Genomic DNA, 82,461 nt, shown 5'->3' with positions numbered 1-82,461 from the left:
CGGCCGGCACTTCGGCCTCGAAGCGGGCGACGTCGTGCTTTTCATCGGTCGCCGCGTAAAGATCGGTGCGGGCGCGGATGACGGGTTCGAGATCGCCCTCATAGTCTATGTCGTCGCCGGGGACGGGCATGTCCACCAGATCGCGGTGGCAGAAGACGGCGCTTTCGCCGGTTTCGGCCAGGATGATGAACTCATGGCTCATGTCGCCGCCGATGGGGCCGGTGTCGGCGGCCATCGGGATCGCCTTCAATCCCATGCGCTCGAAGCTGCGCAGATAGGCGACAAACATCTTGCGGTAGGCGCGCTGTGCGCTCTCGACGTCGAGGTCGAAGGAATAACCATCCTTCATCAGGAATTCACGGCCGCGCATGACGCCAAAGCGGGGGCGGATTTCATCGCGGAATTTCCACTGGATGTGGAAGAGGTTGCGCGGCAGGTCGCGATAGGACTTCACGGCACCCTTGAAGATGTCGGTGATGACTTCCTCGTTGGTCGGGCCGAAGAGCATGTCGCGCTCGTGGCGGTCCTTGATGCGCAGCATTTCGGGGCCGTAGGCATCGTAGCGGCCGGACTGGCGCCAGAGGTCGGCCGATTGCAGCGTCGGCATCAGGAGTTCGATGGCGCCGGCGCGGCACTGCTCGTCGCGGACGATCGCCTCGATCTTGCGCAGGACGGCGAGGCCCAGCGGCAGCCAGGCGTATATGCCGGCCGCCGTCTGACGGACCAGGCCGGCACGCAGCATCAGCCGGTGCGAGGGGATCTGCGCCTCGGCCGGGTTTTCCTTCAGGGTGGGCAAAAAATACTTCGAAAGGCGCATGATGACCTGACCGCGGGGCACAAGCCTTGCGGCGGCCGCCGAGGCTTCGATTGGGGGTCAAGTTTTAGGGGGTTGCGACCGGATTCGCAATGTCGGCGCCTGCTGCCGACTGGCGGCGCAAAAGGCCCTCCAGATATGCCCTTACATCGACCTCCGGTCCCTCGACGACGCCCCGGCCGGTGCGCGGGCCCCAGGGGCCGCGTTCCAGTTCCTCAATCGAATAACCCATGTCGACATCATAGGTGCGGTCGATCTGGTTGCGCAGGAAGCGCTGGGCGTCGTACCAGCGGGTCTTCAGTTCGCCGTCGCGGCAGCTCGCCAGTTCGTCGCCGGACGCACCCCAGCGGCGCTCGATGCATTGATAGGGATCGAAGGAGAGGTCGTAGAGGCGCGGGACGATGTCGTCGATGGTGAGCGTGACGGTGCGGCCGGCGGTGTTTTTGTAGTCGATGCGGCAGAGCTCATTCTGCTCGGCATAGGCGGCGAGGAGGTCGCCCGGCAGATCGCCACCGTCATAGACAAGGCGCGGCGCGTCGACCATGTCCATCTTGATGAAATCGACGATGTGATCATACATCTCCCTAAAGGCGGTCTTCAGGCGGGCATCGCGCGAGGGCGTCGAGTAAAGCTCCCAGACGCCGTCGGTGCCGTAGATGTTGTTCGGCAGGCGATGCGGCGGCGCCATGTTCTGGATGCCGCGAGCGGTCGAGATTTCGACCGCATGCTTGCGGGCGCGCAGATCGAAACAGACCGACTGCATCATGCCGCGCAATTCGGCGACCGGGTGATATTCGAGTTCGCCGACCGACATGCGGGCGCGCAGCCAGGTGTAGAAATCCATGCTCTCGCCATTCCAGAGCCATTGCGCGGTGCCCCAGGCGTAAGGATTGACGGGCGGGTTGCCGGTGTATTGTTCGAGCGAGAAATCATCGAGATCGGCATTCATGGCCGGCACGATGCGGCCGCCGACCAGCGCGCCGTTCGCCGCACGCGTGGCGCCGACGACTTCGATGGGACGGAACTTCTGAAAGATCGAGCCGAGCTGCGGGCCGGTGCGCAGGAATTCGCGGCCGAGAAAGGTGCGGCTCAGCGAATGATCGGGATGGGAGGAAAAGATCAGGATGCGGCCGCCCGTTTCGACGCGCCAGACCAGCGAGGCATGGCCATTGACGTCGTAGGCGATGGTGCCCGGGCGGATCGCGGCGCGGTCGAGGCGCGGCGAATAGGTGTCGGTGAACATGACCGGGTCGTCGATGGTCGCGTCGCGGCGGAACATCGCGGTCGAAACGTAATTGACGATGTTGTGGAGGATCGGCACGGCGGCGACGCCGCGCGCGGTGCGCGGTACGGAATCGCGGGCGACGATGGTGTTGCCTTCCAGCGAATAGCGAATGTCCGCACCCGGACCGTCGGCGGCGCGCATGGCCGACTGCCAGGCGAAGGGCAACCCGTTCTTCCAGGCGAAATAGGCGCGCAGGACATAAGGCATGTCGGCGCAGTCGGCGTAGAAGCGCGTGCGGGGATCGGTGTGGCGGTAGGGATTGGCCGGGCTTTTCAGGCACTCATCGAGCGTCCAGCAATCGGCGGCGCCGAGGCCGGCGACAAAATCCTCCCAGGCCTTTTCGTGGGTCTCGCTCCAGCGTTCCTCGGTGATGCGCCAGAGGCCGTCATTCGCGGCAGCGGCGGGTACCGCCAGCGAGACAAGCGCCGCGAAAAGGACGCACAAAGACAAAGTACCGGCCTTCCGGCCTGAAAAACGCATATCGCCGCCCCACCCTTTGACGCCTTGCCAGCCTGTGGGCGGGGGGTGCCGGTGTCAACAAGGGCCGGCGCGCGGCGGCGTCATTTCACCGGCTTGTGATGCAATCTTGCACAGGCTTCGGCAATGGCGTGGTTGGCGCCGGAGACATCCTCGCCGTCGATCGTCGTACGGCCGGTCGCCATGTCGATCTTCATGCGCGCAACAGTCATTTTCGTCGCCGAGTCGAAAGCCGGGTTGCGGCCCTCGAGCGGGTCGAGCGTCACGTCGAATTCGTAGACGGGGCGCGCGCCATAGCGATAGCCGCCTTCGAGGTCGGCGGGCGCCACGGCGCTGCCGTCGGCGGCGACGCCCGGCACATAGCCGGCGCCGCCATCGGAGGGCATATAAGCCGCGATGCGGGCGCAATCGGCTTGCGAGATATAGGCGATGCCCGCACCGGCCAGTTCTTCCTCGGCCGCTGCCGGCAACGGCAGAAGAAGGATCAGTGCCGCGATGACGATCTGTTTTCCCATGCTTCCATCCTGCCCGCCTTCGCCTTAAAGGAGTGTTGCGGGAAAAGACCGCCTGGGCAAACGGGATCGGGGGTGAGCGGATGAACCAGACAGGGAATGGCGGCGGACGGGGGATCGCCGAACGCCTGTTCGGCCTTCAGGGCCATGGGACCACTGTCAAAACCGAACTGCTGGCGGGCGGCACGACCTATCTCACCATGGCCTATATCGTCTTCGTCAATCCGGCGATCCTGGCGGCGGCGGGGATGGATTTCGGGGCGGTGTTCGTCGCGACCTGTCTGGCGGCGGCGGCGGGCTCCGCGATCATGGGGCTCTATGCGAACTACCCCGTCGCGCTCGCGCCCGGCATGGGGCTCAACGCCTATTTCGCCTTCTCGGTGGTGCCGGCATTCGGCGGCGACTGGCGGCTGGCGCTGGGCGGGGTTTTCCTGTCGGGGGTGCTCTTCTTCCTGCTGTCGGTTTCGCCGCTCAGGGAGCGGATGGTCAATGCGATCCCGCGCTCGCTGAAATACGGCATCGGCGCCGGTATCGGATTGTTCCTGGCGTTGATCGGATTGAAGAATGCCGGGATCGTGGTTGCCGATCCCGTGACGCTGGTGACGATGGGCGATGTGGCGGCGCCCGCCGCGCTGCTGGCGGCGGGCGGGTTCATGGTGCTGGTGGCGATGCAGGTGCGGCGCGTGCCGGGCGCGATCATGCTGACGGTGCTGGCCGTGACGGCGGTTGCCGTGGCGCTGGGGCTGCAGCCTTTCGAGGGGATCGCCGCGCTGCCGCCGTCGCTGGCGCCGACATTGCTGCAAATGAACGTGGCCGGCGCGGTGCAGGTCGGTTTCGTTACCATCGTGTTCGTCTTCCTGCTGGTCGATCTTCTCGACACGACCGGCACGCTGGTGAGCGTCGCGCAGCGCGCCGGCATGATGGATGCCGAGGGCAAGCTGCCGCGGCTCAGAAAAGCGATGGTGGCCGATTCCGCCGCCACCATGATCGGCGCGGCGCTCGGCACCTCGACCACCACGAGCTATATCGAGAGCGCGGCCGGTGTCGATGCCGGCGGGCGGACCGGGCTTGTCGCGGTCACGGTGGCGGTGCTGTTCGTCGCCAGCCTCTTCCTCGCGCCGCTGGCGGCGGCGGTGCCGCCCTACGCAACGGCGCCTGCGCTCGTCTTCATCGCCTGCCTGATGGCGCGCAGCCTGGCCGACATCGAATGGGCAGACATCAGCGAAACGGCGCCGGCCGTGGTGACCGCGATCGCCATTCCGCTGACCTTCTCGATCGCCGACGGGATCGGGCTCGGGCTCATCATCTATGCGGCGGTGAAGCTGCTGGCGGGACGCTGGCGCGAGATCAACGCGGCGGTCGCGATCCTTTCGGCGGCTTTCGCGTTCAAGCTGGCGCTGCAATGAAGCGGATGCCGGCGGCGGGTTTTTCGACCGGAAATTGCCCGAGTGCGTGACTCGGATTTGCGAAAATTGCCGGCAGGGGCAGATCGCGCGTGACACGTCGCCGCAGGGTGGCTATAGTCCCCTCCACAAAAAGGGGAATAAGCGCGGCAAGCGCGGCCCAGGTTTAGGGAGGAAACGCCGACTTTGTCCGCCGGAAACGGGCGGCAGAGGCGCGACAAGAGGGAACACTACCAGCAAGGCCGCGCAAGCGGACCTTGCTTTTTTTTGACCCAGGGACTGCTCAGTAGCTGTCGCTGAACTCGGGCATGAAGGGGATGCTGTCGAACGAGACCGGCTGGTAGACGATCAGCCAGGCGATGACGAGCCAGAGCGCGGCGGCGACAAGCGTGGTGATGGCCATTTTGCGCAGCAGGCGCGGCGCGACGGGGGCGCTTGGTTCGGTGCCGGCCGCGATTTCGCCCTCGTCGGCCTGAGCGCGAATTCCCCAGGGCAGGACCGCAAAGAGCGTGATCCACCAGACAACCAGATAAATCGCCAGACCGGCCGTCCAGTTCATTCGCTGCCCTCGCGGTTCAAGCCTGCTCCAGCTCGACCAGCGTGCCGTACAGGTCCTTCGGATGCAGGAAGACGACCGGCTTGCCATGGGCGCCGATGCGCGGCTTGCCCGTGCCGGTGATGGTGACGCCTTCGCCGTTCATCTTCTCGCAGGCCGCATCGATGTCGTCGACCTCGATGCAGATGTGGTGGATGCCGCCCTTCGGGTTCTTCGCGAGGAAACCGGCAATGGGCGAATTCTCGCCCAGCGGCTCCAGCAGTTCGATCTTGGTGTTGCCGAGATCGACGAAGACGGTCGTCACGCCGTGGTCCGGCTGGGCCACCGCGTCGGAGACCTTCGCATTGAACTTCTTGCGGTAAAGCTCGCCCGCCGCCCTGACGTCGGGGACGGCGATGGCAACATGATTGAGAGGTCCAAGCATCCGGATTTCCTGAGCCGTTGAATTCGAATGATCCATGTTTAGGCCGGTTTTCGGGCCTGAGCAAGGCGGGCAGCGGCGGCTCAGATGCGGGTGACGACAACCGCGACCTGGGGTTTCTTGCCCCATTCGCGCCGCAGGGCGCCGCGCACGGCCCGGCGCAGGAACTCGGCCACCGTGTCGTCGTCGCCGCGCCGCTTGGGCGGCAGACGGTCGAGCGCCTCGTCGAGCGCATCGAGCGCGCGGTCGTCGAAGCCGACGCCGTCGCCGTCCTCTTCCGGGAGGCCCATCAGGCGGACCTGCGGTTCGCCGCGGACCTGGCCCTTGCCGTCGAGCACGATGCTGACAAAGACCGAGCCCGCAAAGGCCAGGCGGCGGCGCTCCTGCACCGCGCCTTCGTCGGAGGCGGTCAGCACCTCGCCGTCGAGATAGATACGGCCCGAAGGTGCTTCGTCGACGATCTCGGCCGGGCCCGGCGCCAGGCGAACCATCAGGCCGTTGCGGATGACGACCTGCTGGGGCACCTGAAGTTCGCGGGCGAGCGCCGCATGTTCGGCGAGATGCCGCGCCTCGCCATGCACCGGAACCGAAATCTCAGGCCGGATCCATTGATACATGCGGGCCAGTTCGTCGCGGCAGGGATGGCCCGAGACATGGACGAAATGGTCCTTCTCGGTGATGACGCGAACGCCGCGCAGCGCCAGCGCGTTCTGCAGATCGAAGATCGAGGTTTCGTTGCCGGGAATGACGCGCGAGGAAAAGATCACGCAATCGCCCTTTTCGAGCACGATGTTGGGATGGCTGTCCTCGGCGATGCGGGCAAGCGCCGCGCGCGGCTCGCCCTGGCTGCCGGTACAGATGAAAAGCACCTTCTCACGCGGCAGATAGCCCGCATCGTGTTCGGTGAGGAAGGGCGGCAGGTCGTTCAGATAGCCCGCATCGCGCGCGGCGGCGACGACGCGATACATGGCGCGGCCGACCAGCACGGCGTGACGGTCGCAGGCCTCAGCCGCACGTGCGATGCTTTCGAGCCGCGCCGCATTGGAGGCAAATGTGGTGACGGCGACCCTGCCCTCCAGCGGCCGGATCAGTTCGATCAGGCTCGAGGCGACATCGGCTTCCGATCCCGAGACGCCGGGCGTGAAGACATTGGTCGAGTCGCAGACAATGGCGCGCACGCCTTCGTCGCCGATCTCGGTCAGGCGCGCGATGTCGATGTCGCCGCCAAGTACGGGGTCGGGGTCTATCTTCCAGTCGCCGGTATGCATCACGAGGCCGAGCGGCGTGCGTATCGCCAGCGCGTTCGGCTCGAGGATCGAATGGGTCAGCGTCACCAGTTCGATATCGAAAGGGCCAAGCTCGAAGCGATGGCCGAGCGGAATGATGTGCATCGGCACTTCGCTTTCGAGCCCCGCCTCGATCAGCTTGCCGCGCACCATGGTCGCCGTGAAGGGCGTTGCATAGATCGGGCAGCGCAAGCGCGGCCAGAGATGGGCAACAGCGCCGATGTGGTCCTCATGGGCATGCGTCAGCACGATTCCGAGCAGATCGTCGCGACGTTCTTCAATAAAGGCCGGATCGGGCATGATCAGATCGACGCCGGGGGTGCGATCGTCGCCGAAAGTGACGCCGAGATCGACCATGATCCAGCACCGGTCATTCTCCGGCCCGTAGCCATAGAGATTGAGGTTCATGCCGATCTCGCCGGACCCGCCAAGCGGCAGGAATATGAGTTCGTCGTCGGGATGCGGCGATGCGGGGGATTTGATCATGGCCCTAAACTAGTGCGTCGAAGCCGGAAAGAACACATCGCCCGCAGAGACAAGGCGGAGCGTGCCGTCGGCGAGGCGAAGCTGCAACGCGCCATCGGGCGCGAGCCCCTCGAAGGTGCCGTCGAAAGTCTCCTGTGACAGGCGGACGGTGAGGCGCTCGCCGAGACCGGCGGCACGTGTGAGCCAGGCTTCGCGAATGGCGGCAAAGCCCTGCACGCCGCGCCAGACGCCGAGCCAGCGCTCGAAGGAGGCCGCCAGCGCCGCCAGCGCCTCGTCGGGCGCGACCGGCGGCGCGCCGATGACGGGAAGCGAGGTTGCCGGGAATTCGACGCCTTCGGGATGTCCGGCGAGATTGACACCGATACCTATGGCGAGCCAAGCAACCTCGGCGCCGGCAACGCCGGAAGACTCAAGCAGAATGCCTGCAAGCTTGCGTCCGTCATGCAGGAGGTCATTCGGCCATTTCAGGCGAAGTCCACCACGCGCCGGCGGGGGCAGAAACGCCTCGACCGCGTCAAAAACGGCAACGGCGGCAACAAAGGACAGCTCGCCGGCCTGTCGGGGACCGCAGCGCGGGCGCAGATAGAGTGTGCCCATGAAGTTGCCCGGCGGCGAGACCCAGCTTCGGCCGCGCCGACCGCGGCCCGCCGTCTGTCGCTCGGCCACGATCCAGAGTGGACCTTCCGTACCCGCATCACCGAGGCGGCGCGCCTCTTCGTTGGTGCTGTCGATCTCGACGAAGCGGCGAAGCGCGACACCTGGGGGAAGGTCAACCATCTGCGCTCAAGGGAGCAGCGCGCCGACCGCAACTTGCGATGCGACGATCAACGGCGCCGGATAGACGAAGAAGAAGAGCGTGAAAACGCTCGAAATGCCGAGAATAGCCGTCAGCTCGGCAGGCATCGGCCGCACAAAGGCTTCGGCCGGCTCGTCGAAATACATGATCTTGACGATGCGCAGATAGTAGTAGGCGCCGACGACGCTCGACAGCACGCCGATGACGGCAAGGGCGTAGAGTTCGGTTTGCACCGCTGCCATGAAAACATAGAACTTCCCAAAAAAGCCCGCGAGCGGAGGGATGCCGGCCAGCGAGAACATCAACATGGCAAGCAGGAAGGCTACCATGGGCTGATTGCGCGAGAGACCGGCCAGATCGCCGATTGTTTCGACGTAGCCCTCCTCGCGGCGCATGAAGAGAATGCAGCAGAAGACGCCGGCATTCATGACCACATAGATGACCAGATAAATGAGAACGCCGCGCACGCCTTCCGGCGTTCCGGCTGCAAGGCCGACCAGCGCAAAGCCCATGTGGGAAATCGAGCTGTAAGCCATCAGGCGCTTGATGTTGGTCTGGCCGATGGCGGCGAAGGCGCCGAGGACCATCGAAGCGATCGAGATGAAAACGACTATCTGCTGCCATTCGGCCATCATGGAGGGGAAGGCACCAAAAAGAATGCGCAGGATCAACGCCATGGCGGCGACTTTTGGCGCACCGGCAAAGAAAGCGGTGACGGGCGTCGGCGCGCCCTCATAGACGTCGGGCGTCCACATGTGGAACGGGACCGCGGAGATCTTGAAAGCAAGGCCCGCCAGCACGAAGACAATGCCGAAGATGACGCCGATATTCGTGCCCTCGGCCGCCAGCACGGTGGCAATCGCCCCGAATTCGACGCTGCCGGTGAAGCCATAGACCAGCGAGGCGCCGTAGAGCAGCATGCCGGAAGCAAGCGCGCCGAGGACGAAATATTTGAGGCCTGCCTCGGAAGCACGGCCGCTGTCGCGATTGAAGGCCGCCACGACATAAAGCGCCAGACTTTGCAGTTCAAGACCGACGTAAAGCGCGATCAGGCTGTTGGCCGAGACCATCATGAACATGCCGAGCGTGGCCAGCACGATCAATACCGGAAACTCGAAGCGGTCCATGCCTTCGTGGCGGATATAGGAGAGCGACATCACCATGGCGGCGGCGGCAGCCAGCAGGATCAACAGCTTCATGAATCGCGTGAACCCATCGACAATAAACATGCCCCCGAAGGTGTGGATGGAGATACCCGGCTCGACGACCAGCAATGCGGCGACAAGCAGGAAGAGGCCGAGCGCGCCGTAGCTTGCCTCCCGTGCCGTACAGTCCTTGCGGAACGCGCCATACATCAGCAGCACCATGGCGCCGATAGCCATGAGAATTTCCGGAAATGCCGGCAGAAGCGGCGGGACAGCGGTCATTGCGGTTTCCATTTGCCGTTCTCCCTATCGGCCCGTGAAGAGGCCGGCGATGTGCGAGATCGCCCCTGCCCCTTCGGCCAGCCGATGTGCCTCAACGGCGGCATTGTAGTTCATCACCAGATTTTCGACCGACGCCGCCGTGACATTCATGATAGGCGCCGGATAGATGCCGAAGAAAAGCGTGACGGCAAAGAGCGGCGCCAGGGTCGCGACTTCACGGCGGTTCAGATCCGAAATTGTCTTGAGCGTGTCCTTTTCCAGCACGCCGAAGATGATGCGGCGATAGAGATAGAGCGCATAACCGGCCGCCAGAATGACGCCGGTGGCGGCGATGGCGCCGACCCAGGTGTTGACCTTGAAGGCGCCAATAATGGTCAGGAACTCGCCCACAAACCCGCTGGTTCCCGGGAGACCGACATTGGCCATGGTGAAGACCATGAAGGCGAGCGCGTAGATCGGCATGCGGTTGACGAGGCCGTCATAGGCCGAAATCTCACGCGTGTGCATGCGGTCGTAGATAACGCCGACACAAAGAAAGAGCGCCCCCGATACCCAACCGTGGCTGAGCATCTGGAAGATGCCGCCCTGCACGCCCTGCTGGTTGGCGGCGAAGATGCCCATGGTCACGAAGCCCATATGGGCGACCGAGGAATAAGCGATCAGTTTCTTCATGTCCTCCTGCACCAACGCGACCAGCGAGGTGTAGACGATGGCGATGAGACTGAGGCCAAAAACCAGCCAGGCGAGGTCGGCAGAGGCCACCGGGAACATCGGCAGCGAGAAACGCAGGAAGCCATAGCCGCCCATTTTCAGAAGGATGCCGGCCAAAATAACCGAACCAGCCGTCGGCGCTTCAACATGCGCGTCGGGCAACCATGTGTGCACCGGCCACATCGGCATCTTGACCGCGAAAGACGCGAAGAAAGCCAGCCAGAGCCAGAATTGCATGTCGGCCGGAAAGTCGTGCGCCAGCAGCGCGGGAATGCTGGTGGTGCCGGCGTGCCAGTACATCGCCATGATGGCGAGCAGCATCAGGACCGAACCCGCCAATGTGTAGAGAAAGAACTTGAAGGTCGCATAGATGCGTCGCTTGCCGCCCCAGACACCGATGATCAGAAACATCGGTATCAGGCCGCCCTCGAAGAAAAGATAGAAGAGCACCAGATCGAGCGCGCAGAAAACGCCGATCATCAGCGTTTCGAGCACGAGAAAGGCGATCATGTATTCCTTGACGCGCGTGTCGATCGAGGTCCAGCTCGCCAGAATACAGGCCGGCATCAGGAAGGCCGTCAGGACGACGAACAACACCGAGATGCCGTCGACGCCCATGTGGTAGTCGATCGCGCCGCCGAGCCATTCGGATTGCTGCACAAACTGGAAATCGGCCGTCGTCGGATCGAACTGTGTCCAGATATAAAGCGAGAGAACGAAGGTAACGGCGGTGGTCCAGAGCGCCACATAGCGCGCATTGCGGGCAACCGCAGCTTCCTCGCCGCGCACCGTCAGAATGATCAGTGCGCCAACAAGCGGGAGGAACGTGACCAGCGAAAGAATATAGCCGTCGGCCATCAGAGTGCTCCTCCGAGCATGAACCAGGTCACCAGGCCGGCAACGCCGAGCAGCATGACGAAGGCATAGTGGTAGAGATAGCCGCTCTGCAAGCGAACGACGCCGCGTGTGATGTCGAGGACGCGGGCCGAGATGCCGTCCGGACCCCAGCCATCGATGATGTGGCCATCACCCTGCTTCCAGAAAAGGCGGCCAAGCCAGAAAGCCGGACGGACGAAGAGGAAGTCGTAGATTTCGTCGAAATACCACTTGTTGAGCAGGAAGTTGTAGAGCGGCTCCTGCGTGCGGGCGAGCTGCTTCGGAATGTCAGGCCGGGCGATATAGAAAAGCCATGCAGTGGCGAAGCCGACAATCATCATCAGCGTCGGCACGAAGGGTACCCAGTCGGGCACTTCATGCATGGCGTGCATGATGTGGTTCTCGGCGCCGCGATAGATCGACTCGAGCCAGAATGCTTCGTAGGCATGGCCGATGAAAAGCGGCGCAAAGAGGAAACCGGCCCCCAGCGCACCGACCGCCAGGATGAACAAGGGTATCAGCATGACCAGTGGCGACTCATGCACGTGGGAAAGCGTCTCGTTGGATGCGCGGGACTCGCCATGGAACGTCATGAAAATCAGGCGCCACGAATAGAATGACGTCAGCAGTGCCGCCACCACGGTAAGCGCGAAGGCATACATGTGCGCCGGGTTGTGACCAGCAAAAGCTGCCTCGATGACTGCGTCTTTTGAATAGTAGCCGGCCGTAAAGGGGAAACCCGTCAGCGCCAGCGTGCCAATGACCATCATTAACCAGGTGATCGGGATCATCTTGTAAAGGCCGCCCATCTTGCGCATGTCCTGCTCGTCACTCATCGCGTGGATGACGGAACCGGAGCCGAGGAACAACAGCGCCTTGAAAAAGGCATGCGTGAAGAGGTGGAAAATCGCCACTTCGTAGGCGCCAACGCCGATGGCGACAAACATGTAACCGAGCTGCGAACATGTCGAATAGGCGATGACGCGCTTGATATCGTTCTGGACAAGGCCGACCGTGGCGGCGAAGAAAGCCGTCGTCGCACCGATGACCGTCACAACGGTGAGCGCATAGGGCGAAAACTCGAAGACGGGCGACATCCGCGCCAGCAGGAAGACGCCAGCTGTGACCATGGTCGCCGCGTGGATCAGCGCCGAGACGGGCGTCGGGCCTTCCATCGCGTCCGGCAGCCATGTGTGCAGGAAGAACTGCGCCGACTTGCCCATGGCGCCCATGAAGAGCAGCAGACAGGCGGTGGTGACGACCGGTACGTCGTAGCCCAGGAAATAGAAAGTCTCGTCGGCGATTTCCGGGATGGCCTTGAAGACCGTATCGAAATCGACCGAGCCGATCGTCAGGAACAGAGTTGCGATACCCAGGATCAGACCGAAATCGCCAATGCGGTTGACGACAAAGGCCTTGATGGCCGCCGCATTGGCACTGGGGCGCTGATACCAGAAGCCGATCAACAAGTAGGACGCGAGACCTACGCCTTCCCAGCCGAAGAAGAGCTGCACGAAATTGTCGGCCGTGACCAGCATCAACATGGCGAAAGTAAAGAGCGACAGATAAGCGAAGAAACGCGGCTGATGCGGATCATGGCTCATATAGCCGACCGAATAGATATGCACGAGCGCCGATACGACATTGACGACGACGAGCATCACCGCGGTCAACGTATCGATACGCAACCGCCAGTCGGCTTCGAAGCCGCCGGAATTGATGAAAGTCAGAACCTGAATGCGGGAAGTCTCACCGCCGAGGCCAACCGAGACCAGGGCGACAACCGAAAGAAGCGCCGAAACGACCAGCAAACCCGACGTTACGATCTGCGCGCCGCGCGGGCCGAGCCACGGGCCGAAAATACCGGCAATCAGAAAGCCTAAAAGCGGCAGGAAGACGATGGCCGAATACATTCGTCCTTACCCCTTCATCACGTTGATGTCCTCAACCGCGATCGAACCGCGGTTGCGGAAGTAGACGACCAGAATGGCGAGACCGATGGCGGCTTCGGCCGCGGCGACCGTCAGAACGAAGAGCGCGAAAACCTGTCCCACGAGATCACCCAGATGGGCGGAGAAGGCGACCAGATTGATATTGACAGCAAGCAACATCAGCTCGATCGACATCAGAATGACGATGACATTCTTCCTGTTGAGGAAAATACCGAAGATACCGAGCGTGAACAGGATCGCCGCCACGGTCAGATAGTGTTCGAGGCCGATTGCCATTCTCTATCTCCTGCCCCTTGCGCAATGTGCACAGGGGGTCAGTCCCCTCTTCTTTCGTTGCGTCCCTCAGAGACCCTGACCGGGCTCGACATTCTTCAATTCGACGGCCTGTTCGCGCGTCCGCCCGACCTGGTTCGCTATGACCTGGCGTTTCACATTCGGTTTGTGGCGCAACGTCAGCACGATGGCACCAATCATCGCGACCAGCAGGATCAGACCCGCCGCCTGGAACAGATAGGCATATTGCGTGTAGATGAGTTGACCGAGGGCCCGCGTGTTGTGCACGTCGGCAATCGCCGGCGCCGGCGCCGCCGCCATCCCCGCCGCCTCAGGCGAAATTATCCACGCGCCGAGAACCAGCAGCAATTCGACCAGAAGGATCAGGCCGACAAGTGCGCCGATGGGCAGATATTGCAGATAGCCCTCGCGCAGAACCCGGAAATCGATGTCGAGCATCATCACGACAAACAGGAAGAGCACCGCAACGGCGCCGACATAGACGATGACGAGGATCAAGGCGAGAAACTCCGCGCCGAGCAACACGAACAGTGCGGCGGAATTGAAGAAAGCCAGGATCAGGAACAGTACCGAATGAACGGGATTGCGCGCCGCGATCACCATGAAGCCCGCGGCGATGGTTATCGCAGCGAAAAGATAAAACGCGATGGCGGTGGCAATCATATGGACCCCTCGTCCCCTCGACGATCTTCGTTCAGCGGTAAGGCGCGTCGAGCGCAATGCTCGTCGCGATCTCGCGTTCCCAACGGTCGCCATTGGCCAGCAACCGGTCCTTGTCGTACATCAGCTCTTCGCGGGTTTCAGTCGCGAATTCGAAATTCGGCCCTTCGACAATCGCATCGACGGGACACGCCTCCTGGCAGAGACCGCAATAGATACACTTCGTCATGTCGATGTCGTAACGCGTGGTGCGGCGCGTACCGTCGTTGCGGCGCGGGCCGGCTTCGATGGTAATGGCGAGCGCCGGGCAGATCGCCTCGCACAGTTTGCAGGCAATGCAACGCTCTTCGCCGTTGGGATAACGACGCAGCGCATGCTCGCCGCGGAAGCGCGGGCTCAAAGGACCTTTTTCAAACGGGTAGTTGAGCGTCACTTTGGGTTTGAAGAAATAGCGCATCGCGAGCACGAAGCTCGACACGAACTCCGCGAGAAAGAGCGACCGCGCCGTTTGATCCAGCCAGGCCATTTCTCAGTCCTTTCCCGTATGTGTCATCGTGACCACCTCAATGCTGCGGCACGATGTCGAAGCCGACCAGTACACCTGCGGTCAGCACAACCCAGAAGAGCGAGAACGGCAGAAAAACCTTCCAGCCGAGACGCATCAACTGATCGTAGCGGTAGCGCGGCACGAAGGCCTTCACCATTGCGAACATGAAGAAGACAAAGAAGACCTTCAGCAGAAACCAGACGATGCCGGGCACCCAGTTGAACGGCGCTATGTCGAAGGGCGGGAGCCAGCCGCCGAGGAACAGGATCGTTGTCATGGCGCACATCAGCAGGATCGACACATATTCGCCGAGCATGAACATCATATAGGCCGTCGAGGAGTACTCGACCATGAAGCCGGCGACGAGTTCGGATTCCGCTTCCACCAGATCGAAGGGCGGGCGGTTGGTCTCGGCCAGCGCCGAGATGAAGAAGATCGCGAACATCGGCAGATGCGGGATGAAATACCAGACGGTCCGCTGCGCTTCGACGATGGCGGTGAGGTTCAACGAACCGGCAGTCAACAAAACGGTGACGATGACAAAGCCGATGGAAACCTCGTAGGAGACCATTTGCGCCGCCGCGCGCAGGGCCGACAGGAACGGGTATTTCGAATTCGACGCCCAGCCGGCCATGATGACGCCATACACGCCGAGCGAGGAAATCGCGAAGATGTAGAGGACGCCGACATTGATGTTGGAGATGACGATGCCGGCGTCGAACGGAATGACGACCCATGCCGACAATGCCAGGGTGACCGTCACCAATGGCGCCAGCAGAAAGACACCCTTGTTGGCGCCGGCCGGGATTACGATTTCCTTGAAAACGAATTTCAGCAGGTCGGCGAAAGATTGCAACAAGCCGAAGGCACCGACCACGTTGGGTCCGCGGCGAAGCTGTACCGCCGCCCAGATCTTGCGATCGGCGAGCAGCACATAAGCCGTGACCAGCAGGATCGCCACGATCAACGCCAGCGATTGTGCGACGATGATGGCGAGGGGGATGCCGTAAATCAGAAATTCGGTCATGCCGTCCTCACTCCGCCGCCTGGACGCGAGCGCCCGGCCGTTCTGCCGAACAACGCGCCATGACGGCGCTTGCGCGCGCGATCGGGTTTGTCAGGTAAAAATCCTTTACCGGCGTTTCGAACGGTGACGCATCGAGTTCGCCAGAGGGAAGATCGGGCAGCGAGCCGGCCGATACGACCGCGTCGATCTCGGCAAAGTGCGGTGCGTCTGCCGTCATCGCCTCACGCAGCGCGGTGAGATCGTCATAAGGCAGCGCGCGGCCGAGAACGGCGGAAAGGGCACGCAGGATCGTCCAGTCCTCTCGCGCGGCGCCGGGCGGAAAAACCGACCGCCTGCCAAGTTGCATGCGCCCCTCGGTGTTGACCCAGGTCGCATTCTTCTCGGTGTAAGTCGCGCCCGGCAGGATCACGTCGGCCCGATGTGCACCGGCATCGCCATGTGTACCCTGATAGACGACAAAGGCGGAACCGAGACGCGACATGTCGATTTCGTCGGCGGCGAGGAGATGTACAAACTCGATGTCGCCCCGGGACGCGCCGTCGAGAATACCCTCAACGTCGCGACCGCCCGCACCCGGCACAAGCCCGAGATCGAGTCCGGCGACGCGTGCCGCCGCCGTGTGGAGAACGTTGAAGCCGTTCCAGCCATCGCGGACAATGTTGGCCGACTTCGCCAGCGCTGTAGCCGAAGCGAGCACAGCCGCACCATCCTTGCGAGCCAGAGCGCCCTGGCCGATCACGATCATCGGGTTGGATGCGTTTTTCAACGTGCCAGCAAAGGCACCGAGGTCCTTCAGCGACTGCGGACCGGCCCCGAGATAATCGTAGTCATAAGTGAGATCGACGCGCGGCCCAACGACACCCACTTTCAGGCCGCCGGCACGGGCGCGTTTCAGAATACGCGCATTGAGAACCGGCGCCTCCTTGCGCGGATCGGTTCCGATCAGCAAGATTACGTCCGCCTCTTCGATGCCAGCAATGGTGGTGTTGAAAATGTAGGAAGCGCGCGACGATGCGTCGAGCTTCGCGCCGTCCTGCCGGCAATCGATGTTCGGCGACCCGAGCCCCACATAAAGGTCTTTCAGCGCCTTCATGGATTCAGCACAGGCGAGATCGCCGGCGATGGCGGCAATGCGCTCGCCCTTCACACCTTCGAGACGCGTGGCAATAGCGGCGAAAGTCTCGTCCCAGCTTGCGGCGTGCAGCCGGCCGTTCTCGCGTATATAGGGTGTATCGAGGCGTTGAGACTTGAGGCCGTCCCAAACGAAACGGGTCTTGTCGGAAATCCACTCCTCGTTCACCTCTTCATTGAGGCGGGGCAGAATGCGCATCACTTCGGGGCCCCGCGCGTCGACGCGGATGTTCGATCCAACAGCGTCCATCACATCGACGGATTCCGTTTTGCGCAATTCCCATGGACGCGCCGTATAGGCGAAAGGATGGAAGGTCAGCGCGCCAACCGGACAGAGATCGACGACGTTTGCCGACAGTTCCGAGGTGAGTGCGTGTTCGAGGTAGGTCGTGATTTCCATGTCCTCGCCGCGGCCGATCGCACCAAGCTCCGGCACGCCGGCCACTTCGGTCGAAAACCGGATGCAACGCGTGCAATGGATGCAGCGGTTCATGATCGTCTTGACCAACGGACCCATATACTTGTCTTCGACGGCGCGCTTGTTTTCGACGAAACGCGAGCCGTCGACGCCGTAAGCCATCGCCTGATCCTGCAGGTCGCATTCACCGCCCTGATCGCAGATCGGGCAATCGAGCGGGTGGTTGATCAGCAGAAATTCCATCACACCTTCGCGGGCGCGCTTCACTTGTTCGGTTCTGGTGTGGACGACCATGCCCTCGCCGGCCGGCATGGCGCAGGAGGCCACGGGCTTCGGCGATTTTTCAACTTCGACCAGGCACATCCGGCAATTGCCGGCAATCGACAGGCGCTCGTGGTAGCAGAAGCGTGGAATTTCCGCGCCCGCTTCCTCGCAGGCTTGCAACAGCGTGGCGCCGTTTTCGACCTCGACCTCGATATCGTCGACGATAAGTTTTGGCATGCCCTTACTCCGCCGCCGCCTGCGCAACGCCGCGTCTTGCCGCGATGCGCTCTTCGATGGTGCCCCGGAAATGACGGATCAGGCCCTGGACCGGCCAGGCCGCCGCGTCGCCGAGCGCGCAAATGGTGTGGCCTTCGACCCGCTTCGAAACGTCGAGCAGCATATCGATCTCCTCAACCTCGGCTTCACCCGAAACCAGCCTCTCCATCACCCGCCACATCCAGCCGGTGCCTTCGCGGCAGGGCGTACACTGGCCGCAGCTCTCATGCTTGTAGAAGGCCGAAAGGCGCGCGATCGCCTTGATGACGTCGGTCGACTTGTCCATGACGATGACGGCCGCCGTCCCGAGACCCGTCTGCACCGCCTTCAGCGAGTCGAAATCCATCAGAATGTCGTCGCAGACCGACTTCGGGATGAGCGGTACCGACGAACCGCCGGGAATGACCGCCAGCAGATTGTCCCAGCCGCCGCGCACGCCGCCCGCATGCTTCTCGAGCAGTTCCTTAAGCGGGATGCCCATTTCCTCTTCGACATTGCAGGGGTTGTTTACGTGACCCGAGATGCAGAAGAGTTTTGTGCCAGTGTTATTGGGACGGCCGAGGCTCGCGAACCATGTGGCGCCACGGCGCAGGATGGTCGGTGCGACGGCAATCGACTCGACGTTGTTGACCGTGGTCGGCGCGCCATAGAGACCGACATTGGCCGGGAACGGCGGCTTCAGGCGCGGCATGCCCTTCTTGCCTTCGAGGCTTTCGAGCAGCGCGGTTTCCTCGCCGCAGATATAGGCGCCAGCGCCGTGATGAACATAGATGTCGAAATCCCAGCCGGAGCCCGCGGCATTCCTGCCGACGAGACCCGCTTCATAGGCTTCGTCGATCGCGGCCTGAAGCTGCTCGCGCTCGCGAATGAATTCGCCGCGCACATAGATGTAACAAGCATGCGCGCCCATCGCGAAGCTGGCGATGAGGCAGCCCTCGATCAGCTTTTGCGGATCGTGACGCAGGATGTCGCGGTCCTTGCAGGTGCCGGGTTCGGATTCATCGGCGTTGACGACAAGGTAATGCGGGCGGCCGTCGGACTCCTTCGGCATGAAGGACCATTTAAGACCAGTCGGGAAGCCAGCACCGCCACGGCCGCGCAGGCCCGATTTCTTCATCTCGTCGAGAATCCAGTCGCGTCCCTTCGCGATGATTTCCGCCGTGCCGTCCCAGTCGCCGCGCGCCCGGGCGCCGGCGAGCCGCCAGTCGTGATGGCCGTAGAGATTGGTGAAAATGCGGTCCTTGTCGTCGAGCATCACTCACCCCCACCCGATGTCAGGCTCGTCAATCCGCCCAAGGGTTCGGACGAATGCCGAACACTCTGCGGGCCGGGCTTCACGTCCTTGCCTGCGCGCAAATCGGCCAGGATGCGCTCCAACGCCGCTGCATCGAGATCTTCATAGAAGTCGGCATTGATCTGAACCATCGGCGCATTGACGCAAGCGCCGAGACATTCGACTTCGAGCCAGGAGAGTTTGCCGTCGGCGCTGACCGCGCCCTCGGGACCGATATGCTTGCGGCAGACATCCTTCAGTTCGTCGGCGCCGCGCAGCCAGCAGGGCGTCGTGCCACAGAGCTGCACATAGTACTCGCCGACCGGCGAGAGATTGAACATCGTGTAAAAGGTCGCGACTTCCAGTGCGCGGATGTAATCTATGCCGAGCATGTCGGCAACGTAGCGGATCGCCGGCTCGGGCAGCCAGCCGCCATGCTGTTCTTGCGCGCGCCAGAACAGCGGAATGATCGCCGAGGCCTGCTTACCTTCGGGATATTTCGCGATCTGTCCTTTGGCCCATTCAATATTTTCCGGCGTGAAAGCGAAACTCGCCGGCTGGTTGGGGTCTAGTCTGCGAACGCTCACCGATCCACCTCTCCGAACACGATATCGATCGAGCCGAGAATAGCGGCGACGTCCGCCAGCATATGGCCCTTGCACAGATGATCCATTGCCTGCAGATGGGCATAACCCGGCGCGCGAATCTTGCACTTGTAGGGCTTGTTGCCGCCGTCGGAGACGAGATAGACCCCGAATTCGCCCTTCGGCGCCTCGACGGCCGCATAGACCTCGCCCTCGGGCACGCGGTAGCCCTCGGTATAGAGCTTGAAATGATGGATGAGTGCTTCCATGGAGCGCTTCATCTCGGCGCGCGACGGTGGCACGACCTTGCCGTCATGTGCGTGTACCGGACCGCCGGGCATCATCTCGATGCATTGTTTCATGATGCGCAGCGACTGGCGCATTTCATCCATGCGGATCAGATAGCGATCGAAGCAGTCGCCGTTCTTGCCGACCGGGATATCGAAGTCGAGCTCGGAATAGATTTCGTAAGGCTGCGAACGGCGCAGGTCCCAGGCCATGCCGGAACCACGCACCATGACGCCCGAGAAGCCCCATTCGAGCGCCTCTTCCTGCGTCACGACGCCTATGTCGACGTTACGCTGCTTGAAGATGCGGTTGCCGGTGAGCAGGCTTTCGAGGTCGTCGAGAACCCGAGCGCAGGGATCGCAAAAATTGTAGATGTCCTCAAGCAGCTTCGGCGGCAGATCGCGATGCACACCGCCGACGCGAAAGTAGTTGGCATGCATACGGGCACCGGACGCGCGCTCATAGAAGATCATCAGCTTTTCGCGCTCTTCGAAGCCCCAGAGCGGCGGCGTCAGCGCGCCGACGTCCAACGCCTGCGTTGTCACATTGAGCAGGTGCGCGAGGATGCGGCCGATTTCCGAATAGAGAACACGAATAAATTGCGCGCGGCGCGGTACTTCGAGGCCTAGCAGCTTTTCAGCGGCCAGCACGAAGGCGTGCTCCTGGTTCATCGGCGCGACATAGTCGAGGCGGTCGAAATACGGGGTTGCCTGAAGGTAGGTCTTGTATTCAATCAGTTTTTCTGTGCCGCGATGCAGAAGCCCGATATGCGGATCGACCCGCTCTACGACTTCACCGTCGAGTTCCAGCACAAGGCGCAGCACGCCGTGCGCGGCCGGATGCTGCGGTCCGAAATTCAGATGATAGTTACGGAGCTCCTGTTCGGCCATGACCTAGTTCTCCGCCTTCTCATCGCCCGGCAACAGATATTCGACGCCTTCCCACGGGCTGGCGAAATCGAAGCTACGAAACTCCTGCACCAGCTTTACGGGTTCATAGACGACCCTTTTTTCATCGTCATCGTAACGAACCTCAACGTACCCCGTGAGCGGGAAGTCCTTGCGTAGCGGGTAGCCGTTGAATCCGTAGTCGGTAAGAATGCGCCGCAAGTCCGGGTGATCGCTGAAGAGCACGCCGTACATGTCGAAGGTTTCGCGCTCATACCAGTTTGCTGCCGGATATACGCCGACCACGCTGGGCACGGGCGTTTCATCGTCGGTTTCGATCGTGACGCGAACACGTTGATTCTGGTGCATCGACAGAAGGTGGTAGACGACATCGAAACGCTGCGCACGCTGGGGATAGTCTACGGCTGTGATATCGATCAGGGTGGCGAAATTGCATGCCGGATCGTCACGAAGAAATTTCAGCACCTGTGCGATCGCACGGGCCTGCGCCCGGATCGTCAATTCGCCATAGGTAACGCTGAAACCCAGCATTGAATCCTCGACGCCGCCGAGAATGTGCTCGCCCAGTTCTGTGAGACTTTCGTCCATCGATGCGGTCTCGAAACTCATGGGCAGGTTTTCGCTTCCGGCGAGGAAGATACTCTCTGCCGCTCGGTGAATTCAGCGGTCGAGCGTGCCCGTCCGGCGAATTTTCTTTTGAAGGGCGAGGATGCCGTAGAGTAGCGCCTCGGCGGTGGGAGGGCATCCGGGCACGTAGATATCAACCGGCACGATCCGGTCGCAGCCGCGCACCACGGAGTAGGAATAGTGATAGTAGCCGCCGCCATTTGCACAGGACCCCATCGAGATCACATAGCGCGGCTCGGGCATCTGATCGTAAACCTTGCGAAGCGCCGGGGCCATTTTGTTGGTCAGCGTTCCGGCCACGATCATCACGTCGGACTGGCGCGGGCTGGCGCGAGGCGCAACGCCGAATCGCTCCGCGTCGTAGCGCGGCATCGAGGTTTGCATCATTTCGACGGCGCAGCAGGCGAGACCGAAAGTCATCCACATCAGCGAGCCGGTTCGCGACCAGTTAACCAGATCATCGACCGTGGTCAGCACAAAGCCCTTGTCGGCCAGCGCATCTGACGCCTGTCTGAAGAACGCGTCATCCTGCCCGCTGCCGGCGATCCTGTCGCCCGCCGATGCAACCGCACCGCCTGTGTGCATCACTCCCATTCCAGGGCACCCTTCTTCCACTCATAGGTGAAACCCACCGTCAGAACGCCCAGGAAAACGATCATCGACCAGAAGCCGAAAAGTCCGACATCGCCCAGCGCCACCGCCCAGGGGAACAGAAAGGCTACTTCAAGGTCGAAGATGATGAAGAGGATGGCAACCAAGTAGTACTTCACATCAAACTTCATTCTTGCGTCATCGAAGGCGTCGAAGCCGCATTCATATGCAGCGAGCTTTTCAGGATCCGGTTTGCTGGGCGCCACAAGAAACGGCGCGACAAGCAGCGCAAGACCCACCACGAGCGACAATCCCATAAAGATCAATATGGGCAGGTACTCGAGAAGCAGGTCTTCCATCGAATTGTTCCCAACATGAGCCGACACCTTTCGGGACTCGGCCGGGCAAGCCTTCGCGCCACGCGGGCGCGTGACGGGACGATCTGATCATCCATAATCGGGCTGCCCAATTCGGTGCGCAGTATAACTCCCGCATACGCGAAATAAAAGGCTGGCTGACGATTTGTCGGCGCAAAAACCCTTGAATTTCCGGCCGTTGCACCAGTCTGCGCGCAAGGAACGTTGCGCCCGTCCGAGCGCCTTCACAGCTGTCACGGAGGTTCGATGAATCGGAAATAGTGGCGGGAGTGACGGGACTCGAACCCGCGACCTCCGGCGTGACAGGCCGGCGCTCTAACCAACTGAGCTACACCCCCACATGGCAAAGAAACCGCCTGAAAGGTGGGCGTCTCGTAAGCCAAGCCCCCCTCCCTGTCAAGGCGCATCGCCCCCGATGGCGCGCTGCGAGGCCAGACTTGCATGGTGGGCGGTGACGGGCTCGAACCGCCGACCCTCTCGGTGTAAACGAGATGCTCTACCAACTGAGCTAACCGCCCCTGCCCGCGCCAAAGCACCTCGTCGGGCAATTCCGCAACTCCTAACGAATGCCCGCCGGCAATGCAATCGTGGCCATTGCAATGGCCGCCCAAACGCCCGATCTTGATTCTCCGCCTTTTGGCTCATCGACAGACCGGGTGCCCCGTTTGACTCGTACGCTCGCCCCCGTCCTTTCGTTGCTGATGGCCACGGCAATCCTGCTGGTCGGCAACGGGCTTCTAGGTACGCTAATCCCCATTCGCGCCGGGCACGAAGGTTTTGCAACCATAACCGTCGGCGTCATCGGCAGCTTCTATTTCGCCGGATTTCTGGGGGGCTGTTTCGCGACACCGCATATCGTGCACCGGGCGGGTCACATCCGCAGTTTTGCCACGTTTTGCGGACTCGCAGCCGCAGCGCCGCTTGTTCACGCCATGTCCGCGGATCCTGCCATCTGGGCGTTGATGCGGGTGTTGACGGGATTCTGCTTTGCCGGCCTCTATATGGTGATTGAGAGCTGGCTCAACGAGCAATCCGCCAACGACACGCGCGGGCGAATCTTCGCCATATATCTCGCGGTCAATCTGACGGCACTTGCCGGCGGGCAATTGATGCTCAACGCCGCCGACTCGACCGGCTTCATCCTCTTTGCCATTTGTTCGATCCTGACGTCCCTGGCTCTGGTGCCCGTCGCGATGACGAGTTCCGTCCAGCCCATGCCCATCCAGAGCACGCGTATCAATATCCGGAATCTTTATGCGCTCTCGCCTGTCGGACTGGTGGGCTCATTTGTGGTGGGTTTGACCAACGCACCGTTCTGGACGCTGGCACCGCTCTACGCGATGGAAAGCGGCCTTGGCGAAGGTGGAATCGCAGCTTTCATGCTTGCGGCGATTACGGGAGGGGCGACTGCGCAATGGCCGATCGGCCGCATTTCGGACCGAATGGACCGACGGCGCGTCATCGTCGGGCTCTGCCTCGGCTCGGCGCTGGGAGAAACGGCGCTCGTTGTCGCCGGCATCAGCGGCAGCGTGGCCGCCATCATGCTTGCCGGCGTCCTGTTCGGCGTCTTCGCGCTGACGCTTTATTCGGTCTGCGTGGCGCATATGAACGATCACGGTCAGAGTGAGAGCTTTGTGTCTGTCTCTGGGGGGTTGCTGGTCGTCTATTCTCTCGGCGCAATCGTGGGCCCGACGGCCGCGTCGATTGGCGTTGGCAGCTTCGGTATTTCGTCGGTCTTCGTTTTCCCGGCGCTGGTTCACCTCCTCTTTGCCATCTATACGGTTCATCGCATCATCTCGACACCGGCGTTGCCGGAGGAACAACGGGCAGACTTCGTCGCCGTTCCATTCCCGCAAGTTCATCCGCTGCCAACCGAGCTCGATCCGCGCGCCGCTGACGAAGAGCCGACAGGCGATGGAGCTGACGAAACAACGCCGGAACCGGCGGCAGGATCGGAGGCCTTCAAATAAAAAGGCCGGCGCGCTTCTCGATGCGGCCGGCCCTCAAACTCGTGGTTTTTCTCAGCTCAGCTGTTCACAGCGTCCTTGAGACCCTTGCCGGCCTTGAACTTCGGCTGCTTCGAGGCCGGGATCTGAATCGTCTCGCCGGTACGCGGGTTGCGGCCCTCGGTAGCTGCCCGGTTCGACACGTTGAACGTGCCGAAGCCGACCAGTCGGACCTCTTCGCCCTTTTTCAGCGAGTCCGTGATGATGTCGAACACATAGTCGACGGATTTGGTCGCATCGGCCTTGGATAGACCGGTCCGGTCCGCCACTTCTGCAATGAGATCGTTCTTGTTCACGTCGGGCCCCTTCTGATGCGATGGCGGGGAATCGGGATTCCCTCAAGCGTTAAGAGTCTACTCGTCTGCCAAGAAGGGGGTCAAAGTAAAAACAAAGGATTTCTGCGGAAAATTCGAGATGCCCAAAGCAGAAACGGGAGCCATGAGGCTCCCGTTTCGCTTCTTGCCGCACCATAATCGGTATTCGACGATATTAATGTGCCATAACCGGTTCGATTGTCTCCGGTCGGTTGCGTCCGGCGGCGGCCTGCTCAGCCTGCCAGGCGTCCTCGTCCCATTCGATGGGATCGGGCATGCGCGTCAGCGCGTGCCTTAGCGCATCGTCGATGGTGTTGACCGGTACGATCTCCAGACCGCTCTTCACATTGTCCGGGATCTCGGCGAGATCCTTGGCGTTGTCCTGTGGGATCAGCACCTTCTTGATGCCGCCACGGAGCGCCGCAAGGAGCTTCTCCTTGAGACCGCCGATGGGCAGCACCCGGCCGCGGAGCGTCATCTCACCTGTCATTGCCACGTCCTTGCGGACAGGAATGCCGGTCATAACCGACACGATAGCGGCCGTCATGGCGACGCCGGCGGACGGACCGTCCTTCGGCGTGGCACCCTCCGGCACGTGGACATGGATGTCACGGCGGTCGAAGAGTGGCGGTTCGATGCCGAAGCGAGTCGCCCGCGAACGGACATAGGAACTCGCCGCCGAGATCGACTCCTTCATTACATCGCGCAGGTTGCCCGTGACCGTCATGCGGCCCTTGCCGGGCATCATTACACCTTCGATGGTCAACAGTTCGCCGCCGACCTCGGTCCAGGCCAGACCGGTCACGATGCCGACCTGATCCTCGCCTTCCGCCTCGCCGAAGCGATATTTCGGCACGCCGGCAAAGTCGGCGATGTTTTCCATCGTCAGCTTGATCGACTTGGTTTCCGGTTCGGTCAGAATGCGTTTGACCGCCTTGCGAGCCAGATTGTTCAGCTCGCGCTCCAGGTTCCGGACGCCCGCCTCGCGCGTGTAAACGCGAATCAACTGCCGCAGCGCTTCATCGTCGATCGACCACTCGCCCTTGCGCAAGCCGTGACCGTCGACCGCCTTCTGGATCAGATGGCGGCGTGCAATCTCGACCTTCTCATCCTCGGTGTAGCCGGCGATACGGATGATCTCCATCCGGTCCATCAGCGGTTCAGGGATGTTGAGCGTGTTCGCCGTCGTCACGAACATGACGTCCGAGAGATCGTAGTCGACCTCCAGATAGTGGTCGGAGAACGAATTGTTCTGCTCGGGATCGAGAACCTCGAGCAGCGCCGACGATGGATCGCCCCGGAAATCCGAGCCCATCTTGTCGATCTCGTCGAGCAGGAAGAGCGGATTTGTGTGCTTCACCTTCTTCATCGACTGGATAACCTTGCCGGGCATCGAGCCTATGTAGGTGCGGCGGTGACCACGGATTTCGGCTTCGTCGCGCACACCGCCCAGCGACATGCGCACAAAATCGCGCCCTGTCGCGCGAGCGATCGACTTGCCGAGCGAGGTCTTGCCGACACCGGGCGGGCCGACGAGGCAGAGGATCGGCCCCTTCAGCTTGTTGGCGCGGTTCTGGACCGCCAGATATTCGACGATACGCTCCTTGACCTTGTCGAGGCCGTAATGATCGGCATCGAGTATCTCCTGCGCGTTCGCCAGATCTTTTTTGACGCGGCTCTTCTGCTTCCACGGCACGGAGAGTAGCCAGTCGAGATAATTGCGCACGACGGTCGCTTCAGCCGACATGGGGCTCATCTGCTTGAGCTTCTTCAGCTCGGCTACCGCCTTTTCGCGTGCTTCCTTGGAGAGCTTGACCTTCTGAATGCGTTCTTCGAGCTCGCGAATTTCCTCACGCCCATCGTCGCCGTCGCCGAGCTCCTTCTGAATGGCCTTCATCTGCTCGTTCAGATAGTACTCGCGCTGTGTTTTCTCCATCTGGCGCTTGACGCGGCTGCGGATGCGCTTTTCGACCTGCAGCACGCCGATTTCGCCTTCCATCAGCGAGTAGACGCGCTCCAGCCGGCCGGCGACCGACGACATCTCGAGAAGTTCCTGCTTTTCGGGAATCTTGATGTTGATGTGGCTCGCGACCGTGTCCGCCAGCTTCGCCGGATCCTCGATCTGTCCAATCGAACCCAGAACTTCCGGCGGAACCTTCTTGTTGAGCTTCACATAGCCTTCGAACTGCGAGACCACCGAGCGCGCCAGTCCTTCGATCTGATCGCCGTCAGCCTCGTTCTCTTCGATCGCTTCGACCTCGGCTTCGAAGAATTCGGGGTTGTCGATGTAGCGCTTGACGCGCGCGCGGCGCACACCCTCGACCAGCACCTTGACAGTGTTGTCAGGCAGCTTCAGAAGCTGCAGAACGGTGCCGATGGCGCCGATCTCGTAGATATCGTCCGTATTCGGATTGTCGTCGGCGGCGTTCTTCTGGGCGACCAGCAAAATCTGCTTGTCGTCCTGCATGACATTTTCGAGCGCCCGCACAGACTTTTCACGTCCGACAAAGAGCGGCACGATCATGTGGGGGAAAACGACAATGTCGCGCAACGGCAGCACCGGCAACACAAGGGCATCGCCACTGGCGCCTGCCGTCGTATTCTGATTGCGCTTCTCTTTCTCGGTCATATCAACTACCTGCCTTTACCTGACTCGACTGCCGCCCGCAGCGAAGCTCCAGCCTAGCATCCGATTCTGAATGAATGCTGATGGCCGACTGACGGCCAGAATAGCGGGATTCGCGGGCGCCGCCCGGATTTCGGGCGGTTACGGTCCTCGGCCTGCATCAGCACCGGGGACCGTCGGTTAGATAGAAAATGGCCCTGAAAGACCACGCTTTCAAGGCCACTTGCCGATCGTTGCAAATTGCGGGTTTTCAGCCCTTTCAGGCGCTCGTGCCGACGTCGCCCTGCCGTTCGGCATATATGTAGAGCGGGCGCGCCTTGCCCTCGACCACTTCACCGCTGATGACGACCTCCTCAACGCCCTCGAGCGTCGGCAGTTCGAACATCGTATCGAGCAGAATTGATTCCAGGATGGAGCGCAACCCGCGCGCACCGGTCTTGCGGTCGATCGCCTTGCGCGCGATGGAGCGCAACGCCTCCTCGGAAAAGGTCAGACGTACATTCTCCATCTCGAACAGACGCTCATACTGCTTGACCAGCGCGTTCTTCGGCTGGGTCAGGATGGTGACGAGCGCCTCTTCGTCAAGGTCCTCCAGCGTCGCCAGAACCGGCATGCGGCCGACGAACTCGGGAATCAGGCCAAACTTCAGCAAGTCCTCGGGCTCCAGGTCCTTCAGAATCTCGCCGGTACGCCGGTCTTCGACCGACTGGACCTTGGCGCTGAAGCCGATGCCAGCGCCCTTGCCACGCTGACCAATGATCCTTTCGAGGCCGGCGAAAGCGCCGCCGCAAATAAAGAGGATGTTGGTCGTGTCGACTTGCAGGAATTCCTGCTGCGGATGCTTGCGGCCACCCTGTGGCGGCACCGAGGCAACCGTACCTTCCATAATCTTCAGCAATGCCTGCTGAACACCCTCGCCCGAAACGTCGCGGGTGATCGAGGGGTTGTCGGATTTGCGGCTGATCTTGTCGACTTCGTCGATATAGACGATGCCACGCTGCGCGCGCTCGACATTGTAGTCGGCCGACTGCAGCAGCTTCAGGATAATATTCTCAACATCCTCGCCAACATAGCCGGCTTCCGTCAGCGTCGTCGCGTCCGCCATCGTGAACGGCACATCGAGAATGCGGGCGAGCGTCTGGGCCAACAACGTCTTGCCGCAGCCGGTCGGGCCGATCAGCAGGATGTTCGACTTGGCGAGCTCGACGTCATTGTTCTTCGCGGCGTGGTTGAGACGCTTGTAATGGTTGTGAACCGCGACCGACAGAACACGCTTGGCATGCTGCTGCCCGATCACGTAGTCATCCAGCACGGAACAGATTTCCTGCGGCGCGGGAACCCCGTCACGCGACTTCACCAGCGAGCTTTTGTTTTCCTCGCGGATGATGTCCATGCAGAGTTCGACGCATTCGTCGCAGATAAAGACGGTCGGTCCCGCAATCAGCTTCCTGACCTCGTGCTGGCTCTTGCCGCAAAAGGAACAGTAGAGCGTGTTCTTGGAGTCGCCGCCGCTCACCTTGCTCATAAAAACTCCTTAGTAACCCGCTAGCCGGAACGGGCTTCTTCCGTTACCCCAGCACAAACCGTGCCCGCCTTCCACCACCCGATCAAGCGGCCTGCCGTCGCTATACGTCACAGCGCGAATTGCAGATGCTTTCCCGGTCATCTTTCAGACATACGAGCATGTTATTCGCTGAGGGATCAACATTTCATTACCCTCCATAACGGCGCAACACGGCGTTTCCGTCGCGGCGGCGCAGCTTCCGGAGAGCCCGAATCCTGCGCATTTGCCGCTAGATTCGACAGGAGCGGCCTTAGCGCAGCGGCCTGCCTTCACCTGAAAAGCTTCCGTTTCAAGCCTTTTTGGCGTCATCCTGTGACGGTCGCACCACACCGACATGATCGATGATGCCGAATTCCAGGGCGCGCTCAGGGCTCATAAAATTATCTCGCTCCAGCGCATCCTCGACCGCCTTGAGGCTTTGCCCGGTGTGCTTCACATATATGTTATTGAGCCGTTCGCGAATCGCGATCGTTTCGCGGGCATGGATTTCGATGTCTGACGCCTGCCCCTGAAAGCCGCCCGACGGCTGATGAACCATGATCCGCGCATTGGGAAGTGCGAACCGCATTCCCTTTTCGCCGGCTGCCAGCAAGAGCGATCCCATAGACGCCGCCTGCCCCATGCACACTGTCGAGATCGGCGGGCGGACATGCTGCATCGTGTCGTAGATCGCCAGGCCGGACGTCACGATGCCGCCCGGCGAATTGATGTACATCGAGATTTCTTTTTTGGGGTTTTCGGCTTCGAGGAAAAGAAGCTGCGCGGTCACCAGCATCGCCATGCCGTCTTCGACCGGACCGGCGACGAAGATAATGTGCTCCTTCAGCAGACGCGAAAAGATGTCATAGGCACGCTCGCCGCGATTGGTCTGCTCGACCACCATCGGCACAAGGTTCATATAGGTTTCGATGGGGTCTTTCATTGTCTCTCCTGGGCGTCGGCCTGTTTCCTGCGGCATGCTTGCGGACAATTGCGCGGCAGCGCCCGACAAAACCGCATGGGACCGGGATAACCTGATTCGGTAAATGGACGGTTCCGCACTCTAGCGCAAGACCAATATAAGGTCAGTTGCGCCCGATTTCGCCCCCTGCGGCAAAGGGGGCATTTACCGCAACGTCAGGGCGACCCGACCCAAATTCGATATGCACCGGTCTGCCGACCATGCCCGAGACGCCTGTCAACGAGCCAGCCACGAGTTCACGAGCCAGAAAACGGGCGGGGTCGACCCAACCCGGCAGATCGAGCCGCCGCGCCAATGCGCGGACAAAGCCGAAGCGCCGGTAGTAGGGCTCGTCCCCGACCAGCATCACGATGCGATGGCCTTGCGCGGCCGCGCGATCGAGACCGGCGCGCATCAACCGGCCGCCTATGCCCTCACCTTGCCGGGCAGGAGCCGTCACCAGCGGCCCAAGCAGCAAAGCGGGCACAGCACCGGCAATCGCCACCGGCCAGAAGCGCAGCGTACCGACAACGTCACCTCGATCAAGCGCGACCAGGGCCAGCGAAGCGTCATGTTCCACGCCTTCGCGCAGGCGATAGACCGCCTTGGCGAAGCGCTCCGGTCCGAAGGCATCGGCGACCAGTCGCTCGACCACGGGCTTGTGGATGTCTTTCTCAACGACAATTTTCATTGGCCTGTCCGTCCCGGCCAAATGGCCGGCAACCTGCGCGAAGGCAGGGCTCAAATGTTTTGTGGAATGGGTGCTGTAGACCGCTTCAGATACAGACGCTGGCGAGCGGCGGAAAGCCATTGAAGCTGACGGCCGAATAGGTCGTCGTGTAGGCTCCGGTGGCTAGGATCCAGACCTTGTCGCCCGCTGCCAGTGCCGTCGGCAGACGATAATCCGTCTTCTCGTAGAGAATGTCGGCGCTGTCGCAGGTCGGGCCGGCCAGCACGACGGGTGAAGTTTCGCCACCGTCGCGCGAGGTCAGCAGGCGATACTTGATCGCCTCGTCCATGGTTTCGGCAAGGCCGTGGAACTTGCCGGCATCGAGATAGACCCATCGTCGGTCGTCGTCGCCACCCTTCTGCGACACGAGCACGATTTCAGCCTGGATGACGCCGGCATCGCCGACGACACCGCGGCCGGGCTCGACGATGACTTCCGGCTGGTTGTCGCCGAAATGGCGTGTGAGCGCTTCGCGGATCGCCGCGCCATAAGCCGGGATCGAGGGCACCTCGGTACGGTAGCGCGACGGGAAGCCGCCGCCGATATTGACCATGCGCAGATGAACGCCGCGCGTCTCGAGTTCGCGGAAGAGCGAGACCGAAAGCTCGAGCGCCTTGTCATATTGCATGAGATCGGTTTGCTGCGAGCCGACATGGAAAGAAATGCCATAGGCGTCGAGGCCGCGCGCCGCGGCGCTTGCCAGCAGATCGACGGCCATCGCGGGCTCGCAACCGAACTTGCGCGACAGCGGCCATTCGGCGCCTTCGCATTCCATCAAGACGCGGCAGTAGACTTTCGATCCCGGCGCGACGCAGGCAATCTTTTCAAGCTCCGGCTCACTGTCGAAGGCGAACATGCGAACGCCCTTCCGATAGGCCTCTCCGATGTCGCGTTCCTTCTTGATCGTGTTGCCGAAGGAAAGGCGCTCAGGCGCGACGCCATGCGACAGGCACAAATCGATCTCGCCCATGCTGGCCGTATCGAAGGCCGAACCGAGACGGGCCAGGCGCGCGACAATTTCGTCGGCCGGGTTCGCTTTCACCGCATAGAAGATGCGCGCCTCGGGCAGCGAGCGCGCCAGCTCCTCGAAGTTGTGGGCGACGATGTCGACGTCGACGATCAGGCAGGGCGACGGCAGCTCGGCCGTCGCGACGTAGCGGGCGATCTTCGGCGGCAAGCCGCCGCGCTCCGTCGGCAGCTCGGCTGCCTGCGGCACAAGGCGCAGGCGCGGCTTGCGGCCCTTGACCGTCTTCGAGGACGGCGCGGATTTCGCGATTGCTTTGGAAGAGAGGCGCGAACGGGCACGGCGGCCCTGCTCTGAGGCGAACATCGTCAACACCCTTTTTCAGACCCGGTACTCAGACCGGCGTGATCCAAAAAGGACGCTTCCGTCGTTGCATAAACCTACCAGGGGCCAGCGGCACGTGCGTGTGCGTCTTGTGATGCGCGGGGATATAGGTATCGACGAGTCTGTGCAACAGGTAATTGGGCTCGCGGGCAAAGTTTTTTGCTAACAAATTCTTAATGCGACCGTCGCCGATTGTGACCGGAATGCGGCGGCTGAAACGACAAAGGCCCGGAGGGGAGCTCCGGGCCTTGTCCGACAGCGCTTCGACGCGCGGCTCAGTCGTCCTTGGCTTTCTTTGCAGCCGGTTTTTTTGCCGCTGCCTTTTTTGCAGCCGGCTTCTTCGCCGGCTTGGCTTCGCCATGATCGTGGTCATGGTCGTGGTCGCAGTTCTCGTCGTGGACGTGCTCGTGCTCCTCCGCTTCGGGATCGGCGAAGAGCGTCTCGCGGTCGACGGCCTTGTCGGTCACATCGGCCAGCTCGGCTATGAAGTCGACGACCTTGTCTTCGAAGATCGGTGCGCGCAGTTCCTGAACGGCCTGCGGGTTCTGCTGGTAGTACTGGTAAAGCTGGCGCTCCTGACCGGGGAACTGGCGGGCGCGTTCGGCGAGCGCCTGGTTCAGCTCCTGCTCGGTGACGGAGATGCTGTTCTTTTCGCCGACTTCGGCCAGCAGCAGGCCGAGGCGGACGCGGCGCTCGGCGATCTTGCGGTATTCGGCCTTCACTTCTTCCTCGGGTTCATCGAGGTCGGCGGCCGTCTTGTTCTGGTGGCTGAGTTCGTGTTCGAACTGCTTCCAGATCTGCTCGAACTCCTGCTCGACCATCGTGGGCGGCAGCTCGAAATCGTGCAGCTCGTCGAGCTTGTCGAGCATGGCGCGCTTCATATGCATGCGCGACATGCGGGTGTAGTCGGACTTGATCTGCTCGGCGAGCGCCTCGCGCAGCTTGGCGAGTTCATCGAAGCCGAAGCGCTTGGCGAGTTCGTCGTCGATCGTGACTTCGGCGGGCGCCTTCACTTCCTTCACCTTGACCTCGAAGACGGCATCCTTGCCGGCGAGCTGTTCGGCGCCGTATTCGGCCGGGAACGTCACATTGACGGTCTTTTCTTCGCCCGCCTTCGCGCCGACGAGTTGTTCCTCGAAGCCCGGAATGAAGCGGCCTGAGCCGAGTTCCAGATTGGCGTCTTCCGCCGAACCGCCCTCGAAGGCAACGCCGTCGATCTTGCCGACGAAGTCGACGGTGAGCAGATCGCCGTTCTCGGCTGCGGCGCCTTCCGCGCGCGGCTCGAAATTTTTCTGGTTTTCGGCGAGGCGCTTCAGCGCTTCATCGATGTCGGCATCCTTCACCTCTGCAACGAGGCGTTCGATGGAAACCTTTGAAAAGTCTGCCAGTTCGAAGGTCGGCACAACCTCGAAGCTCATCTTGAAAGTGAGGTCGGCCTTGCCGTCCATCACTTCCTGGATTTCGCCCTCGAGATCGATCGACGGCTGGAAGGCAGGCTTAAGTGCTTCGTCCGCCAGCGCTTTCTGGCTCGACTCGCCGACGGTTTCCTGGATGATTTCGCCCATGACCTGCTTGCCGAAGGTCTTGCGCAGATGGCTGACCGGCACCTTGCCGGGACGGAAGCCCTTGAGGCGAACCTGGTTTTTCATTTCCTCGAGCTTGACGCCGAGGCGGGCTTCGAGATCCTGCGCGGGAACCTGAATCTTCAATTCGCGCTTCAGACCGTCCGTGTTGGTGACCGTGACCTGCATCTTCCAATCCATTGTATTTAAAGGGGTTTCGGTCTGGTGCGGGCGGAGGGACTCGAACCCCCACGCCTTGCGGCACTGGAACCTAAATCCAGCGCGTCTACCAATTCCGCCACGCCCGCCATGGGCCGACGACGAGGCCCGACAAGAGCCAGCCGCTCCCCAATTTGGCGCTCTCTATATCAAGGGGTTGGGGCGATTGCCAGCAAAAGAGCAGCGCCCGAGCGCGCGAAAACACCCCCTCTGTCATCAAACAGTCATGGAACTGTCACAAAGGGCGCGGCAGCGGGGATAAGGGGCGGAGATAAAATAAAGTAATCCCCGTTTTCACGGCCTTGCTTCCGTCTCAGCCGAGCTCGGAACGAAGGTCGCGCAGGACCGAGGGGAGCATTTCGGAAATATCTTCGGCGATCAGACCCGGACCGAAGGCGGCGCCCGCTTCGCCGTGCAGCCAGACGCCGGCGGCGGCGGCTTCGAATGGCGGCATGTCCTGTGCCAGAAGTCCGAGGACGATGCCGCCCAGCACGTCGCCCGACCCGGCGGTGGCGAGTTCGGCGCCGGCGTTGATGTTGATGGCGGCGCGGCCGTCGGGCGCCGCGACGACTGTGTCGGCACCCTTGAGGATGACGACGGCCCCCGCTTCGGCGGCGGCGCGGCGGGCGCGGACGAGCTTGCTTTCGCCGGAGGCCGCGAGATCGGGAAAGAGACGCGCGAATTCTCCCTCATGCGGCGTCAGCACGACGGGACCGGCGAAATAGCCCTTGATGGCCACAAAGAGATCGCGCGGAATTTCGGCAAACGATGTCAGCGCGTCGGCATCGAGCACCATTGTGGCGCCGGAAAGGAGGGCCGCCAGCACATTCTCGCGTGTCTCCGCGCCGACGCCGGCGCCGGGACCGATGAGCAGCGCGTTCTTGCGCTTGTCCTCGAGAATTTGCGTCAGGCCGTCGGCACCGTCGAAGGGCGCCAGCATGATGGCGGTCAGATGCGCCGCATTGACGAGGAGTGCGGAGGGCGGCGTCGCGACCGTGACGAGCCCCGCCCCTGCCCGCAAGGCGCCGCGCGCGGCCAGACGCGCCGCGCCGGTATGCGCCGCGCCGCCCGAGACGACGACGGCGTGGCCGCGTGTGTATTTGTGTCCGTCGATCTTCGGCTGCGGAAAGGAGGCCGCCCAGAGCGGCGGATGGTCGATGAAGGTCTGCGGCGCGATCTCTTCGAGCACATCGGACGGGATGCCGATATCGGCAACCTTCAACTCGCCGCAGAGAAGACGGCCCGGCAGCAGCAGGTGGCCGGGTTTCAGGCGAAAGAAGGTGACGGTCAGCGCCGCCTTGAAGGCGGCCCCGCGGGGAGCGCCGGTGTCGCCATCGAGGCCCGAGGGGACGTCGACCGCGGCAACGGGGACGCCCGATTTCGCGATACGGGCAATCAGTTCGGCGACGACGCCCTCGACATCGCGGGCGAGACCGGCGCCGAAAATCGCGTCGATGACGAGGGAGGCGCCCTCGCCCGCATCGGCGGCGAGCGGGCGGACCGGGCCCTGCCAGCGGGCGGCTGCCTCCGCCGCGTCGCCTTTGAGGTTCTCGCGGGCGCCGAGAAGGAAGAGCGTCACCGGCCAGCCCTGTTCGGCCAGCAGGCGCGCGGCAACGAAACCGTCGCCGCCATTATTGCCGGGGCCGCAGAGCACCGCGACCGGGCCGACGGCGAAGCGCGCGGCGATGGCCTCGGCAACGGCGCGGCCGGCGTTCTCCATAAGGACGGAACCCGGACGGCCGCGCGCGATCGTCAGCGCGTCGGCGCGCGCCATTTCGGCGGTGGTGAGAAGAACCGGAGACGAATCGCGCATGGCGTCACTATAGCCATGCGATTGCGGCGGGTCAGGGGCGCCCCTGCCTCAAATGTTGCCGTTTGCGCGTGTCCGCCTCATGCTAGATTGCAGACGGGACTGAGGACCGGACATATTTTCGGGGGAGCCCGTCAACAGGATGTGGAGACTTGCGGCCGGACTGGCCTTTGCATCGCTCGCCGCCCTGCCGGCCGGGGCCGGCGATCTCAAGGTGACGGTGACGGGCGTGCGCTCGGATGACGGCGCGCTGATGATCGGCTTCTATGACAGCGCCGCCAATTTCGAGGATGCCATCAGTACGTCGGCGAAGGTCGGGTTGCTGAACGACAAGGGGCGGCTTGTCGGCGTGACGATGCGGGCCAAGACGGGGCCGCAGGGGATCGCGATCTCGGACCTGCCACCCGGCCGCTACGGCGTCATCGTCTTTCACGACGAGAACGACAACGGGCTGCTCGACATCAGCATTCTGCGGATCCCAATCGAGGGCTACGGCTTCAGCAACAACGCGATCGGCTTTCTTCGCGCGCCCTCCTTCGACAAGGCCGCCGTGACGGTCGGCGACGGCGATGTCAGCACCAGCGTCGCGCTGACCTACCAGGTCGCGCCCTATGTCCGGCCGGGGCCCAAGAAGTGAGCGGACAGTGGCGAACGATGAGCGCGACCGCGGCCCTTCCCTATTGCTGCGCGTAGGCTGCGCGGACCTGGGCGACGGCTTCGCCCTGTTGCGGACGGAGCGAGGGGATGTCGAAGGCGACGGTGCGGATCGTGCCGCCATAGGCGAAGGGTTCGGCATAGTCGCGATTGACCGGCGCGAGGCTGCGGCCGATGTCCATGCCGATCGAGGAGAGCATGAAGACGAGTTTCGGGATCGTGCCCGAGGCCACTTCCGCGCCATCGACCGCGAGCGCGACATCGCCGCCGCCATCGGCGCGGCGGGTGACGACAAGCTCGACGTTGCGCACACCGGGCGACAGCGATGCGGCATCCGAGACGCGCGTGTGATCGTGGAAGCAGTTGTAGTCGAAATGCAGGCGGCCTTCCTTGATGTAGAGCACGAAGCCGGAATTGATACTGCCGCGGGCGACGAGGGCGCCGTCGCCGGCCGACGCCGGATGAATGAGATCGACGGTCATGCGCCAGCCGCGTCCGACCGGCGGGCAGGCATCGGCGACGATGTGGGAGACCGGCGGGCGATAGAGGAAGCTTTTGCGCGAGGTCGGCATCCCGGGGCGGCGCGAGGCGGCAAAGAGCGCGATGCCGTTGCGATCGTCGAGCGGCAGCGCGCCTTGCGCCTCGGCCTCGGTCCACCAGAGGTCGATCAGTTCCCTCAGCCGCGCGGGTTCGCTGGCGGCGAGGTCGTTCATTTCCGAGAAGTCTTCGGCGAGGTGGTAAAGCTCCCAGCGGTCTTCGTCGAAGGGCTTGCCCTGTTCGTGGCGCGTGACGGCCTTCCAGCCTGACTTCCAGATGCCGCGATGGCCGAGCATCTCGAAGAATTGCGCGGCGCGTTCGACTTTTGCCTCCGGGTCGGCCAGCGCCGCCTTCAGGCTGACGCCGTGGACCGGCATTTGCGTTACGCCGGCGACGACCGACGGCGTTTCGATGCCGATGATATCGAGCACGGTCGGCGCGATGTCGACCGCGTGGCAGAACTGGCGGCGGAAGGCACCGGGCGCGGCGAGGCCTGCGGGGAAGTGCATGATCAGCGGATCGCGGACGCCGCCGCCATGCGTGTTCTGCTTGTACCATTTCAGCGGCGTGTTGCCGGCCTGCGCCCAGCCCCAGGGAATGTTGCAGTGGCTTTCCGGGCCGCCGATGTCGTCGAGACGGGCGACCGCGGCATCGACATTTTCAGGGATGCCGTTGAACCATTTCATCTCATCGAAGACGCCGGTGGGTCCGCCTTCCTGGCTGGCGCCGTTGTCGGACAAGAGAATGAACAGCGTGTTGTCCCAGCGGCCGACTTCCTTCAGGAAGGCGATCAGGCGGCCGATCTGGTGGTCGGTGTGTTCGAGCATGGCGGCGAAGGCTTCCTGCAGCCGCGCGGCGAACGCCTTTTCATTCGGCGAAAGCTCTTCCCACGGACGAACGCCAGGATTGCGCGGGGCGAGCGCCGTGTCCGCCGGGATGACGCCCATCTCCTTCTGGCGGGCAAACCATTTTTCGCGCTCGACATCCCAGCCGGCGTCGAAACGGCCGCGATATTTGTCAAGATAGCTTTGCGGCGCCTGATGCGGCGCGTGCATGGCGCCGAAGGCGGTGTAGAGGAAGAAGGGCCGTTCGGGGACCAGCGAAACGATGTCGCGGATCATGCCCGCCGAACGGTCGACGATGTCTTCGGAGATGTGGTAGCCGTCCTCGGCACGGGCCGGCACGTCGATGAAATGATTGTCATGCGTCAGCTCGGGGTAGAACTGGTCGGTCTCGCCCTGCAGGAAACCGTAATAGCGGTCGAAACCTTTTTGCAGCGGCCAGTTGGCGAAGGGGCCGGCAGCGGAACATTCGCTCATCGGCGCGAGATGCCATTTGCCGGTGGTGAAGGTCGCGTAGCCCTTGTCGCGCAGGATCTCGGCCAGCGTCGCGGCGCTTTTCGGGATCGAGCCGCGCATGTTGGGGAAGCCGGTATCGAAATTAGAAACACCGCGCATGCCGACCGCGTGATGGTTGCGGCCGGTGAGCAGGCAGGCGCGGGTCGGCGAGCAGAGCGCGGTGGTGTGGAAGCCGGTGAAGCGCGCGCCCCTGGCGGCCAGCGCGTCGATGTTCGGCGTTTCGATGGTGGAGCCGTAGCAGCCGAGATGAGAAAAGCCGGTGTCGTCGAGCACGACCATCACGACGTCAGGGGCGCCGGCGCCGAGCTTCGGCTCCGGCCACCAAGGGGTCGACTCCTCGATGGTGCGGCCGATGACGCCGTGAAACTCCTCGCCCGATGGATGCTTGTAGTTCATCGCACTCCCCTCCCCGGTCCGCACCGTTCTAATGTTATCCATTAAACAAGTGCGGCGGGCGAAGGACAAGCGACGATTGCGGGTATTCCGTGAAGCGGAACACCGGATGGCGACGCGCCTATTCCAGATTGAACCCGTAGTCCCTCTCGACACGGGCGATGCGGGTGATGGTGGGACCGAACCATACCGTTTTGGCTTTGTGCTTCGCCGCCATGTGGCGCGGATCGTCGCGCCAGCGCTGGATCGCCTCAAGGCTCTCCCAATAGGTGATCGCAACCGAGGCGCCGTCCTGGAAGAAAGCCTCGAGGCCGAGAAAGCCGCCGATCTCGCCGGCGCGGCCATAGAGTTCGGTCGCCAGTTTGAAATAGGCGTCCTCGTCAAAGCCGGGGCCGAGTTCAGTCGTCGTGGAGACCGCGTAGTATGGCGGCTCAGGGGTGCGCGCCACGCGGGCGACGCTGGTCGATCTGGTCATTGAACAAGCTCTTGTGTTTGCGGGTGGCCGGGTCAGCGGGCGCGCGCCTGCGCGAAGAGCGCGTTGAGGTCGGCTTGCGGCATCTGATCGGCGGCGAAGCCGAGCGTGCCGCTATCATGCAGTTCGCGCGCGCATTGGTGGATGAAGCCCAGGGCCGAACGCGCAATCGAGCCGCCGAGGCTGATGCGCCTGATGCCGGCCTCCAGCATCTCGTAGGCATTGCCTTCCGTGCTCACGAGACCGGCAACGATGTTGATCGGCCCGTCAATCTCGCGAACCAGAATTTTCATCGTCGGCAGGTCGGCGACGCCGGTCACGAAAGCACAGTCGGCGCCCGCTTCGAGGAAGCGGTTGGCGCGGGCGATGGCCGCGCCCAGCGGGTCTGACGACTTGCCCAGAAACGCGTCGGTGCGCGCGGTCAGGACGAAGGCGCTCTTTCGTTTTGCTATCGCGGCGCGGGCGGCGGCGATGCGTTCGACGGCCAGCGCGTCATCATAGAGAACGGGCTTGAGCGGTTTCTTGTCTTCGATGTTACCGCCGGCGAGGCCCGCCTCGATCGCCATGCCGATGGTTTCGGCGACCGCTTCCGGGCTGTCGCCGTAACCGGCTTCGAGATCGCCGTTGACCGGCAGGGGCACCGCCTGGACGATTTCGCGCATGCGGACAAACATTTCCTCGCGCGTCACGCCGAGCGATGCGTCCGACACCTGATAGTCCTGCTTGCCGAGCGAAAAGGCGATGCCGCCGCTGGTGGTCGCTATCGCCTTGAAGCCCGTGGCGGCGAGCAGCATGGCGCTGCCGGCGTCCCAGGCATTGGGCATGATGAAGCCCGGACCGGACTTATGCATCGCCTGAAAGGTTTGCGCCCTGGCTTCGGTGTCGCTCGTCTGCATTTCGGTTTCCTTCGACATGGCGGGTGGGATTCGCGTTGCCGGGAAATTGGGGCTTGTGTGCCTATTCGTCCAATTTATAGTTTGGATCATAGTCATCTGTTTTTTGCATGGGAGGCGGCGCATGGATTCCGAGGCGCTCCATACTTTCGTGACCATTCACCGGACAGGCGGGTTCTCGCCGGCAGCACAGGTGCTGAACCGCTCGCAACCGGCAATCAGCCGCCGCATCGCGCTGCTGGAAGAGGAAATCGGGGCGCCGCTGTTCGAGCGCGTGACGGGCGGCGTCGTGCTGAGCCAGGCGGGCCGTGTGCTGCTGCCGCATGCCGAGCGGGTGCTGGCGGCGCTGAAGGACACGGCGGATGCGCTGAAGGCGCTGCAATCGGGCGATGGCGGGCCGGTTTCGATTGCGGTCGTCGGTACGCTGGCGAGCGCCGGACTGACGCGCGTTCTGAAGAAATTCGCGGCGCGCTCGCCGGGTGTCGCGCTGACGCTCGGAACGGCGACAAGCGCCGAGGTGAGCGAGTTGGTGCGGAGCGGCGAGGCGACGATCGGGCTTCGCTATTTCAACGACCGGTCGCCCGACCTCATCGGCTTTGCCCTCAAGCCCGAGCCGCTTGTCGTGACTTGCGCGCCGGATCACGCGCGCGCGAACAAGCGCATGGCGCGGTTCGCCGATCTCGGCGACGAACACTGGCTGGCCTTTCCGCCGCCACCGGATTTCGAGGAGCCGTCCGCGGCGAATATCTTCGCCCAGTTTCTGTTGCGCGGCGTCGGCCATTTCCGCTGGTCTGCCATCGACAGTCTGACGGCGCAAAAGCGGCTGGTTGAAGCCGGCTTCGGCATTGCGCTGCTGCCAGAAAGCAGCATTGCCGAGGAACGCGTCGCGAAATCGCTTGCTGTCATTCGGGCGGGCGATCTCAATGCGGCCAATCCGGTGACGGCGATTGTGCGCAAGGGCGGTTATCTCAGCCCGGCGTCGCGGAAGCTGCTGGAGATTTTGAAGGCGGATTACCGGGTGTAGGCGGCGGAACTCAATTAACCTTGGTGTCGGCTTCCCTGCCCTGCTCGACCAGCTTCAGCGTGGGGCCTTCGGTTTCGAAGATCGTGACGGAACAATTGTCGGGGCGGAAGGTGATGAAGCGATCGTCGCCCGTTGCGGCGCCGGCGGCGACGTTGATGGCGATGAAATGAGAGAAGATCACCGTGTCCTCGCTGCGCTCCGTCAGCGCGTCGATGACGGCGCGGCGCCAGGCCGCGAGATCGACCTTGCCGTTGCCGGTGATTTCCGGCGCCAGCGCGTCGGCCCATGTGCCGGCCATCAGACGGCGGAGCCAGACGCCGCGCGCGGCGAGGTCTTCGACGGGCGACGGCACTTCGGCAACGCGGGGCTCAATGGCGGGTGTGGCGGCCCAGCTGGCGGCCAGCGGTTCGCTGGTTTCGCGGCAGCGGCGCAGCGGCGAGGAAAGCAGCGGCAGCTTGCGGCCGATGCGCGTCTCGATTTCGCGGGCGACGGCTTCCGATTGCGCGCGGCCCTTGTCGCTGAGGCCCGGATCGGTGTCGGCATCCCAGCCGGCGGCGGCCTCGCCGTGGCGGATCATGTAGATGGTGGGCATGGGCGGCTCCTGCGGGTGCAATGGCTGTCGGGAGGGATTAGCGCCCTGCTGCTGCGTCGGCAAGGGAAAGCCGATGGTCAGGGGGCGGATGAGGGGTTAGCCTTTCAGGAGGCGATTCTTCAGAGGAGGCATCCATGAGCGACACGCCCAATCCCCCTGTTGCGCAAACGGGCAGCGACGAATTCGGCATCGCCAAGCTCGTCTATATTCTCTATTTCATCGGCTTCGTCACCGCCATCACCTCCATTGCGGGCGTGATTGTCGCCTATCTCAAACGCGGCGAGTCGACGCCGGCGGCGGCCTCGCACCTGACCTATCTGATCCGCACTTTCTGGATCAGCCTTCTGTTCGCGGTCGTCGGCGCGATCACGACGTTCCTCCTTATCGGTTTCCTGATCCTGCTCGCGACGGTTGTCTGGGCGCTGATCCGCCTGATCAAGGGCATCATGCTGGCGATGGACGGCAAGCCGGTGCCCGATCCCGAGACGTGGCTGTGGTGAGGGCGTGAAGCCCCCTCACCCTTCCGCGGGCTGACGCCCGCCCCCTCCCTCTCCCCGTTGGGGAGAGGGACCAGAGGCAATGACATTTTTTATTCAGGCGTGAAGATGTTGACGCTGCCATCGGCAGGGGAGGTCACGCTGCCGGGGCGACCGAGCTGGTCGCGGGTCAGCATGTCCTGAAGCGTTGTGGGGTCGTTCGGCGTGTGAGCGACGAAGCGGGCGTCGCTGTCGGCCATGCGGCCGAAGAGGATGGCGAATTCGGCGCCGCCGCGGCCATGGACGACCGTGTATGTTTCGATCTTCGCCTTGCCGTTCGGCTTTTCCTCGACCTTCGGGTGTTTCTCGGCGTCGATCTCGGCCTGATAGGCGGCCGGCTTTTCGCGCTCCCATTTGCCTTCGCGCGGCGCCGTCGAATAGAGGCCGAGGCCGTGCTTGGTGACGTACCAGCCGTTCGAAGTGCAAAGGCCTTTCGTGCCGGGCTTTGCGCGCAGCTTGTCCATCATCGTTGCGATCGAATGCATGACGTAGTTGTTGCCGGCGCCGCCGAAGTAGGGCAAGCCGCCGGTGACGGTGAGCGGGCGCGGATCGTCTTCGACGATGCCGAGTTCGTCGCGGCCGATCTGCACGGCCGACGGGAAGCAGGAATAAAGGTCGAAATAATCGATGTCGCCGATCTTCCAGCCCGACATCGCAAAGGCCTTCCTGCCCATCATGCGGATCGCGGGCGATGAGTGATAATTGACACGCTCGGTCGGATACCAGAGATCGTTGGCGTCGGCGCAGCCATGCAGGAAGACCCATTTCGATTGCGGGATACCCAGTTCGCGCGCCTTTTCGACCGACATCATGACGACGGCGGCGGCCTGATCGACCTGCATGATCGCGTTCATATACTTCGTGTAGGGAAAGCCGACATAGCGGTTGTCGTCGGTGGGCGTTGCGATTTCTTCCGGGGTGCGGGCGACCGGGAACCAGGCTTGCGGATGCTTCGCCGCCACTTCCGTGAAGGGTGCCATCAGGCGGCCGATGGCAAGCTGATGGTCGCGGACGCTGCGTCCCCTGGCGCCGCGAATGGCGTTTTCGAACATCGGATAGATGTTGACCGGGAATTGCAGCTTGTGGCGCTTTTCGGCTTCAGTAACGCCGGCTTTCTCGTTGCCGATGTCGATGCGGCTGCCGCCGGGATTTTCGTCGTGCCAGGGAAGCTGTTTGCCCTGCCCCAGCGCGCGCATCAGCGTGCCGAAACATTCCGAACCGGCGACGAGCGCCACCTGTGTGTCGCCATTGGCGATCAGTTCGGCGGTGTGGTTGACCAGCATTTGCGGTGTATTGCCGCCGGTCGGGCCGTAGCAGGTTTTCGAAGGGCTGGCGCCGAGCATGTTGGCCAGCGTCTTCGAGGCGTTCGGATAGCGGCCGAACGGCAGCCTGCCTGAATCCGGGCTGTCGGTGATGAAGCGCACCGTCGTGACATTGTCGATGGCGGCCCAGAGCTTGTCGCCCAGCCCTGCGTCGGCGGCGGCGGCGCGGGCGGCGTCGGCCATCAGATGCATTGGCGAAAGCGCCTTCTCGACATCCTTTTCCTTCTGGACCAACTGGCCGCAGCCGACAAGGACGGGCATGCGGGGGTCGAGTTTGTCGGACATCAGGCGGCTCCCTTGAAATTCTTTTAGTTCGTGATGCTAACGATTGGCGGCGAGAATAGCGGCTCGTTGCGCGCTGTCCAGCGGCGGACGGCGCGGCGCGGCGCCGTTGCGTCAGGCGCCGTGCTTCTCGCGAAAGGCGAAGGCGGAGAGCAGGAAGCGCGCGCCATAGATCAGGGCGTCGGCGTTGACCTCGTGGCCGAGACCGGGGATCGGCACGCCCTGACAGACGATGCCCGCCTCGCTGAGCGCCTTGACCGAAGCCATCATGCCGTAGACAGGCGCCAGCGCATCCTGCTCGCCATGCACCAGCATGACCGGCGGCTTCGAACGGATTTCGTCTTTCAGCTTGTCCGCGCCGACAAGACCGCCCGAATAGCCGAGCACGGCGGCCGGCGCGACGGCGCGGCGCAGGCCGAGATGCAGCGCCATCACCGTGCCCTGGCTGAAGCCGACAAGTGCGAGACGTTCGGGCCCGAGATTGATTTGCGCGAGTTCGGCGTCGAGAAAGTTGTGGAGCGCCGGCGCGGCCTCGACCGCGTCGTCATAGAGGCGCGGGTCGCCGGCAGGGCGCTTGCCGATCCATTGGAAGCCGCCGTCTTTCGTGGGCGCCGGACCGTCCGGCGCGACGAAGGCGACATCGGGCATGGAGGACTGCCAGTAGTCGGCGAAGGACATCAATTCGGCGCCGGAGGAACCGTAGCCGTGCAGGAAGGCGACAAGCCATTCGGCCTTGCCGGAAGCGGCGGGGCGTCGGAGAGTGTTGAATGCGCTCACGAAATCAGACCGAGATTTTCCATCGTAACTTTGCTCGCCCACAACCGTACTTCTATCACGGCGTGGCAGTACTGATGGTCAACCCCATTCTCAAGCAAGGTATCAGCTTCAACTGCAAAGCTCGTTACGAGCTTGTCGTCTTCAAGCACGCAGAAGAATATCTCTTCCTGCGATTGTAGCTTGAGTTTCGCTACTTCACCGGGAGTTGGGACACGCAATGCGTCAATCAATGTCTTAATTCGGTTGTCGATGTCACCACCGTGTTGAAGCAAGGCTCCTGCAGGCGCCGGCCGCAACAACAATATTTTCAGTTCAGCAAGAAGATGATTTTTTGCCTGAGCTATGGGTAGAAACTTCACTCCACCGGAAGCAAGAACTTCGAACTCTGAAGGAACCTCCATAACTCCTAGATCAGCGATGCCATCCACAAAACTTTTTAGCGGTTCGGTCATCCAGAGGACACCAAGCTGACGGTGAAACTCCTTTCTAATCTCGTGGATGTGCGCGGCGTCTTTGCTCTGACCGCCCTTCAATTTTCCGTCATATACGAGTCTGAATTTCACTCAACGCTCCTTTGCATAAGCCTTCAGCCTTGCACTCGCTTCGATCAGCACCGCGTCCTGCTTGCAGAAGCAGAAACGGGCGAGATGGTGCGGGGCTCTGGCGGGGTCAGCATAGAAGGCCGAGAGCGGGATGGCCGAGACTTTCGCCTTGACGGTGATGTCGCGGCAGAATTCGTCGTCGGTGCCGTTGAAGCCCTCCTTGTTTTTAAGGAGGGAGCGGAAATCGGCGGAGATGAAATAAGTTCCGTCCGTGGGCAGAACATCGAGGCCCGCTTCCGCGAGACCCCTGGCGAGCAGGTCGCGCTTCGCTTCGAGCGACGCGGCGAGACCGGCGAAATAGGTGTCGTCCCTGCCGAGGCCGTAGGCGACCGCCGTTTGCAGCGCCGGCGGCGTGGTGAAGGTCACGAACTGGTGCGCCTTGGCGACGGGCTGCATCAGGTGGGCGGGGCCGGTGACGTAGCCGACCTTCCAGCCGGTGAGGGAAAAGGTCTTGCCGGCCGAGCCGATGCGCAGGCAGCGCTCGCGCATGCCGGGCAGCGCCATCAGCGGGACATGGGCGGCGCCCGAAAAGACCAGGTGCTCATAGACCTCGTCGCAGACGGCATAGGCATCATGGCGAAGCATGAGGGCGGCGATGGCCTCGAGTTCGGCGCGGGAGAAGACCTTGCCGGTCGGGTTCATGGGCGTGTTGAGGAGGACGAGCTTGGTCCGGTCCGAGAAGACCGCCTCGAGGGCCTCCAGCGGCAGCGACCAGTGCGGCGCCTCCAGTGCAACCGGGACGGCCCTGGCGCCCAGCGCCTCAATGACGGGCTTGTAGCTGTCATAGGCGGGCTCGAAGAGGATCGCCTCGTCGCCGGGGTTCAGAAGGCCCATCAGGCAGTCGCCGAGCGCCTCGGTGGCGCCGGAGGTGACCATCACTTCGGTCTGCCAGTCCATGTCGAGGCCGTAGAAGCGCCTGTTGGCGGCGGCGACCGCCTGGCGCAGCGCGGGCAGGCCCATCATCGGCGGGTACTGGTTGGGGCCCTCCATGATCGCTTTCGCGGCGACGGCGCGGATGTCGTCCGGGCCCTCATCGTCGGGGAAGCCCTGGCCGAGATTGATGGCGCCGTGCTCGGCGGCCAGCGCCGACATGGTCGTGAAGATGGTCGTGCCCAGACCCGAAAACACCCGGCTTGCCGCCCGCATCCGCCCTGCCCTCGCCTTTTCACGTGAAACCTTGCCGGCGTTTTGTCGCGGGGCGGGGCCAAGCTGTCAATCGCGGCGAAAAAGGGCGCGGCCGGGCGGGTTTTCGCCTAAAGTCGAGTTTGGTTAAGCTGCTGCCTGTTTTTCACTCTTGTTGCCTGTTTTATGTGCATTCAAGCTGCATAAAAGCCGGGCAGCAGACCCCGCTCAAACACATAACATGTTGGTTCTGTTCTGCTTTTCGACGTCCACCGGGTTGGCACGAGCCATGCTAACCCTTTGGAGACAAGCGGGGGCGGCAGGCCCAGCAAGCAAGGAAGTCAGCGAATGAAAAAGATCGAGGCGATCATCAAGCCGTTCAAGCTCGACGAGGTGAAGGAAGCGCTGCAGGAAGCGGGGCTGCAAGGCATCACCGTGACCGAGGCCAAGGGGTTCGGCCGTCAGAAGGGCCATACCGAGCTCTATCGCGGCGCCGAATATGTGGTGGATTTTCTGCCCAAGGTGAAGATCGAGGTCGTGCTCAACGACGATCTGGTGGCCAAGGCCGTCGAGGCGATCCAGCAGGCCGCGCGCACCGGCCGCATCGGCGACGGCAAGATTTTCATTTCCGCCGTCGAGGAAGCGATCCGCATCCGCACCGGCGAAACCGGCGCAGAGGCGATCTAGCGAGCCAGAGGAACGATTTGACGATTTCGAGCTGAACGACAATATGGCGCGCCGCGGCCCCGGAAGGCCCGCGCGCGATTTTAACGAGAGGGCGCAAGCCCGACGCACGAACCCCTAAAGGGCAACAGGGAAAGAGGATCAAATGGCCGGCAAACCTATTCAGCAGATCATCAAGGAAAAGGACGTCAAATACGTCGACCTGCGCTTCACCGACCCGCGCGGCAAGATGCAGCATGTCACGTTCGACATCGGCCTTTGCGACGACGAATTCTGGGCCGAAGGCACCATGTTCGACGGTTCGTCCATCGCCGGCTGGAAGGCGATCAACGAATCCGACATGATCCTGCTGCCCGATACCGCGACGGCGACCATCGACCCGTTCTATGCGCAGACGACGCTGGCGATCTTCTGCGACATTCTGGAGCCGTCGACCGGCGAGCCCTATTCGCGCGATCCGCGCGGCACGGCCAAGCTCGCCGAGGCCTATCTCAAGTCGACCGGCATCGGCGACACGGTGGTGTTCGGCCCGGAAGCCGAATTCTTCATCTTCGACGACGTGAAGTTTTCCACGAGCCCCTACAAGACCGGTTTCGAGGTCGACTCGGTCGAACTGCCGACCAATACCGACACGCATTACGAGACGGGCAATCTCGGGCACCGGCCGCGCACCAAGGGTGGCTATTTCCCGGTCAACCCGATCGACTCCTGCCAGGACCTGCGCGGCGAGATGCTGACGGTGATGGGCGAGATGGGCGTCACCATTGAAAAGCACCACCACGAAGTCGCCGCCGCCCAGCACGAGCTCGGCATCAAGTTCGCGACGCTGACGACGGTGGCCGACCATCTGCAGATCTACAAATACGTAATCCACAACGTCGCGCATGCCTTCGGCAAAACGGCGACCTTCATGCCGAAGCCGGTGTTCGGCGACAACGGCTCGGGCATGCATTGCCACCAGTCGATCTGGAAGGACGGCAAGCCGCTCTTCGCCGGCAACAAATATGCCGATCTCAGCCAGGAGTGCCTCTGGTATATCGGTGGCATCCTCAAGCATGCCAAGGCGCTCAACGCCTTCACCAACCCGTCGACCAACAGCTACAAGCGGCTGGTGCCGGGCTATGAAGCGCCGGTGCTGCTCGCCTATTCGGCGCGCAACCGCTCGGCCTCCTGCCGCATTCCCTACGGCACCTCGCCGAAGGCCAAGCGCATCGAAATCCGCTTCCCCGATCCGACGGCCAATCCCTATCTCGCCTTCGCGGCGATGCTGATGGCCGGTCTCGACGGGATCGAAAACAAGATCGATCCGGGCGGGCCGATGGACAAGGATCTCTACGCGCTGCCGCCGGAAGAGCTAAAGAACATTCCGACGGTTTGCGGCAGCTTGCGCGAGGCGCTGATCTCGGTCGACGCCGACCGCAAGTTCCTGACCAAGGGCAATGTGTTCACCGACGACCAGATCGACGCCTATCTGGAACTGAAGTGGGAAGAATGCATGCGCTACGAAATGACGCCGCATCCGGTCGAATACGACATGTACTATTCGATCTGATCCTCCGGGATCGGCGAACGGAAAGGCCGGAGCGAAAGCTCCGGCCTTTTTCGTTGCGGGCAAATTTTGATCCGTCTACAGATTTTTTTCGGCCGTAAATCGGTCAGCATGCTTGACTCAAAGGACCCAACGAGAAACCCTTATTTCCCTTGACCTTTGCACGATGAGGCGTAGCATTTTCATGTCTCACGAAGGAGGAGGTTTCGAAGATGGCTCCACCGACGCAGGTCGAATCCCTGTAAAAACCGAGAGATTTCGATCCATTGCCAAGACCCGACGCTGTTCTCATGCGTGACCGGTCGGTAAACCGTTTAGGCCAAGGGAAAAGCGCGGAAAAACACTGACGCCAGCGTGACGCTAATTGAGCGCGCGGGTGGAAGGCACGGAGAAAAGCCCGGCTTTATAGCGCGGGCGAGTGCGAACAGCACATCCAAATGCAACCCCGCGAGGGAACGCCCGACAGGAAAATCCGGGGCTTCCGCTTGAGCGGGGTTGCGCCTTAGCGCAAACGATTACGTTTCGCTCCCTTCAATTTTTTCAATCCCATCCATGCAAACGAGACGCAAAGCCGCGCGGCTTTGTCTCTTCCCATGCGCCGATTCATCGCGAGACATCAATTGAAAATCGAACGCCCCAACTTCTTCGTCATCACTGGCGGCCCAGGCTCCGGCAAGACAACGCTGATCGATGTTCTGGCCGCGCGCGGCTTTCCGCATGTCGAGGAGGCCGGGCGGCGCATCATCCGGGAACAGCTGCGAACGGGCGGCAATGCGACACATGAGGGAGACCGTTTGGCGTTTCGCGATCTGATGTTCACGGACGCGGTGCAGACGTTCGAAGCGAGAACCGGCCTACACACACCCGTCTTCTTCGATCGCGGATTGCCCGATCTCATCGGCTACAGCCGGCTGATCGGCGAAGAGGTGCCGCCGCCGCTCAAAGAGGCGGTGACGCGATACCGTTACAACAACACCGTTTTCGTCGCGCCGCCCTGGGAGGCAATCTACGGCAACGATGCCGAGCGCAAACAGGATTTCGCCGAGGCGGTGGCAACGCACGATGCGATCCGGACGGCCTATCGGGATGCCGGATATGCACTTGTGGAGCTGCCGAGGGCCGGTGTGGAGGCGCGCGTGGATTTTGTACTGATGCGGGCTGGCGTTCAGGCCGAGCGCCGCGCCAGATAGTCGTCGCAGAGCTCGACCAGGCGGGCGCCGTCGAAGCTCGGGTCGTGGCCACCGTGAACGGCGCGGGGGGCCATGTCGCGCAGGCGGCGGATCGTTTTCACATAGGCGGCGATGTCGGAGCCCGGCAGCTCGTCGAGCAGCGGGCCGTCATAGATCGCGTCGCCGGAAAAGAGCGTTTGCGTTTTTTCCTCCCACAAGCCGACCGAGCCCGGCGAGTGACCGGGCAGGTGCATGACGGTGAAGCGGCGATCGCCGAGATCGACGGCGTCGCCCTCCCCGATCAGACCGGTGGCACGCGTCGACGTCACGCGATAGTCGTCGATGTCGTATCCGGCATGCGGCAGCGCATCGATCAGCACTTCGTCGCGCCCGAGGCCGTAGCCCGCCAGCGCCTCGCGGATATCTTCGGGAAAGGCGGCCGCCGAGAGCGCTGCGAACTCCCCGTAAGGCTCCATATACGGGGCCTCGACGGGATGCATCAGCCGGTTTTCGAATTCATGCAACGAGCCGACATGGTCGTAATGGATGTGGGTGGCGACGGCGACCAGCGGATTGCCGGAGAGGCCGGCGATTTCGGCCGCGAGCGAGCAGACACCGGTGCCGGTATCGATTACGAGGTCGCGGTCGCGGCCACGCACGAACCAGATGTTGCAGCGGATGAAGGGATGGACATGCGGCTCCCAAAGAAGCGTGACGCCGTCGTCCATCTGCCGCCGCTCAAACCAACGCTCCGCAATTTTCACGCTCGCTCCTTCACCGCTCAGGGCCGCTGCAAGGCGGCGGCCGTCCGCGCCTCGTTTTTCGCGTAGTTGCGGAAGGCCGAGAAGACACCCATGCGCGGATCGGGATCCTGGCCCGCACCCATGCGCAACAGCTGCAGGCAGAACCATCCCTGCTGACCCCAACCATTCATTGCCTTGATCAGATTGAAGCGGCTATGGGGCCCCAGAATGCCGGGGCCGATGCGCAGCGTCTTTTCGTAAGCCGGCGTTTCGCGCGCCGCGCCGGAGAGCAGCTTTGCCGGGATCGCCGGATCCACGCAAAGCGGGCGCGCGAGACCGACAAGGTCGATGGTGCCGCTCGCCAGCGCCGCGTTCATGCCGGCGGCGGTGCGGAAACCGCCCGTCACCATCAGCGGCATCCTGACCGCCGCGCGGATGTCTTTCGCATATTCGAGGAAATAGGCTTCGCGGGCGATGGTGCTTTCGCGGCGGGGTTCGGATTTTTCGGGATGCAGCGTCATATCGTCGAGGCCGACAAGGCGCGGCTGCTCATAGGTGCCGCCGGAGATTTCGAGGAGGTCGAGGCCTTCGGCATCGAGCCATGCGGCGACCCTGATCGCGTCTTCGTGGCTGAAGCCGCCGCGCTGGAAATCGGCCGAGTTGAGCTTGACCGAAACCGGGAAGTCGGGACCGACGGCGCGGCGCACCGCGCGAATGATTTCGAGCAAAAGCCTGGCGCGGTTTTCCAGACTGCCGCCCCATTCGTCGGTGCGGCTGTTGACGTCGGGCGAGAGGAACTCCGAGATGAGGTAGCCATGCGCGCCATGGACCTGCACACCGGTGAAGCCGGTGTCACGGGCGACGGTCGCGACATGGGCGAAGCGGCGGATCACATCCTCGATCTCGGCGCCGGTCATCGCGCGCGGCTTGCCGAACTGCGCGCCCGGCATATCGAGCGGTTTCGCCGAGGGCGCGACAGGCTCCTTGTTGACCAGCGCCGGGGTCTGGCGACCGGCATGGGAAATCTGCATCCAGAGATGGGCGCCGTTCGCCGTGCCCGCCTTCGCATAGTCGCGCAATGCGGCAATGGCCTCGTTCGACTGCGGCCCGTCGATCGCCACATTGCCGGGGCGCTCCATATAGCGGCGGTCGATCTGGACATTGCCGGTCAGCAGCATGCCCGCCCCGCCCTCCGCCCAGCGGCGATAGAGGCGGACATGGGCCTCGGTGGCGCGGTTCTGCGCGTCACCGAGCCCCTCGGTCATGGCGCCCTTGGCGATGCGGTTTTTCAACATGGCGCCGCAGGGCAGCGTCAGCGGCGAGGAAATTGTGGCAGACATCCGTTTTCTCCCGAATTACGCGATGCCCGACTGTGGCACAAAGGGAGACAAGGACAAGCGCCTCAAGCGGCACAGAGAAGGACTTTCTGTCGTTCGCAGGCCGCAACGCGGTGAATGTAGGCTTGCCGATAGTCCGCATCTTCAAAGAGGGCGAGCACCGCGTCCTTTCCGGGATAGGCGCCGACGGCGACAAAGTCCCAATCTTCGGCGTCACCGACAAAAGCCGTTTCGAAGGGTGCCAGCAGCAGAAAGCGACCACCGACCTTCTCGATTCCCGGCGCGCTGACCGCGGCGTAGCGGCCGAAAGCTTCCTGACCCGAACAAACCTCCGCGCGGCTGCCCGCCGGATAGTTCGCCTGCGTCCTCAGCTTGAAGAAATTGACGAGCGTAACCGGCGCGGCGGCAGCGCGCGCGAGCAAGGCTTGCCATTGGGCGGCCCGCGGGGCAGCGCCATCCGCACCGTCGCCATAGGCCGCAACGAAGGCTGCGATCCTTTCCCCGTCGTTCAAGATGCTGGTGTTCACGATCGGCTCCTGTTATTTTTACTCGTGTAAAATTATACAAGATTGTTACATATGTCAAAAATTGGAAAATCCGCGAGGACCCGCGCAGAAATTCTCGATGCGGCGTGGGCGCTCATTGCCGAGCGCGGCGCCGGCATTTCGCTGGCGGAAATCGCGGGCGCGGTCGGCATGACGCGGCAGTCGATCTATGTTCATTTCGGATCGCGTGGGGGACTGCTCATCGCTCTTGTACGTCGTGCAGACGACCGAGCAGATATTCGCCGGAAATTCATGGAAGCGCTGGCGAAGACGGAACCGCGAACGCGACTCAAAGCCTGCCTCGCCGTGTGGTGCAGCTTCGTGCCGGAGATTTATCCTGTCGCCCAAGACCTGATCCGGCTGCGTGCCGGCGACAGCGACGCGGCCAAGGCATGGGATGACAGGATGACCGAACTCCAACGCGTCTTCCGGAGCCTTACGCGCGGATTGCATGAGGCGGGCGCGCTTGCGCCACATTGGACGGCTGCCCGCGCGGCCGATTTTCTGTGGGCCGGATCGTCGGTGGAAACCTGGGGTCTCCTTACCGTGGAGCGGGGCTGGAGCGCGGCAAGCGCGGCCGATGCCATCATTCATTCAATGGAACGCGCTTTATTGCGTTAGAGTGTCCCCGGCATGGCGTGTGCCCTAGCTCCGCCCTACAATCCCCATTGATTCTCTCTCATAAAGTTTCGAGTTCATGACCGCCCGCAAGACGAGCAAACCCGCTGCTACCGACGATCTCTTCTCCCTCGCGGCGAGCCCGAAGCCCGCCGTGAAAGCAGCCAAATCCGCAACCGTGAAGGCGGCGAAGGGCGACGGCACCTATTCGGCCAAGGATATCGAGGTGCTGGAGGGGCTGGAGCCCGTGCGGCGGCGGCCGGGCATGTATATCGGCGGCACCGACGAGAAGGCGCTGCATCACCTCTTCGCCGAAGTGCTCGACAATTCGATGGACGAGGCGGTAGCCGGCCACGCCAACTGGATCGAGGTCACGTTCGACGAGGACGGCAGCCTGACGGTGGCAGACAACGGGCGCGGCATTCCGGTCGACCCGCATCCGAAGTTCAAGAACAAGTCGGCGCTCGAAGTGATCCTGACGACGCTGCATTCGGGCGGTAAATTCGGCGGCAAGGTCTACGAGACGTCGGGTGGGCTGCATGGCGTCGGTGTTTCGGTGGTCAATGCGCTGTCGGATCGTTTCGAGGTGGAAGTGGCGCGCGATCAGACCCTATACACGCAGTCATATATACGTGGCGCACCCACGGGCAAGCTTGCCGACAAGGGCCGAGTGCACAATCGGCGCGGCACACGGATTACCTTTCACCCCGACCCCGAGATTTTCGGCAAGGGCGCGCGCTTCATTCCGAAGCGTCTCTACAAGATGGCGCGCTCGAAAGCCTATCTCTTTGGCGGCGTCGAAATCCGCTGGTCCTGCGCGGCTTCGCTGATTGGCGACGATACGCCGCAAAGCGAGGTGCTGCATTTTCCGGGCGGGCTTGTCGATTATCTCAAGGCATCGCTCAACGGCTATGACACGGTGACGGCGGACGCCTTCACCGGCAAGGTGTCGAAGGCCGGCAGTCACGGTTCGGTCGAATGGGCGATCGCCTGGTTTGGCGGCGGCGATGGATTTGTGCATTCCTATTGCAACACAGTGCCGACGATCGAGGGCGGGACGCATGAAGCGGGCCTGCGTGCGGCACTGGTGAAGGGCCTCAAAGCCTATGCCGACATGGTCGGCAACAAGAAGGCGGCACAGATCCAGGCCGACGACGTGCTTGGGACGGCGGGCGCGATGCTTTCGGTCTTCATTCGTGAGCCTGAATTCCAGGGTCAGACCAAGGAAAAACTTTCAAGCCCCGAAGCGCAGCGGCTGGTCGAGAAAGCCATCGGCGATCATTTCGATCACTGGCTGACGGCGGCGCCGCAACAAGCCAACAAGCTGCTCGAGTGGGTGATCGACCGCGCCGACGAACGGATGCGGCGGCGACAGGAGAAGGACGTCGCACGCAAGAGCGCGACGCGGAAATTGCGCTTGCCAGGCAAGCTTGCCGATTGCAGCCAGTCGGCAGCGGACGGTTCGGAGATATTCATCGTCGAGGGCGACTCGGCTGGCGGCTCGGCCAAGCAGGCCCGCGACCGCGCGAGCCAGGCGATCCTGCCGCTCCGTGGCAAGATTCTCAATGTCGCTAGCGCCAGCGGTGCCAAGCTCGCCCAAAACCAGCAGATTTCCGATCTCATTCAGGCGCTCGGCGTGCGCACCGGCTCGCACTACCGGGAGGCCGATTTGCGTTACGACAAGGTCATCATCATGACCGACGCCGATGTGGACGGGGCGCATATCGCCTCGCTACTCATCACCTTTTTCTATCGGGAGCTGCCCGAACTGATCCGACAGGGGCATCTCTATATGGCCGCGCCGCCGCTCTACAAGCTGACGCAAGGCGGCAAGACGCTTTATGCCCGCGACGACGCGCACAAGGACGAGTTGCTGGTTCAGGCGTTTTCCGGGAGAGGCAAAGTCGAGGTCAGCCGCTTCAAAGGGCTTGGCGAAATGATGCCGGCACAGCTTAAAGAGACGACGATGGCGCGCGGCAAGCGCACGCTGTTGCGCGTTGTCGTTCCCGCCGACGAAGCGAGGGAAACCGGCATCGCCATCGAACGGTTGATGGGCAACAAGCCGGAACTACGCTTCCAGTTCATCCAGGAGCATGCGGCTTTCGCGCGGGATCTCGATATCTGAAGGCGATCAGCCGGCCAGCGCGGTTTCAACCGGCAGCGGCGCGGAGGCAATCCGCGTTCCCGGGAAGATCAAGATGATTGCCGTACCCGCGCCCTTTTCGCTGCGGACCATCAGACGCCCGCCGTGCAGTTCCATCATCGCCTTTGCAAGCGGCAAACCGAGACCAGTACCCGCCTGCTTGCGTGTCATCATGTTGTCAGCCTGACCGAAAGGCGTCAGCGCAAGCTTGATTTCATCGGGCGACATGCCGATGCCGGTGTCGGCGATCGAAATCACGAAATTGCCTTGCGAGCGGTATTCCGCTGACAATGTCACCAGACCGCCGCTTTCGGTGAATTTCACCGCATTCGACAATACGTTGATCAACACCTGTCGAACCATGCGTTCGACGCCGATCAGCCGCGGCGCGCAATTGCTCACATCGACCGCAAGGCGCACGCCGCGCTCTTCGGCCATTGGACGGACCATGCGCTCGGCACTTCCGATCGCCGCGCCGGTATCGAATTCGGTCTCGGATTCCATCGTCGCGTGACCGGCCTCAATCTTCGCAAGGTCGAGAATGTCGTTGATGATGCCGAGCAGATGGATGCCACTGTCGTTGACGTCGCGCGCGTACTCGCGATACCGCTCGTTGCCCATCGGACCGAAGCGCTCATTGCGCATGATGTCGGAGAAACCGATGATCGCGTTGAGCGGTGTCCGGAGTTCATGGCTCATATTGGCAAGAAAGTGCGACTTGGCCTCATTGGCACGCTCTGCGTTGTGGAAGGCCCAGGCAAGGCGCTCCGTCATCTTGCGGAGCATGCGGCGCGATGACTTCATTTCACGGATAATGAATTGCGAATAGACGATGATCGGTGCGCCGGTAAGAATCGTGACGATGGTGGTGGCCGCAAATATCCGCCAGGTAAAATCAATGAGACCGATCTGTCCGAGCACCCAGTTGAGCGAGATCGCAATCACAACGGCGACCCCCGTCAGAAATGCCGTGGTGGCCAGAATCGACATACGCCCGAGAACGTGATTCACGGCAGACAGCAGACCGCGGCGGGAGTCGCGGTTCGTTGGTTCCACGACGTCCAGATCGCTCTCGGACTCCAGCTTCGTTGTCGGTTGTTCGGTCATTCCTGCCATCGGCCTTTTTCGCCGTTCTGACCCCGGAGAATGAGCCGAAAGCATTAACTTTCAGAAAATCGAGCTGCGACGATTCGCCCCGCGTTCCGGCTCGAGACTGCTCCGGTGCGCCGTTTTCGTCACTATTCCGGACAATCTCGCGCCCGGGCAACGGCAAGCGCGCCGCCGGAGCCGGGTGAAGCGGCCATTCTGTTGACAATTGGACGACAGCGCCTATGGTCCGCGCGAGACTCGAAGCGGATCAGCGCGGCCGCCGAACAACGCGCTATTGCTGCTCACCCTCCCCGATCCGTTCGCGGAGGTCCGTCCACGGGCCCTGAAAGTGGGCCACCACGGGCAGCGCAACATGGTGTACAGGGCTCCTGAATGACATTTGACGAACTTGGCCTCACGCCTGAGGTCCTGAAAGCCGTAGCCGAAACCGGCTACACCACGCCGACGCCGATCCAGGCCGAAGCCATCCCCTACGTTCTGGCCGGCCGCGACGTCCTCGGCCTCGCCCAGACGGGCACCGGCAAGACCGCCTCCTTCACGCTGCCGATGATCGACAAGCTGTCGCGCGGACGCGCGAAAGCGCGAATGCCGCGCTCGCTCATTCTCGAGCCGACTCGCGAGCTCGCCGCGCAGGTCGCCGAGAATTTCGAGAAATACGGCAAATATCACAAGCTTTCGATGGCATTGCTGATCGGCGGCGTCTCCTTCGGCGACCAGGAAAAGAAGCTCGATCGTGGCGTCGACGTGCTGATCGCGACACCGGGCCGCCTGCTCGATCATTGCGGCCGGGGCAAAGTACTGCTGACCGGCGTACAGATTCTCGTGATCGACGAAGCCGACCGCATGCTCGATATGGGCTTCATCCCGGACATCGAGGAAATCTGCAAGAAGATACCGTTCACGCGGCAGACGCTCTTCTTCTCGGCAACGATGCCGCCGGAAATCCACCGGCTGACCGAGACGTTCCTGCACAATCCGGCACGCGTGGAAGTGTCGCGCACCTCATCCACCAGTGCGACGATCAAGCAGGTGCTGGTCAAGACCACACGCGACGGCAAACGCGACCTTCTGCAGAAGCTTATCGAAGAAGAGAATGTCAAGAACGCGATCATTTTCTGCAACCGCAAGCGCGATGTTTCCACGCTGGAACGCGCGCTATCGAAGAGCGGCCTTTCGGCCGGCGCCATTCACGGCGATCTCGACCAGGCGACGCGGACGCGGACGCTGGATGGCTTCCGCAACGGGACGATCCGCCTGCTGGTTGCGAGCGACGTGGCAGCGCGCGGCCTCGACATTCCCGATGTCAGCCACATTTTCAACTACGACGTGCCGAGCCATGCCGAGGACTATGTTCACCGGATCGGCCGCACCGGCCGTGCGGGCAAGGCCGGTACTGCCTATACGCTGGCGACGCGCGAGGACGGCAAATATCTCGCGGCTATCGAAAACCTGATCGGCAACCCGATCCCCGGACCGGACAGTGCGACGCCGCAACCGGCACCGGAAGTTCCGGCCGAAGCTTCCGCCGAGCAGGCGAGCGAAACGGTCGAAGTCAGCGGCGAAACCGCCAAGGTCGACGCACCAGCCGAAAAGCGCAGCCGCGGCCGGCGCGGCGGACGCGGCCGCAAGGACAAGGATGCGGCGGTCACTGCCGATGCCGTTACGGTCGAGGCCGAAACCAAATCCGAGGACTCCCCCCAGCCCGATACGCCGGCCACGGAAGCACGCGTGCAAGAACGCGAACCGCGCGGGCGCGAGCAGCACGTGCGTGACAACGAGAAGCCCGCACGCCGTGAACGCGGCGGTCGTGGACGCGGACGGGATGATGACGACGGGCCGAGTGTTGTCGGCCTTGGCGATCATGTGCCCGCCTTCATGTTGCGCGCCGTGAAACTGCCCAAGAAGAGCAGCAAGGACAGCGACGACGAAATGGAATCAGAGACCGAGGAAGCCTAGATTCCGGAATCTCTCCCGATAGAAAAGGGCGGCTCGTTGGAGCCGCCCTTTTTGTTTGCTCGACGTCACTGATTATTTCTTGATCTGCGAACCCAGCATCTTGCGGGTTTTTTCGCCGTAAGGCGGACGGAACATTTCCGCGACCATCTTCGCCTTGGATTGCGTGTAGACGGCCTTGGCATGGCTGAACGTCCGGAAACCGTCGAGGCCATGATAGGCGCCCATGCCAGACGGCCCGACGCCGCCGAAAGGCAGATCTTCCATCGAGACGTGCATGATGACGTCGTTGACGGTCACACCGCCCGAGGTCGTGCGGTCGAGCACCGTGCGCTCTTCCTTCGGGTCCTCGCCGAAATAGTAGAGGCCCAGCGGACGGTCGTGCGCGTTGACGTAACCCAGCACCTCGTCGAGATGCTTGTAGGTTTTGACCGGCAACACAGGCCCGAAAATCTCGTCCTGCATCACCTTCATCTCGTCGGTCGGGTTAAGCACCAGCGTCGGCGGAATCTTGTGGGCCTGCTGTTGGCTGAAGTCCTCATTTGCCGGATTGATCTCGACCAGCTTCGCGCCCTTGTTTTTCGCATCTTCGATATAGCCGTTGATGCGGTCGAAGTGGCGCCTGTTGATGATCGAGGTGTAGTCCGGATTGTCCTTCATCGTCGGGTACATCTTCGTTATCGACTTCGTGGCCGCCGACACGAACTCATCGACCCGCCCTTCCGGTACGAAGACATAATCCGGCGCGAGACATATCTGGCCGGCATTGAGCGTCTTGCCACTCATGATCTTGGCGGCCGTCTCGTCCATTTTCGCGGTTTTCGAGACGATCACGGGCGACTTGCCGCCGAGCTCCAGCGTCAGCGGCACAAGGTTTTCGGCCGCAGCACGCATCACATGATAGGCAATCGAGGTGGCACCGGTGAAAAGCAGGTGGTCGAAGGGTTGCCTGCTGAAAGCTTCGCCGACGGCCGGGCCGCCGGTAACAACGGCAACTTCCGTTTCGTCATAGGCAGAGCGCAACATGCGCGCCATCAACTCCGACGTCGCGGGTGTGAATTCCGATGGCTTGATCATGGCGCGATTGCCGGCCGCGAAAACGCCAGCCAGCGGTGTCCAGGTGAGGTTCACCGGAAAGTTCCAGGGGCTGATAATACCGATGGTGCCAAGAGGCTGATATTCGACGCGCGCTCTGGCGCCGAGCAGCCCGAGCGGAAACTGCACCTTGCGCTTTTCCGGCTTCATCCATTGACGCAAATGTTTTTTCGCGTGCTTCAGCGGCCCGATCGACCCCATCACATCGGTCAACAATGTCTGTTCGTGACTGCGATGACCGAAATCGGAAGCCAGTGCCTCGGCAATTTCCTTCTGATTATCGACAATCAACGCAATGGCACGATCAAGCCAGTCGATGCGACGTTCCGCGCTGGGCGGGCCATCCTTGATGTGTGCCGCTTTCTGGCGGTCGAGAATCGCCCGGATCGAGGCACCGATGGTCGCCGAATCCGCTTCGTGGGTGGTTTGCTCCGCCAAGCTCATTTGAAGTCCTCCTTGCGTCGGCCCACTGGGCCTGTCCGGGCCGGTCCGGGGGGTACGGCCCGTCTGCTGGTATTTCCTCCAGGTCCGGCGTGTGACGCCAGCCGAACCCACGATTTTCCCGAAATATACATAAGGATGCGCGCTTTGAGAGCCCCCTCCCCGGGCGCCAACAGCCGTTTCGGCTCAAACGCAGCGTCAGGTTGAGAAAAACGGCTGTTTTTCATTGGAATTTACAGTGGCGTAACCGAATTCCCCTAGGGTTTCCGGCAGACAAAGGTAGCCGCGTGGCGGTAGGCGGGGATGGTATTCGTGATGAATGGAGAAGAAATCGAATTTGCAGCCGAGTGGAGTGCCGCGGCCCTTCGGCTGATGGCGGACAGCGGTATTCCGCCGTCTCCCGAAAACTACACCATCTGGTTCCACTACGCGTCCGGCCGGACGCCGGATCTCAACAAGGAGATCGACGCGCGGATCGCCAGGCACGAGCCTGTCGATACAGAGACGGCGATCGCTTTGCACGAGCAGTTCATGGGCGACGGCAACCTGACCGATGTCACGATTAGCACCGGCGCAAAGCTCAACACCGAAGTCGACCGCATCCTGAAGATCATTGAGGAAACGGCGGGAAATTCCAGCACTTTCGGGCAATCAGTACGCGCGGCAAGCGAAGCGCTGACCAACCATTCTACGCCGAACGATGTGGCACATGCTGTCGAAGCGATCATCGCCGCTTCACGCAAGATGGAAGAGCGTAGCGCAGAGCTGGAAGAAACACTTCATGCGACCAAGAGCGAACTCAACGATCTGCAGCAGAATCTCGAGAAAGCGCACAGCGAGGCGCGGACCGACGGGTTGACCGGCGTCAACAACCGGAAGGCTTTCGACGAAGCGCTGGCGCGCGAGATGGCGGCGGCCAGCGCCGACGGAAAAGCGCTTTGCCTCGTCATCGGCGATATCGACCATTTCAAGAAATTCAACGACACGTTCGGTCACAGGACCGGCGACCAGGTCCTGAAGCTTGTCGCCAACTGCCTCAAATCAGGGGCGCTGCAGCATCATTTCGTCGCACGCTATGGCGGCGAGGAATTCGCCGTCGTCATGCCGGCGACCGAGATCGAAATGGCCGAGACAGTGGCCAACAAGATTCGCGAAACCGTGCAGGCGCGCGAACTGGTCAAGCGGTCTACGGGCGAGACGCTCGGCCGCGTTACCATGTCGATGGGGATCGCCCTCTTGCGGCCCGGCGAGACAGGGGCGGGCCTGATCGAACGCGCCGATGGTTGCCTCTACGCAGCAAAACACGCGGGCCGCAATTGTGTCATCACGGAGATGCACGAGCCCGGCGTTCCCCAGGCCAAAGCGAGCTAAGGCGCTTTTCCCGCCCGGTCCGCCGAACTCAGATTCATTGACGCAACGGAACGTTGGTTCACGCAGACGGCCTTCCGTCATGACCGGCGCGCGACTATGCTCCCCCGGAAACAGCGGAAATCGCCCGCAATCCGGGAAGGCGCGCCACATGGAAACCATCACTCTCGAGACCGACAACAACATCGCTCTGCTGACGCTGAACCGGCCTGAGGTGCTGAACAGCATCAACACTCAACTCATCGCGGATATGCGCACCGCAGTGGCCGAGGTCGCGAACAATGCCGACGCCCGGGTGCTCGTCATCACAGGTGCCGGCCGCGGCTTCTGCGCCGGCGCCGACCTTGCCGCCCAGGGCCAGCGCCAGGAAGGCATGAGCATCGGCCAGGGTGTGGCGCACGGCATGACTATCGGTTTCAACCCGATGATGCGCGAACTCTACGCCTTGCCGAAACCCATTGTTGCGGCAGTGAACGGTGTTGCTGCAGGCGGTGGCGTTGGTCTCGCGCTCGCGGCCGACATCACTCTCGCTTCGCATTCCGCTTCCTTTGTGCAGGTATTCGGACCGAGGCTCGGCTTGATTCCCGATCTTGGCTGCACATGGCACCTGCCGCGACTCGTGGGACGTGCGCGTGCACTAGGCCTGGCACTGATCGGCGACAAGTTGCCGGCCGAAACGGCGGCTGAATGGGGTTTGATCTGGAAATGCGTCAAGGATACGGCGCTGATGGAAGCGGCCATGACGGTAGCGGCCAAACTCGCCAATGGACCTACCAACGCCTTCGGGGAAATCCGCAAGGCGATCGATGCCGGTGCGCGCAACAGCTACGCAGAACAGCTCGACTATGAGCGCGACGTGCAGGGAATGCTGGGCGACCACCCGAATTTCGCCGAAGGCGTCAAGGCATTCCTGACGAAGAAGGAACCGGCGTTCAAGGCCTGACGACATCATCCGAAACAAAACGACACACGGAACAGGGAGACGAGTATGGAATTCGAGCGGGTCAAACTCGATATCGACGGCAATGTGGGCATTTTGACGCTCAATCACCCGGAGGTGATGAACGCCGTGTCGCCGGAGATGCTGGGCGGACTGATGAAGGCGTTGGACGCCGTGGAAGACCCGAAGAACGGATTGCGCTGTCTCGTGATGACCGGCGAAGGACGCGGTTTCTGCACTGGTGCCAACCTGCAGGGGCGCGGCGACAATTCCGGCGCGCGACCGGACGCCGGCTCGGCGCTTGAAACGATGTATCACCCTTTTTTGAGGCGCTTGCGGAACCTGCCAATGCCCTTCGTCACCGCCGTCAACGGACCGGCCGCCGGCGTCGGCATGAGCTTCGCGCTGATGGGCGATCTCGTGCTTTGCGCCCGTTCCTCTTATTTCCTGCAAGCCTTTCGCCGCATCGGGCTTGTGCCGGACGGAGGCTCGACATGGATTCTGCCGCGTCTTGTCGGCAAGGCGCGTGCGATGGAACTATCGCTGCTGGGTGAAAAGCTGCCGGCCGAAACAGCCCTTTCCTGGGGCCTCGTCAACCGCGTTTTCGACGACGAGGTGTTGATGGCGGAAGCGCACAAGCTTGCCACAGACCTCGCCAGCGGGCCGACCAAGGCGCTCGGCATGATCCGTCAGCTCTATTGGGAAAGCACCGACAACACATATGAAGAGCAGCTCAACCTCGAGCGGCAGCTCCAGCGGACGGCGGGCAACGGTGAGGACTTCAAGGAAGGCGTGCGTGCCTTTCTCGAGAAGCGGCCGGCACAATTCAAAGGCAACTAGGTTACCCGATCATCCGATGATGCAGCTCGCCAGCAGAGCGAGGAACATCACTGCGATGAAGAAAATCATGTGAGGCATTTTTTGTCTTTCGGGCCGCGCGTCCTATTTTCCGGGACGCGCGGCTTTTTTTCGCGGGCTCCGGTCTTTCCTGGGGACCGGCTTTGCGGCCTTGGCCGCCAGCGCGGCGTCGAGCGCCTTGCGCGCCCAGTCGGTCAATTCGTCGGGCTCGTCATAGAGCCGTTCGGGCAGCTCGTAATACGACATGGCTATCGTCTTGCCCGACGGCGGCTCGTAGATGAAAGGGCCACTGTCTTCCGCTTCGTAGTCGGCACGGTTGCGCTCATCGACCTTAAAGAAGAGCGTCTCACCAGCGATGAGGCCGAACATCAGATCGTCCAGATAGACCCCCGCGCCGCCAAACATATTGCGAATGCGGACAGGGCCCAGAGGCTCGAGCTGCTCGGTCACGAATTCCTTGTATTCGGCACTGACAGCCATAATATTCAGGCGGTTGCTGGGACGATGGTCACGCTCTCGCCGCAGCCACAGGCATCAGTCTGATTCGGATTGTTGAAGCGGAAGCCTGAGGCGAATTTGTCCTCCTCGTAGTCCATCTCGGTGCCGAGCAGGAACAGGATCGCCTTCGGGTCGATCAGAATCCGGACGTCGCGGTCTTCCACCACTTCGTCGAGCGGATTGACGGCTTCGGCATATTCCATCGTGTATTCCATGCCGGCGCAGCCGCCATTCTTCACACCGATGCGCACGCCGATATACTTACCGTTCGACGCGGCCATGATTTCCTTCATGCGCGCGGCGGCGGCTTCCGTAAGGGTTATCGCTTTCGGCATCTGTCTGGCCATCATCGGCTCCATCAGAACATGTTCAGCGCGACGCGCGCTTCGTCGGACATCCGGCTCGGGTCCCAAGGGGGGTCGAAGGTCATGTTGACGCGCACATCGGCAATACCTTCGACGGTCCGCACCGCGTCCTCAACCATGACCGGCATGGTGCCGGCGACGGGACAACCAGGCGCTGTCAATGTCATGTCGATGACGACGTCTCGATCGTCGGAAATATCTACCTTGTAGATCAAGCCGAGTTCGTAGACATCGACCGGGATTTCGGGGTCGTAGACTGTCTTGAGGGCGGCGATAATATCATCGGTGATCTGGTCGATCTCTTCCTGCGGGATCGCCGAGGCGCGCGGAGCCTCGCCGGGCATCGTATCCGCATTTTCGATCATATTCGCATCTTCGGCCATGATCCGCCCTACTCAAAAAACTTCTTGCTGTCGATCAGTGCGTCTACGAGACGGTCGACTTCATCGACCGTGTTGTACATCGCGAAGGAGGCGCGCGCCGTTGCGCCCACGCCAAAACGTTCCATTGCCGGCTGTGCGCAATGATGCCCCGCCCGCACCGCGACACCTGCTCTGTCGATCACGGTCGCGATGTCGTGCGGATGAGCGTTGTCCATCACGAAGGAAACGATGCTTCCCTTCGTTTTCGTTGTGCCAACGATGCGGAGGCTGTTGATTTCCGACAGCCGGCGAGTCGCATAGTCACGCAACGTGGCTTCATGCTCTGCAATCCGCTCCCGGCCAACAGACTCGATATAGGAAAGCGCCGCCCCCAAGCCAATAGCGGAGACGATGGGTGGCGTTCCCGCCTCGAAACGGTGTGGGGGCGCGGCATAGCTGACATCGTCGAAGCCGACCTCCCGGATCATCTCGCCACCGCCACGATAAGGCCGCATCGTCTTCAGATGTGCCAACTTCCCGTAAAGCAGGCCAATGCCGGTCGGTCCATAGAGCTTATGGCCGGTGCCAACCAGAAAATCGCAATCGAGATCGCGCACATCGGTCGGGAGATGGACGATGCCCTGACAACCATCCACCAGCACCGGCACACCACGCTCATGCGCCATGCGGATCATCGTCTTGACCGGCGTAATTGTGCCGAGCGCATTCGACATTTGCGTCACAGCGACAAACTTTGTGCGCGGCGTGAAAAGTTTTTCATAAGCGTCGAGATCGAGATCACCTTCGTCCGTCGCCGGCACCCATTTCAATACAGCGCCATGTCGCTCGCGCAGGAAATGCCACGGAACGATGTTCGAGTGGTGTTCCAGCACCGACAGGATGATCTCGTCACCAGCTTCGATGCGCGGTTCCAGATAGGATGACGCCACCAGGTTGATCGCATCGGTACCACCGGACGTGAAGACGATTTCGTCGGTCGAGGCCGCATTCAGAAAAGCGCGGGCGGTTTCACGCGCTTCCTCAAATTTCTCGGTCGCGGCATTGGCCAGGTAATGCATCCCGCGATGAACATTCGAATATTCGGCGGCATAGGCATGCGTCACCGCGTCGATCACCGATTGCGGCTTCTGTGCCGAAGCAGCATTGTCGAGATAGACCAACGGCTTTCCATAGACCTCGCGCGACAGGATCGGGAAGTCGGCACGAATACGGGCGACGTCATAGGTTTCGGATTTGAGAACCGGGCTGTTCATGACCTGCCCCCCTCATCCGCAAACCAGCCTTTGATCAGCAATTTTAGCGCGTCGCGGGCCATCTCATGCGGGACGAGAGCGAGTGCCTCATCGAGAAATGCCGACACCAGAAGCTGGCGTGCTTGCGTCTCCGGAATGCCGCGCGATCGCAGATAAAAGATTGCATCGCGTGAAATCTCGCCGACCGTCGAACCGTGTGCACATTGCACATCGTCCGCATAGATTTCGAGTTCGGGTTTGGCGTTCATTGCTGCATCGCGTGAAAGCAGCAGTGCATGCGTCATCTGACGGCCATCCGTCTTCTGTGCATGGGGCCGCACAATGACCTTGCCCTGAAAGACACCTTCGGATGCTCCGTCCAGAACGCCCTTGAACAGAGTGTGGCTGGTGCAATCCGGCGTTGCATGGTCGATCACGCAGAACTGGTCGGCATGCTGCGCGGCCCTTAATGCATAGGCGCCATTGGCATGCACCTCCGCGCCTTCGCCGGCGAAGAGGATGAAATTCTGCATGCGGGAGACCCCACAGCCGAGCGTCAGCGTGAAACTCGACAGGTGGGATTTGGCGGCAAGGCGGGTGCGCAGGGTCGCCAGATGAACGGCGCCCGCCGCTTCGTCCTGAAGCTTTACATGGGAGAGGCGCGCATTGTCACCCAACGACACATCGGTGACGATGTCGGCGAAAGCGGCGGCCTCGCCGATATGGCTTTCGAATATCGTCGCTTCCGCACCCTCTTCCAGCAGGATCAGATTGCGGGTATGCGACGCGCCGTCATCTGCGGCGAGGAAGAGCAGATGCAAGGGCTTATCGAGGCGGATACCCTTGCGGATGCGCAATGCGACGCCATCGCGCATCAACGCCGTGTTGAGATCGACAATATTCTCGGACTGGCGCGCGTCGTCGAAACGGCGCTCGACAAGCTCCTTCGCCCATTGTTCGTGGAGCACGTCAGCCAGCGCATGAAGTTCAACGCCTTTCGGCAGGCGCACGGCTTTCGACAAATCGGCGCGATGGCGGCCATTGACGAAGACGAGAAGATGACGATCAATCGCCGCAAAGGCCGACGCAGACGCCGTATCGGGCAGGACGACTGCTCCCTCGTGAGCCGGAGCAGGCACGAAAGCGGCCTTTTCAAGCACCTGCCGCAGGTCGGTATATTTCCATTCCTCAAGGCGCCGATGCGGCAGGCCGGCCTCGACGAAGGATTTCAGCGCCGCGTCGCGGCGGCGCGCCAGCCAGCCGTCAGTGCCGGGCAGCGCCGTGCGCTCCCGATCATAAGTTTCTGCGAATATCTGTGCGGCTCTATCGCTCATCCGTTCCTCACGCCGCATCCGCGTCATAAGCTGCGTAGCCCGACTTCTCAAGTTCGTGAGCCAGTTCCTTGCCGCCGCTCCTGACGATGCGCCCGCCGGAAAGAACATGCACCATGTCGGGCACGATGTAGTCGAGCAGGCGCTGATAATGTGTAATGACCAGCATCGCGCGCTCGGGGCTTCTGAGCGCATTGACGCCCGCCGCAACCGTTTTCAGCGCGTCGATATCAAGACCTGAATCCGTTTCGTCGAGCACCGCAAGTGAGGGTTCCAGCAGCGCCATTTGCAGAATCTCAGCGCGCTTCTTCTCACCACCCGAAAAACCGACATTCAACGCGCGCTTCAACATTTCGTCGGTCACGTTGATTGGTTTCGCCTTCTCGCGCACCAGTTTGAGGAAACGCACGGCATCCAGTTCGTCTTCCCCCCGTACCTTGCGCTGCGCGTTCAGCGCCGTCTTCAGGAAGGTCATTGTCGTGACACCCGGGATTTCGATCGGATACTGAAAGGCGAGGAAGATGCCGGCAGCGGCACGCTCATCGACGTCCATCTCCAGCAAGTCGCGGCCCTTGAAACGGACCGAGCCCTCGGTCACGCCATAGCCCTCGCGCCCGGCAAGGGCGTAGGACAGCGTCGACTTGCCGGAGCCGTTCGGTCCCATGATGGCATGGACTTCACCCGCGCGAACATGGAGGTCGATCCCCTTCAGGATTTCCTTGCCGTCCACCGTTACATGCAGGTTCTTTATCTCGAGCATATTATCCACTTCCACGTTCCAGCGTCAGCCGACGCTGCCTTCAAGGCTGATACCAACGAGCTTCTGGGCTTCGACGGCGAACTCCATCGGCAGTTGCTGCAACACGTCACGGCAGAACCCGTTGACAATAAGGGCCACCGCCTCCTCCTCGCCGATGCCGCGCTGCTTGCAATAAAACAACTGGTCGTCGCTTATTTTCGACGTCGTCGCCTCATGCTCCAGTATGGCGCTCGGATTTTTCGTTTCGATATAAGGTACGGTGTGCGCCGAACAATGGCCCCCGATCAGCAGACTGTCGCATTGCGTAAAGTTGCGAACGTTCTCCGCCTTTCGATGCACGCTCACAAGACCGCGATAGGTATTGGACGAGCGGCCGGCCGAAATTCCTTTCGAAATAATCCGACTCGATGTGTTGCGGCCAAGATGAATCATCTTCGTGCCGCTATCGACCTGCTGGCGACCATTTGAAATCGCGATCGAATAGAATTCACCGCGCGAATTGTCGCCGCGCAGAATGCAGCTTGGATATTTCCAGGTGATGGCTGAGCCCGTTTCAACCTGTGTCCACGAAATCTTCGAATTCGTGCCGCGGCAATCGCCGCGCTTGGTGACGAAGTTGTAGATGCCGCCCTTTCCTTCCGCATCGCCCGGGTACCAGTTCTGGACGGTCGAATACTTGATTTCCGCATCGTCCAGCGCGACCAACTCGACCACGGCTGCATGCAGCTGGTTTTCATCGCGCTGCGGCGCCGTGCAACCTTCCAGATAACTTACGTAGGAACCCTTTTCGGCAATGATGAGCGTACGTTCGAACTGGCCCGTCTGCTTTTCATTGATGCGAAAATAGGTCGAAAGCTCCATCGGGCAGCGTACGCCTTCGGGGATATAAACGAAGGAGCCTTCCGAGAAGACTGCGGCGTTGAGCGTCGCGTAGAAGTTGTCGGATGTCGGAACCACCGAGCCGAGATATTTTTTCACCAGGTCCGGATGATCGCGCACAGCTTCCGACATCGGGCAGAAAATTATGCCGACTTCACCCAACTTTTTCTTGAACGTCGTGACGACCGATACGCTGTCGAACACGGCATCGACCGCGACGCCGGCCAGCATTTTCTGCTCGGTCAGAGGAATGCCGAGCTTCTTGTAGGTTTCGAGAAGCTTGGGATCGACTTCATCAAGACTGTTCAGCTTCGCCGACTGCTTGGGCGCCGCATAATAATAAGCATCCTGAAAGTCGATCGGCGGATAACTGACCTTCGCCCATTTCGGTTCTTCCATCGTCAGCCAGCGGCGAAAGGCGGACAGACGCCATTCAAGCAGCCAGTCGGGCTCGCTCTTTTTCGCCGAAATGAAACGCACCGTCTCTTCCGTCAGACCAAGCGGGGCCTTGTCGGATTCGATGTCGGTGGTGAATCCGTATTTGTATTTTTCGATTTCACCAATCGTTTCGACGGTTTCTCTCACGGCAACCATATCAACTCTCCACAACCGCAAACCGACCCGGCGAGGCATCGACTGCGTTCACAAGCGCTTTCGTCTTCGACCGGCTGCGTTCATAAGCCCGCAGCCAGCTCTCGACGAAGCGGTCGATGTCGCTTCGCTCACTCGACCAGCCGAGGCTGACCCGGACCGCGCCGTGCGCTAGCATCGGGTCAACGCCCATAGCTTCCAGCACACGAGGGCGGCCGACCTTTCCCGATGAGCAGGCCGCACCTGCGCTGACAGCAACACCATCAAGATCGAGCACCATCAGCAATGTCTCGGCGTCGAGGCGAGGGGCCGAGACATAACTCGTATTGGGCACACGATCCGCACCCTGCCCAAAGAAAACCACATCGGATACAGCAGCAGCGAGCCGCTCTTCCAATCCGTCGCGAAGACGCGCCAGGCCGGAAAACTTTTCAAGATCTTCCCGGGCGGCGCGAGCGGCCGCACCGAAACCGGCGATCCCGGAAACATTCTCGCTGCCTGCCCGGCGGCGCATTTCCTGGCCACCGCCCACTGCGTCGGCAGCAAAGGACAATCCGTCGCGCACAACGAGCGCGCCGACACCCAAGGGCGCGCCGAGCTTGTGACCACCCAACATCATCATGTCCGCACCCAGCGCCCGGAAATCGAGCGGGACCTTGCCGGCCGCCTGGACCGCGTCACAAAGCAGAAGGCCGCCGGCTCTATGCGTCAGCGCCGCAGCTTCCGCCACCGGCTGAAGGACGCCGGTTTCATTGTTTGCATACATCAACGCGACGAGCGGACGTTTGCCCGATCCGGCGAGAAGCGACGCCAACGCGTCCAGGTCAAGGCGGCCCTGGCCGTCCACCGGCGCAATCTCGACATTCAGGCCCGTAGCCTTGGCCGAGGCCAGCACCGCATCATGCTCGACTGCGGAAACGATCAGGCGTTCGGCGCCCTGCGCGGTTCTGGTCGCATGAAAGGCGAGGCGCGCGGCCTCCGTGCCACCACTGGTGAAGATCACTTCGCTGGGGCTTGCGCCGGCGAGCGCTCCGACCTCGCGGCGTGCCGCTTCGACAAGTGCGCGCACGGCGCGCCCTTCGGCATGCACCGACGACGGATTGCCCGTAACCTCCAATGCGCGCAGAGCCGCCGCGCGCGCCTCCGGGCGCAACGGCGTTGTCGCATTGTGGTCGAGATAGGCGCGTTTCATCGTCATCGCCCGGAGAGACTCCAATCCATCGGCAAATTTTCGGTCAGTCGGCAGCGTTGGCGATGCCGGCCTGTTTGCGGTGCGTAGCGGCGCCGACAACGGCCTGGCGTTCAGCCACCCGGCCGTCGATGACGTCACCAAGAGATACCGAGCCCAGATAAAATTGAATTTGGTGGCTCAGGCCTTCCCACAGATCATGGGTGATACAACGGCCGGACGATGGCAGACACCCTTTGGGCGACCCCAATTCGCAGCGTGTCGCCTTGATCGGCTCGTCAACCGCAAGAATGACGTCGGAAATCCGAATGTCATCGGCTGCGCGCGACAAGAGATAACCGCCACCCGGCCCGCGCACGCTTTTTACCAGATCGCCCCGGCGCAGCTTGGCAAAAAGCTGCTCCAGATAGGACAAGGAGATTTCCTGGCGATCTGCTATTTCCGCCAGCGCCACGGGACTTCCGTCTGAATGCCGCGCCAAGTCGGCCATAGCCATCACAGCGTAGCGGCCCTTCGTGGTGAGCTTCACGACCAACTCCTTCGTTTAGCTGGCAAAGGGCGGTCAAAAGCTTGCACAACCGGCCATTGCTTGTGTTAAGAACATGCGCCCCGAGGGACCGGAAGCGGAGCGTGCGAGGACAAAATCGCAGCTACGGAGCCAGTTCCGCGGAGTTTAAGCGCAAGGCTCTATGATTTCCGAGCGCCCTAGTCAACTATTTAGCATCTCGCGACGGAATTTCCAGAGGAATTGGTCGATTACGGCAAAAATATCTCCTTGTCCGTTAGTAGGAGATTACCCGTTCAACACCTCACCGGCCGCATAGCCCGAGACAGACCCAGACATGCCTGAAGTGATTTTCAATGGCCCGGCCGGCCGGATCGAGGGCCGCTACCACCATAGCAGGAAGGCCAATTCACCGGTCGCGCTGGTGTTGCATCCCCATCCGCAATTCGGCGGGACGATGAACAACCCCGTGACCTATGCCCTCTATCAGGCATTCGTAAATCGGGGATTCTCCGTGCTGCGGTTCAATTTTCGTGGCGTCGGACGCAGCCAGGGCGCCTTCGATTCCGGGATCGGCGAGCTTTCGGACGCCGCTTCGGCACTCGACTGGTTGCAATCGCAAAATCCGGATGCGGCGCAATGCTGGATCGGTGGCTTCTCCTTCGGTGCATGGATCGCAATGCAGGTCCTGATGCGCCGCCCGGAGATCGAGGGCTTCATCGCTGTCGCCCCGCTCGCCAATATGTATGATTTTTCCTTCCTTGCCCCCTGCCCGTCATCCGGCGTCATCATCAACGGCAGCGCCGATCAGGTGGCGCCGCCGGCGGATGTATTGAAGCTTGTGGAGCGGCTGAAGACCCAGAAGGGCATCACCATCGAACATGCGTCGGTGGACGGCGCTAACCACTTCTTCGAGTCGCATCTCGAGCCGTTGGCGGCCAAGATCGGCGCCTATCTCGACAAGCGGCTCGCGGCGGCGCCCGAAAAGACCTGAACGTCATTCATCCGCCGCCGCATAGGCCCGGTGAATCGTGCCGCCGGTCATCGGCTCCGGCACGCCGGTTGTCGTCGGCAGGCTGAGCGGAAGACCGCGCAGCGAACGGACCGCGAGATAGGCAAAGGCTTCAGCCTCCACGTCGTCGCCCCGCCAGCCGAGATCCTCGGCGGGAAGAACGCCGCCCTGCAGCCGTTTGCTCAACATCGCCATCAGCACTGGATTGTGCCGTCCGCCACCGCAAATGACGAAGCGTGAAGGTATTCCGGGAACATGCGCAAGGCTGCGCGCGATGGCCTCGACGGTGAAGGCCGTCAGCGTCGCAGCGCCGTCGGGCGGAGAGAGATGTCTCACGGCGTCCGGCGAGAAGGAGAAACGGTCGAGCGATTTCGGCGGCGGCGTTTCGAAAAACTCATGCGACATCAGGCGCTCCAGCACGTCCATGTCGACCTCACCGCCCGCCGCCAGTGTGCCGTCGCGATCGATCGGCTCTCCGATATGCTCGAGCGCCCAGTCGTCGATCAATGCGTTACCGGGGCCGGTGTCGAACGCGAGAAGCACGCCGTCGGGCGATACATAGGTGACATTGCCGACGCCGCCGATATTGATGATTGCGACCGGTTCCACGATCCCGGTGCTGCCGACGAGCGCCTGATGATAAAGCGGGACCAGCGGCGCTCCGTGGCCACCGGCGGCCACGTCGGCGCTCCGGAAATCGTTGACCACGTCGATCCCGGTCAGGCGCGCCAGCACATCGCCAAGGCCGATCTGGACCGTCCGGCGGCGGCCCGGCTGATGGAGTACCGTTTGGCCATGAAACCCGATCACGGATATGTCGGCGGGCTTCAGCCCGGCCTCGACCAGCAGGGCCCGCACCGCCAGCGCATTGGCAAGCGTCAGATGCCGCTCGGCTTCGGCAACCTCTTCGGGCATGGGTTCGTCCGGCTCCCAACTCATGGCGGCTTCAAGCGCCAGGCGAAGAAGCAGGCGCTCTTCCGGCTTGTAGGGGATGGTGAGCGACGCGCCAGGACGCACGGCGCCCTCGCCGTCGGTTTCGATAATGGCGGCGTCGATGCCGTCGAGCGAGGTGCCGCTCATCAGGCCCAAAGCGCGGATCATGGGCGTTTGTCCGTTTTTCACTCAGCCAAAGCGTGATACACCAGCCGCGCCTTTTAGCCTATCCGAAACCCCGAGCCGATTATGACCAGCTTCAAGTCCGATTTCCTGCGCGAGCTTTCCGCCCGCGGGTTCATTCACCAGACATCTGACGATGCGGGCCTCGACGCGCGCGCGCTGGAAGGCCTGTTGACGGGCTATATCGGCTTCGACGCGACCGCGCCGAGCCTTCATGTCGGCAGCCTCGTTCAGATCATGCTGCTGCGCTGGCTGCAAAAGGCCGGGCACAGGCCGATTGTGTTGATGGGCGGAGGCACGACCCGGATCGGCGACCCGAGTTTCCGCGACGAGGCGCGGCCGCTGCTGACGGACGCGGCGATCGACGCAAACCTCGCCGGCATCAAATCCGTGTTCGAAAAGTTTCTGAAGTTCGGCAACGGCAAATCCGATGCCGTCATGGTCAACAACCGCGACTGGCTCGACGACCTCAAATACATCGATTTCCTGCGCGACTACGGGCGCCACTTCTCGGTCAACCGGATGCTGTCGTTCGACAGCGTGAAAATCCGGCTCGAGCGAGAGCAGAACCTGTCGTTTCTCGAATTCAACTACATGATTCTGCAGGCCTACGACTTCGTGGAGCTCAACCGCAAATACGCTTGTACGCTGCAAATGGGCGGCTCGGATCAGTGGGGAAATATCGTCAACGGGATCGAACTCGGGCGGCGCACCGACGGCGCGCAGCTCTATGGATTGACCAGCCCGCTGCTGACGACATCATCAGGCGCAAAGATGGGAAAGACGGCGTCCGGCGCGGTATGGCTCAACGCCGACATGCTTTCTCCCTACGACTACTGGCAATACTGGCGCAACGCCGAGGACGCCGATGTCGGGCGTTTTTTGCGGCTCTTTACCGAGTTGCCGCTTGATGAGATCGCGCGCCTCGAAAAGCTCGAAGGTTCGGAGGTCAACGAGGCGAAAAAAATCCTCGCTACCGAAGCGACTGCCATGGCGCATGGGCGCGTCGAGGCCGAAAAAGCGGCCGAAGCGGCCCGAACCGCTTTCGAGGAGGGCGCGATCAGTGCCGACCTGCCGACCGTCGGGATTGATGTTAACGCGCTCGATGTCGGACATGGGCTTCTCAACGCCCTTGTTCAGGCTGGACTGGTGGCGTCGACCAGTGAAGCCCGCCGCCAGATCAAGGGCGGGGCGGTGCGCGTCAACGACGCTCAGATCGGCGACGAGAAAATGGTGCTGGTCCGTGAGAACCTGACGCCTGAAGGCGTCATCAAGCTTTCGCTCGGCAAGAAGAAGCATGTGCTGCTGAAGCCGCAGGCTTGAAACGGAAGCCGGAATGAACGAGCCCTCCCCGGTCTCCCGGGGAGGGCTTCTTCCTGAACGCTCCCTAAAGCGCGTTCCACGGCTTATTGGGCTGCCGTGTTTATGGCTCCTGTCGTCCCTTTACTCCGCCGCCGTCGGGGTGCCGAGCGCGAAAATCGCCGCCTCGCCGCCGGCGCCGTTGATGGCCTGAAGATATTTGATGCCTTCCTCGGCAATGTCGTCGCCGATCATGCGGTCGCCCTCGCCGTAGAGTTCGGCCATGTCCACATAGGCGGCATACATCGGCGCGGTGCGGCTCGTGACGATGCCGGCCTTGACAAGCGTCTTGATGAGCACGCGGAAGATATTGGTCGCCTCCTGCAGCTCGCCACGCATGTTCTTGTCGGTCAGCGCCTCAGCGAGTGCGCCCTGCACCCAACGCCAGTCGAGCCCAACCTTCTCGTAGATCGCCTTCTTTTGTTCGGGGCCGGTCGAATTGCGCATCAGCGTCATGAAAACTTCGAGCGCCCAGTCCTCGATCAGATCGCGCTCGGCCGGCGGCAGGTTCGGCACGGTCCGATCGGCCCAGATCTTGCCGAACTTGTGATGGAAGGCCTCGTCGGTCATGGTCAGCTGCATCAGGCGACGCATCACCGGGTCGTTGGTCTTGGCATAAAAGGTCGCGAAAGCGCCCATTGCCAGACCCTCGACGATCATCTGCATGCCGACAAGCTTCTTCCAGACCAGCGGCGTCGCGACGATTTCGCACAGCAATTTTTCGAGTATCAGGCCGCATGCCGTCGGCTTGCCCCAACGGGCCTGAATATATTTGGCAAAACCGGTGACATGACGTGCTTCCTCGCGCGTCTGATTGGCGGCGTATTCCTGCGCGCCCGGATCCTTCAGGATATGGCACAGGCTCGCCGACAGCGCCAAAGCACCCTGCTCGCCATGCAGGATCGACGACATGCCCCAACGGACATTTTCGTTGACCAGATATATCTTCTGCTTCTCGTCGAGCTTGTCCGAGACGGCCGTCTTCAACTCCATGTTGAAGTCCACGGGCATCAGTAGTTCGTTGTCGAGGTCCCAAGGTTCGGAGAAGTCGATGTATTTGCTGTCGAGCGGATCCCAGAAGTGATCATGGGTAGCCGAGATAATCTTGTCGAAGGCGGTCGAGCGCTTGCCATAACGGTCGACATCCATCATCGCCGGAAAGTCATCCGGCGCGACCGCTTCATAGGCCGCATCCATCGTCATCTTCTGATTGGTAGACATGGGTCTCCTCCTCCCCTGCCGCACAATAGCGATAGCGAAGTCTACATATACGGAGTGAAACTCCGCAATCTCAAATCGGTGGGATTCTTCAGTTTTGCGGTGCGGGAGGAATATCGGATGGCGGCGTCGCGGGCCCGGCATCGTCCGGCAGCGCAGAAGAATCCGCCGGTGCTGGCCGCGCAACGGGAGGGTCAATCACTGTCGCGCCGCCGAATTCGAATATCCGGCGCAGAAAGCCGGGCGCCAATGCCGAGAGCGGGTTGACGGTGACCGTCGGGTCCTCCGACGGCCCGCGCACCCGATAAGTCAGGGCGAAAATACCCTCGCCCTCCCGGCCGACGATCAACGGGCCGAATACCGGAACCTGACCCAGAAACGAATTGATCGTGTAGGCGGGAACCAATGTTCCCTCCATGTCGACCTTGTCAGTCGCACGGTCGACATTGCCCTTCATCGTCAAGCCGATGGCGGGGCCGGAGGTCCGGGCATCGTCAACGAAGATATGGCCTTCGGTAATGCTGAATGGCAGCTCCAGCCGATTGAACAGAATGCCCTCGCCGTTCAGCGTATCGCGAATGCCAGTCAACGATCCGACCGTCAGGATATTTGCGAGGACCGGCGCCTCGACGACGCGAAACCCGTCAATGGTTACGACCCCCTTCAGCGGCGAACCCGCGGCCGCGTCGTCATAAACCCCCGTCGCACTGAGCGTGCCGCCTCTCATGCTGCCGGTGAAATCGAGCGCGCGGAAGACAACGCCGGCGTCGTTGGATGCCACGGCGAGATGGCGCATGCCAGCCTCATCCGGACCAATTCTGGCGGTCAGGGGTGTTCCCTGGGGGTCGACCGCCGTCACATTCAACGTCCAGATACGGCCATCCACCTGAACGACATCCGCGCTGACGGCGTGGAACGTCGTGTCGTTGTTGCCGGTTGCCCGAGCGATTTCGGCACGTATCGCGGTCCGGCGCGCGGGATCGGCCACGGCTTCGGGTGACAGCGATGGCGGCTCTCCGGCCGCCTCGTCATCCGCGTTCTCCGAACCGGAGATAATGTTTGCAAGGATCCGGCGCGCATCGAAACGCGCGCCGCTGACGGTCATCGTCAAGGACGTGTCCTCGGTGGGCGCGGCCATAAAGGCGAAGTCATTGTCCGCGCCAAGCCTGACGACGGGCAAGTTCGCTTCGGTCAGCCGGCCGTCGGATCCGATCGAAAAATCGCCGCGCGCCTCGATCCCGTCGCCGACGAGCCTGAATTCGGTAATCCGGAAACCGCCACCGCGCAAAAATGCCAGCTTGAGGTCCGCCGCCGCCGGAATCCCGGCGGCTTTCGACCAGCTGGCATAGTCAAGTTTGACGACGGTGTCCGACAGCTCCGCCTTGATGGAGGCACGATTTACTTCCTTGCCGTCGCCGCTGAACTTCGCGTCGAACGTTGCCGGTCCGTCGAGAAACCCGTCGAGCCCGAGGCCAAGTGCGTTGCGTCCGTCATCATCCAGCGTACCGACCAATCGATAGGACGAGCCGGCGGGCTCCTCGCGGCGAAAGTTTTCCTTCCATTCCAGGTCCAGCGGCGGCGCCCCGTTGATGCCGACCGGACCGCGTGCGACCAGCATGGTCCGCGAAACTTCGATGTCGAGCGCGCCCGATGTGATGGACAGGTTGCGCAGTATGCCGGGAATGGCGAGGTCGTCGGCATGCGCGGTGCCGGCAAAATCGACCTCCTCGATGGTAACACCCTTCACCAGCGGCAGGGAAAGCTGGCCCTTGATGCGGCCGCTGCCTGCCACGTTGCGCGGGTCGACACCGAAATTGCCGATCAGGTTGAGCGGTTCATGATCGAGCAATGAAAGAATGTCGGCTGTCGCGCCGGTGGCCGCGAACTCGATATGGCCGGGCGCTCCCTTTCGGTTGAGTTCGTCGGCATGGAAATGGCCCTCGCTGACGGCCAGGGAACCGCCCTCGGGAACGTCGATATCGGCCGCCGACACCCACGCGTCGAAACGATTGCCGACAACCTGTCCGCGCGCTTCGACATTTTCCATCGGCGGCATTTCACGGAGATAAATCATGGTCGCGCCCTTAACCGCGAATTCGACCCGAAGATTCTCGTCCGGTATCGGAATGCGGTTGTCGGCATCCTTGATCATGCCCGCCGGCATATCGACTTCGAAGGCGCCGCTCGTCACGTCGCCGCCGGAGAGATTTTTGCCGACCCACTCGCGGGCGCCTTTTGCCAGCGGCAACGGCCAGATCGCCTTGAAGGCATCGAGCGGCATCGCGTCGAGACGGCCGGAGGCGCGCACGGCGGGCGACCGCTCGCCATCGCGCACGGTGCCGCTCAGCGAAAGGCCGCCGCCTGCCGCGCCGATGGAAAGCTCCTCAATCTCGGCACTCAGCGCATCGAAATCGAAATCGCCCTTCAGACGCGCGCTTTCGAGATCGACGGGGCCCTCGAAGAATCCCGGCACTTCGGTGTGGACGCGATCGGCGACCAGATCGACGGTTGCGCCGGCAATGTTGAGACCATCGCCGATACGATAATCAAGGCGGCCCGTAAGCGAGGCCTGGTGCGGGCCCGCCTCGAAGGTCAGGCCGACAAGATCGATGCGCCGCGCGGTGCCGTCGAATTCGACCTCGGCATGCGCCTTCTCGATGGGGATCGAGGCATCCCATGGGTCCGGCAGATCGATCACGCCGCGGCCGGCGTCGAGCGTCAGCCGCGCCGTCAGCAGGTCCCCGTTTGCCCTGATCCTCAATTCGCCTTGTGCCCCGACCGGGGCGTTGAATATCGCGTAGTCGGCGAAGGCCGGCGACATGCGCGCGAAGGCGGCCGGCACGACATTGCCGGCCGTTGCTTCGATATGCGCGGTATCGGAGCCGGACGGCAGCAGCCCGTGCATTTCGATGGCCGCGGTCGTGTCGTCGATCAAGATATCGGCGCGCAGTGTGCCCGCAAGGCCGCCCGCGCCCCGAAATATCACCAGATTTGCCGAGGGCGCATCGAAGGCGACGCCGTTGACCTCGTCGACGAACCGCAACGTCCCGTCGCGAATGCCGACATGGGTCAGGTAGTCCAGCGGCGTTCCGGTTTCGTCGCCGGCAGAAAGCCCTTCGATCAACCGGCCCACAAACGCCGCCGCTTCCGGATCGGCCGGCCGGGCCTGCGTCCCGGCACCGGCCATGGCCAGCGTGAGGCCCGTGTCCGGGCGGCGGAGGACCGTTGCGCTGACACCATGGAAATCGACCGCCGTCGGCGCCAGGACGCCACGCAGAAGCGCCGGCAGGCTGACCTGGACCGCGAGCTGGGGAACGAAAGCAATGTCGTTGCCATCGGCGCCGGTCAGCCTGACGTCCACCAGGCGCATGGACAATCGACGATCGTCGGCCGACCAGCTCAGCACGGTGTCGCCGATGTCGAGCGCCCCGCCCTGAAGCGACGGACTGGCCGCGTTTTCGATCATTTCAGCCAGAAAGGACACGGATACCGGGCCGGACGACAGGCGCCATGCCAGCACGGCAAGCAAGACCGCCATCGCCGCCACGGCAACGCCCACCACTTCCAACGCAATCTTACTGGTCCGGCGGATCAAGAAACGACATCTTTCCCATGCATGTCTGCCCATGCAGACAGCAGAAATAAGGCAAAAGCGAGTCGGGCATTATCTACCTCCTGACCGCCGCCAAGTCTGCAAAATTGGCAGGCCGGGCGGGACCTTACCTGCAAACAGGCTTAACGCGGCTGGCATGGCGGAGCCGGGGCCCATATCATGCCCTGCCCCATCCGGCCCCCACAGGCCGGCAGCACGAAGAAGAGGCGGAACGCATGGCAACGGCACCCAAACGCAAAGAGAAAGAGACGGCAAGCAAGCTTCCGGCGATTGGCGCCAAGGCGCCCGCCTTCAATCTGCCGGCCGACGACGGCAGCGCGGTGACGCTGAAGAGCCTCTCCGGAAAGAAGGTCGTCCTTTATTTCTACCCCAAGGACGACACGCCGGGCTGCACCACCGAGGCTATCGCCTTCAGCGCCCTCAAGAAGAAATTCGACGCCGCAGGCGCGGTCGTGCTCGGCGTTTCGAAGGACACGGTGGAGAAGCACTGCAAATTCCGCGACAAGCACGGATTGACGGTCCGGCTGCTATCGGACGAGGGCGGCAAGATGCTCGAGGCCTATGGCGTGTGGGGCGAAAAGAGCCTTTATGGCCGCAAGTTCATGGGCATTACCCGGTCGACATTTCTGATCGACGGCAAGGGCGTGGTGCAGAAGGTCTGGCCGAAGGTGAAGGTCAACGGCCACGCGGAAGAGGTTCTCGCCGCGGTCAAGGACCTCTAGAGACGTGCCCGGGACATCGCTTGCCGAAGGCGCCTATGCGGTTCTTGCCTGTGCCGATGCCGATGAGAAGGCGCGTCTGGCGGGACGTGTCGCCACGGCGTGGCGGGCATCCGAACTGACGCTGCTGCCGGCCGGCGGCGCGGCGATTGCGATGCCGGACCGACCGGCTCGGCCGGCGGCGCCCGAGCTGCTGGCGCCGCGCGACATGCCGCGACGTGCCTTCAAGGGCGCACGCGGCCGCATCGCGCTGCTGCATGCGCTGGCGCATATCGAACTCAACGCCATCGATCTTGCCTTCGATCTCGTCGGACGCTTTGCCGAGGCGGACCTGCCGCGCCGGCTTTTCGACGACTGGGTGGCGGTGGGCCGCGACGAGGCGCGGCATTTCGCGATGCTGCAAACACGGCTCAAAACACTCGGCGCCCGCTATGGCGACCTGCCCGCCCATGACGGGCTGTGGCAGGCCGCCACCGAGACGCGCCATGACCTGATGGCGCGGCTCGCGGTGGTGCCGATGGTGCTGGAGGCGCGCGGCCTCGATGTGACGCCGGGGATGATCGAACGGCTTGAAGCGGCGGCCGACATGGAAAGCGCGGCGATCTTGCGGACGATCTACCGCGAGGAGCAGGATCATGTGCGGGCGGGCACGGTGTGGTTTGCCCATCTCTGCCGGGTGCGGGGCACCGAGCCGCGGGAGACGTTTCAGACGCTGGTGCGGCGGCATTTCCGCGGGGCGCTGAAGCCGCCCTTCAACGAGGCGGCGCGGCGGGCGGCCGGGCTCGAACCCGATTTTTACGAGCCGCTGGCCGAGACACGCGACCGCGGGGCCCCGGCCGGCGCGGCATTTTTCGTGAATTAGAATTAACCATTAACATCAATTGTTAAGGCGCGTATGTTGTAATCCTGTCCCAATTTGGGTGGAATGGGACAGCAAACAGAGGGGGTTGTGGGGCATTGAGGGGCATGCACCGTAGGGCCGGTTGGCCTGACAGAATCCGCGATTTTCTGCGACATATGTACGTGGAGCGGCAGATCTATATCCGCAGCCACGGGCATGTGCAGTTCATTTCGCTGTCGCCGCTGACGCAGACTTTTTTCGCGACAGTCGCCTTCGTTTTCTTCGGCTGGATCGCTTTTGCATCGGTCAATGTGGTGTTCAAGGAGCAGATCATCGCTTCGAAGGAGCGCCGCTACGTCAAGATGCAGGGCGCCTATGAGGAGCGGATGGCGCAGCTGCAATCGGCCTATGACGAGCTGAACGGGCAGCTGATCATTACCGAGGAACGCTTCCTCGCGACGACGATGCAGCTTGAGGACAAGCACCGCCAGCTCGCCTCGCTGATGAGCCAGCGCCAGACCGCCAGCTCCGAACTCGACACGATGCGCCGGCGCTACGCGGCGACGGCCGGCGGCAAGATCGAGGACGCGCGCGGCAACAAGGTGCTGATGCGGGTCGAGCGGCAATCGGACGGGCCGGTCCTCGCCGATACCACGACAGGCCCCCGTAAACTGGCGGAAACCGGCCGTTTCGTCATCGACGCGGCCGAGAATGCCGGCGGCACGGTCGACCTGACGGGCCTTGCCGAGCTGACCGCGATGGCGGGCCTTGCCGGCGACGGCAACGCCCAGAACGGCACGGTGGCCCAGATCGACACGCGGCTGGCCCGGATCGACCGGGCCCAGCAGACGCTCATCAACAATATCGAGGAAGTGACCGACCGGCGGGTGCGCGAGCTCAAATCGATCATCGGCATGACCAAGGTGATCGACCCGGAGACGCTGATCGAGCGCCGCGGCAAGGCGGGAGAGGCAGCCCAGGGCGGCCCCTTCATCGACCTGGCCGACCGGGAGGCACTGGCCGGAGGCGCAGCCGATAGCGGCTTCGGACGGCAGCTCTACCGGGTCAGCCAAAATCTGAGGACAGTGGCCGATCTTGAGGAATCCATTGCACAAATGCCTCTTGCCGAACCGCTGCTCAACTACCGCCGCACGAGCAGCTACGGCTCGCGCCGCGACCCCTTCAACGGCCGCATGGCGTTCCATTCGGGCGAGGATCTGGCGGCCCCTTACGGCGAGCGCGTGTTCGCGCCAGGCGCCGGCACGGTCACCTTCGCCGGCTGGCGCGGCGGCTATGGCCGCATCGTCGAAATCGACCACGGCAACGGCTTCCGGACCCGCTACGGGCATCTCGGCCGCATGGACGTCAAGACTGGCCAGAAAGTTGCATTCCGGGAGATCATCGGCAGAGTAGGGTCTTCTGGCCGCAGCAGCGGGCCCCATCTTCACTATGAGGTCTGGTTCGACGGTATCGTTCGTAACCCCTCCAAGTTCATTGAGGCAGGGCATTATGTTTTCGCGAAGCAAGGATAAAGACTCCGACAAGGCCGCGGTTCCCGCGATGGCGGCTCCCGCGCCCCTCCCCGGCAAGCGCCCGGGCACCCGCACCGCGCCGTCGATCATCTCCAACGATCTGGTGGTCCATGGCAACATGACGGCGACCGGCGACATCCAGGTCGACGGCACCGTGGAAGGCGACATTCGCAGCCAGTCGCTGACAATCGGCGAAAAAGCCTCGATTACCGGCGAAATCGTCGCGGAAGACATCGTGATCCGAGGCCGCGTTATCGGCACCATTCGCGGCCGCCGCGTGCAGCTTTCCTCGACCTGCCATGTCGAGGGCGACATCCTGCACGAAGCGCTGGCTGTTGAGACCGGCGCCTTCTTCGAAGGCAATTGCCGCCATTCGGACGACCCGATCGGCCAGGCCTCGTCCGGCGCCAGCCTGCGCCCGTCGGCGCCGCGCCCCGGACCCGCCGCCAACAGCACCGACGCACCGCGCCCGGCGCCGCGCGCCGCGTTGGGCGAGAGCCCGGTGGTGGTCAATGATGGCGGCGTCGTCGTCAAGCGGCCGGCCGCGCAGTAAGTCAGATCTATCGTTCTTCGGGGGGAGAACGGCAAAACCGGGGCTGGCGCCCTTGCGCGCCGCTCCGGTTTTTCATTGCCGGACGGCACAGACTGTCATCGTTCTGTCACAAAAGCCCGCGCCGGACCCGAAAGCGTAATGCCTTCAGTGGCTTGCGCCCGATTTGCGCAGCCGATGGCAGCAGCGCGGCGGCAGCGCACCCCCCCTCTGTCACGAAACTGTCATAAAACTGTCACAAACGGGTTTGGGGACCCAAATCGCG

The 82,461-nt window shown here is 62.2% G+C and carries 74 protein-coding genes and 3 tRNA genes; 20 read left to right on the top strand and 57 right to left on the bottom strand.

The window, feature by feature from the left end; all coding sequences use genetic code 11:
- The 3 genes from proS to WEB61_RS11180 all read right to left on the bottom strand — a co-directional run.
- Window positions 1–817 (bottom strand): proline--tRNA ligase (gene proS, locus WEB61_RS11190; RefSeq protein ID WP_368064414.1); only part of this gene is annotated, 817 nt, incomplete at its 3' end.
- 64 nt (window positions 818–881) lie between these two features.
- Window positions 882–2,549: a hypothetical protein gene (locus tag WEB61_RS11185; protein ID WP_368064413.1), complete on the bottom strand. Its 1,668-nt coding sequence runs from the start codon at window positions 2,547–2,549 to the stop codon at window positions 882–884.
- Between the two features lie 110 nt (window positions 2,550–2,659).
- Entirely contained in the window at window positions 2,660–3,091 is a 432-nt protein-coding gene (locus WEB61_RS11180; RefSeq protein ID WP_368064412.1) for a hypothetical protein, read from the bottom strand.
- Window positions 3,092–3,204: 113 nt separating this feature from the next.
- Between WEB61_RS11180 and WEB61_RS11175 the strand changes: the two genes are divergently transcribed.
- Entirely contained in the window at window positions 3,205–4,494 is a 1,290-nt protein-coding gene (locus tag WEB61_RS11175; protein ID WP_368064418.1) for an NCS2 family permease, read from the top strand.
- A gap of 280 nt (window positions 4,495–4,774) precedes the next feature.
- Here WEB61_RS11175 and WEB61_RS11170 read toward each other — a convergent pair whose 3' ends face one another.
- The 20 genes from WEB61_RS11170 to WEB61_RS11075 form a co-directional block, all read right to left on the bottom strand.
- Window positions 4,775–5,050 carry a DUF1467 family protein gene (locus tag WEB61_RS11170; RefSeq protein ID WP_368064411.1) on the bottom strand — a complete coding sequence of 92 codons (276 nt, stop codon included), beginning with the start codon at window positions 5,048–5,050 and terminating at the stop codon, window positions 4,775–4,777.
- 16 nt (window positions 5,051–5,066) lie between these two features.
- Window positions 5,067–5,471 carry a methylmalonyl-CoA epimerase gene (gene mce, locus WEB61_RS11165; RefSeq protein WP_368064410.1) on the bottom strand — a complete coding sequence of 135 codons (405 nt, stop codon included), beginning with the start codon at window positions 5,469–5,471 and terminating at the stop codon, window positions 5,067–5,069.
- A gap of 80 nt (window positions 5,472–5,551) precedes the next feature.
- Complete coding sequence (locus WEB61_RS11160; RefSeq protein WP_368064409.1) at window positions 5,552–7,240, bottom strand: ribonuclease J; 1,689 nt, start codon at window positions 7,238–7,240, stop codon at window positions 5,552–5,554.
- Between the two features lie 9 nt (window positions 7,241–7,249).
- Window positions 7,250–8,017, bottom strand: coding sequence for a biotin--[acetyl-CoA-carboxylase] ligase (locus WEB61_RS11155; protein ID WP_368064408.1), 768 nt, complete (start codon window positions 8,015–8,017; stop codon window positions 7,250–7,252).
- A 6-nt stretch (window positions 8,018–8,023) separates the two neighbouring features.
- Window positions 8,024–9,463: an NADH-quinone oxidoreductase subunit NuoN gene (gene nuoN, locus WEB61_RS11150; RefSeq protein WP_368064407.1), complete on the bottom strand. Its 1,440-nt coding sequence runs from the start codon at window positions 9,461–9,463 to the stop codon at window positions 8,024–8,026.
- 24 nt (window positions 9,464–9,487) lie between these two features.
- A complete protein-coding gene (locus tag WEB61_RS11145) occupies window positions 9,488–11,032 on the bottom strand; it encodes an NADH-quinone oxidoreductase subunit M (RefSeq protein WP_368064406.1) in 1,545 nt (514 codons plus the stop codon).
- Entirely contained in the window at window positions 11,032–12,963 is a 1,932-nt protein-coding gene (gene nuoL, locus WEB61_RS11140) for an NADH-quinone oxidoreductase subunit L (RefSeq protein ID WP_368064405.1), read from the bottom strand. Before nuoL ends, WEB61_RS11145 begins: the two co-directional genes overlap by 1 nt.
- Before the next feature lie 6 nt (window positions 12,964–12,969).
- On the bottom strand, window positions 12,970–13,278 hold the full coding sequence (gene nuoK / locus WEB61_RS11135) for an NADH-quinone oxidoreductase subunit NuoK (RefSeq protein ID WP_304735963.1): 309 nt from the start codon (window positions 13,276–13,278) through the stop codon (window positions 12,970–12,972).
- 66 nt (window positions 13,279–13,344) lie between these two features.
- Entirely contained in the window at window positions 13,345–13,959 is a 615-nt protein-coding gene (locus WEB61_RS11130; RefSeq protein WP_368064404.1) for an NADH-quinone oxidoreductase subunit J, read from the bottom strand.
- Between the two features lie 31 nt (window positions 13,960–13,990).
- Entirely contained in the window at window positions 13,991–14,482 is a 492-nt protein-coding gene (gene nuoI, locus WEB61_RS11125) for an NADH-quinone oxidoreductase subunit NuoI (protein ID WP_368064403.1), read from the bottom strand.
- Between the two features lie 37 nt (window positions 14,483–14,519).
- Window positions 14,520–15,530: an NADH-quinone oxidoreductase subunit NuoH gene (gene nuoH, locus WEB61_RS11120; RefSeq protein WP_368064402.1), complete on the bottom strand. Its 1,011-nt coding sequence runs from the start codon at window positions 15,528–15,530 to the stop codon at window positions 14,520–14,522.
- Between the two features lie 7 nt (window positions 15,531–15,537).
- Window positions 15,538–17,580 carry an NADH-quinone oxidoreductase subunit NuoG gene (nuoG, locus tag WEB61_RS11115; RefSeq protein ID WP_368064401.1) on the bottom strand — a complete coding sequence of 681 codons (2,043 nt, stop codon included), beginning with the start codon at window positions 17,578–17,580 and terminating at the stop codon, window positions 15,538–15,540.
- A gap of 4 nt (window positions 17,581–17,584) precedes the next feature.
- On the bottom strand, window positions 17,585–18,874 hold the full coding sequence (gene nuoF / locus WEB61_RS11110; protein ID WP_368064400.1) for an NADH-quinone oxidoreductase subunit NuoF: 1,290 nt from the start codon (window positions 18,872–18,874) through the stop codon (window positions 17,585–17,587).
- The gene (gene nuoE, locus WEB61_RS11105) at window positions 18,874–19,479 is read right to left on the bottom strand and encodes an NADH-quinone oxidoreductase subunit NuoE (RefSeq protein WP_368064399.1); all 606 of its coding nucleotides are present in this window, start codon (window positions 19,477–19,479) and stop codon (window positions 18,874–18,876) included. The genes nuoF and nuoE overlap by 1 nt, the downstream gene beginning before the upstream one ends.
- Complete coding sequence (locus WEB61_RS11100) at window positions 19,476–20,654, bottom strand: NADH-quinone oxidoreductase subunit D (protein WP_368064398.1); 1,179 nt, start codon at window positions 20,652–20,654, stop codon at window positions 19,476–19,478. The genes nuoE and WEB61_RS11100 overlap by 4 nt, the downstream gene beginning before the upstream one ends.
- Before the next feature lie 3 nt (window positions 20,655–20,657).
- Window positions 20,658–21,260 (bottom strand): NADH-quinone oxidoreductase subunit C, encoded by a 603-nt coding sequence (locus WEB61_RS11095; RefSeq protein WP_368064417.1) that lies wholly within the window; start codon window positions 21,258–21,260, stop codon window positions 20,658–20,660.
- Window positions 21,261–21,332: 72 nt separating this feature from the next.
- The gene (locus WEB61_RS11090) at window positions 21,333–21,884 is read right to left on the bottom strand and encodes an NADH-quinone oxidoreductase subunit B family protein (protein ID WP_368064416.1); all 552 of its coding nucleotides are present in this window, start codon (window positions 21,882–21,884) and stop codon (window positions 21,333–21,335) included.
- Window positions 21,884–22,249: an NADH-quinone oxidoreductase subunit A gene (locus tag WEB61_RS11085; protein ID WP_368064397.1), complete on the bottom strand. Its 366-nt coding sequence runs from the start codon at window positions 22,247–22,249 to the stop codon at window positions 21,884–21,886. Before WEB61_RS11085 ends, WEB61_RS11090 begins: the two co-directional genes overlap by 1 nt.
- Window positions 22,250–22,528: 279 nt before the next feature.
- A tRNA-Asp gene (locus WEB61_RS11080) sits at window positions 22,529–22,605 on the bottom strand.
- 104 nt (window positions 22,606–22,709) lie between these two features.
- A tRNA-Val gene (locus WEB61_RS11075) sits at window positions 22,710–22,785 on the bottom strand.
- A 147-nt stretch (window positions 22,786–22,932) separates the two neighbouring features.
- Between WEB61_RS11075 and WEB61_RS11070 the strand changes: the two genes are divergently transcribed.
- Window positions 22,933–24,237 carry an MFS transporter gene (locus tag WEB61_RS11070; protein WP_368064396.1) on the top strand — a complete coding sequence of 435 codons (1,305 nt, stop codon included), beginning with the start codon at window positions 22,933–22,935 and terminating at the stop codon, window positions 24,235–24,237.
- A gap of 56 nt (window positions 24,238–24,293) precedes the next feature.
- On the opposite strand, the gene WEB61_RS11065 is transcribed toward WEB61_RS11070, so the two are convergent.
- The 9 genes from WEB61_RS11065 to WEB61_RS11025 form a co-directional block, all read right to left on the bottom strand.
- Window positions 24,294–24,569 carry an HU family DNA-binding protein gene (locus WEB61_RS11065; protein ID WP_293510458.1) on the bottom strand — a complete coding sequence of 92 codons (276 nt, stop codon included), beginning with the start codon at window positions 24,567–24,569 and terminating at the stop codon, window positions 24,294–24,296.
- A 193-nt stretch (window positions 24,570–24,762) separates the two neighbouring features.
- Window positions 24,763–27,216, bottom strand: coding sequence for an endopeptidase La (gene lon / locus WEB61_RS11060; RefSeq protein ID WP_368064395.1), 2,454 nt, complete (start codon window positions 27,214–27,216; stop codon window positions 24,763–24,765).
- 256 nt (window positions 27,217–27,472) lie between these two features.
- The gene (gene clpX / locus WEB61_RS11055) at window positions 27,473–28,738 is read right to left on the bottom strand and encodes an ATP-dependent Clp protease ATP-binding subunit ClpX (protein WP_368064394.1); all 1,266 of its coding nucleotides are present in this window, start codon (window positions 28,736–28,738) and stop codon (window positions 27,473–27,475) included.
- Window positions 28,739–29,066: 328 nt separating this feature from the next.
- A complete protein-coding gene (locus WEB61_RS11050) occupies window positions 29,067–29,699 on the bottom strand; it encodes an ATP-dependent Clp protease proteolytic subunit (protein WP_368064393.1) in 633 nt (210 codons plus the stop codon).
- A gap of 142 nt (window positions 29,700–29,841) precedes the next feature.
- Complete coding sequence (locus WEB61_RS11045; protein ID WP_368064392.1) at window positions 29,842–30,408, bottom strand: GNAT family N-acetyltransferase; 567 nt, start codon at window positions 30,406–30,408, stop codon at window positions 29,842–29,844.
- Between the two features lie 85 nt (window positions 30,409–30,493).
- Entirely contained in the window at window positions 30,494–31,777 is a 1,284-nt protein-coding gene (locus WEB61_RS11040; protein WP_368064391.1) for a type III PLP-dependent enzyme, read from the bottom strand.
- Window positions 31,778–32,070: 293 nt separating this feature from the next.
- Window positions 32,071–33,546, bottom strand: a complete 1,476-nt coding sequence (gene tig, locus WEB61_RS11035) for a trigger factor (RefSeq protein ID WP_368064390.1) — start codon at window positions 33,544–33,546, stop codon at window positions 32,071–32,073.
- A gap of 34 nt (window positions 33,547–33,580) precedes the next feature.
- A tRNA-Leu gene (locus tag WEB61_RS11030) sits at window positions 33,581–33,665 on the bottom strand.
- A 224-nt stretch (window positions 33,666–33,889) separates the two neighbouring features.
- Window positions 33,890–35,389, bottom strand: a complete 1,500-nt coding sequence (locus tag WEB61_RS11025; protein ID WP_368064389.1) for an NAD(P)H-hydrate dehydratase — start codon at window positions 35,387–35,389, stop codon at window positions 33,890–33,892.
- Between the two features lie 139 nt (window positions 35,390–35,528).
- Here WEB61_RS11025 and WEB61_RS11020 point away from each other — a divergent pair, with 139 nt between their 5' ends.
- Complete coding sequence (locus WEB61_RS11020) at window positions 35,529–36,023, top strand: DUF2141 domain-containing protein (RefSeq protein ID WP_368064388.1); 495 nt, start codon at window positions 35,529–35,531, stop codon at window positions 36,021–36,023.
- Window positions 36,024–36,063: 40 nt separating this feature from the next.
- Here WEB61_RS11020 and WEB61_RS11015 read toward each other — a convergent pair whose 3' ends face one another.
- The 3 genes from WEB61_RS11015 to WEB61_RS11005 form a co-directional block, all read right to left on the bottom strand.
- Window positions 36,064–38,331, bottom strand: coding sequence for an arylsulfatase (locus tag WEB61_RS11015; RefSeq protein WP_368064387.1), 2,268 nt, complete (start codon window positions 38,329–38,331; stop codon window positions 36,064–36,066).
- Between the two features lie 118 nt (window positions 38,332–38,449).
- Window positions 38,450–38,803, bottom strand: coding sequence for an antibiotic biosynthesis monooxygenase (locus WEB61_RS11010; protein WP_368064386.1), 354 nt, complete (start codon window positions 38,801–38,803; stop codon window positions 38,450–38,452).
- A 32-nt stretch (window positions 38,804–38,835) separates the two neighbouring features.
- Window positions 38,836–39,696 carry an isocitrate lyase/phosphoenolpyruvate mutase family protein gene (locus WEB61_RS11005; RefSeq protein ID WP_368064385.1) on the bottom strand — a complete coding sequence of 287 codons (861 nt, stop codon included), beginning with the start codon at window positions 39,694–39,696 and terminating at the stop codon, window positions 38,836–38,838.
- Between the two features lie 121 nt (window positions 39,697–39,817).
- Between WEB61_RS11005 and WEB61_RS11000 the strand changes: the two genes are divergently transcribed.
- A complete protein-coding gene (locus WEB61_RS11000; protein WP_368064384.1) occupies window positions 39,818–40,717 on the top strand; it encodes a LysR family transcriptional regulator in 900 nt (299 codons plus the stop codon).
- 10 nt (window positions 40,718–40,727) lie between these two features.
- On the opposite strand, the gene WEB61_RS10995 is transcribed toward WEB61_RS11000, so the two are convergent.
- Window positions 40,728–41,309 (bottom strand): histidine phosphatase family protein, encoded by a 582-nt coding sequence (locus WEB61_RS10995; protein WP_368064383.1) that lies wholly within the window; start codon window positions 41,307–41,309, stop codon window positions 40,728–40,730.
- A 134-nt stretch (window positions 41,310–41,443) separates the two neighbouring features.
- On the opposite strand from WEB61_RS10995, the gene WEB61_RS10990 reads away from it, so the two are divergent.
- Window positions 41,444–41,809 (top strand): DUF4870 family protein, encoded by a 366-nt coding sequence (locus tag WEB61_RS10990; RefSeq protein WP_368064382.1) that lies wholly within the window; start codon window positions 41,444–41,446, stop codon window positions 41,807–41,809.
- An 89-nt stretch (window positions 41,810–41,898) separates the two neighbouring features.
- Here WEB61_RS10990 and WEB61_RS10985 read toward each other — a convergent pair whose 3' ends face one another.
- The 4 genes from WEB61_RS10985 to WEB61_RS10970 all read right to left on the bottom strand — a co-directional run bounded on the left by WEB61_RS10985 (window position 41,899) and on the right by WEB61_RS10970 (window position 45,974).
- Window positions 41,899–43,452, bottom strand: coding sequence for an acetyl-CoA acetyltransferase (locus tag WEB61_RS10985; RefSeq protein WP_368064381.1), 1,554 nt, complete (start codon window positions 43,450–43,452; stop codon window positions 41,899–41,901).
- Between the two features lie 111 nt (window positions 43,453–43,563).
- Complete coding sequence (locus tag WEB61_RS10980) at window positions 43,564–44,226, bottom strand: alpha/beta hydrolase (RefSeq protein WP_368064380.1); 663 nt, start codon at window positions 44,224–44,226, stop codon at window positions 43,564–43,566.
- Window positions 44,223–44,789, bottom strand: a complete 567-nt coding sequence (locus tag WEB61_RS10975; protein ID WP_368064379.1) for a hypothetical protein — start codon at window positions 44,787–44,789, stop codon at window positions 44,223–44,225. Before WEB61_RS10975 ends, WEB61_RS10980 begins: the two co-directional genes overlap by 4 nt.
- A complete protein-coding gene (locus tag WEB61_RS10970) occupies window positions 44,790–45,974 on the bottom strand; it encodes an aminotransferase (RefSeq protein WP_368064378.1) in 1,185 nt (394 codons plus the stop codon). It abuts the gene before it with no gap.
- A 324-nt stretch (window positions 45,975–46,298) separates the two neighbouring features.
- On the opposite strand from WEB61_RS10970, the gene WEB61_RS10965 reads away from it, so the two are divergent.
- From WEB61_RS10965 to WEB61_RS10955, 3 genes are all read left to right on the top strand, one after another.
- Window positions 46,299–46,637 (top strand): P-II family nitrogen regulator, encoded by a 339-nt coding sequence (locus WEB61_RS10965; protein ID WP_368064377.1) that lies wholly within the window; start codon window positions 46,299–46,301, stop codon window positions 46,635–46,637.
- Between the two features lie 142 nt (window positions 46,638–46,779).
- Window positions 46,780–48,186 (top strand): type I glutamate--ammonia ligase, encoded by a 1,407-nt coding sequence (gene glnA, locus WEB61_RS10960; RefSeq protein WP_368064376.1) that lies wholly within the window; start codon window positions 46,780–46,782, stop codon window positions 48,184–48,186.
- Window positions 48,187–48,803: 617 nt separating this feature from the next.
- Window positions 48,804–49,373, top strand: coding sequence for an AAA family ATPase (locus WEB61_RS10955; protein ID WP_368064375.1), 570 nt, complete (start codon window positions 48,804–48,806; stop codon window positions 49,371–49,373).
- Here the strand turns inward: WEB61_RS10955 and WEB61_RS10950 are convergent.
- From WEB61_RS10950 to WEB61_RS10940, 3 genes are all read right to left on the bottom strand, one after another.
- Complete coding sequence (locus WEB61_RS10950) at window positions 49,349–50,116, bottom strand: MBL fold metallo-hydrolase (RefSeq protein WP_368064374.1); 768 nt, start codon at window positions 50,114–50,116, stop codon at window positions 49,349–49,351. The genes WEB61_RS10955 and WEB61_RS10950 overlap by 25 nt on opposite strands.
- A 17-nt stretch (window positions 50,117–50,133) precedes the next feature.
- Entirely contained in the window at window positions 50,134–51,435 is a 1,302-nt protein-coding gene (locus tag WEB61_RS10945) for an NADH:flavin oxidoreductase/NADH oxidase family protein (RefSeq protein WP_368064373.1), read from the bottom strand.
- A 62-nt stretch (window positions 51,436–51,497) separates the two neighbouring features.
- A complete protein-coding gene (locus WEB61_RS10940) occupies window positions 51,498–51,959 on the bottom strand; it encodes a DUF1330 domain-containing protein (protein WP_368064372.1) in 462 nt (153 codons plus the stop codon).
- 51 nt (window positions 51,960–52,010) lie between these two features.
- Here WEB61_RS10940 and WEB61_RS10935 point away from each other — a divergent pair, with 51 nt between their 5' ends.
- Both WEB61_RS10935 and parE read left to right on the top strand, forming a co-directional pair.
- On the top strand, window positions 52,011–52,598 hold the full coding sequence (locus WEB61_RS10935; protein ID WP_368064371.1) for a TetR/AcrR family transcriptional regulator: 588 nt from the start codon (window positions 52,011–52,013) through the stop codon (window positions 52,596–52,598).
- A gap of 76 nt (window positions 52,599–52,674) precedes the next feature.
- On the top strand, window positions 52,675–54,720 hold the full coding sequence (gene parE / locus WEB61_RS10930) for a DNA topoisomerase IV subunit B (protein WP_368064370.1): 2,046 nt from the start codon (window positions 52,675–52,677) through the stop codon (window positions 54,718–54,720).
- Window positions 54,721–54,726: 6 nt separating this feature from the next.
- Here parE and WEB61_RS10925 read toward each other — a convergent pair whose 3' ends face one another.
- Window positions 54,727–55,728, bottom strand: a complete 1,002-nt coding sequence (locus tag WEB61_RS10925) for a sensor histidine kinase (protein ID WP_368064369.1) — start codon at window positions 55,726–55,728, stop codon at window positions 54,727–54,729.
- 492 nt (window positions 55,729–56,220) lie between these two features.
- On the opposite strand from WEB61_RS10925, the gene WEB61_RS10920 reads away from it, so the two are divergent.
- Complete coding sequence (locus tag WEB61_RS10920) at window positions 56,221–57,804, top strand: DEAD/DEAH box helicase (RefSeq protein WP_368064368.1); 1,584 nt, start codon at window positions 56,221–56,223, stop codon at window positions 57,802–57,804.
- 72 nt (window positions 57,805–57,876) lie between these two features.
- Here WEB61_RS10920 and WEB61_RS10915 read toward each other — a convergent pair whose 3' ends face one another.
- Window positions 57,877–59,340, bottom strand: coding sequence for a coniferyl aldehyde dehydrogenase (locus WEB61_RS10915; RefSeq protein ID WP_368064367.1), 1,464 nt, complete (start codon window positions 59,338–59,340; stop codon window positions 57,877–57,879).
- Between the two features lie 312 nt (window positions 59,341–59,652).
- Here WEB61_RS10915 and WEB61_RS10910 point away from each other — a divergent pair, with 312 nt between their 5' ends.
- From WEB61_RS10910 to WEB61_RS10900, 3 genes are all read left to right on the top strand, one after another.
- Window positions 59,653–60,708, top strand: a complete 1,056-nt coding sequence (locus WEB61_RS10910; RefSeq protein ID WP_368064415.1) for a GGDEF domain-containing protein — start codon at window positions 59,653–59,655, stop codon at window positions 60,706–60,708.
- Window positions 60,709–60,787: 79 nt separating this feature from the next.
- On the top strand, window positions 60,788–61,648 hold the full coding sequence (locus tag WEB61_RS10905) for an enoyl-CoA hydratase-related protein (RefSeq protein ID WP_368064366.1): 861 nt from the start codon (window positions 60,788–60,790) through the stop codon (window positions 61,646–61,648).
- A 45-nt stretch (window positions 61,649–61,693) separates the two neighbouring features.
- Window positions 61,694–62,485, top strand: a complete 792-nt coding sequence (locus tag WEB61_RS10900; protein ID WP_368064365.1) for an enoyl-CoA hydratase/isomerase — start codon at window positions 61,694–61,696, stop codon at window positions 62,483–62,485.
- A gap of 102 nt (window positions 62,486–62,587) precedes the next feature.
- Here the strand turns inward: WEB61_RS10900 and WEB61_RS10895 are convergent, their stop codons facing one another.
- Genes WEB61_RS10895 through WEB61_RS10855 form a run of 9 tightly spaced genes read right to left on the bottom strand, consistent with a single transcriptional unit; the run spans window position 62,588 to window position 70,260 of the window.
- A complete protein-coding gene (locus tag WEB61_RS10895; protein WP_368064364.1) occupies window positions 62,588–62,983 on the bottom strand; it encodes a TfoX/Sxy family protein in 396 nt (131 codons plus the stop codon).
- Between the two features lie 5 nt (window positions 62,984–62,988).
- Window positions 62,989–63,348 carry a HesB/IscA family protein gene (locus WEB61_RS10890; RefSeq protein WP_368064363.1) on the bottom strand — a complete coding sequence of 120 codons (360 nt, stop codon included), beginning with the start codon at window positions 63,346–63,348 and terminating at the stop codon, window positions 62,989–62,991.
- Between the two features lie 11 nt (window positions 63,349–63,359).
- A complete protein-coding gene (locus WEB61_RS10885) occupies window positions 63,360–63,749 on the bottom strand; it encodes an SUF system Fe-S cluster assembly protein (RefSeq protein WP_368064362.1) in 390 nt (129 codons plus the stop codon).
- A gap of 8 nt (window positions 63,750–63,757) precedes the next feature.
- Window positions 63,758–65,002: a cysteine desulfurase gene (locus WEB61_RS10880; protein WP_368064361.1), complete on the bottom strand. Its 1,245-nt coding sequence runs from the start codon at window positions 65,000–65,002 to the stop codon at window positions 63,758–63,760.
- Complete coding sequence (gene sufD, locus WEB61_RS10875; protein ID WP_368064360.1) at window positions 64,999–66,315, bottom strand: Fe-S cluster assembly protein SufD; 1,317 nt, start codon at window positions 66,313–66,315, stop codon at window positions 64,999–65,001. The genes WEB61_RS10880 and sufD overlap by 4 nt, the downstream gene beginning before the upstream one ends.
- Window positions 66,316–66,322: 7 nt before the next feature.
- Window positions 66,323–67,072: a Fe-S cluster assembly ATPase SufC gene (gene sufC, locus WEB61_RS10870; protein ID WP_368064359.1), complete on the bottom strand. Its 750-nt coding sequence runs from the start codon at window positions 67,070–67,072 to the stop codon at window positions 66,323–66,325.
- Between the two features lie 24 nt (window positions 67,073–67,096).
- Window positions 67,097–68,545 (bottom strand): Fe-S cluster assembly protein SufB, encoded by a 1,449-nt coding sequence (sufB, locus tag WEB61_RS10865; protein WP_368064358.1) that lies wholly within the window; start codon window positions 68,543–68,545, stop codon window positions 67,097–67,099.
- 1 nt (window position 68,546) lies between these two features.
- Complete coding sequence (locus WEB61_RS10860) at window positions 68,547–69,740, bottom strand: cysteine desulfurase family protein (protein ID WP_368064357.1); 1,194 nt, start codon at window positions 69,738–69,740, stop codon at window positions 68,547–68,549.
- Window positions 69,741–69,777: 37 nt separating this feature from the next.
- On the bottom strand, window positions 69,778–70,260 hold the full coding sequence (locus tag WEB61_RS10855) for an Rrf2 family transcriptional regulator (protein ID WP_368064356.1): 483 nt from the start codon (window positions 70,258–70,260) through the stop codon (window positions 69,778–69,780).
- A gap of 313 nt (window positions 70,261–70,573) precedes the next feature.
- On the opposite strand from WEB61_RS10855, the gene WEB61_RS10850 reads away from it, so the two are divergent.
- Complete coding sequence (locus WEB61_RS10850; protein WP_368064355.1) at window positions 70,574–71,230, top strand: alpha/beta hydrolase; 657 nt, start codon at window positions 70,574–70,576, stop codon at window positions 71,228–71,230.
- Between the two features lie 3 nt (window positions 71,231–71,233).
- Here WEB61_RS10850 and WEB61_RS10845 read toward each other — a convergent pair whose 3' ends face one another.
- Entirely contained in the window at window positions 71,234–72,349 is a 1,116-nt protein-coding gene (locus WEB61_RS10845; protein WP_368064354.1) for an anhydro-N-acetylmuramic acid kinase, read from the bottom strand.
- 81 nt (window positions 72,350–72,430) lie between these two features.
- Between WEB61_RS10845 and tyrS the strand changes: the two genes are divergently transcribed.
- Window positions 72,431–73,687, top strand: a complete 1,257-nt coding sequence (gene tyrS, locus WEB61_RS10840) for a tyrosine--tRNA ligase (protein ID WP_368064353.1) — start codon at window positions 72,431–72,433, stop codon at window positions 73,685–73,687.
- Between the two features lie 120 nt (window positions 73,688–73,807).
- Here tyrS and WEB61_RS10835 read toward each other — a convergent pair whose 3' ends face one another.
- Both WEB61_RS10835 and WEB61_RS10830 read right to left on the bottom strand, forming a co-directional pair.
- Complete coding sequence (locus tag WEB61_RS10835; RefSeq protein WP_368064352.1) at window positions 73,808–74,944, bottom strand: ferritin-like domain-containing protein; 1,137 nt, start codon at window positions 74,942–74,944, stop codon at window positions 73,808–73,810.
- A gap of 88 nt (window positions 74,945–75,032) precedes the next feature.
- Window positions 75,033–78,536 (bottom strand): AsmA-like C-terminal region-containing protein, encoded by a 3,504-nt coding sequence (locus WEB61_RS10830; protein ID WP_368064351.1) that lies wholly within the window; start codon window positions 78,534–78,536, stop codon window positions 75,033–75,035.
- A 233-nt stretch (window positions 78,537–78,769) separates the two neighbouring features.
- Here WEB61_RS10830 and bcp point away from each other — a divergent pair, with 233 nt between their 5' ends.
- The 4 genes from bcp (at window position 78,770) to WEB61_RS10810 (ending at window position 82,199) form a co-directional block, all read left to right on the top strand.
- Window positions 78,770–79,276, top strand: a complete 507-nt coding sequence (gene bcp, locus WEB61_RS10825) for a thioredoxin-dependent thiol peroxidase (protein WP_368064350.1) — start codon at window positions 78,770–78,772, stop codon at window positions 79,274–79,276.
- Window positions 79,277–79,280: 4 nt separating this feature from the next.
- Entirely contained in the window at window positions 79,281–80,135 is an 855-nt protein-coding gene (locus tag WEB61_RS10820; protein ID WP_368064349.1) for a ferritin-like domain-containing protein, read from the top strand.
- 104 nt (window positions 80,136–80,239) lie between these two features.
- Window positions 80,240–81,646 carry a peptidoglycan DD-metalloendopeptidase family protein gene (locus WEB61_RS10815; protein WP_368064348.1) on the top strand — a complete coding sequence of 469 codons (1,407 nt, stop codon included), beginning with the start codon at window positions 80,240–80,242 and terminating at the stop codon, window positions 81,644–81,646.
- A 28-nt stretch (window positions 81,647–81,674) separates the two neighbouring features.
- Window positions 81,675–82,199, top strand: a complete 525-nt coding sequence (locus WEB61_RS10810; protein WP_368064347.1) for a polymer-forming cytoskeletal protein — start codon at window positions 81,675–81,677, stop codon at window positions 82,197–82,199.
- Window positions 82,200–82,461: the final 262 nt, after the last annotated feature.

The organism is Parvibaculum sp. (genome assembly GCF_040882025.1).
Lineage (GTDB): Bacteria > Pseudomonadota > Alphaproteobacteria > Parvibaculales > Parvibaculaceae > Parvibaculum.
The sequence above is the reverse complement of the archived record's forward strand: the minus strand, read 5'-3'. Positions and strand labels throughout refer to the sequence as shown.

Bases quoted from the DNA above. Each gene is read 5' to 3' on its own strand.
- WEB61_RS11180 (WP_368064412.1), bottom strand. From the start codon at position 3,091: ATGGGAAAACAGATCGTCATCGCGGCACTGATCCTTCTTCTGCCGTTG.
- WEB61_RS11170 (WP_368064411.1), bottom strand. From the start codon at position 5,050: ATGAACTGGACGGCCGGTCTGGCGATTTATCTGGTTGTCTGGTGGATC.
- mce (WP_368064410.1), bottom strand. From the start codon at position 5,471: ATGCTTGGACCTCTCAATCATGTTGCCATCGCCGTCCCCGACGTCAGG.
- WEB61_RS11160 (WP_368064409.1), bottom strand. From the start codon at position 7,240: ATGATCAAATCCCCCGCATCGCCGCATCCCGACGACGAACTCATATTC.
- WEB61_RS11155 (WP_368064408.1), bottom strand. From the start codon at position 8,017: ATGGTTGACCTTCCCCCAGGTGTCGCGCTTCGCCGCTTCGTCGAGATC.
- nuoN (WP_368064407.1), bottom strand. From the start codon at position 9,463: ATGACCGCTGTCCCGCCGCTTCTGCCGGCATTTCCGGAAATTCTCATG.
- WEB61_RS11145 (WP_368064406.1), bottom strand. From the start codon at position 11,032: ATGGCCGACGGCTATATTCTTTCGCTGGTCACGTTCCTCCCGCTTGTT.
- nuoL (WP_368064405.1), bottom strand. From the start codon at position 12,963: ATGTATTCGGCCATCGTCTTCCTGCCGCTTTTAGGCTTTCTGATTGCC.
- nuoK (WP_304735963.1), bottom strand. From the start codon at position 13,278: ATGGCAATCGGCCTCGAACACTATCTGACCGTGGCGGCGATCCTGTTC.
- WEB61_RS11130 (WP_368064404.1), bottom strand. From the start codon at position 13,959: ATGATTGCCACCGCCATCGCGTTTTATCTTTTCGCTGCGATAACCATC.
- nuoI (WP_368064403.1), bottom strand. From the start codon at position 14,482: ATGGCCTGGCTGGATCAAACGGCGCGGTCGCTCTTTCTCGCGGAGTTC.
- nuoH (WP_368064402.1), bottom strand. From the start codon at position 15,530: ATGACCGAATTTCTGATTTACGGCATCCCCCTCGCCATCATCGTCGCA.
- nuoG (WP_368064401.1), bottom strand. From the start codon at position 17,580: ATGCCAAAACTTATCGTCGACGATATCGAGGTCGAGGTCGAAAACGGC.
- nuoF (WP_368064400.1), bottom strand. From the start codon at position 18,874: ATGCTCGACGACAAGGACCGCATTTTCACCAATCTCTACGGCCATCAC.
- WEB61_RS11100 (WP_368064398.1), bottom strand. From the start codon at position 20,654: ATGGCCGAACAGGAGCTCCGTAACTATCATCTGAATTTCGGACCGCAG.
- WEB61_RS11095 (WP_368064417.1), bottom strand. From the start codon at position 21,260: ATGGACGAAAGTCTCACAGAACTGGGCGAGCACATTCTCGGCGGCGTC.
- WEB61_RS11090 (WP_368064416.1), bottom strand. From the start codon at position 21,884: ATGCACACAGGCGGTGCGGTTGCATCGGCGGGCGACAGGATCGCCGGC.
- WEB61_RS11085 (WP_368064397.1), bottom strand. From the start codon at position 22,249: ATGGAAGACCTGCTTCTCGAGTACCTGCCCATATTGATCTTTATGGGA.
- lon (WP_368064395.1), bottom strand. From the start codon at position 27,216: ATGACCGAGAAAGAGAAGCGCAATCAGAATACGACGGCAGGCGCCAGT.
- clpX (WP_368064394.1), bottom strand. From the start codon at position 28,738: ATGAGCAAGGTGAGCGGCGGCGACTCCAAGAACACGCTCTACTGTTCC.
- WEB61_RS11050 (WP_368064393.1), bottom strand. From the start codon at position 29,699: ATGAAAGACCCCATCGAAACCTATATGAACCTTGTGCCGATGGTGGTC.
- WEB61_RS11045 (WP_368064392.1), bottom strand. From the start codon at position 30,408: ATGAAAATTGTCGTTGAGAAAGACATCCACAAGCCCGTGGTCGAGCGA.
- WEB61_RS11040 (WP_368064391.1), bottom strand. From the start codon at position 31,777: ATGTTCGCCTCAGAGCAGGGCCGCCGTGCCCGTTCGCGCCTCTCTTCC.
- tig (WP_368064390.1), bottom strand. From the start codon at position 33,546: ATGCAGGTCACGGTCACCAACACGGACGGTCTGAAGCGCGAATTGAAG.
- WEB61_RS11025 (WP_368064389.1), bottom strand. From the start codon at position 35,389: ATGCGCGATTCGTCTCCGGTTCTTCTCACCACCGCCGAAATGGCGCGC.
- WEB61_RS11020 (WP_368064388.1), top strand. From the start codon at position 35,529: ATGTGGAGACTTGCGGCCGGACTGGCCTTTGCATCGCTCGCCGCCCTG.
- WEB61_RS11015 (WP_368064387.1), bottom strand. From the start codon at position 38,331: ATGAACTACAAGCATCCATCGGGCGAGGAGTTTCACGGCGTCATCGGC.
- WEB61_RS11010 (WP_368064386.1), bottom strand. From the start codon at position 38,803: ATGACCAGATCGACCAGCGTCGCCCGCGTGGCGCGCACCCCTGAGCCG.
- WEB61_RS11005 (WP_368064385.1), bottom strand. From the start codon at position 39,696: ATGCAGACGAGCGACACCGAAGCCAGGGCGCAAACCTTTCAGGCGATG.
- WEB61_RS11000 (WP_368064384.1), top strand. From the start codon at position 39,818: ATGGATTCCGAGGCGCTCCATACTTTCGTGACCATTCACCGGACAGGC.
- WEB61_RS10995 (WP_368064383.1), bottom strand. From the start codon at position 41,309: ATGCCCACCATCTACATGATCCGCCACGGCGAGGCCGCCGCCGGCTGG.
- WEB61_RS10990 (WP_368064382.1), top strand. From the start codon at position 41,444: ATGAGCGACACGCCCAATCCCCCTGTTGCGCAAACGGGCAGCGACGAA.
- WEB61_RS10985 (WP_368064381.1), bottom strand. From the start codon at position 43,452: ATGTCCGACAAACTCGACCCCCGCATGCCCGTCCTTGTCGGCTGCGGC.
- WEB61_RS10970 (WP_368064378.1), bottom strand. From the start codon at position 45,974: ATGCGGGCGGCAAGCCGGGTGTTTTCGGGTCTGGGCACGACCATCTTC.
- WEB61_RS10965 (WP_368064377.1), top strand. From the start codon at position 46,299: ATGAAAAAGATCGAGGCGATCATCAAGCCGTTCAAGCTCGACGAGGTG.
- glnA (WP_368064376.1), top strand. From the start codon at position 46,780: ATGGCCGGCAAACCTATTCAGCAGATCATCAAGGAAAAGGACGTCAAA.
- WEB61_RS10945 (WP_368064373.1), bottom strand. From the start codon at position 51,435: ATGTCTGCCACAATTTCCTCGCCGCTGACGCTGCCCTGCGGCGCCATG.
- WEB61_RS10935 (WP_368064371.1), top strand. From the start codon at position 52,011: ATGTCAAAAATTGGAAAATCCGCGAGGACCCGCGCAGAAATTCTCGAT.
- parE (WP_368064370.1), top strand. From the start codon at position 52,675: ATGACCGCCCGCAAGACGAGCAAACCCGCTGCTACCGACGATCTCTTC.
- WEB61_RS10925 (WP_368064369.1), bottom strand. From the start codon at position 55,728: ATGTCGATTCTGGCCACCACGGCATTTCTGACGGGGGTCGCCGTTGTG.
- WEB61_RS10920 (WP_368064368.1), top strand. From the start codon at position 56,221: ATGACATTTGACGAACTTGGCCTCACGCCTGAGGTCCTGAAAGCCGTA.
- WEB61_RS10915 (WP_368064367.1), bottom strand. From the start codon at position 59,340: ATGAGCTTGGCGGAGCAAACCACCCACGAAGCGGATTCGGCGACCATC.
- WEB61_RS10910 (WP_368064415.1), top strand. From the start codon at position 59,653: ATGAATGGAGAAGAAATCGAATTTGCAGCCGAGTGGAGTGCCGCGGCC.
- WEB61_RS10905 (WP_368064366.1), top strand. From the start codon at position 60,788: ATGACCGGCGCGCGACTATGCTCCCCCGGAAACAGCGGAAATCGCCCG.
- WEB61_RS10900 (WP_368064365.1), top strand. From the start codon at position 61,694: ATGGAATTCGAGCGGGTCAAACTCGATATCGACGGCAATGTGGGCATT.
- WEB61_RS10895 (WP_368064364.1), bottom strand. From the start codon at position 62,983: ATGGCTGTCAGTGCCGAATACAAGGAATTCGTGACCGAGCAGCTCGAG.
- WEB61_RS10890 (WP_368064363.1), bottom strand. From the start codon at position 63,348: ATGGCCAGACAGATGCCGAAAGCGATAACCCTTACGGAAGCCGCCGCC.
- WEB61_RS10885 (WP_368064362.1), bottom strand. From the start codon at position 63,749: ATGGCCGAAGATGCGAATATGATCGAAAATGCGGATACGATGCCCGGC.
- WEB61_RS10880 (WP_368064361.1), bottom strand. From the start codon at position 65,002: ATGAACAGCCCGGTTCTCAAATCCGAAACCTATGACGTCGCCCGTATT.
- sufD (WP_368064360.1), bottom strand. From the start codon at position 66,315: ATGAGCGATAGAGCCGCACAGATATTCGCAGAAACTTATGATCGGGAG.
- sufC (WP_368064359.1), bottom strand. From the start codon at position 67,072: ATGCTCGAGATAAAGAACCTGCATGTAACGGTGGACGGCAAGGAAATC.
- sufB (WP_368064358.1), bottom strand. From the start codon at position 68,545: ATGGTTGCCGTGAGAGAAACCGTCGAAACGATTGGTGAAATCGAAAAA.
- WEB61_RS10860 (WP_368064357.1), bottom strand. From the start codon at position 69,740: ATGACGATGAAACGCGCCTATCTCGACCACAATGCGACAACGCCGTTG.
- WEB61_RS10850 (WP_368064355.1), top strand. From the start codon at position 70,574: ATGCCTGAAGTGATTTTCAATGGCCCGGCCGGCCGGATCGAGGGCCGC.
- WEB61_RS10845 (WP_368064354.1), bottom strand. From the start codon at position 72,349: ATGATCCGCGCTTTGGGCCTGATGAGCGGCACCTCGCTCGACGGCATC.
- tyrS (WP_368064353.1), top strand. From the start codon at position 72,431: ATGACCAGCTTCAAGTCCGATTTCCTGCGCGAGCTTTCCGCCCGCGGG.
- WEB61_RS10835 (WP_368064352.1), bottom strand. From the start codon at position 74,944: ATGTCTACCAATCAGAAGATGACGATGGATGCGGCCTATGAAGCGGTC.
- bcp (WP_368064350.1), top strand. From the start codon at position 78,770: ATGGCAACGGCACCCAAACGCAAAGAGAAAGAGACGGCAAGCAAGCTT.
- WEB61_RS10815 (WP_368064348.1), top strand. From the start codon at position 80,240: ATGCACCGTAGGGCCGGTTGGCCTGACAGAATCCGCGATTTTCTGCGA.
- WEB61_RS10810 (WP_368064347.1), top strand. From the start codon at position 81,675: ATGGCGGCTCCCGCGCCCCTCCCCGGCAAGCGCCCGGGCACCCGCACC.